This is a genomic window from Porphyrobacter sp. AAP82 (assembly GCF_000331285.1).
Lineage (GTDB): Bacteria > Pseudomonadota > Alphaproteobacteria > Sphingomonadales > Sphingomonadaceae > Erythrobacter.
In genome coordinates this window covers 54,713-165,352 of the sequence record NZ_ANFX01000037.1, presented here as the reverse complement: position 1 = coordinate 165,352, position 110,640 = coordinate 54,713, and the positions used below count along the sequence as shown (strand labels likewise).

The window sequence follows — 110,640 nt, the reverse complement described above, 5'->3', positions numbered from 1 at the left end:
CGGGATGTAGATCTGCCCGGCGGCAGACGCGCTGGTGTGGCGGATTTCCATGCGCGGGATGAAACCGAGCTGGATGGCCTGCTGGGTAAGACTGAACGCGCCCGAGATCACCGCCTGGCTGGCAATGATCGTGGCGAGCAGCGCAAGGATGATCACCGGCACGCGCACCAGATCGGGGATCATCAGGAAGAACGGATCCTTGACCAGCGCGGCGGCCTCGGCGGGCGAGGACTGCGAGAGGATCATCGCGCCCTGCCCCATGTAGTTGAGCATCAGCGCCGGGTAGACGAAGGTCAGCCACGACACGCCGATCGGCTTCCTGCCGAAATGGCCCATATCGGCATAGAGCGCCTCGGCCCCGGTCACCGCCAGCACCACGCTGCCCAGCGCGACGAAGGCGATGAACCCGTCTTTGGCGAAGAATTTGAGGGCATTGAGCGGATTGATCGTCTCGATGATGATCGCCGGATCGGCCTGGAGATGCATCACCCCGAGCACCGCCAGCATCGCGAAATAGGTGAGCATGATCGGCCCGAACAGCTTGCCCACCCGTTCGGTCCCGCGCGACTGGATCGCGAACAGGCCGAACAGGATCGCAACCGCCGTGGGCACGATCCAGGGCTTGAAGCCGGGGACGATGTACTGGAGCCCCTCGGTCGCCGAAAGCACCGACATGGCCGGCGTGATCATGCTGTCGCCGTAGAACAGCGCGGTGGCGAACACGCCGAGCAGGATCAGCGGCGCGGTCCACCCCGCCTTGGACGCGCGGCGCTTGATCAGGGCGAGGAGCGCCAGGCTCCCGCCCTCGCCGCCATTATCGGCGCGCATGATGGTGAAGGCGTACTTGATCGTCACCACCATCATCATCGACCAGAACACCAGGCTCAGCACCCCGTGGATGTGATCGACATCGGGCGATATGCCCGGCGCGCCGTGGTGCGAGGCAAAGGTTTCGCGGAAAGCGTAGAGCGGGCTGGTGCCGATGTCGCCAAACACGACCCCGATCGCCCCCACGGCCAGCGCGAGCGGGGAGCCGCTGTGGCCGTGGCCGGAGGCGGTATCGTCGGCGTGATCGCCGGAGGAAGCTGCGGTGCTGCTCATAGTAATCGGATTTCCCGTATCCCCCCGGTACTGCCCAGTCGGCGCGTCAGACTCGCACGCCGTAGGGCGGCGCGCCTAGCACCGCATGTTCGCAGCCGCAATATGGCCCTGTCGTGTGACACGCGGCGGACATCAGCGCCAGTGGGCTTATTGCCCCTGTAGCATCGGCGCGCGGGCGATCATGTCGTCAAGCCGCGCGACGTCGGCCGCCAGCCCCTCGCGCCACGGCGCATCGGGGGGCGAGCGGTCGAGCAGGCCTTTCCAGACATTGCGCGCAGCCACCACCTCGCCGCTCTGGAGATAGGCATTGCCGAGGAAATAGGCCGCGCCCGGATGCTGCGGGTTGATCGCATCGGCGCGCGCAAAGGCCTGCACCGCGGCAGGCGTCACAAAGCCATCGGCATGGCCCACCAGCGCAAGGCCCAGTGCGAGCCAGCCTTCAAGGTCGTTCGGATTGTCCTTCAGCCCCTTCTGGAGCAGCCCGGCGGCATCGCCGAAGCGGCCTTGGCGCGCGAAGGCATCGGAGGTGACGAGGTAATCAGGCGGGCGGCGGCCCTGATCGAACAGTGCCGCGCGGCCCTCGACCATTTCCTCGCCCTGATCGCCAAGCTGCGCGGTCGGCGGCTTGGGCGCGGAGGGGACTTGCGGAGAGCCCTGCCAGGCATAGCCCGCAAGGCCGAACACCAGCACCGCGCCGAACAGCGCAAGCCCCTCGCGCGGGAGTTTCATCACCAGCACCGCCAGCGCGAAAGCCGCCAGCGCCAGCGCGGCCACGGCAAACCATGTCTGGATCATGCCGCCGCCCCCGCATCATCGCCGTCCGAGCGCCGCTTGCCGAGCCGCCGCAGCAGCACACCGGCAACGATCAGGATCACCAGCAAGGGAACCGCGAAAAGCGGCCAGGTGGTGCTGCTCACCTCGGGCTCGTAGCTGACATAGTCGCCATAACGCGCGATCAGCCAGCGGCGGATCGCCTCGGGGCTTTCGCCTGCGAGGATACGCGCGCGGACCTGATGGCGCATATCGCCCGCCATCGGCGCGTCGCTGTCGGCGATCGACTGCGACTGACACTTGAGGCAGCGCAAGGTGTGCATCAGCGCAGAGGCCTCTGCCTCCAGCCTGGGATCGGCGAGCTGGTTATAGGCATAGGGCGCAGGCGGCATCGAATCCTGTGCAGCGAGCGGCAGGGCGAGCACCGTCAGCAGCACGGCAAACAACCAGCGGATCATTGCGCCTTCTCCAGTTCGGCAAGCAAGGTCGGCACATCCTCGGCGCCGATATCGCCGATATGCTGGTAGCGGATCACGCCCTTGCCATCGATCACGAAGGTCTCGGGCACGCCGGACGATCCGATCGCCAGTTGCACCTCGGAAATCCTGTCGCTGCCGATGCGGGCATAGGGGTTGCCGTATCTGGCGAGGAAGCCCGCGACATCTGCCGGCTTGTCGCGGATCGCGATGCCGATGATCTCGACGCCCTGCTTTTGCAGCGCTTCCAGTTGCGGGGCCTCGGCGATGCAGGGCAGGCACCAGCTCGCCCAGATGTTGAGGAGCTTGGGCCTGCCGGTGAAATCGGCTCTGGAAGCGCCGGGCAGGCCGTCAAACGCGGGATCGAGCGCGAAGGCGGGGAGCGGCTGGCCGATCATCGTGCTCTCGACGAACTGGTCCTTCTCCTGCGTGAGCATATAGGCCGCGAGCCCCGCGAAGAAGGCGAACAGCGCGAGCGGGAGCCACAAGGTGAGCTTGCGCATCGCCTACTCCGCCGGCTGGGGTGCAGCCGCCCCCAACGCTTCGACATCGGCGCGGCGCTGCGCGCCCATGGTGCTCGCCGCTCGGCGCTTCAAGTCGACCCGCATCCGCCCGACGATGGAGAGGATACCGCCCAGCCCGATCAACAGGCCGCCATACCAGATGAAGGTCACAAACGGCTTCCACCAGACGCGCACCTGCCAGCGCCCGTCTTCGGCCTGGTTGCCGATCACGGCATAGAGCTGGCCGTTCCACTTGGTCAGCAGCGCGCTTTCCGAGGTCGATTGCGGGGGCGACCAGAAACTGCGCGCCTGCGGGGTCAGGATCACCGGCTCCCCGCCGTTCTGGCGCACCGCGAGGCGCGCTTCCATCGCGGTCCAGTTGGGGCCCGCGATGGGCGTCACAGCCTCGAGCGTCACCGCGAAATCGCCGATCTGCTCGGTCCCGCCCGGGGCGACCGCGGCAAGGCGCTCCTCGGAGAAGGCGCCCTCGCAGGCCATGCCGAACAGCGAGACCGCGATGCCGAAATGGGCGATGACCATGCCCCAGGTGGCGACCGGCACGCGCGCGAGCGTGCGACCCCGCAGCGGCAGGAACGCGGCCACGCCGAGCGCCGCGGCCAGCCCGAGGCCGAGCAGCGGCAGAAGCGGGAACTGGCCGAAGAAGCTGACGAGCGCGATCACCCCGATCACCAGCGCCGCGATCAGCGCCAGTTCGAACTGGATGCGCGCCGGCTTGTCGCTTTTCCAGCGCAGCAGCGGCCCGACCGCCATGACGAGCAGCATCGGAACCGCGAAGATCGCGCCCGCCGGATTGAAATAGGGCGGGCCGACCGAGACCCGGACATCGAAGGCTTCGGTCAGCAGCGGGTAGAGCGTGCCGAGCAGCACGATCGCGAGGATCGCCGACAGCATGACATTGTTGAACACCAGCGCACCTTCGCGGCTGGCGGCGGCGAACCGCTTGCCCTCGGCCACCGCGCCTGCGCGCAGGGCGAAGATCGTGAGGGCCCCGCCGATATAGAGGCCGAGCAGGCCGAGGATGAAGGCGCCGCGCTCGGGATCGACGGCAAAGGCGTGGACGCTGGTGAGCACGCCCGAACGCACCAGGAAGGTGCCGAGCATCGACATCGAGAAGGCGAGCACGCCGAGCATGATCGTCCACGTGCGCAAGGCATCGCGCGCGGCGAGCACGCTGACCGAATGCATCAGCGCGGTCGCGGCGAGCCACGGCATCAGCGAGGCGTTCTCGACCGGGTCCCAGAACCACCAGCCGCCCCAGCCCAGCTCGTAATAGGCCCAGTAGGAGCCCGCCGTGATCCCGAGCGTCAGCAGCACCCACGCGCCCAGCACCCAGGGGCGCATCACGCGCGCGAAGGCGGGGTTGACCTCGCGGGTCAGCAGCGCGCCCATCGCAAGGCTGAAGGCGACCGACAGGCCGACATAGCCCGCGTAAAGCGTCGGCGGATGGATCGCGAGGCCGATGTCCTGGAGCAGCGGGTTGAGGCCATTGCCCTCGGCAGCGGGGACGGCCAGACGCTCGAAGGGATTGGAGGACAGCAGCAGGAAGGCATAGAAGCCCAGCGCCACGAAGCCCTGAACGGCCAGCGTTGCGGCCATGGTGCGTTCCGGCAGGCGGCGCTCGAAGGCGGCGAGCATCCCGCCCGAGGCCGCCAGCACGCCGACCCACAGCAGCATCGAGCCCTCGTGGTTCCCCCAGGTCCCGGTCAGCTTGTAGATGAAGGGCTTCATTGAGTGCGAATTGGTCGCCACCAGCTTCAAGGAGAGGTCGGTGACCGCAAAGGCGCGCAGCAGCAGCAGGAAGGCGAGCACCGCGAGAAAGGCCTGCACCACCGCGGCGGGCCGCGCATAGATGGCGAGCGGATTGGTCTGGCCGGGGCCGGCACGCAAGGTGAGCGCGCCCGAGACCAGCTGGAGCACCGCAAGCGCGGCGGCAAGCCACAGGGCGGCAAGACCGATCTCGGCAATCATCGCTGGCCCCTCTCCCGCATCACCCTTGCTACTTCAGCCCGACCGTGGTGTCGGCGGCCATCTTGGCGGCGTCATCCGTGCCCATGCCTTCCAGCTCCTTGGGCACGTAATTCTCGTCATGCTTGGCGAGCAGGTTGGTCGCCTTGAACACGCCGTCCTCGCCAAGGCTGCCCTCGGCAACGACGCCCGAGCCTTCGACGAACAGATCGGGCAGGATGCCGCTGTAGCGCACCGGGATGGCATCGGCCGAATTGCCGGTGACCTTGAAGTTGACCGTCACCCCGTCCGCTTCGGTGACCAGCGAGCCCTTCTGCACCATCCCGCCGAGCCTGACCGCCTGCCCGACTTCGGGCGGCGCCTTGGCCATCTGTTCGGGCAGGTAGAAATAGTTCGCCTGGTTGCGCAAGCTCCACGCCGCCATCAGCCCCGCGCCGACAATCGCGAGCAGCGCGATGATCACGAGAACCAGACGCTGGTGCTTGGCCTTCATATGTCCCTCTCAGCGCCGCCGGGTGGCATCGCGGCGCGTCTCGGCCCGCACCATCGCGCGCCGCGCCCAGAACACAAGTGCGATGAGTGCAACCGCCGACACGCCGTAAGCGAGCCACACGAAAAACCACTGGTCGAGCGCCTCGCGCATCACGCCTGCTCCGCCATCGCGGCCGCCGGCGCGTCGTCATCGAGCGCGCGGCGGCGCAGGCGCGCCTCGACCTGCGCCTCGGCGATCAGCGCGCGCATCCGCATCAGCACGATCGCCCCGAACAGCAGCGAGAAGCCCACCACCGCCACCAGCAGCGGCACCAGGAAGGTCGCCTCGATCGCGCTCTTGCCGGCAGTGATGCTCGGCGGCTGGTGGAGCGAGTTCCACCACACCACGGAGCGGTTGATGATCGGCACATTGACCGCGCCGACCATCCCGAAGATCGCGGCGATCCTGTCCGAAGAGCCTTCGCGGCTGGCCGCCTCGGTCAGCGCGATGTAGCCGGCATAAAGGAACAGCAGCACCAGCATGCTGGTCAGCCGCCCGTCCCATTCCCACCATGTGCCCCACGTCGGCCGGCCCCAGATCGAGCCGGTCGCAAGACACACCGCGCAGAACACCATCCCCGGCACCGCGATCGCCCGCGCCGCGATGGCGGCGAGCGGGTGCTTCCAGATCAGCAGCATGGCAGAGGAAATCGCGATTCCCGCCCAGCCCCCCATGCCGAGCCAGGCGGCGGGCACGTGGACGAACATGATGCGCACGGTGTCGCCCATCAGCCGGTCGGGCGGGACCATGAACAGGCCCCACCCCACAGCGCCCAGCGACAGCACCAGCCCGCCCCAGAACAGGAGCGGCATCAGCCACTTCGCAAGGGCGAGAAATCTGGTGGGGTTCGCGTAGATGTGCATGGGTTTTCGCTGTCGGGGCGCTTGTAGCCTTACACCCGTTCCCGACAAGAGCGCAAATCGCGGGCCGCGCAGATTGTTCCTGCCGCCCCCGGGCGGGGCCCTCAGCCGCGCCCGATCAGCTTCTGGGCCATCCGGTCGGCGACGGCATCGGCGGTGAGGCCGCTGCTCGCGCTTTCCGCCCAGATCGCCGCGAGCCGCCCGGGGATCTGCGCGACCAGCGCGTTGACCTCGGCGACATCGCCGCTGCGCCCTTGCGCGCGGGCGAGATATTCGGTCGCAACCGAGATGATGCCGCCTGCATTGATGACATAATCGGGCGCATAAAGGATGCCGCGCGCCGCCAGCGCCGCGCCGTGTTGTGCCTGCGCGAGCTGGTTGTTCGCCCCCCCTGCGACAATCGCGCAATCCAGCATCGCGATCCCGGCATCGTCGAGGATCGCGCCCAGCGCGTTGGGGCTGAACACGTCGCAGGGCGTCGCCATGATCGCATCGGCAGCAACCGCGACGCCGCCCAGTTCGGCCGCGAGCGCGGAGGCGCGTTCGGCGTTGATGTCGGCGAGCGTCAGCCGCGCGCCGTCGCGTGCCAGCAGCCGCGCCACCCCGCCGCCGACGCTGCCGGTGCCCTGCAAGGCGACATGCACGCCCGCAACGCTATCCTTGCCAAGCTGATGCGCGACCGCCGCCTTGATGCCGAGATAGATGCCGTAGGCGGTGAACGGCCCGGGGTCGCCGCCCGCAGAACCATCGCCCTCGACCGGCAGCCCCGAGACATGCGCGGTGCGCTTGGACACCGCGACCATGTCGGCCTCGCAGATGCCGACATCCTCGGCCGTCACATAACGCCCGCCGAGCGCTTCGACAGCATCGCCGAAGGCGGCGAGCATTGCCGGGGTCTTGGTGCGGGCGCTGTCTGCCAGGATCACCGCCTTGCCGCCGCCCATCGGGAGCCCTGCCATGGCGTTCTTGTAGCTCATCCCGCGCGACAGGCGCAGGCAATCGCGCATCGCGCCGGCCGGATCGGCATAGTGCCAGAAGCGCGTGCCGCCCGCCGCGGGGCCGAGATGGGTCGAATGGACCGCAATGATCGCCGTCAGCCCGCTCGCCCGGTCGTGGACCAGCGTCACGCTCTCGTGCGCGTCGAAATCGGGCTCGGCCCAGAATGCGGTCATGCCTATCTCCCCTGCCCGGCCGGTGCGGCGCGGACCTGCTGCATTGCGCGGCTTCGGACGACAGGGGGAAAATGGGGCGACCAATGGGGCTCGAACCCACGACCTCCGGTACCACAAACCGGCGCTCTAACCAGCTGAGCTATGATCGCCACACGCCCCTGCCCGCATACCACCATTTCGGTCGCTGCCAAGCCCGCGCGAGGCAGGCCGGTTGACGCATGGCGGCCGCACCGTCAAGTGCGGCGGCAAGGGAGGCGCGCCTCTTGCACAAAGCCTGTTCCAAGGGAAGCGAAAACTGCGCAGGCCAGCCGCTCGCGCAAGATTGTTTCAACCATCCAAAATCATTGCCTCGCAACCGCGGGCAAGTATGGTCCGGCCCGCCATGACTGCCCCAAGCGATTCCCAGGGCGCCGCTGTCGCCGGTCGCCTCGCCGCCAATCCCGCCATGCAGCGCGTGCCGAGCCCGAAGGCGGCAGTGTTCCAGCACCGGCGATTCGTCTCCGACGCGCTGGCTGGCGCGCTGATCGCGCTGATCGACAAGGATCGCCGCCCCTCGACCATCGCCGACGACAATGGCGATGCCTATTTCCGCACCAGCGAGACCTGCGACCTGGCATCAAGCGAGCCGGCGGTGCAGCAGATCGAGGCGCTGCTGACGCAGCTGTCGGGGATCGATCCTGTGTTCGGCGAGCCGCTCCAGGGCCAGCGCTATGCCGAAGGTCAGGAGTTCAAGCCGCACACCGATTACTTCACCCCCGGCCGGCGCGACTATGCCCGATACTGCGCGCTGTCAGGCAACCGGACGTGGACCTTCATGGTCTATCTCAACGATGTCGCCGCGGGCGGCGCGACGCGCTTCAAACTGCTCGACAAGACCTTCCAGCCCGAGGCGGGCAAATTGCTGTGCTGGAACAACCGCCACCCGGGGGGCGAGGTCAATCCGGCGACGCTTCACCACGGGATGAAGGTGAGGAAGGGCGTCAAATACGTCATCACCAAGTGGTACCGCGAAGAGCCCTGGCAGGGGTGAGGCGGCGCGTGGCGCGCCAACGAAGGGGCCTGAAAACGAAGCAGGCGGACCCGTCGGCCCGCCTCCCTCGTTGCGGGCCGGAGCCCGCGCAGCTTTGAAACCGGATCCCCGCCGGCGCGGGAATGCCGCTGCGATACCCGCAGCGGCCGCGGCGTCACTTGTTCTTGAGGCTGAGCCCGCCGAAACGCTTGTTGAACTGCGCCACGCGGCCACCTTCGGCAACGTGCTGCTTGCCGCCGGTCCAGGCAGGGTGGCTCAGCGGATCGATATCGAGCGCGAGCACATCGCCTTCCTTGCCCCAGGTCGAGCGGGTCTGGAATTCGGTGCCATCGGTCATCTTGACCGTGATCATGTGGTAATCGGGGTGCCCTTCGGCCTTCATGATGCAATTCCTTGTCAGCGTGCGCCGGTTCCGACCGGCGGTGCTATGAAACGGTAAGCGGGGCGCGTAGTCGGGTTTGCCTTGAAAGGCAAGCCCGCCTGCGAAGCCTGTGTGTTGCGCACGCCATCCGGCGTGCGAAATCCTCGCTCACGTGGCCTGACGGCCACGTCGCTGCGGGCGGCCAGTCGGCCTTGCGGTCGCTGCGCGACCGATCGCGATGCCGGCGGGGACATGCAACCGCCGCGATGCGAGAATGCGCTTTCCTACACGGGAGGCGAGGCATAGGATCGAACCTTGCTCTTTGACCCCGTGATTGCGCCCTGCCCCTCTGATCGAGTGAAGCGATCGAATCCTCGGCATTGATCGAGAGGATTTCGGCCCCAGGACAGTGTCTCATGTGTCTCCTACAGCGGCGCTGGCTCCCGTCCCTCCCCGTCCCGAAGGGATGGAAGGGTGGCATCGCGCAGCGATGTCGGAGGGGTCCGTGAGGCCTCGAGACCCGTCGCCATGCAAGGCTTGGGCTGCGCAGCAGCCGCAAGCGCACGCGCCCCCCGCAACTCAGACCTTATCGGTCATCATCGCGGTGAACTCGACCTCGCAGGTGGTCTTGCCCTCGACACTGGCGAGGCCCTTGAACTTGTAGACCCTGCTGCGCTTCTGGGTGAACTCGACATGGAGGTCAAGCAGGCAGCCGGGCGTCACGGGCGCGCGGAACTTGGCGTTCTCGATGCCCATGAAGATGACCAGCTTGCCGGTGCCGGCAAGCTCCATCGTCTCGATCCCGAGGATCCCCGCGGCCTGCGCGAGCGCCTCGATCTGGAGCACGCCGGGCATGATCGGCGCGCCCGGGAAGTGGCCCTGGAAGAACTGCTCGTTCATGCTCACGGCCTTGACCGCGTGGATGCGTTCGCCCAGCTGTATGGCCTTGACGCGGTCGACCAGCAGCAGCGGGTAGCGATGCGGCAAGGCCTTGAGGATCTTGACGATGTCGTAATCGAACGGCTCTGCCGCCGCGCTACCCGTCTCGCTCATCAGCGGCCTGCGGGTGCGGCCGGGTTGCCCTGCTGCGCGGCGGCGGCCTGCTGCTGCTGCTGGGCGATCGTTGCCTGGATCAGGCGCTGCTGAACCTCCTGGTAGATCTGGACGCCTTCGCGGCTCGGCTGCCAGCCCGAGGGCGGCACCACGCCGACCGCCGGCACGCGGACGTTGAGCGCGGCGGTGACCTTGGCGGAGATGTCCGCTTCCGGCGGCGCGAACAGCAGCGAGCCCGGATCGATCACGAACTTGATCTGGTCCTTGGTGGTCACGTCCTGCAACGCCGAGGGGTACTGGACGATGATCTGCTCGACCGCGAACACCCGCGCGCCGTCGATCTGGTTGTTGAGCGCCTGGATCTCCTGCTCGAGCGTCTGGAGCTTGGGGAAGTCGGGCGACTTCTGCATCGCCTGCTGCTCGGCATCGTCGACCTGCTTGTCGCCGTTCTTGTCGAACTTGGCGAGCAGCGCCTGGCGCTCCTGCGCCTTGGTGCGGCGCAGCTCGTTCTGGGTCGCGTAGGTGGTGTTGACCTGCTCGTAGGCGGTCTGGAAGGCGGTGGTGCCGATGATGGTGCGCGGAATGTCGACCGTGGCGATATTGCCCTGGACCTGGGCCTGGGCAGGCAGCGCGGCAGCCGCGGCGAGGATCAGGCCGGCAGGCGCAATGAGCTTGGCAAGACGTGTCATCAGAATTGGGTTCCTACGTTGAAGGTGAAGCGCCGCTCGTCATCCCCTTCGACCTTGCGGATGGTCTGGGAGACGTCGATGCGGAAAGGTCCGAAGGGCGAGTTCCAGTTGACCCCGATCCCGGCGGTGATGCGCGGGCTGGCGGAGTTGCCGAGGAACAGTTCGCGGATGTTGGTGCCGGCGACGAGCACGCGGCGGTTGACGGTCCCGTCGGGCTGGACGGCAAGCGTGGTGAGATCGCCGGTGGCGAGCACCTGGTAGAGCAGCTGGCCGTCGGCGTTGCGCTGCTGGTTGCCCGAAGGATTGACGGTGAGCACCGGGGTCTCGACCGCCCACAATGCGCCGATGTCGGCCCAGATCGAGGGCCTGAGCCCGAGCTCGCGCGCGCCCGAGCCCAGCGGGATCTCGAGCTCGGCGCGGCCGAGATAGTAGTTGCGGCCGCCGATCGCGTCGTCGCGCACCTGGTTGTGCTCGGTCACGTAGGTCGGATTGCCATTGGCATCGAGCACCGGCTGGCCGACATTGTTGAGGATCGACTGCTGGGTGAGGATGCGCGGGCCCACGCCGCGGATCGCAAAGCCGCGGAACTGCGGCTCGCCGAGGAAGAAGCGGTCGGTCAGCAATACGTCGTCGACCCCCGCGCCGGCGCGCTCCTGGAGCGGGATGATCGTGCCCCCTTCGGCAAGGACCGAAAAGATGAAGCCCGAATTGCCGACGTTCCAGAACTGCTGCGCCCGGCCGCGGAAGCGGACATAGCGCACATCGCCGCCAAGCCCGGCGAACTCGCCCGACAGCGTGATCGTCTTGCCGCGCGAGGGACGGATGCGAGAGTTGAGCGAGTTGTAGTTGAGGCTCACCCCGACGATCGAGGACAGCCGCTTGCCGATCGAATCGCACAAGAAGCGCCCGGCGCGCAGCGGATCGCACTCGGTCGTGCCGTTGCCGTCGAGATCGGAGAAGAACAGGCTCTCGTCGAGCGACACGTCGTCGTAGTTGAGCGTGTAGCTGCCGATCAGCGCCATGTACTCGGTCAGCGGCACGCCCGCGCGCAGCGAAAAGCCTGTGGTGGCCTGCTGGAAGGTCGTGTTGCGATCATTGCCGGTGAAGTTGAAGCTGTTGAAATCGCGCCGGTAGATGTCGATCCCGCCGGAGATGTTGCGATCGAAGATGTAGGGATCGGAGAAGCTCACCTGCGCCGAGCGCGAGAACTGCGAGTAGTTGATGCTGAGGCCGATGGTCTGGCCGCGCCCGCGGAAGTTGCGCTGGCGGATGGAGCCTGCAAGGATGAACTGCTCGATCGAAGAAAAGCCCGCCGAAAACTGCAATTCGCCGGTCGGCTTCTCTTCGACGTTGGCTTCAAGAATGATGCGGTCAGGGGCGCTGCCCTCGACCTGCTTGACCTCGAAGTTTTCCTGGAAATAGGCGAGCGAGTTGACCCGCGCATTGGTGCGCTGCACCGCGAGGCTGTTGAAGGCGTCGCCCTCGGCGAGGCGAAACTCGCGGCGGATCACCTTGTCCTGGGTGAGCGTGTTGCCGTTGATGTCGACCCGCTCGACATAGACACGCGGCGCCTCGCGCAGCGTGAACGTGACGTTCATCTTGCGCCCTTCGGGATCGCGGCGGAAGCGCGGCTGGACGTCGGCGAAGGCATAGCCGTAACGACCCGCCAGCTCGGTGAGCTGCTCGACCGTGTCCTCGACCGTCTTGGCGTTGTAGAAATCGCCTTCCTTCATCGGCAGCTGCGTGCTCATTACGTCGCTGTCGAAATCGCGCAGCTGGCTATCGACCTTGACCTCGCCGAAATTGTAGCGCTCGCCTTCCTCGACCACATAGGTGATGATGAAGTCGCGCTGGTCGGGGGTCAGCTCGGCGACCGCGGAGACGACGCGGAAGTCGGCATAGCCTTCGGTCAGGTAGAACTGCCGCAGCTTCTGCTGGTCGAAGGCGAGGCGGTCGGGGTCATAGCTGGTGTTCGAGCTGAAGAAGCTGGTGAGCCGCGACTGCTTGGTCACCATCTCGCCGCGCAGCTCGCCATCCGAGAACTTCTCGTTGCCCAGGATGTTGATCTGGCGGACCTTGGACTTGGGACCCTCGGTGATCTCGAAGACGATATCGACGCGGTTCTGCGGCAGCTGGACGAGCTTGGGCTCGACCTTGGCGGCAAAGCGCCCCTGACGCTTGTAGAGCTCGATGATGCGCGCAACGTCGGCGCGGACCTTGGAGCGGGTGAAGATCTGGCGCGGCGCGAGCTTGATCTCGGGGGTGATCTTGTCGTTCTTGAGCCGCTTGTTGCCTTCCAGCACGATGCGGTTGATCACCGGGTTCTCGGTCACGGTGATGATGACGTTGCCGCCCTCGTTGCGGATCGAGGAATTGGCGAAAAGCTCGGTCGCGCCGAGATCCTTGATCGCCTCGTCGGCGGCAGCGGCGGTATATTCCTGGCCGACCCGCAGACGCACGTAGGACAGAATGGTGTTCGGCTCGAGCCGTTCGGCGCCGACCACCGCGATGGTGCGGATCGTGTTGGCACGCGGTGCAGGCGCAGGCTGCGCAGGCGCGGACTGGGCGGGCGCAGGCTGGGTAGGTGCGGGCTGGGTCTGGGCGTCAGCCAGCGAAGGCACGCCGGCGAGGATCGAGCCGCAGGCGAGCAGGCTCGCCAGCCGCAGCGGCGCGCGCGGGCCAGCGGGAGTGCAGTTGACCGGCACCAGGCCCGTCTCGCTCATTCGGTTCATGCAGCTTAAATCCCGTTCTCAACCCTGTGGACGCTTGCGGACCGTGCGACCATGCCCGCGGCCCAACCTGCCAGATTCCTCACGCACGCCCCTCGCGCATCCTCCTGCCCCGGGCACGCCTGTGCCCCATGTCCCTTCCGCAATCAAGCCGCGTGCGAGCGGCCGCCCTGCCTATCCACGACGCGCGCCCCCAAAGCGCTCAGCTGCCGAAGATGGGGAGCGTGATAATGTCGTTCACCGTCACCACCGCCATCAGCGTCAGCACCAGCACAATCCCGGTGCGATAGGCCCATTCGGTCGCCTGCGGCCCTACGGGTTTGCGGCGGATCGCCTCGGCCGCGTAGAACATCAGGTGCCCGCCATCGAGCGCGGGGATTGGCAAGAAGTTGATGAATGCCAAATTAAGCGAAATGAGCGCGGCAAAGTGGATGAAGGCCGCCGCACCAAGGCTGAGCTGCTCGCCCGAATACTTGGCGATCTTGAACGGTCCGCCCAGTTCCTTCACCGAACGCTCTCCGGTAATGATCTGGCGGATGCCGGTGACCATCATCACGGTGAGATCCCAGCTCTGCTGGGCACCGAGCCGGACCGCTTCCGGCAGGCCCACCTTTTCAATCGCGTAGCGCGCATCGGCAGGCTTGACCCCGATCCGGCCGAGAGTGCTGACATTGCCGAACTTGTCGCGCTCCTCGGCGCGGGCAGTGGTGAGCGGCAGGTCGATGTCCTGCGCGCCGCGGCGGACGGTGAAGACCATGCGCTTGCCGGGATGGAGCGCAACGCGGGTCTTGAGGTCGGTGAAATCGCGGATCGTCTGGCCGTCGATGGCGATGATCACATCGCCCAGTTCCATCCCCGCCGCCTCGGCGACGCTGCTCTGGTCGAACGCCCCGATGGTGCGCGAATCCACCTCGCCGACGATCACCGGCTTGCCGATGATGGCAAAGAACGCCGCGAAGATGGCAATCGCAAGCAGCAGGTTCGTCACCGGGCCCGCCGCAACGATCAGCGCGCGTTTCCACAGGGCGGCGGCCTGGAAACTGCCCTCCTCCACCGGCGCGTGGGGATCGGGGATGCTGGCGGGGTTCATGTCGCCCCGGAACTGGACATATCCGCCCAAGGGCAGGGCCGAGAGCTTCCAGCGCGTGCCGCGCTTGTCGGTGAAGCCCGCGATCTCCTTGCCGAAGCCGACCGAGAACGCCTCGGCCTCGACGCCGAACCAGCGGCCGACGAGATAATGGCCAAGCTCGTGCAGTGTGACCAGCGGCCCCAGCACGAGCAGGAAGCCGAGCACATACATCCAGAAGGGAGGGCTCTCAAACAAGGGCTTGGGTCTCCAGCAGGGCTTGCGCCTGCAAGCGGGCGGATCGATCGACAGCGAGCACTTCGGCAAGGCTCGCAGGGCGCGGGGCGTCGTTGCTGCGCATCAGGGTCTCCTCGACCAATGCGGCAATGCGGGTGAACCGCAAGTGACCGGCGAGGAAGGCGGCGACCGCGACTTCGTTTGCCGCATTGAGGATCGCAGGCGCCGATCCCCCTGCCCTGATCGCCTCGCGCGCAAGGCGGGTGGCGGGGAAGCGCTCTTCATCGGGCGCGAAGAAGGTAAGCGCGCCGATGGCCGCCAGATCGAGGGGGCTGAGCGGCGTTTCCATCCGCTGCGGCCAAGCGAGGCACGAGGCGATCGGCACGCGCATGTCCGAAGGGCCGAGCTGCGCCAGCGTCGAGCGGTCGCGGAATTCGACCATCGAGTGGATCACGCTCTGCGGGTGGACGACGATGCCGAGCTTGTCGAGCCCGACCGGGAACAGATGATAGGCTTCGATGTATTCGAGCCCCTTGTTCATCATCGTCGCCGAATCCACGCTGATCTTGGCGCCCATCGACCAGTTGGGGTGGGCGACCGCCTCTGCGGGAGTGGCCGCGTCAAGCTGCGCCTGCGACCAGGTGCGGAGGGGCCCGCCGCTCGCGGTGAGGGTGATCCTCGCGACATCCTCGATGCGGTTTGCAGCAAGGCACTGGAAGATCGCATTGTGCTCGCTGTCGGTGGGCAGCAGCGTCGCGCCATGCCGCGCCACCGCCTCCATCAGCACCTCGCCCGCCGAAACCAGCACTTCCTTGTTGGCGAGTGCGATGGTGCCGCCCCGCTCCACCGCCGCCATTACCGGGGCGAGCCCTGCGCAGCCGACGATCGCCGCGACGGTCATGTCGGCAGGCCGCGCCGCCGCCTCGACCAGCGCCTGCCGCCCGCCTGCCGCTTCGATCCCGCTATCGCCCAGTGCGGCGCGCAGTTCGGGAAGGCAGCTCTCGTCGCCCACCACGGCGAGGCTCGCGCCGAATTCCACCGCCAGCGCCGCCAGCTCGGCCGCCGAGCAATGCGCGGTCAGCGCCTCGACCTGCCAGTCATCGCGGTTGCGCCGCACCAGATCGAGCGTCGAAGCGCCAATCGATCCGGTCGCACCGAGCAGGGTGAGGCTGCGTTTCATGCTGCGAACATCAGCAACACGATGCGCGCCTGCTCCATCAGGAACAGCACGAAGAATACCGCGATGAACCCGTCCAGCCGGTCGAACAGACCGCCGTGCCCGGGAATGAGCGCACCGGAATCCTTCACGCCGGCGCGCCGCTTCATCCAGCTTTCGAAGAAGTCTCCCGCCTGCGCAATGAAGGCGATCAGCAGCCCGCTCACCAGCGCCATCGCCGCTCCGATCACGAAGTCGGCCGTGCCGTAATCGAGCAGGTGAAGCGCGATCCCCAGCAAGGCAGCGGTCAAGGCCCCGCCGAAAAACCCCGACCATGTCTTGGCCGGGCTGATCCGGGGCGCGATCTTCGGTCCGCCAAAGGCTCTACCGGCGAAATAGGCACCCACATCCACGGCTATGACCGGCAGCATGTAACGCAGCAGAACGACCAGCGGCGGATTGCCGATATAGGGCGTATCGGGAATGAAGTCGGTAAGCCCCGCCCGCACCACGACCATGGCAATGGCCGCCCCGCCCACGTAGAGAACGCCGGCAAAGAACCACAGCGTCTCGCCCGCGCCCGACATCCCGAAGCGTTCGATCAGCCTGTTCCATTCCCAGATGACGCCGCACGCCAGCAGAACCACAAAACCGGTCCAGAACCAGGTCCCCAACCACAGCGCCCCGCCCGCCAGCACCAGCATGACGATGGCGCTCGCCAAGCGCACCGGCAGATCGGTCACGCCCGCGCGCGTATCCCTCACCCGCGTTGCATCACCTTCCGCCATAGCGCCGCTCCCTCCGCGCAAAATCGTTGAGCGCCTGCACCAGGTGGGCAGGCTCGAAATCGGGCCACAGCGTATCGACGAACAGCATCTCCGCATAGGCTGCTTGCCACAACAGGAAATTCGACAGGCGGATTTCCCCGCTGGTGCGGATCAGCAGGTCGAGCGGCGGCAGATCATGGGTGTCGAGATGAGCGGCGATGGTCTCGATGCTGATCTCGCCCGCCGCCGCCGCCTTGGCCGCCGCGCGGGCGATTTCGTGCTGGCCGCCATAGTTGAGCGCCACGGCGAGCGTCTGCTTGCCGTTCGCTGTCTGCGCCAGTGCGTCTTCCAGCATTGCGACGATATCGGGCGCCAGGCTCTGCCAGTCACCGATGATCTTCAGTTTCACGTTGTTGGCGACAAATTCGGGCAGGTCCGATTTGATGAACCGGCGCATCAGGTTCATGAGGTCATCGACCTCGTCTTCCGATCGCTTCCAGTTCTCGGAGGAGAAGGCGTAGAGCGTCAGGCACTCGAGCCCCGTCGGCTCCAGCGCGCGCACCAGCCGCCGCACCGCCTCGACCCCGCGCTGGTGACCGACCGCGCGCGGCAGGCCCCGCTTCTTCGCCCAGCGGCCATTGCCATCCATGATGATGGCGACATGTCTGGCGCGCGATTGGTCCAAGCCACTCCCCATAATCCAGAACGCCTTACTGCGTGAGGATTTCCTGTTCCTTCTTGGCCGCCGCCTCGTCGGTCTCCTTGACGTATTGGTCGGTCAGCTTCTGGACCTGGTCCTCGGAACGCTTGCGATCGTCCTCGGAGATTTCCTTCTTCTTCTCGTCGGCCTTGAGGCTTTCCATCGCGTCACGGCGCACGTTGCGGATCGCGATCTTGGCCTTCTCGGCATATTGCCCGGCGAGCTTGGCGAGCTCCTTGCGGCGCTCCTGCGTGAGGTCGGGGATCGGCAGGCGCAGGGTCTGACCGTCGATGATCGGGTTCAAACCGAGATTGGCATAGGCAATCGCCTTCTCCACCGCGTGGAGGTTCGACTTGTCCCACACCTGCACGCTCAGCATCCGCGGCTCAGGCGCCGAGACGGTCGCGACCTGCTGCAAGGGCATCATCGAGCCGTAGACCTCGACCTGCACCGGATCGAGCAGGGTGGTGTTGGCGCGGCCGGTGCGCAGGCCCTGAAGATCGCTCTTGAGCGATTCCACCGCGCCCTTCATCCGGCGCTCGACATCGGCCTTGTCAAATTGCGGCATGGCTTGGGGTTCCTTCGTTCTTAGCTGCTCTGGACAATGGTCTGGACGCCCTCGCCCGCCAGCACGCGGGCAAGGTTGCCCTTCTCGCGGATCGAGAAGACCACGATCGGAATCTTGTTGTCGCGGCACAGCGCCACGGCAGAGGCATCCATCACCTGGAGATTGTCTGCAAGGACGCGGTCGTAAGTGACGGTTTCGAAACGCACCGCATCCGGATTGTGCTTGGGATCGCTGTCATAGACCCCGTCGACGCTGGTGCCCTTCAGAAGCGCGTCGCACTTCATTTCGGCAGCCCTTAGCGCAGCCCCGCTGTCGGTGGTGAAATAGGGCGCGCCGACACCGGCCGCGAAGATCACCACGCGGCCCTTTTCGAGGTGACGCTCGGCTCTACGGCGGATCACCGGCTCGCACACCTTGTCCATCTCGATCGCGGACTGCACGCGGGTCTGGACGCCAAGCTGTTCAAGCGCGTTCTGCATGGCGAGCGCGTTCATCACGGTCGCGAGCATCCCCATGTAATCGGCCTGCGCCCGGTCCATCCCCTTGGCCGCACCCGCCATGCCGCGGAAGATATTGCCACCGCCGATGACGAGACAGACTTCGAGCCCGCTCTCCTTGGCCGCCTTCACTTCCTTGGCAAGCTCGGCGACGAATTCGGGGTCGATCCCGAACTGCTGGTTCCCCATCAGCACTTCGCCCGAGAGTTTCAGCAGGACGCGCTTGATGGTGGGCAGGCTCATGGGACGGGCAGACTTTCTGGCGGGAGTTGGCTAGCGGGGGCCTTTATCGGGGTGTCACCGTGCTGCCAAGAGGATAGCGGGGATAATGGCCAAGACAATCATCCGCAGGGCCGTGGTGGCGGCGCTTATCCTCGCCGTGCTGGTCGGGGCCAAGGCGTGGTGCGACACGATGCGCGCGCCGGTGACCCAGCAGCTGGTGGTGGAGAGCCCCGCCCTGCCCGCCGGATCGCCGCCCGTGACCATCGCCCTGCTCTCCGACATCCATGTGGCCGGGCCCGACATGCCGCCCGAACGGCTTGCGCGGATCGTGGCGCAGGTGAACGCGCTGAAGCCCGATCTTGTCGCCATCGCGGGCGATCTCGTCAGCGAAAAGCGCACCGCCTCGCACATCTACACCGCCGCCGAGGTGATCGCCCCGCTTGGACGCTTCTCCGCGCCGCTCGGCGTGGTGCTGGTGCCGGGCAATCACGATCACTGGTTCGGGTGGGAAAAGCTTGCGGCCGAGATCGCGCGCTATCCGCAGATAAAGGTCCTGCGCAACGAGGCGCTGATGGCCGGGCCGCTGGTAATCGGCGTGGTGGACGATGACTTCACCGGCCGCGCTGATCTGCCTGCGACGGTGGCGGCGATGAGGTCCCGCACAGGCGTGCCGGTGGTGCTTACCCACTCGCCTGACATCTTCCCCAACGTGCCGGTGCAAGTGCCGCTGGTGCTTGCCGGGCACACCCATTGCGGCCAGGTCGCCTACCCCTGGGGCGGCGCGCCCGCGACGATGTCGGACTACGGCGACCTCTACGCTTGCGGGGTGGTGCGCCAGCACGGCAAGGTACTGGTGACCAGCGCGGGGCTCGGCACCAGCCTGCTGCCGCTGCGGCTGTTCACGCATCCCGAGGTGTGGCTGATAGAAATACGGCCGCCGCAGCGCTGAGGCTGCGACGGCCGCTTTCAATGCGATAGGAAGGAAGGGATCAGCCCTTGAGCGTCGCCGCCACTTCCGCGGCGAAATCGACTTCTTCCTTCTCGATGCCTTCGCCGAGCTGGAAGCGCACGTAGTCGACCAGCTTGATCGATTTGCCCGCGTCCTTGGCGGCCTTGGCGATGTATTCTTCCACGGTCGCCTTGCCGTCCTTGACGAAGATCTGGCTGAGGAGCGCGTTTTCCTTGGCGAACTTCTTCACCGCGCCTTCGACCATCTTGGCCTGCACGTCGGCCGGCTTGCCGCTTTCGGCCGCCTTTTCGGCGGCGATCTTGCGCTCGCGCTCGATCACGTCGGCGTCGAGGCCGTCAGCGTCCAGCGCCTGCGGGAACATCGCGGCGGCGTGCTGAGCGATGTCCTTGCCCAGAGCGTTGAGGGTGTCGGCATCAGCGTCCGATTCCAGCGCGACCAGCACGCCGATCTTGCCGAGGCCTTCGGCAGCCGCGTTGTGGATGTAGGGGACGACCGACCCTTGCGTCACGCCGACCTGCTTGATGCGGCGGATCTGCTGGTTTTCGCCGATGGTGGCGACGTTCTCGGTGAGCTTGTCGCCCACGGTGCCGCCGCCCGGATAGGCCGCCGCCTTGAGCGCCTCGACATCGCTGGTGCCGGTTTCGAGCGCGACCGCAGTGGCATTGCGCACGAAGCTCTGGAACTGGTCGTTCTTGGCGACGAAGTCGGTTTCCGAGTTGATCTCGACGGCAACGCCCTTGGTGCCCTGAACGAGCACGCCGACGAGGCCTTCAGCCGCGGTGCGGCTCGATTTCTTCTGGGCGGTGGCAAGGCCCTTGGCGCGCAGCGCGTCAACCGCAGCCTCGATGTCGCCGCCCGCTTCGGTCAGCGCCTTCTTGGCGTCCATCATGCCAGCGCCGGTGCGCTCGCGCAGCTTCTTCACGTCGGCGACGGAAATATCGGCCATGGAAAATTCCTTTTCGTGTGTGTGTGGGCGCCCGGCCCTGCTCTCTCCGAACGGAGGGCAATGCCGGGCGCGCTAGAGGGGGATTGTGACGGGCGATTGACGGATCAACCGGCCGTGCAGAAAGATCAGGCTTCGGCGTCTTCCGCGGCCGGCTCTTCGGCGACCGGTTCATCGGCGATCACGGCTTCAGCCGGGGGCTCGGCCATCGCGCCGAAATCGCTCGACACGTCGGCCTGGAACTTGCCCTTGCCGGCCAGCGCGGCTTCGCCGATCGCCTGGCAGTAGAGGCGCACCGCACGGCTCGCGTCATCATTGCCCGGAACCGGGAAGGCGATGCCGTTGGGATCGACGTTGGTGTCGAGGATCGCGATCACCGGGATGCCGAGGACGCCCGCTTCCTTGATGGCGAGGTCTTCCTTGTTCGCGTCGATCACGAACATCACGTCCGGAATGCCGCCCATGTCGCGGATGCCGCCGAGCGACATTTCCAGCTTCTCACGCTCACGGGTGAGCTGGAGGACTTCCTTCTTGGTGAAGCCCGAGGTGTCGCCCGAAAGCATTTCCTCGAGGCTCTTCAAACGGCGGATCGAACCCGAGATGGTCTTCCAGTTGGTGAGCATGCCGCCCAGCCAGCGGTGGTTGACGAAGTGCTGGCCCGACATGCGCGCGGCCTCGGCAATCGGCTCCTGCGCCTGGCGCTTGGTGCCGACGAACAGCACCTTGCCGCCCGAACGCACGGTCGATTCCACGAAGTCGAGCGCGCGCGCGAAGAGCGGCACGGTCTGCGACAGGTCGATGATGTGAACCCCGTTGCGCGCGCCGAAGATGTACGGCTTCATGCGCGGATTCCAGCGGTGGGTCTGATGGCCGAAGTGGGCACCGGCCTCGATCAAAGCTTGCATGGTGACGACGGGAGCCGCCATAGGTATTTCCTTTCCGGTTGTTCCTCTGGAAGGCAGGAACCGCGTGTGCGGAGCGTCCCGCAAACGGCACCGGTATGTGCGCCTTCCATGTGAATTGCCTGTGGCGAGGGCCGCACGCCCATGCCGAAGCGAGCGCGCCCTTAGCGCCGGGCAGCGACGAAATCCAGCCCCGATTGCCGCGCCTAGGCAAAAAACCTCACCACAACGGTCGCGATTGCGCTTGACTCGGGGGAACAGTTGGAGAACAAAGCGACAGAACAAACGTGGAACTATCGGACATAAGGGCTACCCCATATGCTTTCTCTCGCCATCGCCGTCCTGTTCACCCTCTCCGGCGTGATAGCCACGCTCACGCTCGCCCATTGCCTTGTCGAAGCGCGCGCCGCCCATGCGCGGCTGATGCGGGAGGGCGAGGTTTTGCGCGCAGGGCTCGCACTCCAGGCCGCGACGATCGAGATGCGCGTGCGGCCGCGCGCGGCGGCTGCCCAGCGCCGCGCCGTTGCTACGCGGCGGGAGATGCCGCGCCTTGCGCGTCCGCTTTGCGCCGCCGCCTGATCCGCGCGTATTTGACAAGGCCGTAAGGCATCAGCGCGAGATAGACGATACTGATCGCCGCCAGAGTCCACCACGGCTCGAGCAGCAGCGCGGCGAAGGCAAGGCCCGTGAAGGCGATCAGCGGCAGGCGGATCGCGCGGCGCGGGCGCAGCGAGGCCCAGCTCAGCGTCGGCATGTTGGAGATCATCAGGCCGGCGATCAGCGTCAGCCAGGCGGCCATGAACACCGGCTCGCGGAACACCGCATGGCCGGTCTCGAGCCACAGGTAGAACGGCGTGAAGGCGAGCCCTGCCCCGACCGGCGCGGGGACACCGGTGAGGAATCCGGCCGATTTGTGCGGCTGGTCGTCGACATCGATCCGCGCGTTGAAGCGGGCAAGGCGCAGCGCGCAGCAGATCGCAAAGGCGAGCGCGGCGAACCATCCGAAGCGCTCCCAGCCCTGAAGCGACCACAGGAACAGGATCAGCGCAGGCGCAACCCCGAAGGACAGCGAATCCGCGAGGCTGTCGAGCTCGGCGCCGAAACGCGACTGGGCGTTCAAGAGCCGCGCGATGCGCCCGTCGATCCCGTCGAGCACGCCCGCCAGCACCACCAGCCCGATCGCGAAGGCCCATTGGCCGTCGATCGCGAAGCGGATTCCTGTCAGTCCCGAACACAGCGCCGCCGCGGTGACAGCATTGGGCAGCATGGCCCGCAAGCTGAGCCCGCTGCCATCGCCGGCCATGCGGGCATCCTCGTCCTCGGCCGCCTTGGGGCCCAGCCTTGCGGGCAGATAGCGCGCGCCGGGCAATTTGCGCGACGGGCGCCTCTTGCGCGGCCCTGGCTCGACCTCGCTCATTGCGATATCCCCTCGATCAGCCCGCGCCGGCCGATCTCGGCGAGCACCGTTTCGCCCGCGATCACACTCTGGCCGACCATCACCTTCGGGTCGGTTCCGGCAGGAAGGTATACGTCGACGCGGCTGCCGAAGCGGATCAGGCCGACGCGCTGGCCCTTGGCGAGAATGTCGCCCGGCTTGACGAAAGGCACGATCCGCCGCGCCACCAGCCCCGCGATCTGGGTGAAGCCGACGCGCAGGCCATCGCTGCGCTCGACCAGCAGGTGCTGCCGCTCGTTCTCCTCGCTCGCCTTGTCGAGCTCGGCGCTGACGAAGCGGCCAGGGATGTAGACCACGCGGCGCACCGTCCCGCCAACCGGGGTGCGGTTGATGTGGACGTCGAACACCGACATGAAAATCGACACCCGCGTGACCGCACCTGCCGGCAGGCCCGGGTTGCCCGATCCATCATCGATCTGCAATTCAAGCGGTGGCTCAACCTCGCGGATCAGGCTCACGATCCCGTCAGCGGGCGCGAGGATGACGGCGTCGGACTGCGGCACGACGCGTTCAGGATCACGGAAGAACGCGAACACACCCGCCGACAGCAGCAGCAGCGGCCAGCCGAGAAGCTCCCAGTCGAGCACGAGCAGGAAGAACAGCGCCGCCGCCACCGCGACGAGGCCGAACTTGCGACCTTCGGGATGGATCGCCGGCCATTCCCAGCCCGCCTCGCCGCGGCCCTTGTTATCGAGGATTTCGCCTGCCATGGCTCACGCTTCTAGGGATGGCTTGCGATACCCGCAAGGAAGGTCTCCGGCTCAGCCAACCTTGCGCACGAACACCGTGCCGGCCGAATAGCCTGCGCCGAACGAGCAGATCAGACCCGTCTCGCCCGCCGCAATATCCTGATTGTGCAGGTGGAAAGCGATGATCGAACCCGCGCTCGAGGTGTTGCCGTAGGTATCGAGCACGGTCGGGCTTTCGTCCTCGGAAGCCTCGTGGCCGAGCACGCGCTGCGCGATCAGCCGGTTCATCCCCGCGTTGGCCTGATGCAGCCACAGGCGCCGCAAGGAAGCAGGATCGATCCCGAGCCGTGCGGCCTCCTCGAGGATCAGCTGCGCCACCATCGGCACGACTTCCTTGAAGACCTTGCGCCCTTCCTGGACGAACAGCTTGTCGGGCGTGCCCTCGCCTTCGGGCGCGGCACGGTTCAAGAAGCCGAAATTGTTGCGGATATTGTTCGAGAACACCGTCTTCAGCCTGGTGCCGAGGATCTCCCAGTGCTGCGCTGGTGCGATCGCGGCATCCTCCACCAGCACCGCCGTGGCGACATCGCCGAAGATGAAGTGGCTGTCGCGGTCGCGCCAGTTGAGGTGGCCCGAGGTGATCTCGGGGCTGACCACCAGCACCGACTGCGCGTGCCCTGCGCGCACGTAATCGGCGGCGGTCTGAATGCCGAAGGTCGCCGAGGAGCAGGCGACATTCATGTCGAAGCCGTAGCCGTCGATGCCCAATGCGTGCTGGATCTCGATCGCCATCGCCGGGTAGGCGCGCTGCATGTTCGAGGCTGCGCACAGCACGGCGCCGACATCCTCCGGCTTGCGGCCCGCGCGCTCCAGCGCCTGCTTCGCAGCGGCGACGCCGATCTCGGCCATCACCGAGATTTCGTCGTTGGCCCGTTCCGGCAGGCGCGGGCACATCACCTCGGGATCGAGGACGGCCGCCTTGCTCATCACGTGGCGCGCCTTGATGCCGCTCGCTTTTTCGATGAATTCGACCGAGGAATAGGCCAGCGGCTCGGCGTCCGGATGGGCGGCGTTGTGCCGGTCGACGAAGGCGTTGAAGCTCGCGACCAGTTCCTCGTTGGCGATGCTTTCGGGCGGAGTGAACAGCCCGCTCGCCGAGATCACGGGGCGCCCGGTCAGGGCTGGGATGGTTGCGACTTGCGTTTCCTGCATGGAACTCTCGTGCGGTTTGGAGCGCGGGGCCTTAATCTGCACGCCTGCCGGCTGCAAGTCTTGCACGCACAATGTCGGTGGGCGGTCACATCGCGGAGGCAGGATCGGGCGCGCTGTCGAGCACGTCCCGCAACAGGGGATTGGGGAAGGTGCGCGGGGTGGTGACAGCGTGGAATTCTTCCGTAAGGCCGGGCAGTTGGGCGAGCTCGTAAAGCGTGCCATTGGCAAGCTCGTCGCGCACCACGATCGGCGGGATCACCGCGACCCCGGCATCCGATCGCGCCAGCAGGCGCAGCATCGCCATGTCGTCGGCCTCTGCGGCGATGCGCGGCACGATGCCGAGCGTTTCGACCAGCGCATCGAACCCGGCGCGCAGGGCCGTCTCGGGGGTGGGAAGAATCAGCGGGGCGCGGGCCAGCAGCACCGACAGGCCCTGCGCCGCCAGCGCGAGACGCGAGCGCGCGCCAACAAGGCTCACCGGCTGCTCGGCCAGCCGCCGCACCAGATAGGGGCTCGCTGCGTCGCGCGCAGGCACATGGTTGGTGAGCAGCACGTCGATCCTGAGCGCATCGAGAGCGCGCAGCAGACTCGCCTGTGTGCCCGAGCGCAGCACCACCTCGACATCGTCGCGCCCGAGCAGGGGGGCACCCGCGCGAATGGGCGAAATTCAGGACGGTGCAAATACGGTGCCGCACCCGTCGCGCGGTTTCCGGATATTCCTGCCAGGTGGGCAAGAGCGCCGCGATAATGTCGCTTGCGGCAATGTCATTGGCGGGCCGATCTCCAAAGCGGGGGAAGGCGTAGCGTTCCAAGGTAGCGAGCCATTGCTCCGAATAAACTGCGCTTTTCCAGCCGCCCTTATTCTGGCCGTGATACCGCTCCGCCGCTTGGCGGAATGTTACGGCCTCGGCCCTGTCTCTGCGGCGCTCCGCGATAATGTCGCGGCCTTCGACTTTAATGGCCTTGCGGGCGAGCACGGCCATGCCGCGCGCCTCTGCCAGCGAAATCAGCTTGGCGCTTCCAAGGGAAATGTCGCGCCGTTTTTTGTCGCGCTGCACTCGCACATACCATGACGCTCCGCCGCGCTTATCGACTTTTAGAAAAAGGCCGTCGCCGTCCTGATAGACACCCGGCACTTTCAGCGCGTCTTTGACTTGCTTGGCAGTCAGCTTCCCCATGTCGATCTCCAGCCGATCGAAAGTGTGGGGGGATTTGACCGAAAATGGCCGGGCCGTTGACGCTCCCCCACATTTTCCACCCACACATTACCGCGAATTGGGGCGGCTGGCAATGAACGTGAACGCACAGGGGCGGACGCTTTTTCCTTGGGAAACCGCGCTTTCCGGCGATGGGGAGTGGTTATCAGCGAAGGGGGGGTTGGTGGACAGGGCTGGATTCGAACCAGCGTACGCTTGCACGGGCAGATTTACAGTCTGCTGCCTTTAACCACTCGGCCACCTGTCCACACAGTCCCCCGCAGCGCGAGGGGGCATCTCGAAGCGCGATAAACGCTGAAATTGCGCGAGTCCCCGGGGGGCCCCGCTGCCGAGAGGCGCCCCTTTGGCGAAGCGGTGCTTGCCTGTCAATGCCCCTGCTGGCAGGGGGCGCGCTTCAATGCCGGTGAGGCGTCAGGATAGAGCATGAGCAAAGGTGAGAAGAAGCGCGCGCTGCGCGGGCGCGCGGGGCGGATGAAGGGCGGACGCGGTTCGGGCCGGGCGTCAAGCGGACAGGTGCGCCTGTGGGGCCGCCACGCCGTCGAGGCCGCGCTCAAGAACCCCGAGCGCCAGCACAGGAAGCTCTGGGCGACACCCGAGGGGATCGAGAGCCTCGACGGGGAGCTGCCCCCCGATTTCCCCATCGAGCACGCACAGGCCGCCGACCTTGCCCGGCTGGTTGCGAAGGATGCGCCGCACCAGGGGCTGGTGCTCGAATGCGCGCCGCTGGAGGATGTGTTCCTCGACGAAGTTGCTCTGGGCGAGGCCGAGCGGCCGATCGTGGTGCTCGACCAGGTCACCGATCCGCACAACGTGGGCGCGATCCTGCGCTCGGCGGCGGCCTTCGGGGCGGCCGCAATCGTGACGCAGGACCGCCACGCCCCGCCCGAAGGCGGCGTGCTCGCCAAGGCGGCCTCGGGCGCGCTGGAGACCGTGCCATGGGTGCGCGTCGTCAACCTCGCCCGCGCGCTCGAGGAGCTTGCCGAGGCGGGCTACTGGCGGATCGGCCTTGCGGGCGAGGCGCAGGCGGTGCTTGCCGATATCCTCCCCACCGGCCCCGTCGCGATCGTGCTCGGCGCCGAAGGCGAAGGCCTCAGGCACAATATCGCCGCCCACTGCGACGTGCTCGCCAAGCTGCCGATCTCCTCGTCAATCGAGAGCCTCAATGTCTCCAACGCCGGTGCGATTGCGCTTTATGCGGTGGCCTCGCGCGGGTAGAAGCAGGGCCGAGAGGGGAGGCACCATGACCATTTTCGCCAATATCCGCCTGCGCGCCGCAGCGCTGCTGGCAGGCTTCGCGCTCGCACTCAGCGGCTGCTTCATGACGCCGGGCAAGTTCACCTCGGAGCTTGCGATCACCGGGTCCGACAGCTTCACCTTCAGCTATGAAGGCGAGATCTTCTTCCTCGGCCTCTCCAAGCTGGCGCAGATGGACGCGGGCAAGGAGGAATTCATACCCAACGAATGCTTCAGCGACGAAACCTTCGAGCCGCGCGATTGCACCGAAGAGGAACTCGCCGCCCAGCGCACCGAGTGGGAAGCGGGCGCCGCCGAGCGGGCCGAGCAGCAGAAGAAGCAGGCCCAGCAGATGGCCGCGCTGATGGGCGGGATCGATCCGTCCGACCCCAAGGCCGCCGATGAACTCGTCAAGATCCTCCAGCGCCAGAAGGGCTGGGAGCGCGTGGTCCACAAGGGCGACGGGGTGTTCGATGTCAGCTACAAGATCACCGGCACGATGGGGCATGATTTCATGTTCCCGCTGATTGAGGGTTTCCCGACCACCAACCCCTTCGTGCAGGTCTACCTGCGCAAGGGCGGGCAGGTACGGATCAATGCGCCCGGCTTTGCCGCGCAGAGCGGCGACAGCGCCGGGCTCGGCACGGTTCTGGGCGCGGGCTCGTTTGCCGGGCTCGCCGCGATGGGCGCGGCCGAGGAAGCGGCCAAGTCGGGCGAGGATCCCGCCGCGATGCCGGGCGTGCCCCAGATGGACGGCACCTTCACCGTCCGCGCTGCGCCGGGGATGCGCATCCTTGCCAACAACACCGATGAAGGCCCCGTCGCCGCAGCGTCCGGCGAGGCGCTGGTGTGGCAGATCAACACGCGCACCGCACAGGCGCCGACCGCGCTGATCGCCGCCGGCAACTGAAACCGCCGCAGGACCCAAAGAGAAACCCCGCCAGCGATGCCGCCGGCGGGGTTTTTCATGCCCCTGTCAAAGCTGTCCGCAGGTCTTAGTTGACCGCGTCCTTCAGCCCCTTGCCCGCCTTGAACTTCGGCTGGTTGGAGGCCTTGATCTTCATCGGCTCGCCGGTGCGCGGGTTGCGGCCGGTGGATGCCTTGCGCTTGGCGACCGAGAAGGTGCCAAAGCCGACCAGCCGCACCTCGTCGCCGCCCGAAAGCGCCTTGGTGATCGCGTCGAACACGCTTTCAACCGCGCTCGAAGCATCGTTCTTCGAAAGACCGCTCGCGTTGGCAACTTCGCTGATCAGGTCGTTCTTGTTCATATGGGAACCCCCTCGCTTCAGGATTTCGTCGTGTCTGTGAATCGCACTTGCCGAAAGCGCGCAAATTGAGACCTTTTTGCCAAGCCTGTCAAAGCCTATCGGCTTCGGTCACAGGCTAAGGCAAAAAGACGAGGAAGTTCCCGCGCCTAACCAAAGTTGGGCGCGCGATTCAGTCTCGGTTTGCCGACTGACGGAAAAATGCGACCCTGCGGCGAATCACCGCAAGTGGGGGCTGTTTAGCGGCTCAATGCGCGGTTGGCACCTCTCCAGTCGCGCCCGATGAGCCCGATGCGGAGGGGTTTGCGCCTGGCTGACTCGCAAGATCGTCGGCCTCGGTCCATTCGATCGGCGACAGCGGCTCGACCAGCGCGCGGGCGAGCACCTCGTCGACATGGCTGACGGGGATGATCTCCAGCCCCTCCCTCGCGTTGGCGGGGATTTCGGCAAGGTCCTTGACGTTCTCCTCGGGGATGAGGACGGTCTTGATCCCGCCCCGCAGCGCCGCGAGCAGCTTTTCCTTCAATCCGCCGATCGCCAGCACCCGGCCGCGCAGCGTGACCTCGCCGGTCATCGCCACATCGGGGCGCACCGCGATGCCGGTGAGCGTCGAGACGATCGAGGTGACCATCCCGATGCCCGCGCTCGGACCGTCCTTGGGCACCGCGCCTTCGGGCAGGTGGATGTGGACGTTCTTGCGGTTGAAGACGCTGGGCTTGATCCCGTAGGCGGGCGCCCGCGCCTTCACGAAGCTGAAGGCCGCCGCGACGCTTTCGTTCATGACCTGGCCGAGCTTGCCGGTGGTCTTGACCTCGCCCTTGCCCGGCGTCGTCACGCTTTCGATGGTGAGCAATTCGCCGCCCACCGATGTCCACGCCAGTCCCGTTACCGCGCCGACCTGCGGCTCCTCTTCCGACACGCCGTGCTTGAAGCGGCGCACGCCGGAGAAGTCGCCGAGATTTTCAGGTGTGATCGTGACGGCCCTGGTCTTGCCTTCGAGGATCTGGCGCAAGCTCTTGCGCGCCAGCTTGGCGATCTCGCGTTCGAGCGTGCGCACGCCGGCCTCGCGGGTGTAGTAGCGGATGAGATCGCGCAGGGCCGCTTCCTGAAGGGCAAATTCGCCCTTCTTCAGCCCGTGCGCCTTCACCTGCTTGGCGACCAGATGGCGCTCGGCAATCTCGACCTTCTCGTCCTCGGTATAGCCCTCCAGCCGGATGATCTCCATGCGGTCGAGCAGCGGCTGCGGCAGGTTGAGGCTGTTCGCGGTGCACACGAACATGATGTCGGAAAGATCGAGGTCCAGTTCCAGATAGTGGTCCTGGAACTTGGCGTTCTGTTCGGGATCGAGCACCTCCAGCAGCGCCGAGGCCGGATCGCCGCGGAAGTCCTGGCCGAGCTTGTCGATCTCGTCGAGCAGGAACAGCGGGTTGCTGGTCCCGGCCTTCCTCAGGTTGGCGACGATCTTGCCCGGCATCGAGCCGATATAGGTGCGCCGGTGCCCGCGGATTTCCGCCTCGTCACGCACCCCGCCCAAGGACTGGCGGACGAATTCGCGCCCGCAGGCCTTGGCGATCGACTTGCCGAGCGACGTCTTGCCCACACCCGGCGGGCCGACGAGGCACAGGATCGGCCCCTTCAGCTTGTTGGTGCGCGCCTGCACCGCAAGATATTCGACGATCCGGTCCTTGACCTTCTCGAGAGCATAGTGATCCGCATCGAGGATCTGCTGCGCCTTGGCGATGTCCTTCTTCAGCTTCGACTTCTTGCCCCACGGCAGGCCGAGCAGCACATCGAGATAGTTGCGGATCACCGTCGCCTCGGCGCTCATCGGCTGCATCGCGCGCAGCTTCTTCAATTCGGCCTGCGCCTTGGCGCGGGCTTCCTTGGAAAGCTTGGTCTTCTCGATCTTCTCGGTGAGTTCGGCAATCTCGTTGCCCTCGCCCTCGTCCCCGCCACCCAGCTCCGACTGGATCGCCTTGAGCTGCTCGTTCAGGTAATATTCGCGCTGGGTCTTCTCCATCTGGCGCTTCACGCGGCCGCGGATACGGCGCTCGACCTGGAGCACCGACAGCTCGCCTTCCATGAAAGCCATGACCAGTTCGAGGCGCTTGAGAGGATTGCCCTCGGTCAGCAGGCTCTGCTTGTCGGACACCTTGGCGCTGATCGCGGCGGCGATGGTGTCGGCGAGCTGGCCGGCATCATCGACCTCGGAGAGGTCGACGCCCGCATCATCGCCGAGCTTCTTGTTCAGTTTCACATATTCGCCGAACTGTTCGACCACCTGCCGCATCAGCGCGGTGACCTCGCTGCCCGAAACGGTTTCGGGCGCGATGGTTTCGACCTCTGCCAGCAGGTGCGTGCCGACATCCTCAAGCGCGGATAGCCGCGCGCGGGTCTTGCCCTCGACCAGCACGCGAACCGTCCCGTCGGGGAGTTTCAGGAGCTGCAAGACCTGCGCGATCACGCCGACATCGTAGAGGTCATCGCCCTCCGGATCGTCGCAGCCCGGATCGAGCTGGGCGAGGAGGACGATGTCTTTCGACGCCTCCATCGCGGCCTCGAGCGCTGCCACAGATTTGTCGCGCCCCACGAAAAGAGGCACGACCATGCCGGGAAAGACGACGATGTCGCGAAGGGGGAGGAGGGGGTAGGTATGGGTCATGGCGGAGATATGGGAAGCGGGGCGCTCACCCGCAATGGGGCGCAGGGGTTAGGCTGTGGACATGAATGACCGGGATTTAAGACTTTTCGTCTAGGCCTGCCCGCATCGCACTGGAGGCAGAGATGAAAGCGATGTTCTGGGTGATGGGCGGCTGGGTGCTGCTCATCGCGGCGAAGTCTGTCGAAGCGATCGGCGACCGGGGCGCGACCCCGGGCGAGCGTCTGCCGATCTACTCCTTCGCCATTGTCGTTCTGTTCGGCGCCGGGTTCTGCTTCATCAGAGCGGGCCGGGTCCTGTGGGACAATTTCACGGGCAAGAACAAGGGCGGCGGATCGGGCGGCAGCGGACCGGGCCGCGGTGCAAGGCCGGCCCGGCGTCTCACGGACCCCCTCCCCGACAACGACTCCGACAGCTTCAATGCCAATGCCGCCTTTGCCCGCTACATGGAGCGGCGCGGGCAAAGCGCACCGCAGGCTCCCAGCCCGGCCGGCCAGGACGCGCCGCCGCCGCCGCAACCGCGCGGGTTCGGACGCAAGGGCGCCTGACCTTCGCCCGGTGAGGCCCACGCGGCATTAACCCTTGGCCGCTATCCTCGCCTCCGCTGCGAACCGGAGCGACGCGCGATGAAGACTGTGATCTGGATTGCCAGCGGTATCGGCTTGAATATCGCCGCAGCCGCGCTGCACGGCGGCGGCGCGCCGCAGGCGATCATGACCACGGGCCTCGCGGGCACCCTTCCCAAGCTGCTGCTGGTCGCGACCGGCAATATCTGCATCTGGCGGGGTCTGCGCAGCGCGGTGGGCGACCTGTGGGGCGTGGCGACGGGCAAGAGCTATCGCAAGCCCGAGGGCCGCAGCCGCTTCGCCGAGGACGACGCGCCGGTCTCGGACTTCGATGCCGACGAAGCCTTCGCGCGCTACATGCAGCAGCGCAAGACCCGCGAGGAAGAGCCGGAACCCGAGTCGCCCGCCGCTCCCCCGCCCCGCACCCCCGGCCGCAGCGCCCCCCGCGGGCCGGCACAAGGCGGCTTCGGGCGCAAGGTCGCCTAGCGCCGCGCGATCGCGATGGTCGCGGCAACCCGGTCGCCAAGGCCCACGCCTTCGGCCCGCTGCACCGCGACCTTCACCGGAAGGAAATAGGTCTCGCCGCGCGGAAACAGCGAGGTGGCGAAATCGGTCTGGCCGATGCGCGCGGCTGCCGGGATGCAGCCCCAGCCGTAGCTTGCCTCGCGGGCGGCATATCGCAGTTCGGCGACGTGCTCGTCCGGAACGGCCACGAACAGGAACGGGGCCGGCCCGCGCCATTCGACGATCTCGCCCGCAAACGCGATCCGGGCGAGAATTTCGCTCACGTAAGCGTCACCCCAGCCCGGGCAGGTTGAACCCCGGGGGAAGACCCATCGAGGACTGCATGTCCTTCATCTGCTGCTCGGAGACGCGGTCCGCGCGGTCGCGGGCGTCGTTGAAGGCGGCGGCGACCAGATCCTCGAGGATCTGCTTGTCGTCGGGCACCATCAGGCTGTCGTCGATCTGGACGCCGAGAATGCGGCCCTTGGCGCTGGCGCGGACCTTGACGAGACCCCCGCCGGCCTGCCCCTCGACCTCGATCGAATCGAGCTTCACCTGCATTTCGTTCATCTGCTTCTGGATGGTCTCGGCGGCCTTCTGGGCGGCAGCCATCATCTCTTCCATCGACTTCATCGGGGGTACTCCATCAATTCCAGGGAGGGCCAGAGCTGGGGCTTCCCGCGCCGGCAGCGGCTTTCAAGGGGGTGTCCAGCAGTTCGGCATCGGGGAAGGCTTCGAAAGCGGCCTTGACCAGCGGGTCGGACCGGATCCGGCTGTCCTCGGCGGCGGCGGCAGCCTCGGCGGCTTCGCGCAAGCTGGGCTGCGCAGGCCCGGTGCCGCGCTCGATCTGCCAGCGCTTGCCCGTCAGCTTGAGCAGCGCCTCGCGGATTTCGGGCGCGGGATCATCGGGGAAGTTGTCGGCTTGCTGGTAGACGAGGCGTGCGGGGCCGAGCTCGATCACCCGCACCCGGTCGCGCATCATCTGGGCGATGCGCAGCTGGCCCGTCGCGTCGACCTCGTCGACCAGCACGGCCCAGCTCTGCTGCGGAGCGGCGGCCGCAGGCGCAGCGGCAGGCGCGGTGCCCGGAGCGGCAGGCGCGGCGGCGATGCCGCGCGCCGCCAGTTCCTCGATCCGCCGCGCGAGCTTACCGGGGTCGGGCATTTGCGCGGCGTGGAGGATGCGCAGCAGCGCCATCTGGAGCGAGACCAGCGGATCGGGTGCGGTGCGCACCTCGTCATGGCCTTTGAGGAGCAACTGCCACAGGCGGTGCAGTTCGGCCGCCCCGAGCCGCGCGGCAAAATCAGCGAGTGCGGCACGCTCGTCCTCGGACGGCGCATCGGGTTCGCCGCCCGAAACCTGCGCAAGGGTGACACGGTGCACGAGGTCCATCAGCGCGCGCATCAGCGCCAGCGGCTCGACGCCGAGCGCATATTGTTCGTCAACCGCGGCGAGCAAGGCCTTGGCATCGCCCGCCAAAATGTGCCCGAGCAAGCGGCGCTGGGCGCTCTTGTCAGCGAGGCCCAGCATGTCCCGCACGCGGGATGCGGCGACCTTGCCCTCGCCGTCCAAATCGGCATGGGCGATCGCCTGGTCGAGGATCGAAAGCCCGTCGCGCACCGATCCTTCGGCGGCATTGGCAATGATGCCGAGCGCCTCGCCATCGGCCTCGACCCCTTCGAGAGCGCAGACCTTGGCGAAATGTTCGGCGAGCAGCGCGGCGGGGATGCGCCTCAAGTCGAAGCGCTGGGTGCGGCTCAGCACCGTGACGGGCAGCTTGTCGACCTCGGTGGTGGCGAACAGGAACTTCACATGCGGCGGCGGTTCCTCAAGTGTCTTGAGCAAAGCATTGAAAGCATTGCGCGACAGCATGTGGACTTCGTCGATGATGTAGATCTTGTAACGCGCCGAGACCGCAGCATAGCGCACCTGCTCGATGATCTCGCGCACATCATCGACCCCGGTGTTGGAGGCCGCGTCCATCTCGATCACATCGATGTGGCGGCCTTCCGCGATCGCGCGGCAGGGCTCGCACGCCCCGCAAGGATCGATGGTCGGTCCGCCCTGCCCGTCGGTCCCGACGCAGTTCAGCGCCTTGGCGATGAGCCGCGCGGTCGAGGTCTTGCCGACCCCCCTCACCCCGGTCATCAGGAAGGCATGCGCCAGCCGGTCACGGGCGATGGCATTGGCGAGGGTGCGCACCATCGCCTCCTGCCCGATCAGCTCGGAAAAGGTCTGCGGGCGGTATTTGCGGGCAAGGACGCGGTAGGCCTGTCCGGCAGAGCCGCGTTGAGGCACAGCGGGAGCCGCCGCTGGCGGCGGCGCGGGATCGCCGAACATCGCGCTTTGCCCTGCCGCCTCGAGCTCGGCAGCGCTCGGGCCGGTCTCTTCCTCGCGAAGGTCAGGATCGGAATCGCTCATCACCGCGCCACCTTAAGCCCGCGATCCGCCAATGTCGAAGCCTTGCGGAGGTTCATCACCACATGGCGCTTGACAGTTAAGTTTCATTTTGCAATTTATATTCGTATCGCAGGAGACCGCCAATGACCATCGTTCCGGGCCGCATGACCGACAACCACTCCGGTCCGCTTGTGGTCTTCGTGATCGGGATGCGGGTCAACCACTTCCACAAGCTCGGCAAATGGTGGCCGGTGTTCCAGTCGATGGGCCCGATGATCGAAGAGCTTTCCACCAATCCCGAAAGCGGCTTCGTCGGTAGCGAATACGCCTTTTGCTCCTTTCGCCAAATCCTGCTGCTGCAATACTGGCGCGATTTCGACGCGCTCGAGGCCTATGCCCGCAACCGCGAGGCGGCGCACTGGCCGGCCTGGACCGCCTTCAACAAAGCGATCGGGAACGACGGGACGGTCGGGATCTATCACGAGACCTATGCCGTGGCCGCCGGCGCGCATGAGAGCGTCTATGCCAACATGCCGCCCTTCGGCCTCGGGCGTTTCGCCGGGCTGGTCCCCGCGACCGGATCGCGCAATGCCGCGCGCGAGCGGATGCGCACGAGCGGCGTGGACGCGGAGGCGTGAGGCAGCGGCGAGGGAAAGGAGCCGGGCGACCCGCCGCAATCCACCTGTGCTGCTGCCTTCCGGCCCTGACACGGTGAGCGGACGCAAACGTCCACCCGACTCCCGTCCGGGCATATGGCGGGGGTTGCGGGGGAATTCAAGCGGGGTTTATCGGGAGAGCTCGGCCCGCAGGGCCGCAAGCGCGACCGCGCGACCGCAGCTATGCTGCGCGTCTCGCGAGCATGCAGCCCCGGACGGGGCTGCACAAACCAATCACCTGAAATTATCCGCGTAGGCCTGGAGCTTGAGGCGTTTGGGCGGGGTCGCGATGACGCGCGCGGGGATGCCGTATTTCTCGGCATAGGCGCGCGCGGCGTCCTTGTCGGGGAATGTGAGGCGCACCTGCGACTGGGTATCGCCCGTCCCCGTCCAGCCCATCAGCGGATCGGCAAAGCGCGCCTGCGACTGTTCGAACTCCAGCACCCATTCGTCGGTATGGGCCTTGCCGGACTGCATGGCGTGCTTGGGCTTCTGGAAAATTCTCGCGCTCATGGGGCTGCCCCTTAAATCACGAATCGCTGCGGTTGAAGGCGTTTTTGGTCTTCATGCTCGGCTTTTCAAGCCACGGTCGATCCGGCCAGCGGTGCTTGGGGTAGCGGCCCTTCATGTCCTTGACCACATCGGCCCAGCTGCCGCGCCAGAAGCCGGGCAGGTCGCGGGTCGATTGAACCGGACGACCGCCCGGGCTGGTGAGCTTGAGGAGCAGCGGGGTGCTGCCGATCATCGGCTGCACGTCGAGCCCGAACAGCCCCTGCACCCGCACCTCGACACTCGGCGCATCGTCGCCCGCATAGTCGATCGCGTGGCGCGTATCGGCGGGCGAGGTGAAATGGGTGGGCGCCGCCTTGTCGAGCGCCTGGCGTCCGTTCCAGTCGAGGAGGCCCAATGCAGCTTCGGCAAAGCGGTGCGGCGGCAGGTCGAGATCGCGGCGCCCCGCCAGCAGCGGCGCGAGCCACTCGGCGGCGCGGGCGCGCAGGGTTTCCGGCGAGAGCGCCTCCACCCCGGCAAACCGGGCGCGGGCGAGGAAGCCTTGGGGGAGCACTTCCCCCAGCTTCTCCAGCGCCTTCTCCACAAGGATATCCACAAGCAGCGCAGGATCGGGCGCGGGTTCCGGGACGCTCGCGAGCACGATCGCGCCAAGCCGCCGCTCGCGCCGCGCCTCGACACGGTTCTTCTCACCGTTCCAGCGGGTTGTGACGCGCTCAGCAAGCTCTTTCGCAAACAGCAAGGCGATCCGGTCGGCGACGATTTCCGCCCCGGCGGTGATTCGCGCGCCCTTTGCCTGTCCCTGTGCGTCGCCGACCACGATCCATTCGGCGCGGGCAAGCGGCGAGGCGGGATCGAGAATATAGCCCCTCCCCCCGGCACTGATCCAGTGTTCGCCCGAAGGGTCGCGGCGGCGCGCGACGAAATCGGGACGCGCCAGCGCGAGCGCCTCTGCCGCGTCCTGTGCCGGGCTGGCGCCGATCACCGCGGCGAGCCGCGCCGCCTGCGCTGCCCAGCCCTTGGCAATCCCCGCTGCCGCGCTGCTCCGCGGCGCGCGGTCACCGCGCCAGCGGGCGAGGCGCTGCACCAGGTCCTCGCCCCGTCCGCCGAGCCCGCGCTCCTGAAGCAGCATCACCAGCCGCGCCGCCTCCTCGCCGACCCCCGCCGCCGCGCCGTGCAGCACGGCCGCAGCCTGATCGGGCGCCATCGGAAGGCTGGCAATCGCCTCGCCGAGCGGCGTGATCCGTCCCTCCGCCAAGGCGCCCAACGCCGCGAGCGCAGCCCGCGCGGCGGCGACCGAGGCCTCGGGCGGAGAATCGAGCCATGGCAGGCCCGCCGGGTCCGCCGTCCCCCACTTCGCCAGCCGCAGCAGCAGCGGGGCAAGGTCGGCCTGCATGATCTCCGGCGGCGCAAAGGGCGGGAGCCCGGCGTGCCCTCCCTCTTCCCAGAGCCGGTAAGCGACCCCCGGACCCTGGCGCGCCGCACGCCCGGCGCGCTGGGCGGCCGAGGCCTGCGAAGCGCGGCGGGTGACAAGATGCGTGGTCCCCGCCGCACGGTCGAATTCGGCCAGACGGGCCAACCCGCTGTCGACCACCACGCTCACCCCGTCGAGGGTCAGCGAGGTCTCGGCAATCGCGGTGGCGAGCACAATGCGGCGGCGCCCTTCCGGATCGCGGCGGATCGCGGCGCGCTGGGCGGCAGGCTCGATCTGGCCGTGGAGCGGGTGGACCGCGGTCTCGGGAAGACGCGCCGCCAGCCGCTCGCGCACCCGCTCGATCTCGCGCACGCCGGGGAGGAAGGCGAGGATGTCGCCGGCCTCATCGCGCCACGCGGTCATTATCGCGGCGGCCATCCGATCCTCGATCCCCTGCGAAGCATCGCCGCCAAGCCACTTGATCGCGAGCGGAAAGCTTCGCCCTGCGCTTTCGATCACCGCAGCGCCCTCGCCCAGCAACCGGGCGAAGCGGGCGCCGTCGATGGTCGCCGACATCACCAGCACGCGCAAGTCCTCGCGCAGCACAGCGCGGGTCTCGAGCGCCAGTGCCAGCCCGAGGTCGCTGTCCAAGGCGCGCTCATGCGCCTCGTCGAACAGCAGGGCGGAAACGCCGAGGAGCTCCGGGTCCTCGACCAGCCGGTTGACGAGAATCGCCTCGGTCACCACCAGAATGCGCGTCTTCGCGGACGTCTTGCTATCGAGCCGGGTCATGTAGCCAACGGTCCCGCCCGGCTGCTCTCCCAGCATCTCGGCCATGCGTTCCGCCGCGGCGCGGGCGGCGACGCGGCGCGGCGAGGTCATGATGATCTGGCCGCTGCACCACGCCTCGCCCAGCAGCGCAGGAGCGAGCGCAGTCGTCTTGCCGGCACCGGGCGGTGCGATGAGCACGCCTGCGCCCTCGCCCGCGAGCGCGGCGCGGATCTGCGGCAGAACGGAGTGAATGGGAAGGCTGGGGTTCACGTCCCGCCCGATAGCGTCCTCAATGCCCGCGCGCGACCGCGAACTGCGCCGCTTCGGCCATCGCCTGACGGGCCTTGCTGTCGGGGAAGATCGAGATCGCGTCGATCGCCCGGTGCGCGAAGTGGCGGGCGCGCTCGCGCGTGTCCTCGACCGCGTTGTGTCTGCCGATCAGCCCGATCGCATGGGCAAGATCATCGTCCGAGGTGCGGTGACCGATGATCGCGTCCTTCCAGAACTTGCGCTCGGTCTCGTCGCCGCGGGCATAGGCGAGGATCACCGGCAGGGTCATCTTGCCCTCGCGGAAATCGTCGCCCTGGTCCTTGCCCATCTCGGCGGCATCGGAATCGTAGTCGATCGCATCGTCGACCAGCTGGAAAGCGACCCCGAGGTTGCGCCCATAGGCCTCGAGCGCACGCTCCTGCTGTTCCGAGCATTCGGCCACCACCGCCGCGATCTGGCTGGCGGCAGCGAACAGCGCGGCGGTCTTGGCGCCGATGATGTGGAGGTATTGTTCCTCGCTGGTATTGATCTGGCGCTGGGCGGAGAGCTGCGAGACCTCCCCCTCGGCGATCACCGCGCTGGCACGGCTGAGGATCGAGAGCACCCGCAAGCTGCCATCCTCGGTCATCAGCTCGAAGGCGCGGCTGAACAGGAAATCGCCGACCAGCACAGTTGCGGGATTGCCGAAGATGATGTTCGCCGCCGCCTTGCCGCGCCGCAGTTCGCTGCCATCGACCACGTCGTCATGCAGAAGCGTCGCGGTGTGGATGAACTCGACCGCCGCGGCCAGCTTGTGGTGGCGCGTGCCCTTGTATCCGACCAGCTCCGCCCCGGCGAGCGTCAGCATCGGCCGCAGCCGCTTGCCCCCGCCGCTGATGAGGTGCCCGGCAAGACGCGGGATCAGCGGGATCTCGCTCTGCATCCGGTCGAGGATCACCGCGTTGACCGAATTCATGCCCCCCGCCGTCAGCGACAGCATCGGATCGAGCGTCGGGCCTTTGCGCGGCATGGGAATGATGTCGGCACTCATGCTGCTTGGCTCCTAGGGCGGCCCGAGCGTCCTTGGCAAGCGCAGAATTGCTGCTAATTCTGCGCCCCATGGCGCATGATCCGCAACTTCCCGCCGCACCCGATCCGGTGCTCGCTGCCTTCCGCAAGAGCATCGACAATATCGATGCCGCGCTGATCCACATGCTCGCCGAGCGATTCCGGATCACGCAGGCTGTGGGCGAATACAAGGCGAAGGTGACCCTGCCCCCTGCCGACCCTGACCGCGAAGCGCGGCAGATCGCGCGGCTGAGGAAGCTGTCGGAAGAGGCCGAACTCGATCCGGAATTCTCCGAGAAGTTCCTGCGCTTCATCATCGACGAGGTGATCCGCCACCACGAAAAGGCGCGCGGGGGATGATGCGCCGGCTGGCGTTCGCGGCGCTGGCGGCGGCATGGCTGGCGCACCCGGCTGCGGCGCAGACCCGGGACGCGCCGGCGCGGCCGGTGATGATCGAGGAGGTCGCCTCCCCGCCCGAAGCCCGAGAAGACAAGAAAGCCTACGCGGCCTACATGCGGCAGGTCAAAAAGGTCGGGGTGTTTGGCGCCTACCTTGCCGAGCTTGACCCGCCTGCCCGCGCGCTCGCCTGCGGCAAGATCGCCGAATACCTCATCGAAGGCGCTGCCAATGCCCCGGCCCCGGACGTGCGCACCGCGCGGCTCGCGCCCGCCTGGCGACTGACCCGGCGCGTCGCCCCCGCGCGCGATGCGGCGCTGGCTTCGCTCTCCAGGCAAGATCTTGCCAGCTTCGAGAGAAAATTTGGCGAGGTCATGACCATGGCGAGCATGATCCCCGACCCTGCCCTCACCAGGGAAAACCTCGATACCAGCGAGGCCGGCTTCGCCTTCCAGTTCGCCTCGGTCCTTGCCGCGCGCTGCCACCAGCGTCTCGATGCGGACGGCGTCCCCGATGTGTCCGGCGCGCCCTCGCCCGCGTTCATCGAAGCGCACACCCGCTTCAAATTCCGCGGGATGGATTATGCTGCGGCCTTCGCGAACACCGGGCTTGCCCCTTTTGCCGACCCAATCTGCCGGGGCCGCACCACTTTCGATTTCGCCGCTGCCCCGCTTGGCGAGCGCGGCTATGAGGGCATGTCGCTGCTCGACTGGGCGATGGAGTGCGAGGATCGCGCAGCCTTCGATGCGCTGATCGCGGCGGGGTTCGATCTCGATGCGCCGGGGCTGTGGGGCGATCCGCCGGTGGTGGGCAGCGCATCCGAAAAGCGGCTGTGGTATCTCACCCGCCTGCTCGATGCGGGCGCCAAAGTTGATGCGGCAGGCCCGCGCGAAACGGCGCTGGTGGCGGCAAGCAGCGATCTCGATGCGAGCAATTCGGGCGGCGATGCCATGGCCGCGTTCAACCTGCTGCGCGCGCGGGGAGCCTCGCTCGATTTCCCCGATTTCGGCGGCTCGATGTGGTTTCGCTGGGGTCTGAACGGGCAGCATGGCGGCTGGGCGACAATCCTTGCGCATTGGGACGAATTCGCCAGCGATCCGGTCGAGCTGGCGGGGCTTGCCGAGGCAGTGCTCGAAGGACGGCTGGCGTGGATGAAGGGCCAGCAGGCCGATGCCGCCAAGGTCAAGGCGCTGCTGATCGAACGCTATGGCGTCTGCTTTCCGGTCGGGCGGACCTTCGCAATGGCCAAGGACGAGCGCGGCTTCGTGATCCAGCCGGATTGTCCTTCACGGCGCTAGGCAAAAAGAAGGGCACGCCGCCGGTTTCCCGGGCAGCGTGCCCCCAGCGTGGCGCGCGCCTCCCGGGTCATGCAGACGCACGGGGCCGCGTCGTCTGCGGGAAGCGGCGCAAGAGCGTGACGTCAGCCGCGCGGGCGACGGGTGCGCGGCGGGCGGCTGACGCCTTCGGCACGGGTGCGGTTGATGCTGGTGGAGACCTGGCCATTGGCGCGGGTGGTGACCCGGTCGCGCGCGGCGATGGTCTCGCCGGCGCTGTTGGTCACGCTCTGGCTGGCCTGCGAATTGCCCTGGCCATCGCGGCTGCGGCTGCCCGCGAGCCCGTAGGTCTTGCCGCCGCGGCCGGTGGCAGTGCCGGTGAAGGTCGAGCCACCCTCGGTGCGAACGCGCTCGCCCCGAAGGTCGCGGGTGCGGCCCTGCGTGCCGGTCTGGGTGACCGAGACGGTCGCGCCGGTAGCGGTGCGCTGGCGCACGGCGATGCTGGTCGCGGTCTTGCCGTTGGCGGTGTTGACGGCGACGCCGGTGCGGGTCGCGGTGCCGGTTTCAGGGTTGACGGTGGTGGTCTGAGTGGCGGTGAACCTGTCACCTTCATAGGTCTTGGTGCGGCTCTTATCCTGCGCAGCCAGGGGAGCGGCAAGCGCAATGGCGGCGAGCGAGGCGATCATCAGCGGGGTCTTGAACATCGTCACATTCCTCCATGCCTTCAGGGCGTTGAACTGTCCCGGCGGGGGTTTGCGGGGCGCTGCCGGTGACACGTCTTCAACGCCGCAGCCGCAATCGCCCTTCGCAGGCATGGGAGAATTTATTCGGACGGCGGCGGGGTGTCCTCTTGCGGGACAGCCGCGGGCGCGGGGGGCAGACGCACCGCGCGGCGGGCACGCAACGCGTCGGCAAGCGCGCGGCGTTCCGCAGGCGACAGGTCGCGCCACGCCTTGGCGCGTTCGCCCGGGGGCAGATCGCGCAAGGCGCGGAACCGTTCGCGCGTCTCGGGGCTCGGCGGCTTGCGACCGGTGAGGTCCTCGCGGGTCAGCGCCTCGCCGTTCTCGACCTTGCGCTGCATCGTCTCGCGGCGCGCGGCAACGGCGGCATCGGCGCGCTGTTCGCGGGCGGCGAGCTGCCTTTCGATCCGCTCGCGCAGGCGCGCTTCCTCCTCGGGCGTGGGGACGCGCAGACCGGCGGCGCGGCGACGCTCGATCTCGGACGCGATGCGCTGGTCGATGACCCTGCGGCGCTCCTCGCAGCGGCCGGCGCGGACCTCGTCGACCCGGCGGAAGGTCTCGCCGAGCTCCTCGGGCGTGTCGATCGGGCCTTCGATGGCGACAGCCGCCGGCGTGAGCGCGGCCGCGGGCGCTGCGGCCGCGGGCGCTGCGGCCGCGACAGCCGCCACGGGCTTGCCCGCAGGCTGCGCGCTGCCGGTAAGGCCCGCCCACACGGTCCTGGCGGAAGGAACGGTAATGGCAAGCTGTTCGAGCAGCCCCGTCGCCGCTGCCGCAGTCGCCAGCGCGCCGAAGCTAGCCACGCCGATGGCGATGCGCTGCCCGATCCGCCAGCGGCGGCTGCGCGAAGGCGCGCGGCGCAGTTCCGGCAGAGGTGCGGGGCGGGCTTCTGCGGCGGCCAGCACGCGCTCGGCAAAGCCTGCCGGAAGCTCGGGAGCGGCATAGCCGTCAAGCATCCGCGCGAGCGGGCTGCCGGGGACGATCGGTGCGCCGGGATCGGGGTGTTCGTTCACGCTCATGGCGCGTCTCCTTGCGCCGCCAGAGCCTGCCGCAGCGCCATGCGGGCGCGGTGCAGCAGGCTCTCGAAGGCCTTGATGTTCATGTCCATCGCCTCGGCCGCCTCGGCATTGGGCAGCTCCTCGTAATAGGTCAGCACGATCGCGGCGCGCTGGCGGTCGGGCAGCGCCAGCACCGCGGCGCGGGCGAGATTGTCGCGCTCGCCCGCCGCGATCACGACATCGGCGAGCGGGGCGTTGTCCTCCTCCTCGGGCACCTCCCCGCCGCTCAACCGCCGGGTGCGGCGCAGGCGGTCGAGCGCAAGGTTGGTCGCGACCCGCTGGAGCCAGCCGCCGAGCCGCAGCCGCGCCGCCGCCTGACTACCCGGCGGATGCTTGCCCGCAAGCGCTGGGGCATGGTCCCACAGGCGCAGCAGCGCCTCCTGGACGATGTCCTCGGCCTCGTGCGCATCGCCCGTCATGCGATAGGCGAGGCGGTGGAGCGCCGCGCCGTGGCGGGCGATCATTTCGCGCAGGGCCGCCGGCTCGCGCGCCGCCAGCCGTGCCGCCCACGCCGCATCGTCGCCCGGCGGCGGGGCGGAGATGGTCGCGGGAGCTCGGTCTGTCGCGGTGTTCATGGGTCGCAAATGGCCTGTTTGCGTCGTTGTGTACGGCTCTACAACGCGGCCGGTTCAAAAACCCTTCGCGCCGCAATCACAGCGCGCGCGGCAGGCGCAGTTCGACGAGCAGGCCGCCCAGATCCTCGCTGGTGCCCAGTTCCACGCTGCCGCCGTAGATCTCCGCCACATCGCGCACGATCGCAAGGCCGAGGCCGGTGCCGGGCTTGCCGGTATCGAGCCTCACGCCGCGATCGAAGATGCGGATGCGCTCGGCCTCGGGGATGCCTTCCCCGTCATCCTCGACCCAGATGAGGCACATCTTCGGATCGCGCTCGGCCTCGTCGGGGTCGATGGTGACGAAGACGCTGCCGCCGCCATACTTGGCCGCATTCTCGATGAGGTTGCCGAGCAGTTCGTCGAGGTCCTGCCGTTCCAGCGAAACCAGCGCCGACTTGTCGCCCGCGATGTCCAGCCGCCCCTCGGGATAGAGCCGCTCGACCGCGCGGCGCACCGCCTCGGCGCTCGCCATGACATTGGTGCGCGCATGGCCGACCGCGCGGCGGCCGACGGCGCGCGCGCGGGCGAGGTGGTGGTCGACATGGCGCTGCATCGTGCGCGTCTCGCGCATCACCGCATCGCCCAGATCGGGCGCGCGGGCGGTGGCGGCGTTGGTGAGCACGGTCAGCGGGGTCTTGAGCGCATGGGCAAGATTGCCCGCATGGCGCCGCGCCTCCTCGGCCTGCCGCTCGGAATGTTCGAGCAGCGCGTTCAGCTCCTCGACCAGCGGCTGCACTTCCAGCGGCAGGGGATCGGTGATGCGGTTCGCGCCGGTGGTGCGCAGGTTCTGGATCGCCGCGCGCACGCGCCTCAGAGGCGAGAGGCCGTAGCGGATCTGGAGCAGCGCCATCACAAGGAGGCCAAGGCCCAGCACCGCAAAGCTCCAGATCAGGATCAGCCGCACCCGCCCGATCTGCGCGTCCATCTGCTCGGTGGCGCTGGCGACGGCAAAGGTCCAGCGCGTCTCGCTGCCCGGCAGGATCACGGTGCGCTCGGCAATCCGCAAGGGTTCGCCCTCGAACTGGTCGGAATTGTAGATGTGCACTTCGCTGTCGAAATGCCCGCCCTTGCCTTGCGCCCCGTGGAGCTTCAGCGTCCGGTCCCACAGGCTGCGCGAGGGCCAGGGTTCGTAATTGCCGCCCGAAATCTGCCAGTAAAGCCCGCTGCCGGGCTCGAGGAAGCGCTGGTCGCCCAAGGTGCGATAGAACCACACCTCGCCGCTCGCATCGATCTCGGCCGAGGCGATCATCGCGGTGAGCTGGTAATCGAGCTGCTCGTCGAAATTGGCCTCGACCTGCGATGTCAGCGTGCGTTCGAGCGCGATGCCGCCGCCCAGCAGCAGCACGAAGATCCACCCCGCCGCGATCAGCCCCATGCGCCGCGCAAGGCTGGCGCGCGGCTTGGCGGCGGCGGGCGGTGGGGCAGCCCCGGGCATGGCCTCGGCCTCGCCCGCGGGCAAGGTCACAGGGGGATCGCCGCCGCCCGCCCGCGCCTCGGGCAAAACCTCAGGCGCGCGGCTGGTCGGCGGGGTCGTCGAGGCTGTAACCGAGGCCACGGATGGTGGTGATGACGTCTGCGCCAAGCTTCTTGCGGATGCGGGTAACGAAGACTTCGATGGTGTTGGAATCCCGGTCGAAGTCCTGATCGTAGATATGTTCGATCAGTTCGGTGCGGCTCACCACCTTGCCCTTGTGGTGCATGAGGTAAGAGAGCAGCTTGTATTCCTGCGCGGTCAGCTTGACCGGCTCGCCGGCCAGCGTGACGCGGCCCGAACGCGTGTCCAGCCGCACGTCGCCGGCGGTGAGTTCGGACGAGGTGTTGCCGCTCGCCCGGCGGATCAGCGCGCGCAGGCGGGCGATCAGTTCCTCGGTCTGGAAGGGCTTGGCAAGGTAATCGTCGGCGCCCGCATCGAGCCCTGCGACCTTGTCGCTCCAGCTGTCGCGCGCGGTCAGCACCAGCACCGGGAAGGCCCGGCCCTCGCGCCGCCACATGCCGAGCACGGTCAGCCCGTCGATCTCTGGAAGGCCGAGGTCGAGCACCACCGCGTCATAATCCTCGGTCGAGCCCATGAAGTGCCCGTCCTCGCCATCGGTGGACAGGTCGACGGCATAGCCCTGCCCCTCGAGCGTCGCCTTCAATTGTGCGCCGAGGGTGGGTTCGTCTTCGACGATCAGAATGCGCATGGGTCCCCGGTTTCCTGGTTAATGTCAGCCGGGTTCGTGCGCTTTTGGGCCGCAGGCGTCAAGCGAGCGCTCGGCGCCCGTCCGGCTGCTTTCCCCCGGTGAATGGTCATGGCGCGCCGCTGTCAGCGCGAGCGGCCGATGATGCGCCCGGTGCGGGCATCGACATCGACATAGGTGACGCGGCCATCCTTGATGAACTTGAGGCGATAGGCGCGCGCGGTCGAATCATAGGCAAAGCCGAGATATTCGGCATCGCGCATCTGGGGCAGGATGCGCGCCTCGATATCGCTCGATCGCATGATGTTGCCGGCCTGCGCCTCGCGCCGCGCCGCTCCCTGCTCGCCGCGCTCGGGCTCCTGATGCGCGAGCGCGGGCGCGGCCGCGCCAGCGAGCGCGGCGGCAAGAGCAAGCAGGAAAGCGGAGCGCAGGTTCATGACAGGATTGTGCCTAGCAGATGTCCATTGAACAAGCCGTGAATGGCTCACTTCGTTCCGGCGGCGGGCTTGCCGACCAGCTCGTAGGTGATGGTGACATTGACGCCGGTGGTCACCTGCCCCGGCTGAATCGGGGTGGCAGGCGATGCGGTGGCGGCGACTTCCGAGACCTTGGCGAGCGCCATCACCGGGAAGCTGCGCTCGATCGCCTCGGTGACCGCGATCACCCGCACGCCCTCGTAGCCGAGCATCGCGGCGTAGGCGCGCGCCTGCGCGTCGCCGCGCGTGACCGCGGCCTTGCGGGCTTCGGCCTTGGCGGCAGTGTCGTCGGCGATCCCGAATTCGGGGCCGGTGAGGTCCGTCGCGCCCGCTTCGACCAGCGCATCGAGCACGCTGCCGGTGTCGTCGATCTTGCGCAGCAGGATGCTGACGCGGTTGGCGGCCTGATAGCCGCGGAAGGCGGGTGTGCCGTTCTGGTAATCATACAGCGCGCCGAGCAGCACGCCGGTGGTGGTGATGTCCTCGCTTGCGATCCCGAGCGCCTTGATGCGGGCGATGACCTTGGCCATCTCGGCCGCGTTCTGGCGCATCGCCGCGGTCGCGGTGGGCGCGGTGGAGGTGACGCCCGCGCCGATCGTGACGCGGTCGGGCGCGGTATCGACGCTCTCGGAGATGCTGAGCTCGATCACCGGCCCGGCGGGCGCAAGCGTGACCTGCGGCGCGGCGATGGCGGCGCCGGCGGGCAGCATCAGCGCCGAGGCGGCAGCAAGGACGGTGACGGGCTTCGACATGGCAATTCCTCCGGTTTGCCGCGCCTTTGGAGCGGCTCGCCTTTCGCAGGACTGAACCGCAAGGGGTGTGCGGGCTTGCCGCCCGGCCGTCCAGTCCCTAGGTGCGGCGCACCATGGCACAGCCCCCCATCTTCTCGCTCGAAGGCATGGCCTTGCAGCAGGGCGGCCGCTGGCTGTTCGGCGGGCCGACCCCCACCAGCGGCGCGGCGCCGATCGACCTGCATGTGCTCCCGGGCGACCGGCTGGCGCTGATCGGGCGCAATGGTGCGGGCAAGACGACGCTGCTGCGGCTCATCGCCGGGCGGATCGAGGCCGACCGCGGCGCGCGGCGGGTCAAGCCGGGCTGCCGCATCGTGTTCCTCGAACAGGACCCCGACTTCGGACCATATGCCACCCTCATGGACTTCGCATGCGGCGGCGAGGATGCGCCCGCGGCCCACGAGGTCGAGGCGATCGCCGGCCAGCTCGGCATCGACATGTCCCGCCCCGCGGCCACCGCCAGCGGCGGCGAGAAGCGCCGCGCCGCCATCGCCCGCGCGCTGGCGCAGGAGCCCGATCTCCTGCTGCTCGACGAGCCCACCAACCACCTCGATCTGGCCGCCATCGACTGGCTCGAGGACTGGCTCTCGCGCTACCGCGGCGCCTTCATCACCATCAGCCACGACCGCACCTTCCTCACCCGCCTGACGCGGGCGACCCTGTGGCTGGACAGGGGCACGCTGCGGCGCAAGGAGGTCGGCTTCGGCGGCTACGAGGCGTGGGAGGAGAGCGTCTATGCCGAGGAGGCGCGCGCTGCCGACCGTCTCGACGCCAAGCTCAAGATCGAAGCCCACTGGCTCGAGCGCGGGGTGACCGCGCGGCGCAAGCGCAACCAGGGCCGGCTCGAGAAGCTCCACCAGATGCGCGCTGTCAGGGCCGCGATGATCTCGGGCGCGGGGACCGCCAAGCTCAAGCTTGCCAGCGACGACGACTTCAAGTCCAAGTCGGTGATCGTGGCCGAGAGCATCTCCAAGACATACGGGGAGCGCGCGATCATCAAGCCCTTCTCCCTGCGCATCCAGAACGGCGATCGCATCGGCATCGTCGGCGCGAACGGCGCGGGCAAGACGACGCTCCTCAAGCTCCTCACCCGCGAGACGCCGAGCGACACCGGCAGCGTCACCCACGCCCGCACCTTGTCAGGCGTGATGATCGACCAGCAGCGCAAGCTCCTCGAACCGGGCGCGACGGTGCGCCAGATCCTCGCCGAGGGGGGCGACTGGATCGATGTCAGGGGGGTGCGCAAGCATGTCATGGCCTACCTCAAGGACTTCCTGTTCGATCCCGGCCTCGTCGACACCAAGGTCGGCATCCTCTCGGGCGGCGAGCGTTCCCGCCTGCTGCTGGCCCGCGAGTTCGCCCGCACCGCCAACCTCCTGGTGCTCGACGAGCCCACCAACGACCTCGACCTCGAGACGCTCGACCTCTTGCAGGAGGTGATCGCCGACTTCGAAGGCACGGTCCTCATCGTCAGCCACGACCGCGACTTCCTCGACCGCACCGTCACCGTCACCTTGGGCCTCGACGGGTCGGGCAAGGTCGACATCGTCGCGGGCGGCTATGCCGACTGGGAAGCGCGGCGCCGCCGTTCTCCCCTCCCGCCTGCGGGTGGGGCCGGGGGTGGGCCCATCAAGGCATCCGCTCCCGCTACTCCCACCCCTCAACCCCCTCCCGCAGGCGGGAGGGGGAGCACCAAGCTCACCTACAAGGACCAGCGCGACTACGAGATCCTGCCCGCGCGCATCGCCGAGCTCGAAGCGGCGATCGCCAAGGGCGAGGCGCTCCTGTCCGACCCTGCGCTCTACACCGCCGACCCCGCCCGCTTCGCCGCCATCTCGCAAGGGCTGGCCAACGCGCGGGCCGAGAAGGACGCCGCCGAGGAGCGCTGGCTGACCCTCGCCGAGCTGGTCGAGGGATGAGCGCCCCCGCCGCGCCGGGGGACGACAGCATCGACGACCTGCGGCGCCGCATCGCTGCCTGCACCCTGTGCGCCGCGCACCTGCCGCTCGGCCCGCGCCCGATCACCCGCTTCTCCCCGACCGCGAGGGTCCTGATCATCGGCCAGGCACCCGGCACCCGCGTCCACGCCAGCGGCGTGCCGTGGGACGACGACAGCGGCGACCGGCTGCGCGGCTGGCTCAGCATCGACAAGCCCCTCTTCTACGACGAGGCGAGGGTCGCGCAGATGCCGATCGGCTTCTGCTACCCCGGCAAGGCCGCCGGCGGCGATGCCCCGCCGCGCCGCGAGTGCGCACCCCGGTGGCACGAGGCGGTGCTCGCGCACCTGCCGGCCGAGCGCCTCACGCTGCTGGTTGGTGCCCATGCGCAGGCCCGCTACCTGCCCGAGACCAAGGGCTGGTCCAGCCCCGAGCGCGTGCGCGCCTTCGGGCAGTTCGGCAACCGCACCGCGCTCCCCCACCCGGCCTGGCGCGCGCGGCTGTGGATGGCGAGGCACCCCTGGTTCGAGGCCGACATCCTGCCCCCCTTGCGCGCCCGCATCGCGGCGGCGCTTGCGCGTGTAGGAGACACATGAGACACTGTCCTGGAGAGGAAAACCTCCCGCTCCAGACCATCACCTGATGCGGTAATATTCCGCCACCCGCTCAAGCGCGATGCGCAGCACCAGCTTGCCGCTGCGCGAGGGCCAGCCGAGGTGCTTTTCCGCTTCGGGCAGCGCCTCGCCCGCGCAGACCACGCGCCACAGAATGTCATCGAGCCCGCGCCCCGCCGCGCTGATCGCCCCGTCGAAACGCTTGCGCGCGGCGATATGCTTCTCGCTCGGGTCGAGCCCGCCGGGCGCGGTCGACTTGGCGCGCACCGGGTCCCAGCGCATCGTGATGCTGGCCGGCAATTGCGCGCGCTCGTAATCGGCCCGCAAGGCCTCGCCCGCATCGAACAGGCGTTCCGACAGGTGCCCGCGCGCATGCAGCCAGGCGAGCGGGCTTTCCGCCAGATTGACCGTCACCGAGCGCGACCGCGCAAGCCCCCCCGGCCCCGCCGGGCGGTGGCGCGGGCCTTCGGAAGTCAGTTCGCGTTCGACAAGATGGCGCTTCATGGGCGATTCCTTTGCGGCTGTTGCCGTCAGGACTTGCCAAATCTGACTGGATGTAGGAAAGAAAAAACACCAATCCGGTTATTTTTACGCCATCATCCAGAGTCCCGACGATGAACCGCATCCGCGATATCCGCAAGGCCAAGGGCCTGACCCTCGCCGATCTGGCAGCCGCCTGCGATCCGCCGACCACCGCACAGACCATCGGCCGGCTCGAGACCGGGATGCGCCGGCTGTCATTGGGCTGGATGAACAAGATCGCCGCCGCCATGGGCGTCGATCCCGCCAGCCTGATGCGCGACGAGGCCGCCGCGCCCGCGCGGATCGTGGCCGAACTTGCCGCTGCCGGCCCCCAGGCGCTCACCGCCCCGCGCGAGGCGCTTGCCCCCGATGCCCTTGCCGAGGGTGACGGACCCCCGCCGCTGGTGCTCGCCGTCACCGAAAGCGTCGGCGAATATCGCCCGGGCGATCTCGTGTGGCTGCGCCAGATCGATCACGAAGCCCTGCAAGCCGCGATCAACCGCGATTGCCTGGTGCCCAAGCCCGGCGGACGCTTTGCCTTCGGGCGGCTGATCGACCGGCGCGGCGCGATGGTCGGCCTGCTGCCTCCGGGTGCGGGGCAGAAGCAGGTGGTGGTCGACAACCCGCCATGGGTCGCGGTCGCCTTCATGCTGGTGAGAGCGCTTTAGCGCGCGAAGGGCAGGACAGCGCCGTGAAACACGCCCTCGTCCTCTCGACGCTCTATCCCAACCCGGTCAATCCGCGGTTCGGCACCTTCGTCGCGCGCTCGCTGGAAGCGCTGGCAAAGCGCGGGGACTGGCGGGTGACGGTGGTCAATCCGGTTGGCCTGCCCCCGCTGGCGCTGGGGCGCTATCGCGCGCTTGCCGAGCTGGCGCCGATCGCCGCGGAAGGCGGGATCACCGTCCACCGCCCGCATTTTACGCTGATCCCGCGGATCGGTGCGCGGCGCAATGCCGCCGCCATCGCCCGCGCCGTGCTGCCGCTGGCGCAGCGTCTCCATGCCGAGGCGCCGTTCGATCTGGTCGATGCGCAGTTCTTCTTCCCCGACGGCCCCGCCGCCGCAATCGTCGCGCGTGAACTGGGCCTTGCGCTCTCGATCAAGGCGCGCGGGAGCGATATCACCTTGTGGGGCAAGGAGGGATTTGCGGCCGCGCAGATGCTGGAGGCGGCGCAAGCGGCCACGGGACTGCTGGCCGTAAGCCACGATCTGGCCCGCCACATGGCAGCGATGGGCATGCCTGCCGAGCGGATCGCGGTGCATTACACCGGGCTCGACCGTGACCGGTTCCGGCCCTTCGCTCATCCGCAACTGCGCCGCCAGCTCTCGGACGAGCTGGGGTTTGCCATGCCCGCCAATGCTCCGCTGCTGGCCTGCGTGGGCGCGCTGATCCCGCGCAAGGGCCAGGCAATCGCCATCGCGGCATTGCCGCAGCTCCCCGGGGCGCGGCTGGTGCTGATCGGCAAGGGCGAGGACGAGGCGGGCTTGCGCGCCCAGGTGCAGCGCGAGGGGCTTTGCGAACGCGTGTTCTTCGCCGGCTCGGTCGATCATGACCTGATGCCGCTGCTGCTGTCGGCGGCCGATGTGATGGTGCTGCCGACCGCCAGCGAGGGGCTTGCCAATGCCTGGGTCGAGGCGCTCGCCTGCGGGACGCCGGTGGTGACCTGCGATGTCGGCGGCGCGCGCGAACTGATCGCGAGCGATATCGCCGGGCGGCTGGTGGCGCGCACTGCCGATGCCGTCGCGGCAGGAGTGAAGGCGATCCTCGCCGATCCGCCTGCACGCCAGGAGGTGGCGGCGCTGACCGAGCGCTTCAGCTGGGACGCCAACGCCGCCGCGCTGGCAGCCCATTGGCAGGGGCTGGTGGTGGCCTAGTCCCTCGCCCATCCCATCGGGACGGGGAGGAACGAGGCGATGCTTACCCCTGCCCCTTCGCCAGCTTTTCCTGCTTGTCGAGCGCGGTTTCGGCGGGGACGAAGCTGTTGGTCGTCACCCCCATCCAGATCAGCAGGGGACCGGCCATGTAGATCGAGGAATAGGTCCCCACGAACAGACCCACGGTGATCGCCGCGACCATGCCGAACAGGCTCGGCGGGCCGAAGATGAGCAGCGGGATCAGCGCGATGAACAGCGTCAGCGAGGTCATCACCGTGCGCGCCAGCGTCTCGTTGACCGACAGGTCGAGCAGCTCGCCCATCGGCATCTTGCGGTACTTCTTGAGGTTTTCGCGGATGCGGTCGTAGACGACGATGGTGTCATTGAGCGAATAGCCGATGATCGCGAGGATCGCGGCGACGATCTGGAGGCTGAACTCCATCTGCGTCAGCGCGAACAGGCCGACCGTGATCGACACGTCATGGACCAGCGCGAACATCGCGCCCACCCCGAACTGCCATTCGAAGCGCACCCAGATATAGACCGAGACCGCCGCCATCGCCAGCGCGAGGGCGAGGATCGCCTGGTCGCGGAACTCGCTCGCGACCTTGCCCGAGACGGTATCGTTCCCGTCGACGCGGGCATCGGCATAGTCGGCCTTGACCGCCGCGATCACCTTCTCGCCGATCGCCTTGGCGGTTTCGGGGGCCTCCTCGGCGCCGTCCGGCAGCTTGACGCGGATCGAGACCTGGTTGGGCGCGCCGAATTCCTGCACCACCGGCTCGCCATAGCCAAGGCCTGCGATCTTCTCGCGCAGCGAGGGGACCGGGGCGGCCTTGCTCTGGGTGAAGGTCATGCGCACTTCCTGGCCGCCGGCAAAGTCGACGCCGAAGGCAAGGCCGTTGACCGCGACCGCGACCCAGCTGCCCACGATCAGCACGATGCTGAGCACGAAGAAGGGCACGCGCAGTTTCAGGAACTTGATGTTGGTGTTGTCGGGGACAAGCTTCAGGAGTTTCATGACGGCTTGCTCCTCCTCAAATATTGATGTCGTTGGGCCGCGCCTTGCGCAGCCATCCGGCGACGAACATGCGGGTCAGGGTCACCCCGGTGAACACCGAGGTGATGATGCCGATGAACAGCACCACCGCAAAGCCGCGCACCGGGCCGGTGCCGAACATGCCGAGCGCGACTGCGGAGATGAGGTTGGTGAGGTTTGCATCGAAGATCGCGCGGCTGGCTTCCTTGTAGCCGGTCTCGACCGCGGCGACGACCCTGCGCCCGCGCGCGCGCTCCTCGCGGATGCGTTCGTTGATGAGCACGTTTGCATCGACCGCCGCGCCGATGGTGATGACGAAGCCCGCGATCCCCGGCAGGCTCAACGTGAAGCCGCCCAGCGCCATCAGGCCGAGCAGCATCAGCACGTTGAACACCAGCGCGACCGTGGCGTAGATCCCGAAGCGGCCGTAGCTGACGATCATCAGCGCGATCACCGCAAGGCTGCCGATGCCCATCGCGATCAGGCCCTTGCGGATCGAATCCGCGCCAAGGTCCGGCCCGACGGTGCGTTCCTCGACCACCGCCAGCGGCACCGGCAGCGCGCCCGAACGCAGCGCGATCGCGAGGTTGTTGGCGCTCTCGGGCGTGAAGCTCCCTGAAATCTGCGCCCGCCCGCCAAGGATCGGCTCGTTGATGTTGGGGGCCGAGAGCACCTGCCCGTCAAGGATGATCGCAAAAGGCTTGCCGGTGTTCTCGGTGGTGAGCTTGGCAAACTTCGCCCCGCCCTGCGCATCGAAGGCGATGGTGACGACACTCTGCCCGTTCTGCTGGTCGCGGTCGGCCTTGGCGTCGGTGAGGCTGTCGCCGCGGATCCCGCCGAGGCGCTTGACCGCGATCGAGCCGCTCTGCCCGTCGGCGAAGGGCACGATCTGGCTGCCCGCGCGGGCGACCCCGGCCTCGACCTCGGTCGGCAGCGCGTTGATATCGACGAGCTTGAATTCGAGCTGCGCGGTCTTGCCGAGCAGGTCCTTCAGCCCCTGCGGGTCCTGGAGGCCCGGCACCTGCACCACGATGCGGGTCGCGCCCTGGCGGATGATGGTCGGCTCGCGCGTGCCCAGTTCGTCGATGCGGCGGCGCACCACTTCGGTGGCGCTGTCCATCGCATCGTCGATCGCCTGCCCGACCCCGGCATCGGTCTGGGTGAGGACGATGCGCTGCCCGTCGACTACCTTCAGTTCCCACTCGCGCACCGTGGTCTGCCCTTGCATCACCGGTTCGATGAGGCCGCGCGCACGGTCGATATCGGCGGCGTTATCGAGGATGAAGGACAGCTCGCCCCCGGCGGTCGAGACATCGCCGATGCGGATGCGCGGGGTCGCAGTGCGCATCAGCTGGCGGACCGTCTCCTCCATGTTCTCGAGCCGCTGGGCGCGCACGTCGGCGGCCTTGGCCTCGAGCAGCAAGTGCGAGCCGCCGGCAAGGTCGAGCCCGAGGTTGACCTGCGGGTCCGGCAGCGCGGCGGGCCAATCGAGCCCGGCGACATTGGCGAGCGAAGGCAGCGCCAGCAGCGAGGCCGCCAGCGTCACCGCCCACAGCGAAAGCTTCTTCCAGAGAGGGAAATCGAGCATTGCGTCAGTATCTCACACGCAAGGGTTCATGGTGGCGCGCCGGGCCTGGCACCCGCGCCGGATCAGTCGTTGGCGGGCTTGCCGGCCGGCGGAATGATATCGCCCAGCGTCGCCTTGATCGCCTTGACGCGGACATTGGGGCCAAGGTCGAGCTCGACATAGACATCGTCGACCTTGACCACCTTGCCCACGAGGCCCCCCGCGGTCACCACCTGGTCGCCCTTCTTGACACCGGCGATCTTGGCCTGGTGTTCCTTCTGCTTCTTCATCTGCGGCGCGATGATCAGGAACCAGAAAATCGCGATCATGCCGACGATCGGCACGATGTTGAGCCAGAAGGCCGCCCCCGAGGGCGCGCCCGCCCCGGCAGCGGCGGCGAGAAGGTCGATTGTCATGCGATAGAGCCCGTCAGATCCCGTGAAACACCGTAAGGGGCGTGCGCCCCTCCCGTTCAGGTGGGCGCGCCTAGCAGCAATGCAAGCAAGTCGCAACGATTGGCCCCGGGGGCGTTGTGCACGGGCCACACGCCTGCTGCGCGGCCGGGCTGGCGCACGGCGCAGACATCCTTGACCCTTGGCTGCCCCGCCACCCCATCCGCGAGGCGAACCGGGAGAGACAAATCCGGCTTGCAAGCCTCATCCGCCCCTCCTATAGGCCCCGCTCCACTGGTGACGGGACGTAGCGCAGCCTGGTAGCGCATCACACTGGGGGTGTGGGGGTCGGAGGTTCGAATCCTCTCGTCCCGACCAGTGGACTTCTCTCCTTCCGGCCGATCGCCCACCGCCAACCGGCGGCGCAATTGCGCCGCGCGGGCTGGCGGGCTAGGCTTGGGGCCCTGGTTTGTGCCTTTCACGAAAGCTGCCCCCTCGCCCATGACCCGCTGGCGTCCTGCCGCCCCTGTCGACGATATCCGCGAGGCGTTGCTGGCGGGGCCTGCCGTGCCCGAACGCTTTGCCATTGCCACGCTGGTCGCGGTCGACGGCTCGGCGCCGCGCGATGTCGGGGCGCAGATGCTCGTCACGGCGGAAGGGCACTGGGGGTTCCTGTCGGGCGGGTGCATCGAGGACGATGTCGCCCGCCACGGCCGCGAGGCACTCGCCGAGGGGTGCCCGCGCACCCTGCGTTATGGCGAGGGCAGCCCGTGGATCGATATCAGGCTCGCCTGCGGATCGGGGATCACCGTGCTGGTCGAGCCGGTCGCGGCTGATGAACCCGCCGTCGCCGTGCTGCTCGATGGCTGGCATTCCCGCAGGCCGGTGCTGTGGTCGAGCGACGGCACCACCCGCCGCGCCGAAGCCGCAGGCGAGGCGCCGCCCGCCGATGGCCGGGACGGGCTGCGCTACACCCGTCGCTTCACGCCGCCGCTCAAGCTGGTGCTGATCGGCGAGGACGGCGCGACGCTCAGTGCCGCAGCGCTTGGCCTCGCCATGGGTTGGCAGGTCGTGCTCGTCACTCCCGGTGGACCCGATGAAGCGCCGCTGGCGGGCATCGCCTACCACCGCGGCGCCCCCGAGGCGGCGATCGCGGCGATCGCGCCCGACCCGTGGACCGCCATCGCGGTGCTCTCGCACGACCGCGAGGACGACGAGCGCGGGCTCGCCGCAGCGCTGCAATCACAGGCCTTCTATGTCGGCGCGATCGGCGCGCGGGCGCGGCTCGACCGGCGCATCGCGAGGCTGCGCGGACACGGGGTGAGCGAGGCCGCGATCGCGCGGCTGCATGCCCCCATCGGCCTCTACGGCTTCGGCAAAGCCCCGCGCGAGGTGGCGCTTTCGCTGGTCGCCGAGGTCGCGCAAGGCTTCCACGCGGCGACGGCCGCCGCGAGGTCGGCGGGGGTGTCGATATCGAGCAGCACGCCGCTATCGGCGGTATCGAGATAGGCGACATGCTGGGGCTGCGCCTTGAGCAGCGCGGTCGCCCCGGCGTCGCCTTCAAGCGCCAGCAGGTCGGTGAAGGCGGCGCGGGTGAAGGCGACGGGGTGGCCGGGCTTGTCCTTATGGCGCGGCCTTGCGGCATAGCCTGCCGCCTGCGCCGCCTCGACCAGCGCCCCGCATAGCCCCGTCGGCACCAGCGGCATGTCGCCGAGGAACACGCATACCCCCTCGGCCCCGGGATCGAGCGCGGCGATGCCGGTGCGCAGGCTCGCGGCCATGCCCTCGGCCCAGCCGGGCGCGGGCCTTATGGACACATCGGCACCCGCGAGGGCGCGTCTGATGTTGGCGTCTTCGGCCCCGGTGATGGCAATCACCTCGGCAAATCCGACACGGCCGACCGCATCGACCACCCGCCGGATCACCGGCGCGCCGCCGAGGTCGGCCAGCAGCTTGCCGCCGCCGCCGCCCCCGCCGAACCGCCGCCCCGCCCCTGCGGCGAGGATCAGCGCCGACCAACGCTCCAGCGTCAAGCCCTGGCTTGCGTCAGGACCGGCAGGTTGCGGATGCGCTTGCCGGTCAGCGCGGCGAGGGCATTGGCCAGCGCGGGGCTTGCCGGCGGCAGGCCGGGCTCGCCGATCCCGCCGGTCTTGGCCCCGCTGTCGAGGAAGTGCACATCCACCGCAGGCGGCGCATCGGCGAGCTTGAGGATCGGGTAATCGGCAAAGTTGCTCTGCACCACCGCGCCCTTGTCGAGCGTCACCGCCTCGCCCATCGCCGAGGACAGCCCCATGATGAGGCCGCCGGCGATCTGCGCCTCGGCGTTCAGCGGGTTCACCGTGGTGCCGCAATCGACCACCGCGAAGGCGCGCACAACGCGGGGGCTGCCGTCCTCCTTGAGGGCCACCTCGACCACCTCGGCAACGATCGTGTCGAAGCTTTCGACGATCGCGATCCCGCGCCCGGTGGCTGCGGGCAGCGGCGTGCCCCAGCCGGCGCGCTTGGCGACCTCATCGAGCACCTTCTGGTGCCGCGAGCCTTCGGACAGGTGCTTGCGCCGGAACTCGTAAGGGTCCGCCCCTGCCGCCAGCGCGAGCTCGTCCATGAAGCTTTCGGTGTAGAAGCCCAATTGCGTCGCATTGACCGAGCGCCACGGACCGTCGATCTGGTTCGACTGGTAGGCAAAGTGGCGGCGCGAGGTGGCGGGCAGCGTGTAGATGAAGGGCACTTCCCCTTCGGCATTGCCGCTCTGTGCGTAATCGATCCGCATCGCGGTGATTGCGCCGCCCTTGAGCGAAGCTGAAAGCTTGGCCGAGGATTGCGGGCGGTAGGAGCCGTGGGTGACTTCCTGCTCGCGGCTCCACACCAGCTTGACCGGATAGGGGACTTGCTTCGCCACCAGTGCAATCTGGTCGATGATCTCGACGATATCGGGGAAGCGCCGGCCGAAACCGCCGCCCATGATCATCGGCACGAAGGTGACATTCTCGACATCGATCCCGGCCGCCTTGGCCGCCTTGACGCGGGTCGAAAGCGGGTCCTGCAAGCCGCCCCAGATGGTGAGCTTGCCGTCCTTGAAGTGGCCGGTGAGCGCGAAGGGCTCCATCATCGCATGGTGGAGGAAGGGGACGCGGTATTCGGCCTCGACCAGCTTGGCGCCCGGGGCCTTGAAGGCGCCGTCGACATCGCCCTCGCCCGCCTCGTTGTTGGCCTTGCCGCCCGCCATCAGCTTGGCCTGCGCGGCGTAGATCGCCGGGGTCGAGACCGCGCCATGGCCGCCATCGGAGAACTTGGGGCTGAGCGCCTGAAGGCCCTTGGTCGCGGGCCAGTAGCCCTTGCCCACCACGACCACCGCATCGGGCAGCTTGATGACCTTCTCGACACCCTTCACGGCCAAAGCCGGGGCCTCGTCCACGCTTTCGAGCGTGCCGCCGCGCACGGGGGCAGCCGCGATGGTTGCAACGCGCATCTCGGGCAGCGTGAAATCGATGCCGTAGACCGCGCTGCCATCGACCTTGGAAGGAATGTCGCGGCGCGGCACGCCGGTGCCGATCAGCTTCCACTGCTCGCGGGTCTTGAGCACCGGATCGCTCGAAAGCGAGCGCCCGGCCGCGCCCGCCGCCAGTTCGCCATAGCGCAGCGACTTGCCCGACTTGGCATGGGTGACGAGGCTATCTGCGGTGGCGAGCTCGCTCTCGGGCACGCCCAACCGGTCGGCGGCTTCGGCAATCAGCGCCGCGCGCACCGCCGCGCCGGTGCGCCGCATCGCGACCTCGCCGGTGAAACGGATCGCCGAGGAGCCGCCGGTGATCATCAGCGGCATCGAACGCGCCATCATCCCGATCACCGCATCCGGGATCAGCCCGGCGGCGAAGTCGCCGGTCATGGTCGGCAGGAAGCCCTTGGCGAGCGCGCCGTTGGCAAAGGCCATGTCGGCCGGGGCCTGTTCGATCGCGACCTTGTCCCACTTGGCATCAAGCTCGTCCGCCAGCATCTGCGCAAGCGCGGTGTGCGAGCCCTGGCCGAAGTCGATATGCGGCGAGAACATCGTCACCGTGTCATCCACGGCGATGGTCATGACGCTGCCGAAGGCGTGCTTGCCCTCGCCGCCGATCAGCGCATTGGCCTTGGCCTTGACCGAGCTGTCGGTCCACCACACGCCGAAGATGCCGCCGCCCACCACCAGCGCGGACCCGGCAAGGAAGATGCGGCGCTTGATGCCCTTGCGCTTGGGCTTGGCCGCGGGGGCTTCGGCCTCGGGAAGCTCGATGTCGGGATTGGGATTGTCGGCCATTACGCGTCTCCCTGCTGGGCTGCCGCCGCGCCGGTGGCAGCAAGGATCGCCTTGCGGATGCGCGGATAGGTGCCGCAGCGGCAGATATTGGTCATCGCCTCGTCGATCTGCGCGTCGCTGGGCGTGCCGACCTTCTCGATCAGCGCGACCGCGGCCATGATCTGGCCCGACTGGCAATAGCCGCATTGCGGCACCTGCGCCTCGATCCAGGCGGCCTGCACCTTGTGGAGCACGCCATCGGCGCTCTTCAGCCCCTCGATCGTGGTCACCGCCTTGCCCGCGACCTCGCCGAGGGGCACGCTGCACGAGCGGGTGAGGTTGCCGTCGACATGCACCGAGCACGCCCCGCAGGCGGCGATACCGCAGCCGAACTTGGTGCCGGTCAGGCCGAGATCGTCGCGCAGAGCCCAGAGCAGCGGAGTGTCGGCGTCAGCCTCCACGCTCACGGGCTTGCCGTTTACAGAAAATGCGATGGCCACAGGCGGCGCTCCCCCGCTGGTTGATTTCGGTTGTGTATAGCAACGGGGCGCGCCTCTCGCCAAACGGAAAGACGCCGGCGCGCGCGGCCCCCGGGCAAATGACGCAGGCTTGCGATGCGCGGGCGGGCTTCGTAAGCGCTGAGGCCAAGAGGAGAGGATTGCCCATGCCCCACACCATGCCCGCCCTGCCGAGAATGCGCTCGTGGCTGTTTGCGCCGGGCGACAGCGCCAGGAAGATGGGCAAGGCGGAAGGCTCGGCGGCGGATATCGCGCTGTTCGATCTGGAGGATTCAGTCTCGCCCGAGAACAAGCCTGCCGCACGCCAGATGGTTGCCGAACAGATCGCGGCCTCGGGCAACAAGGCGCGGCTGTGGGTGCGGATCAATCCGGTGAGCGGGCATGACTGCATCGCCGATCTCGCCGCGATCAGCCCTGCGCGCCCCGGCGGGGTGTTCCTGCCCAAGGCCGAAGGGGCGGCCGATGTGACGCAGCTCCACCACTATCTGACCGCCTTGGAAGCCGCGAACGGCATCCCCCTGGGCCGGACCCTGATCGCCGCGCTCGTCACCGAGACGGCGGCGGCGATGTTCCGCACGGGCGACTATGCCGGCACCTATCCGGGGCGCGAGCGGCTGGTGGCGATGAGCTGGGGGGCGGAGGACCTGTCCTCGGCACTCGGCGCACGCGAGCAGCGCGGGCCCGACGGCGAGTATTCGCACACCTATGAATTGGCGCGCAGCCTGTGCCTGATCGGCGCGGCGGCGGCAGGCGTTGCGGCAATCGAGACGGTGCAGCCCGAATTCCGCGATCTCGAGGCCCTCGCGGCGCGCGCGCGGCGGGTCCGCGCGCAGGGGTTCGGCGGGATGCTGGCGATCCACCCTGCGCAGGTCGATCCGATCAACGCAGCCTTCACCCCGAGCGCCGCGGAACTCGCCCATGCCCGCGCCGTGGTGCAGGCCTTTGCCGATCACCCGGGCGCCGGCGTGGTGGCATTGGAAGGCGCGATGCTCGACCGCCCGCATCTGGTGCTGGCACAGCGGCTGCTCGCCGAAGCGGGGGTGAAATAGGTTATTTCATTTTCCTACATTAACCTATTTGGTTATTTGATTGCGCGACTCACCCGCACAGGAGCGCAAGCCATGGCCCTCATCGACGTCCTCATCGGACCCATCGCCTCGATCATCGACAAGATCATCCCTGACAAAGAGGCCCAGGCCAAGGCCAAGCTCGAACTGATCGCATTGCAGGGCACGCAGGAAATGCAGATGCTCGAGACCCAATTGCAGGCGATCGTCGCCGAGGCGAACTCGAACGACCCCTGGACCAGCCGCGCGCGGCCGAGCTTTCTCTACGTGATGTACGTCCTGCTGCTCGCCTCGCTGCCGATGGGGGTTTTGAGCGCCTTCAACCCCTCGGCCGCGCGCGAGATCGCGGCGGGGATGAACGCCTACCTCGCGGGGCTCCCGGAGCCGCTCTACGCCCTCTTCGGCACCGGCTACCTCGGCTACACCGCCGCGCGCCAGTGGGGGAAGGTCAAGGGGGTGGACCGGTAGGGCACTGCTTCCCTATACCGTCACCCCAGCGAAAGCTGGGGCCAAGAGCCTCATAGAACGGCGCTTGCCGTTCCGGGTCCCAGCTTTCGCCGGGATGACGCAAGCGGCTGGGTCGGGACTTCGGATCAGGAAAATCCATCCCGCTTCATCACAGGCCGCAACCGCCTCAACTTCCGCGCCGCTGAATGCCAGAGCCGAGATTCGAAGGCGCGGAGTTCGCACAGGGACCGCGGGTCGCCTGCCTTCACTGCACGCCTGAGCCAAAAGCGGTATCCGCTCATGTCGCCGCGGTTGAAACAACTTAGTGCCATGTTGCTGGCCGCGCCTGGCTCGCCTTTGCGAAAAGCTCGGTAGTAGAGACCGGCAGCACTGAAAGTATCGGAGATTTTTCCAACCTCCTTCAGGCTATCGTCCCCGCTGAACCAGTCTGCCAGTTCAATCATCGCGCTCACATGGCCGCGCAGGGCGAGATGCCACATGATCGGCACCCAAAGACCCACGCCCCGATCCTGACGGATCGAGAGCGCTTTCACGTAGAGCCGGTCTTCGGCAATTTCATCAGAGACTTGGTTCATCCCCCGTGGCTCGCACAAAGCCATGGACGCTTCAAGAGTGCGGGGTCATCTATGGCCCCCTTCCCCGCCCTGCCCCTTCCCGCTAAGCGCTCCCCATGAACAACCTCGTCTACGTCCTCAACGGCCCCAACCTTAATCTCCTCGGCACCCGCGAGCCGGAGATTTACGGCACCACCACATTGGATGACATCGCCGGGATGCTCGAAGATCGCGCCCGCGAACTGGGGCTCGAAATCGACATGCGCCAGACCAATCACGAAGGCATGCTGGTCGACTGGCTGCACGAAGCGCAAGGACAGGGCGCGCGGGCGGTGCTGCTCAATGCGGCGGCCTATACCCACACCTCGGTCGCGCTGCTCGATGCGTGTCGGGCGATCCGCACGCCGGTGATCGAGGTCCACCTCTCCGATCCCAAGACCCGCGAGCCCTTCCGCCACCTCTCCTATGTCGGCATGGCGGCGGCCAAGACGGTCGAAGGCCACGGCGCCCGCTCCTACCTCATCGCGCTCGAAGCCGTAGCGTCGGGTGACGTCTGAAATCGTCACGCCACTTTCACATTTTGCACCTCTGCCACTTGCCTGCCGCAATTGGCGGCAATAGACGCGCGGGTTTCAAGGTCGCACCACACAACAAGGGGCATACATGGCAAACGACGCTGGCCAATCCGGCAAGGGAAACGGGCGCAAGTCGGGGATGAACATCGACACCGCGCTGGTGCGCGAGCTGGCCGAACTGCTCAACGAGACCGGCCTTACCGAAATCGAGGTCGAGGATGACGACCGCAAGATCCGCGTCTCGCGCGGGAGCCTGGCCGCTGCCGCGCCGGTCTATGCCGCTGCGCCCGCCGCTCCGGCTGCTGCACCCGCTCCCGCCGCTGCCGCCCCGGCGCCTGCCGCCCCCGCTGCCGAGGCCGGTCCGGACCTCAAGAACGCGGTCAAATCGCCGATGGTCGGCACCTGCTATCTCTCCGCGGAACCGGGCGCTGCGCCCTTCGTCGCGGTCGGCAAGGCGGTGAAGGAAGGCGACACGCTGCTGATCGTCGAGGCGATGAAGGTCATGAACCCGATCACCGCGCCCCGCTCCGGCACGGTCACCGCGATCCTGATCGAGAACGCCCAGCCGGTCGAATTCGACCAGCCGCTTGTCGTGATCGCGTAAACCCATGGGCATCAAACGCATCCTGATCGCCAATCGCGGCGAGATCGCCTTGCGCATCCACCGCGCCGCGCATGAAATGGGGATCGAGACGGTCGCGGTGCACTCCACCGCAGATGCCGACGCGATGCACGTGCGCCTTGCCGACCATGCGGTGTGCATCGGTCCGCCGCCCGCGACCGACAGCTATCTCAACATCGCCAACATCATCTCGGCCGCCGAAATCGCGCAGTGCGATGCGATCCACCCGGGCTACGGCTTCCTTTCGGAGAACGCCAAGTTCGCCGACATCGTCGAAGCGCATGACATCATCTGGATCGGCCCCAAGCCCGAACATATCCGCACGATGGGCGACAAGATCGAGGCCAAGCGCACCGCGGGCAAGCTCGGCCTGCCGCTGGTGCCGGGCTCGGACGGTGCGGTCTCCGACATCGCCGAAGCCAAGGCGATTGCGGAAGGCGCCGGCTATCCGGTCATCATCAAGGCCGCGAGCGGCGGCGGCGGGCGCGGCATGAAGGTGTGCAACAGCCCGGACCAGCTCGAAACGCTGATCCAGCAGGCCGGCAGCGAAGCCAAGGCCGCTTTCGGCGACGCCACGGTCTATATCGAGAAATACCTCGGCAACCCGCGCCACATCGAATTCCAGGTGTTCGGCGATGGCAACGGCAACGCGATCCATCTGGGCGAGCGCGACTGCTCGCTCCAGCGCCGCCACCAGAAGGTGCTCGAAGAAGCCCCCTCGCCGGTCATCTCGGTCGAAGAACGCATGCGCATGGGCGAGGTCTGCGCCCAGGCGATGCGCGACATGGGTTACCGCGGCGCAGGCACGATCGAGTTCCTGTGGGAGAACGGCGAGTTCTACTTCATCGAGATGAACACCCGCCTCCAGGTCGAACATCCGGTGACCGAAGCGATCACCGGGGTCGATCTGGTGCGCGAACAGATCCGCATCGCCGAAGGCCGCCCGCTGTCGGTCGCGCAGGAGGATATCGAGTTCCACGGCCACGCGATCGAGTGCCGGATCAACGCCGAAGACCCCTTCAACTTCGCCCCCTCGCCCGGCCTCGTCAGCTATTTCCATGCGGCAGGCGGCATGCATGTGCGCGTCGATAGCGGGCTTTACGCGGGCTACCGCATCCCGCCCTATTACGACAGCATGATCGCCAAGCTGATCGTCTACGGCCGCACCCGCGAGGGCTGCATCATGCGGCTGAGGCGCGCGCTTGAGGAAATGGTGGTCGAGGGCGTCAAGACCAACATCCCGCTCCACCAGGAACTGCTGCGCCAGACCGACGTGCTGAACGGCGACTATTCGATCAAGTGGCTCGAAAAGTGGCTGGAGGAGCGCGAGGTCTGAGCATCGCGCCTGATACAGGTGGAAAATCGGCGCCGTATTCGCTATATGCGAAGTGCGGAGGCTGACGATGTATCTGAACTCGGAAGAATCGATCAAGCTGGGCCGGCAGGTTCATCGCAAGTACGGGAGCTGGGAAGCGGCCCGCCGCGCCGGCGCGGCGGTTCCGCTCGACCTGACCGCTGAACGCGGCGAACGGCAGTCCAGAACGCGCACGCGCGCCTGATCGGCCGCGCGTGACCTGGAGCTTTGCTCTCGTCAGCGCCTGCCTGTTCCTGTTTCCCGGGTTCTGCTGTCTTGCCGGCTTCGTCTATGCTGGACGGATCGAACGGCTTTCTGCGGTGCCCGACATCGCGCCGCAAAGCGCCACCTCTTTCGTGCTTGTCATCGGCGGTGCGATCTTCGCGCATCTGGCGGGGAGCGGGCTGTTGTTCCTGCAAGACCGGGTCTGCACATGGACGGGCCGGTGCTGGTCGCTCGCCTTTGACCCCAACATCTATAAGGCCCTGATCGCGCGCGACACGAGCTTTGCGCAAAGCGATGCGGCGATTTTCCTGACGCTGGCGGGCCTGGCGGTACTCGGCCTCGGCACGGCTGCCCTGTCAATGCGGATCGGACAGAGCGACGAGGCGCAGGCCTTCTTCCGGCCCGGCAGCGCCATCTGGCTCCGCGACATCGCCCGCCTTGCATCGCACGACGAGGTGCTGGTGCTTGCCTATGTGATGGGCAAGCCGGGCCATGACGGGGTGTTCGCGGCATATGAAGGCATCGTCGAGACCCTGAGCCCGGGGGCGAACGGCCAGGTGTCGAACATCGTGCTGTCGGATGTCGACCGCTTCACGGTGCGGGTCGGCAAGCGCGGGATGGAGCGCAACAGCGAGTTCTCCGACCCGATCCCCTATCTCCAGATCGATCAGGCCGACCTGTTCAACATCGGCTTCAATATCGTGCAACTGGTTGATGCCGAGGACGATCCCATGGACGAGGACGCGCCGCCGGACGCAGCGTGACGGTCGCGGGGAAACCGGATCGGCCTTTGCGCGCCTGTGGCATTCATGTTGCACTGCAACACAAGTTGCATGCCGCCATGTTGATTTGCCGCGCAATTGTCGCCTGCACCGGCTAACAGGGTGTCGGGATTGCGCTGGACGATGTGTGCCATGGAGTATCGGATGAACCGCAAGACCCAGATTGTCGTCGTCGGCGGGGGCGCGGGGGGGCTCGAACTGGTCCGCAGGCTCGGCGCCAAGTATGGCCGCAAACGCCACGACATCATCCTTGTCGACAAGAACCTCAGCCACATCTGGAAGCCGCTGCTGCACGAAGTCGCGGCCGGATCATTGGACGCCAATCTCGACGAGGTGGGCTATCGCGGACACTGTTTCCGCTGGGGCTACCGCTTCTTCCAGGGCAGCTTCGAGGGCGTCGACCGCGAGGCGAAGACCATCCGCCTTGCGCCGGTCAAGGACGAGGACGGCAGCGAGCTGATCGCGGACCACACCATCCGCTACGATATCCTCGCGCTGGCGCTGGGGTCGGTCTCGAACGATTTCGGCGTGCCGGGGGTGAAGGAGCATTGCCTCTATCTCGACAGCCGCGAACAGGCCGACCGCTTCCGCACGCGGCTCCTCAACCACTGCCTGCGCGTCAGCCGGGCGATGATGCAGGACCCGACCGCCAACGAGCAGGTGCGCGTCGCCATCGTCGGCGGCGGGGCAACCGGCGTGGAACTGGCAGCCGAGCTCTACAATGCGGCGGGCGCGCTCAGGCACTACGGCCTCGAGGTGTTCGACGAGAGCCGGATGCATGTGACCCTGCTCGAAGCCGGTCCGCGCATCCTCCCCGCCCTGCCCGACAAGCTCGCGGCGGCGGCCAAGCACGAGCTGGAAGTGCTCGGCGTCCAGGTGCGTCCGCAAGTGCAGGTGGTCGAGGCCCGCCCGCGCCAGCTTGTCACCAAGACCGGCGAGGTGATCGAGGCCGATCTCATCGTCTGGGCCGCAGGCGTCAAGGGCGCGGATTTCCTCTCCGGGCTGGGGCTGGAGACCAACGGGCGCAACCAGATCCTCGTCACCGACACGCTCCAGACGCGCGAGGATCCGTGCATCTATGCGCTCGGCGACTGTTCGAGCTACACGCCGCCTGGCGAGGACCGCCCCGTGCCGCCGCGCGCGCAGGCCGCGCACCAGATGGCCGAGACGGTGTTCGCCAATATCGTGCGGATGCAGGAGGGTCGCCCGCTCACGCACTTCGTCTACCGCGACAAGGGTTCGCTGGTCTCGCTCTCGCGCTTCTCGACCGTGGGGAGCCTGATGGGCAACCTGATCGGCGGGAGCATGGCGATCGAGGGGCGGCTGGCGCGGTTCATCTACACTTCGCTCTACCGCCTGCACCTGATCGGCATCCACGGCTGGGTCAAGGCGACCTTTCTGATGCTGGTGGGCCGCGTGAACCGCATCGTGCGGCCCAAGCTGAAGCTGCACTAGGCGCTGTCGTCCCTGGGGTGCCGGAGGCCGTGGATTCGCGGCTTGCCGGTTCGCACCCAGCGGCGGATCAGGAACACCCGCATGCCATAGTACAGGCAGGCGGGCGCGAGACCGTAGACATTCGCGACGATCGTCTTGCCGGCTGCGAAGGCTCTTGGCTGGAAATCGACCCAGATCGCAAGCCCGATCAGCATCGCGCACATCAGAAGCGTGAACCGGAACCCGTCATAAAGTGCGGTCTGCCGAGGCGCCGCCGAGCGATTGCCATAGAAGCTCAGCGTCGGCAGCCTGCGCCAGCGCTTGGGAAGGGTGCGATCCATCCGGCCCGCAAACCACCATTGCAGCAGCAGCACCGGCAGCACCATCGCGAGCGTAACAATGGTCGTCACGGACAGGTGATGCGCAAAGCCCGAAGTCTACAGCGGGACGCCCGGCTCCTGCTTGGCGGTGCGGATCGTCAGCGAGGTCTTGACGCTTTCCACATTGGGCGCAGGGGTAAGCTTGCCGGTCAGGAACTCCTGGAAGCTCTGCAAGTCCTTGCTGACGATCTTGAGGATGAAGTCGATCTCGCCATTCAGCATGTGGCACTCGCGCACTTCGGGCAGCGCCTTCATGTGCTCCTCGAACTCGCGCAAACTGCTTTCGGCCTGGCTCTTCAAGCTCACCATCGCGAAAACGGTGATCGCAAAGCCGAGCTTGGACGGGTCGAGATCGGCGTGATAGCCGCGGATCACCCCGTCTTCCTCAAGGCCGCGCACCCGGCGCAGGCACGGCGGCGCGGTCAGCCCGACACGCTGGGCAAGTTCGACATTGGTGACGCGGCCTTCCGCCTGGAGTTCCGCCAGCAGGCGGCGGTCGATATCGTCGAGATTGGCCACTCGTCTTCTCCGGCACGCCCCCCTTGCCAGGTGGCAAGGCCGTGCAACATGATCCCCAAGAAACAACCGGCGCGCGCGATGGCCCGCTCGGCTAATATTATTAGGTCTGGCAGCAATTGTCCCGCTTTGCAACGCGCCTTTCACGCCAGACTGTGACAATTTCCCCATCCTGATAAGACGCAAAGACGCAGCCGGGCTATCCTCGCTCTCGCGCGGGTGCGAGAAGAGGCGATTCGCCGGCCCCGCCTGCTTGAGGAGTTCCCCCCGGGTGTTTTTCGATGATCGCCTTGCCACCGTGCTGCGCCAGCGCGCCACCGGCGAAGCGAGCCAGCGCACCCAGTACCGGCAGCTGCTCGACCTGCTCGGCCGCGAGCGCGGTGTTCGCGACGGGAGCGATCGCAGCCTGCTGGCAACGGCCTGGCTGCGGCTCGATGCGCTGGCGGGCGTCATTCCGGCAGCGGTCCGTGCGGGCATGATCCGCGAGCCCGGCTGGCGCTTCCGCAGCCCCGATCTCGTCGTCCATCTCGCCGATCAGGAACCCGAAGTCGCTGCTGCGGCATTGACCCGCGCCGACCTCGAGGCCGGAGACTGGACCGCGCTGATCCCGCGCCTGCCGGTGCGCGCGCGCGGCTTCCTGCGCCTGCGCCGCGATCTGCCGGTCGATGTCGAGGCGCTGCTGGAGCAGCTCGGGGTGCATGATCGCGGGCTCCCCGCGCCCGCCCATGATGCTGCCCCGCCGGCGGGCGACCTGCCTGCCGACATCCCGCCGGCCATGCCGCCGCAATTCGCCAAACCGCAGGCGCCGCCGCCGCCCGGGCCCGCGATGCTGCGCCCTGCGGCTGCGGATTTTGCGGCAGCCCCGCCCCCCGTCGCCCCGCCCCACGTTACCGCGCCTCCTGTCACGGCACGCAGCCGCGACGAGACCGGTCGCACCGAAATCTCCGCGCTGGTCGAACGCATCGCCCAGTTCCGTCGCACCCGGTCCGAAAGCCAGGCCGAGCTCGAACGCTCGCCCCGCCTGCCGCTCGGCGAATGGCCCGAGCGTGCCGAGCGCCTGCTGGCCGGCTTCGGCTTTGCCACCGACACCACCGGGCGGATCGCCTGGGCGGTGGCCGAGGCCGCGCCGATGGTGATCGGGATGCGCCTCTTTGCAGGAAGCCCCGCACCCGGCGGCGCGGCGAGCGAACTGGCGCGGGCGTTCCAGCGCCGCCAGCCGATCACCCGCGCCGCGCTCGGTCTCGATGGCGCCCCGGCGATCACCGGCGACTGGATCGTCGATGCCGAGCCGCGCTTTTCCGAGGAAGGCCACTTCACCGGCTATTTCGGCCGCCTGCGCCGCGTGCCCGATGCCGCTGTCGCCGATGCCGCCGGCCCCGAAGCGCGCGAGGCCGACCGCATCCGCCAGCTGCTCCACGAACTGCGTACCCCCGTCACCGCCGTCCAGGGCTATGCCGAGGTCATCCAGCAGCAGCTGTTCGGCCCCGCCCCGCACGAATACCGCGCGCTGGCTGCGGCCATCGCGGCCGATGCGGCGCGCATCCTTGCCGGCTTCGAGGAGCTCGACCGGCTGGCCCGGCTCGAGACCGGCGCGGTCCGCATCGAGCCGGGCGAGTGCGATCTGGCTGCCCTGCTGCACCGCACCGCCGCCCAGCTTGCGCCCGTGCTCGCGCCGCAGGAGGCTGGGTTCGACCTCGGCTTTGCCGCCGACACCTGCTGCATCGCCGCGATCGACCCCGAGGATGCCGAGGCGCTGGTGTGGCGCCTCATGGCAAGCCTTGCCGCCGCAGCCGCGCCCGCTGAGCGGATCGGCCTGAGGCTCGATCCGGTGATCGGCGCCGGGCGCGGCGAGGTGCGGCTGCGCTGCGCGCTCCCCGCGCGCCTCGCGGCGAGCGAGGGGGCAAGCCTGTTCGCCGCCACCACCCGCACCGGCGAGAGCGCGATCAGCCCCGGCCTGTTCGGCACCGGCTTTGCGCTGCGGCTGGCGCGGGCCGAGGCGCAGGGGGCCGGGGGCGCGCTGCGCCGCGATGGCGACGCGCTGCTCTTGACGCTGCCCCTGCTTGGCGGGAATAGGGAGCTGCGGGACGCGATCGGTGCCTGATCGGCACGCGGCGGGGAGACGCAGGCAGGGGATGACGACAGCTTCGATGCTCGAGGTGCCGCCCTTAGGGCGCAGCGCCCGCTTTGCGCCCGGCTTCGGCCAGCGGGTGCTGCTGACGGTCGACACCGAAGAGGAGTTCGACTGGCGCGCCCCCTTCCGCCGCGAGGGCTATGGCCTCAGCCATGTCGAGGCGATCCCGCGCTTCCAGGCCTTCTGCGAGCGGCTCGGCGCGCATCCGGTCTATCTCGTCGACTGGCCGATCGTGCAGGACGCGCGCGCCGTGGAGATCATCGGCGATGCGCTGCGGCGCGGCACGGCCGAGGTCGGCGTGCAGCTTCACCCCTGGGTCAACCCGCCCTTCGAGGAGGAAGTCAGCACTGCCAATTCCTTTGCCGGCAATCTGCCGCAGCGGCTGGAGGCGGCGAAGTTCATGGGGCTGCGCGATGCGATCGAGGCCGCCTTCGGCGCCGCACCGCTGATCTACCGCGCAGGGCGTTACGGCCTCGGGCCGAACACCGCCGCGCTGCTCAAAGAGGCGGGTATCCGCATCGACACCTCGGTGCGCTCGCTGTTCGATTACAGCCATCAGGGCGGGCCCGATTACAGCAACCACCCGCTCACCCCCTACTGGGTCGATCCCGAACGGCAGCTGCTCGAACTGCCGGTGACCAGTGCCTATTGGGGGCCCTTGCGGACGCTTGGCCCGCTGATCCACCGCGTGCAGCGCCACGTGCCGACGTTCTTTTCGGGCTTTTCGCGCTTGCGCCTGCTCGAACGCATTGCGCTCACCCCCGAGGGCGTCTCGGCGGCCGAGGCGCTGCGCGGCGTGGACCTGTCGATCGATGCCGGGCTGCCGGTGCTGGTGCTCTCGTTCCACAGCCCGACGCTGGCCCCCGGGCACACGCCCTATGCCTCCACCGAGGCGCAGGTCGAGGCGCTCTATGCCTGGTTCGAGACGGTCTATGCCCATCTTGCCGCCCGCGGGGTCCGCAGCTGCACCATTGCCGAGATCATCGGCGCAAGCCGCGCATAGCCGCGCTTGTCGCGCTTGTCTCGCGGCGCCTCGCAGAGTAGGGTTGGCGGATTGCCCTGCCCTGCCTTCCGGCGCAAGCGTTGCGCAACGGGCCTGTAGCTCAGCGGTTAGAGCTGGCCGCTCATAACGGCTAGGTCGCGGGTTCGAATCCTGCCGGGCCCACCGGGGCGGGTCAGTCGGGGCGAATGCAAAGTGTCGGGGAGTAGCGCAGTCCGGTAGCGCGCCTGCTTTGGGAGCAGGATGTCGCAGGTTCGAATCCTGTCTCCCCGACCATTTTCCACGCAGATTCCCGTTCTGAAACGGCTGTTCCCGGCCGATCCAGACCGTCTGGCCATCGACCCGGGCATCGAGCCAGGCATTTCCTCCCCGACCGGTTGAGGTCAGGCGCCTTTTTTCGCACTTGCCTGAACCATCGCCGAGCCCTCGTGTCGCATCGGCTGCCGGAAGGCCATCGGCACGGCGTCAGCCCTGCGGCTGTACGTGCGAATTCGGATATGACCTTTGCATGTCTAAAGGATTGCATCTGGCATGAGCGTCATCGGTCGACAAATTCAGGAAGCAGGCAAATGACTGCACTTCTCTCCCGGTACCGTGATTTGAAGTTCACCGCCAAGGTGACGACGCTCATGACGCTGGCATTGCTGGCGCTGGCGCTGGTGATTTTCTGCGTGATGAGGTTCCAGCTGTCATCCTATGCCGAACAGGACGCGGCCGAGCGGCAGGAAGTCAACATGCGGGTCGCCCATGATGTCCTGCGCCGCTATGGCGATGGCTTTTCGGAGATCGGTGGCAAGCTCCATGTCGGCAATCGTCCGCTCGAAGGGTTCTACGAGCCTGTCGACCGGGTGAAGCAACTGGTGGGCGGCACGGCGACGATCTTTCACCGTGAAACCCGCATCGCAACCAACGTCAAGAAGCCCGACGGATCGCGCGCGATCGGCACCAATCTGACCGATGACGATGTGCGCCAGGCGGTGCTGGTACGGGGCGAATCCTTCCGCGGGGAGGCCGACATCCTCGGCGTCGCCTATTTCACCGCCTATGATCCGATCAAGGACGGCGAGGGCAAGGTCATTGGCATCATCTACACAGGTATCCCGAAATCGGAGTTTCTGACCACCGTATCGAGCGCGACATTGACCGTTGCGATTGCGAGCGTGATCGTGACGGTCCTTGTGGGGTCCCTTGCCTTCTTCGTGCTCACCCGGACCTTTGCACCGCTGACGCAGCTGTGCGGACTGCTTGACCGGCTGCGCCAGGGCGAGAATGCCTTTACGGTGGAGGGCACCGAGCGGCGGGACGAGATCGGCACCATCGCCCGGGCCATTGCCGCTTTCCGCGAAGCCGTGATCGCCCGGCAGGAAGACGAAGCGGCACAAAGGCAGGTCGTCAGCGCCATCGGCGATTCGCTCGGGCGGCTGGCCGAGGGCGATCTGACCGCCAAGATCACCACCGCTTTCCCCGGCGCCTACGAACCAATCCGCAATGACTTCAACCGCGCGACCGCTGCGCTCTCCAGCGCCATGGCGAACGTGATCGGGACCAGCCGCGCGATCCATTCGGGTGCCGGCGAGATCAGCCAGGCCTCGGACGATCTTGCCCAGCGGACCGAACACCAGGCCACGCGTCTGGCCGAGGCTGCGGCGGCGATGGACGAGATCACCGGCAGCGTGCAGGGCTCGGCGCGCAATCCCGCGATCGCCCGTGACAATGTCAACCAGACGCGCACCGATGCCAAGAAATCGGCAGAGGTCGTAAACGATGTCATTGCCGCAATGCGGGCGATCGAAGCCTCGTCATCGGAAATTTCCCAGATCATTTCGGTGATCGACGGCATTGCTTTCCAGACCAATCTGCTGGCCCTGAACGCCGGGGTCGAAGCCGCGCGCGCCGGCGAGGCGGGCAAGGGCTTTGCGGTGGTCGCAGGCGAAGTGCGCGAGCTGGCCCAGCGCTCCGCCCAGTCGGCCACCGCCATCAAGGCACTGGTCGCCAGCTCCAAGGACGAAGTCGCGATCGGGGTCGCGCGGGTGCAGCAGCTGGTCACGCTGCTCGCTTCGCTGGTCGGGCGCTTCTCGGACATTGCCGGGCAGGTCGACACAATCGCCCAAGGCTCGCAAGGCGCTCTCGAGGCGGTCCGCCGGATCAACGCGGCGATGGGCCTGCTCGACCGCGGGATGCAGCAGAACGCGGCGATGGCGGAGGAGACCAGCGCCGCCTCGGTCGAACTGCTGCGCAGCGCCGAGGACCTCAGTGGACAGGTATCGCGCTTCCGCAGCGACGAGGCGCAGACCGCCACCCCGCCGCTCAGCCGCGCGGCCTGAGCGGGCTATTCGGCCGGCAGCGGCGCAACCTCGGCAGCGGCGCCGGGGGCAAGCGCGTCAGGCGCGGCGGCCCGCAGGCGTCCGGCGCGCTGGAGCAGGAAGAACACCAGCGCCGCGCCCGCCAGCGGCAGGTAGAAGAAGATCAGCCGCCAGGTGCTCATCGCCGCGACCAGCACGCCTGCGGCAACGAAGGGCGCGAACAGCAGCAGGAAGCCCGCCTCCGCCCCGCCCGCGCCGCCCGGGGTCGGCACCACCGAACTGATCGACTGCACGAGATATTGCAGCAGCCAGTAGAGCGCGGGATGCCAGTCCTGCCCGAAGGCCGCGAGCACGATCCCCGCGATCGAGAAGCGCGCCAGCCACTGCGCCAGCGCCAGCACCAGATTGACAAGCGCCATACCCTTGCCGCGGCGCATCACGCCCAGCCAGTCGCTCACCACATGCGCGCCGAAATCGCGCGCACGGACGGCAAGCACAGTGGCACGGGCGCGCGGGCCCTCGCCCAGCAGGCCGCCTGCAAGCGCCGCCCCGAGCGCCGCGATCAGCACCGCCACGCCGCCGGCGATCCACGCGACCACCGCAAGGTCGGTCTCGATCTCGTTCACCAGCCCCGGCTGCCGGCCGAGGAAATCGACCAGCTGGAACCCGCTCGAGGCAAGGCACAGCGCCGCCAGCGAGGTCATCACCAGCGTATCCTCGGCGGTCTGGAGCGAGATCAGCGTCGCCGCACGGCGCGCCGCCACGCCCTCGCCCAGCAGGAACAGCATCTTGATCGGCATCCCGCCCGCAGCCGAAGGCGTGATCGAATTGGTGACCATCGTGCCGGTCACCACCTTCAGCCCCCCGCGAAAGCCGAGGCCGAGGCCGAGGAACCGGCCCCACAGGGCAAAGCGCAGCGAATTGGCGAGCATCGGGACGAAGGCAAGGCCCGCCGCCGCCAGCAGCAGGCCGGGCGCGACCAGCCGTCCGGCCAGGTCGATCCCGCCCAGCGACCACACCAGCACCGCGACATTGGCGAGCGCCACCAGCGGCAGCACCGAAAGGGCGATCGTCAGTGTGCGCCGCGGCAGGCGCTGCCACGGGGCAAGCGCGGCCTTTGAGGTTTCGGGATCGCTCAAGAGACGTTCAAGGCCCGCTTCGCTGGGCCGAGCGACGTCGCCCCGATCCGGGCATCGCGCGCGGCAAGGGCGGCGGCATATTCGACATTGATGAGCTGTTCGAAGGTCTGCGGCCAGCGGTTGTGCGCAGCAGCGAGCGCGAGGCTGCGCTGGCGGCGCCCGGCGTAATCGTCGCGCCACACCGCCTCCACGCCGCGCGCCATCGCCACCGGGTCATCGACCGGGCCAAGCACGCCGGTGCCTGCCGGCACGCGTTCGGGCATCGCGCCGCCCGCGACGCCGACCACCGGCAGCCCCGAGGCCTGCGCCTCGAGCACCGAGATCCCGAAGGTCTCGTCGGCCATGCCGCTCACGTAGATGTCGGAGGAGGCGAGCGCGCGGGCCAGCGCGGAACGATCGGTCTCGTAGCCGGGGAAGGCGATGGGAAGCCCGCGGGCCTCCTCCATCAGCACCTCGCGCAGCTTGCCGTCGCCCATCAGCACCATGCTGGCGCGCATCTCTCGCGGAAGCTGCTTGAACATCTCGACCAGCACATAGGCGCGCTTTTCGTTGTCGAGACGCCCGGCATAGATCAGCAGCGGACCGCCATTGTCCGGCAGGCCCATCTCGGCGCGGAAAGCCGGATCGCGGTGCGCGGGCGAGAAGATGTCGATATCGACGCCCAGCCCCAGCACCCCGGTGTTGTGATAGCCAAGCCCCCCCAGCATGCCGCGCGCTTCCTGGTTGAGGGTGTAGACCCGGTCGAAGCGGTGGTAGGTCATCCACGCGTAGAAATAGGCGACATTGCGGAAGAAGCTTGCAGGATAGTGGCCCGACAGGTCCTTCATCACGCGGTAGACCTGCGCGTTGGGAAAGTCGGTGCGGTATCCCGCGACCAGCGCGGTGTGCGGAAAGCGCCGGCGGTGGCGGATCGCGATCCACGGCAGGACCCACGGGCACAGGCTCTCGATGATATCGGGCTGGTATTCTTTCAGGAGCGCAAAGACCGCGTCATTGCGGTTGATCCAGCGGTAGTTGGGACTGCCCCACACCAGCGGCGCGCCGACTTCGGCGAGGACCGTGCGACCTTCCACCGTGATCCGGTCCTCGGGCCCCGGCACGATCTGGAGCAGCCGGTGCTCGGTATTGTTCTGGAAGTATTTCTTCTTTTCCTTCAGGTAGGTGGAGATGCCTCCACCCCCCGTGGGCGACCAACTTTGGGTGAGGTCGCAAATCAGCAGATCTTTCGCCATGCACACGCCTTCTTGCGCTCTGCCGCGGATGCCGGAGAGGAGCCATGGGCGTGGGGGGGCGCAAAGCAGGCTCGGGCACGCGGCGGGGTTGCGCACCTTTGCCCGCCCTGCGTGTCTTTAGCGCGACGGTTTGCAGTCAATTCAATGGCGGATGGCCGACCATAACGTGACCGCGATGCGTCAATCCTGTCAGAATCGCGCTATTTCATCACCGCAGGAGCGGACGGAACGGGGCTGCCGGTGAGGATCGCGGTGTCCTCGCCCGCAAGGATCCCGACGACCTGTGTCCAGACCGCGACGTTCTGCCGCAGCTGGACGATGTCGATCTTGTCGAGCGTATCGTCGGGGGTGTGGTGGAGGTCGAAATAGCGGGTGCCGTCCTGCTGCAAATCGACCAGCGCGCCCTTCTGGTCGCGCACGATGTTGAGGTCCGCACCCCCGCCGGCAACATCGGTGCCGCTCGACACGCCGAAGCGCGCGACCGCGGCGGCAATCTTCTTGTGCAACTCGGGGTTGGTGGTCCGAAAATTCGAATCGAAGCGCCAGATCCGGTCCGCGCCGAAATCGCTTTCGAGCCCGACGGCGATGGGCTCGCCGATGTGCGCCTTGCTGTAGGCAGCGCTGCCGAACAGGCCGACCTCCTCGGCGCCTGCGAACAGCACGCGGATGGTGCGAAGGGGCGGCCCGGCGCGTTCGACGTTGATCGCTGCGCTCGCGATGATCGCACAGCCCGCGCCATCGTCAATCGCCCCCGTGCCCGGCCACCAGCTATCGAGATGGCAGGCGAGCAGCACCGGCGGGAGCGAGGGATTGCGGCCGACGATCTCGCCCACCACGTTGCCGCTCTGCGTCTGCCCAAGGAAGCGCGGGGTCAGCACCAGTTTCATGGTGATCGGCCTGCCATCGGCGCGCTTGAACATGCGCTCGAGATTCGCCGCATCGGGATTGCTCAGCGCGCCCGCCGGGGTGGGGGCGACGCCCTCGGGGAAGTCCGTGCCGCCGGTGTGCGGGTTGCGGTGATCGTCGGTGCCGACCGACTTGATCACGGTCGCCAGCGCGCCCTTCTTGGCCGCGATCCCCGCCGCGACCCAGCGCGTGGGGCCGGCAAAGCCGTATTGGCTGCCGTCCTGTGTGCGGGTCATGGCGTTGCTCACATAGGCGATCTTGCCCTTGAGGCTGCCCTCGGGCGCGGCCTGCAATGCGGCGACGCTCCTGAACATCACCACTTGGGCGGTGATCCCCTCGGGCCCGGTCGAGGCCGTGTCCCCCAGCGGCGCGATGGCGAAGCTTTGCGGGAAGGGGCTGACGATCTCTGCCCGGCCCGGCTCGCCGGGGACCCAGGTGGGCATCATGTAGGGCTCGTCGGCGATATTCTGGAAGCCCTTGGCCTTGAGCCAGGCCATCGCCCAAGCGCGCCCGCGCGCCTCGGCCTCGGTGCCCGCCTGACGATGTCCGACCTCGGTGGTGATCCCCTCGACGAAGTCCCATGCGTCGACATCGGCCTGCAACGCGATGTCGGCGGCCTGCTCCAGCGTCGGGCGCGGCGAAGGGGTGTTGGCGAGTGCCGGTGCGGCGAGCGAGAGCGCGGTCAGCGCGAGCAGGGAGGCCTTGGTCATGGCGCAAGGTGCTAGGCCCGCCCCGCCAGCCTGTCTAGCCGCTTGCCCTTGCCCCTCCCCTTCCCTATCTGCGCTCGCAAATCCTGACCCATTCCAAGACCCGAAGGACACGCCAGATGGCCGCCCAATACGCCTATGTCATGAAGGGCATGACCAAGACCTTCCCCGGTGCGCCCAAGCCGGTGCTGAACAACATCTCGCTCCAGTTCTACCAGGGCGCGAAGATCGGCATCGTCGGCCCCAACGGCGCGGGCAAGTCGACCCTCATCAAGATCATGGCCGGGATCGACAAGGATTTCACCGGCGAGGCCTGGCCGGGTGAGAACATCACCGTCGGCTACCTTGAACAGGAGCCCGAACTCGATCCCACCAAGACCGTGCTCGAAAACGTGCGCGAAGGCGCCAAGGAAACCGCCGATCTGGTCGCGCGCTTCAACGAAGTCAGCGCGCTGATGTGCGAGCCCGATGCCGATTTCGACGCGCTCGGCGCGGAAATGGGCGAGCTTCAGGACAAGATCGACGCGGTCGATGGCTGGACGCTCGACAACCAGCTCGAAGTCGCGATGGAAGCCCTGCGCTGCCCGCCCAGCGACTGGCCGGTCAAGGACCTGTCGGGCGGCGAGAAGCGCCGCGTGGCGCTCACCCGGCTCCTGATCCAGAAGCCCTCGATCCTGCTGCTCGACGAGCCGACCAACCACCTCGATGCGGAAAGCGTCAAGTGGCTCGAAAACCACCTCAAGGACTATGCCGGCGCGGTGCTGATGATCACCCACGACCGCTACTTTCTCGATAACGTGGTCGAATGGATCCTCGAACTCGATCGCGGCTCCTACTACCCCTATGAAGGCAACTATTCGACCTACCTCGAGAAGAAGGCCAAGCGTCTGGAGCAGGAAAGCCGCGAGGAAAGCGGCAAGCAGAAGGCCTTGCAGCGCGAGCTCGAGTGGATCCGTCAGACGCCGGCCGCCCGCCAGACCAAGTCGAAGGCGCGTATCCGCAAGTTCGAGGAGCTTCAGAACAGCCAGGACAACCGCGCCGTCGGCAAGGCCCAGATCGTCATCCAGGTGCCCGAGCGGCTCGGCGGCAAGGTGATCGAGGCTAAGGGCATCTCCAAGGCCTATGGCGACAAGCTGTTGTTCGAAAACCTCTCCTTCATGCTCCCCCCGGGCGGGATCGTCGGCGTGATCGGCCCCAACGGTGCGGGCAAATCGACCCTGTTCAAGATCCTGACCGGCAAGGAAACGCCCGACAGCGGGACGGTGGAGATCGGCTCGACCGTGCGGCTTGGTTACGTGGACCAGAGCCGCGACCATCTCGATCCCAAGAATAACGTCTGGGAGGAAATCTCCGACGGGCTCGATTACATGAAGGTCAACGGGCAGGACATGTCGACCCGCGCCTATGTGGGCGCCTTCAACTTCAAGGGCGCCGACCAGCAGAAGAACGTCGGCAAGCTTTCGGGCGGTGAACGCAACCGCGTGCACATGGCAAAGATGCTCAAGCAGGGCGGCAATGTGCTGCTGCTCGACGAGCCGACCAACGACCTCGACGTCGAAACGCTGGCCGCACTGGAAGACGCGATCGAGAACTTCGCGGGCTGCGCCGTGGTCATCAGCCACGACCGCTTCTTCCTCGACCGCCTCGCCACCCACATCCTCGCCTTCGAAGGCAACAGCCATGTCGAATGGTTCGAAGGCAACTTCGAGGCGTATGAGGAAGACAAGCGCCGCCGCCTCGGCGATGCGGCCGACCGCCCGACGCGGGTGGCTTACAAGAAACTGACGCGCTAGATTTGTCTGCGGGCAGAGGGGTGGCCTAGCCCCGGCCCGCAGTGTCCACCGTCAGCCCTTCGATGGTCGCGGAATAGAGCATTTCGCCGAACGGCACATCGATCTGCCCATCATCGCCACCGCCATCCGCCTCGCTGCGCGGGTTGGCGTGGCAGAGCACGCGGTTTTCGTTGAGATCGATCACCCAGTATTCGGGCACCCCGGCGCGGGCAAAGAACTGCTCCTTGAACCCCAGATCCTTGGCGAGGGCTTGCGTCGGCCACGTCGATCACCAGCTTGAGCGCACCAAGCGGGACGATGCCCTGGCCTTCGGGCGCGTCGGCTACAACGATGTCGGGTTCGGGCACGTCGTCGTCGGACAGGCGGGCTGAGACATCGATCAGGGCCGTCAACGGCGAGCCGCAGTCACGCAGAGCCGTGCGGATGGCGAAGTAGACGTCACCAACGGCGCGTGCGTGCGGACGGTGCTTGGGGCTCATGTAATACACCTCGCCGTCAAACGACGCGGTATCGCGGTCACCGAATGCTCCCTTGCGGTCGAGCAGGAGATACTCCTCCACCGTCAGCCAATGCCGGGTCGCCGGGTCGAGAAAATCGTGGGTTGTCATACCCTGACATCATCACGAGGGGATGCACACAGCCAAGCGCGTTGCGGAAACCCGCATCCTTTACCCGTTCTTAATCAGACTTACGTCACTTTACCTAGCGACAACACAGGTCGCGAAAAGGGCAACGGGGCGTGATGACGGGAATCGAAGTGCCACTCGAAGTGGCCGCCATGCTGTGCGCGGGATGCTCTGCGGCAGGCGTGCTTGCCGGTAACCTGCGCGCCAAGCGCAGGCTCGACCCGCGCCGCGCGAAGCCCTCCGATCCGCTGCGCGCGCTCCACAAGCCAGAGGTTCTGGCCGAGGCGGTCGATCTGGCCGCACGGCGCAATGCCCTGCGCGACGGCTCGCAGGCCGTGCTGCACGGGCGGATCGATCAGCTCGGCGCGCTCGGCACGGTCTGGAACAGCGACACCCATGCCGAAGTGCGCGCCCATGTCGCAGCGGTGATGCGCGCCAGCCTGCGCCGCGGCGACCGCATGGCGCAGGGGGGCAAGGACGGCTTCACCATCACGATCGCCGGCGCCGACGAGCGTGCCGCGGTGCGCATCGCCGATCGCCTGCGCCGCCGCCTCGCCCAGCTGCGCCTGCCGCAGCTCGGCAGCGAGGCGCACCTCACCGCGAGCTTCGGGGTGGCCGCCAAACGCTTCGGCGATGCCGACGATGCGATCATGCGCCGCGCCCGCCGCGCGCTCGATGAGGCGGTCGCCAAGGGTGCCGACCATGTCGTGCCGGCGAGCGAGGTCGAGGAGATCATGCTCCTGCCCGCGCCTGCGCCATCGTCCGCGCCCTCCGCAGCACCAGCCCCCGGCCCCTCGGCCTCGGCTGCCTGACCGCTCAGGGCGAGACCCAGCGCCCCGCCCAGGCCGCAGCGCCGTCTGCGGCTTCGCGCGTGAATTGTGCGCGCAGGTGCCCGGTATGGGCAAGATACAGCCAGTCGAGCGCGGTCAGCGTGATCGCCAGCAGCGCGAAATTCGCGCGCGCGGGGAGCAGCTGCGTCTCGTCGGGCTCCACCCCCGCGAACTCGGACGGCAGGCCCGAAGTCGGCCGGTCCGACCCTGCACCCGGCCCCTCGCCCAGATAACAGCGCCGCGCAAAGCGGGTGCTGGCGTTCCACGCGGCATCGACCTCGGGGCCGGTGCGCAGGATCTCGCCGGTGCCGCGCGCGCGGATCTGGATCTTGGCGCCCTTGTCGTAGAACAGCACCGCGATGCGCGGGTCGGCCGCGATCGCGGCAGCCTTGGGCGCGCGGGTATCGGTGTGGAGCCGCAGCCGCCACGCCGCCGCATCGAAGGCGCGCAGCACCATCACCCGGGCATCGACATCGGCCGTGACGATCACCGGCGTGTGCATTGGCGACTTGCGGTCGCGCGGCGCGCGAATCAGGCGGTCGCGGCAATCGGCGAGGCAGGCATCGAGGCTCTCGAACATGGCGCCCGCCTTTGGCGCCAAAGCTGCCTGCGTCAAGCGCGCGAGGACGGGTGTTCAGCCACCACGCATTTTTTCTGAACATCGGCGAGCCGGTTCATCGCTGCGACAGTCTGTTGGCGCTATCCGGACGGGATGACAACAAGCCTGTGGTGGGCTGGCGATACTGGAGGCTCTTGCCATGAGGACATTTCTTTCCCCGTTTGCGCGCACGGGCGGATCGCTGGCCGCGCTCGCTGCGGCGCTCGCGGTCGCACTTCCCGCCGCGCCCGCCGCTGCCCAGGAGGAGGAACGCGCGCGCCCAGTGCGGGTCGAGCGTGCCGCGCCGCGCGCGGAGGTGACTGGCCGGCCGCAGCGCATGGACCTGCCGCGCGCCGATGCCCCGCGCCCCGAGCCGCGTCAGGCTCAGCGTTTCGAGCGCCCCGCTCCGCCGCCTGCGCAGGCCGCGCCCCAGCGGCCGGCTTCGCGCGGCTTCGGCGGCGAGGTGTTCGACCGCACGCAGGCCGCCCGGCAGATGGCCGAGCGCGAACAGCCGCGCGGCCGTCCCGAGGTCCGCGGCGATGCCCGCGGCGACCGCGGCGACCGCGGCGGCGGACGCCAGGGCGACGGATGGCAAGGCCGTCCGCGCGACGGTGGCCAGGGCGCCCCGCAAGGCGGCGGCTGGCAGGGTCGCCCGCGCGATCCGGTTCAGGCCGCCCCGCAGGCAGGATCGCGCGACGGTCGGCCCGGCAGCTGGCAGGGCGATCGCCCGCGCGATGGCGAGGTCCGCGCCCGCGGCGGGCGCGGCGGGCGCGGTGACGGCGGTTTCGAAGGGCAGGTCGGCGACATCGCCCGCGACGCGCGCCGTGCCAACCAGCGCGGCGACTGGCGCCGGGATGATGACCGCCGCGGCGAATGGCGCGGGGACCGTGACCGGCGCGACGGCTGGCGCGGGGACCGCCGGGCCTGGCGTCAGGACGACTGGCGCTGGGGCTGGAACGGGCGCCCGGGCTGGGACAGCCGCGATTTCCGCCGCTGGGACAACCGCTGGCGCGACAACCGCCGATACGACTGGTACGATTTCCGCCGCAGCAACACCTTCGTGTTCCGCCCGGGCCCGTATTACGCGCCGTTCCGCAGCCACCGCTACAGCCGGCTGAGCATCGGCTACTTTCTCGACAGCCTGTTCTTCCAGCCGCGCTTCTTCATCAACGATCCGTGGGCCTACCACCTCCCGCCGGCCTACGGGCCCTACCAGTGGGTCAGGTATTATGACGATGTGGTGCTCGTCGATATCTACACTGGCGAGGTCGTAGACGTGATCCACGACTTCTTCTGGTAGGTCTTCACCAGATAAGGGCAGCCCCGCCGGAGCGATCCGGCGGGGCTTTCCCGTCGCAAGATCAGCCGCGCGCCGTGCCGAAGGGCAGCATCCGCCAGAGCGTCCCGTCCTTGTCGAGCACCGTGTGCTTGACCGCGGCAAGCGCGTGGAGCGCGGCGAGCACCAGCAGCGCGATGCCCGAGGCGCCGTGAAGCTCGAAGATGGTTTCGCCCAGATCGGGGTTCTGCGGCACCGGCAGAGCGGGAAGGCTGACCAGGCCCCAGATGCTGATCGGCTCGCCGAAAGCCGAAAGCGCGATCCAGCCGGCCACCGGCATCACCAGCAGCAGCGCGTAGAAGGCAAAGTGGACGAGCCTCGCCAGCGTCCGTTCCCACGGTGCGTGGCCGCTGACCGGCGCGGGCGGCGGGCTCGCCTGCCGCCACGCCAGCCGCACCGCCACGATGATGAAGATCACCACGCCCAGCGCGAAGTGATTGGCCATGATCTGCCCGCCCGCCTCGCGCGTCGGGGCCTCCTCGGCCGCCTCGCTCAGCCGCCACTGCACGATCACCAGCACCGCGATGAGCCAGTGCAGCAGCATGGCGAGGCCCGAATATTTGGTCTTGGCGTTGAGGCTCATGTCTGTCCCTTCCGATGCACCCCTGATACCGTCCAGCCTAACAGCGCCCGCTTGCACCGCAAGAGGCGCGTGGGCGGCTTGCGCGGCGGCGCGCGTTTGATAGGCTTCGCGGGATGACGACGCCCGGCCCCGCCCCTGCCCGTGCCCCTGCCCCCGCGACCGCGCCCGCGCCCGCACCCGACCAGCATGCCCTCGCCCGGCTCGGCACGGCGGTGCGCGCGCGGCTCGGTGCGGTCCCGGGCATCTACCGCGTGCCCGACGAGCGGATCGAGCTCTATGCCATCGGCAACTTCCTGACCGGCGAGGAATGCGGGCGGCTGTGCGCGATGATCGATGCCGTCGCCCGCCCTTCGGCGCTGCACGAACTGGGCTACGACAGCGGCTTTCGCACCTCCTTCTCGAGCGATCTCGATCCCCACGATGCCTTCATCGCCGGCATTTCGGCGCGGATCGATGCGGTGCTCGGCGTGCCGGCAAGCTTCGGCGAGCCGGTGCAGGGCCAGCGCTATCTGCCCGGGCAGGAGTTCAAGCCGCACAACGACTGGTTCTACACCTCCGAAAGCTACTGGCCGGGCGAGGAAGCGCGCGGCGGGCAGCGAAGCTGGACGACCATGGCCTACCTCAACACCGTCGCAGCGGGCGGCGCGACGGCGTTCGGCCTGCTCGGCATCACCATCGCCCCCACCCCCGGCGTGCTCTTGCTGTGGAACAATGCCCTGCCCGATGGCCGCCCGAACGAGGCGACGCTCCATGCCGGCACGCCGGTCGAGGCGGGGGCGAAATACATCATCACCAAGTGGTACCGCACCCGGCGCTGGCGCTGAGCGGCGGCTAGCCACGCTCGCTCACGCTTTCCTTGTCCCGGCGCGCGATCGCCCGCACATCCTCGGCCAGCGCATCGATCCGCCGCGCCAGCCGCAGGATTTCAAGCTGGGTGCGCAGATTCACCTCGTAATCGTGGCGCGCGGTGATGCGGTCCTTCATCGCCTGGCGATTCTGGCTCATCAGGATCACCGGCGCCTGCACCGCCGCCAGCATCGAGAGCATCAGGTTCAAGAAGATGAACGGGTAGGCATCGAAGGGCGCGAAGCCCAGCGCCGGCAATAGGCCCGAATTGAGCGCCGCCCACACCACCAGCACCGCGCCGAAACCGATGATGAAACCCCAGCTGCCGCCGATTGCCGCGACCCGGTCGGCGAGCCGGTCGCCCCATGTGGTGTGGGCCTGCGCCAGTTCATCGGCATCGCGGCCGGTGAAGCTGCCCGCCGCGACATGCTTGAGGACGCGCTGCTCGTCCGCCTGCAGATCATCGTAATCCCGGCCCAGAAGTTCGCGGGCGAGCATGTGCGGATCGGGGCTGCGGCGGGTCATCGGCGGGTCATGCCTTGGCGAGCGCCTCCGCAATCAGCGCGCGGGTGGGCGCGATGCCGTAGAGCGCGATGAAGCTGCCCATGCGCGGGCCCTGTTCGCTCCCGAGCAGGGTTTCGTAGAGCGCCTTGAACCAGTCGCGCAGCGCGGCAAAGCCGAACTCTTCGATCTTGCCGATCTCGTAGACGATGGTCTGCAAGTCTTCGGCGCTGGTGGCAGGGTCGGCCGCTGCAAGCGCGGCGTCGAGGGCCTGCAAAGCCCCGACCTCGCCGCCGGCCGGAGCGCGCTTTTCCAAGGTGGGCGCGACAAAATCGCGGTTGAACGCCAGCGCGCGGCCCACCAGCGCATCAAGCGCGGGGTGCGCCTCGGGCGTGGCATCCGCGACATAATTGCCCAGATAGGACCACACCGCCTCGCGGGTCGCGCCCGCGCCGAGCACGCCGACGAGGTTCAGCAGCAGGCTGAAGGGCACCGGCAGGCTCTCGCCCTCGCCCGGAGCCTCGGCGCCCTCATGGCGCTGGTTGGCGCGCAGCAGGTGCCACACCGGATTGCCGAGCCGCTTGTCCACGTCCTGCCCCGGAATGGCGGCGCGGAACTGCCAGTAATCGTCGACCGCCTTGGGGATCACCCCGGCATGGAGCTGCTTGGCGCTCTTGGGATTGGCGAAGATGTAGAAACCGAGGCTTTCGGGGCTGCCATATTGCAGCCATTCCTCGATCGACAGGCCGTTGCCCTTGGTCTTGGAAATCTTCTCGCCCTTGGCATCGAGGAACAGCTCGTAGATCAGGCCTTCCGGCTTGTTGCCGCCCAGCACGCGGGCGATCTTGCCCGACTGGATGCCGCTGTCGGTCAGGTCCTTGCCATACATCTCGTAATCGACGCCCAATGCCACCCAGCGCATCGCCCAGTCGACCTTCCACTGGCACTTGGCCATGCCGCCCAGGGCCGATTGCTCGACGATGCTGCCATTCTCGTCGGTGAAGCGGATGATCCCGGTGGCAGCGTCCACCACTTCGATCGGCACCTGCAACACCGCGCCTGTCGCCGGGCTGATCGGCATGACGGGGGAGTAGGTCTTGCGCCGCTCTTCTCCCAGCGTCGGCAGCATGATGTCCATGATCGCGCCGAAATTGGTCAGCACCGCCTTCAGCGCATCGTCGAACCGGCCCGAATTGTAGCAATCCGAGGAACTGACGAACTCGTAATCGAACCCGAAGCGATCGAGGAAATCGCGCAGCATCGCGTTGTTGTGCGCGGCGAAGCTTTCGAACTTCCCGAAGGGATCGGGGATGCGCGACAGGGGCTTGCCGAGGTGCACGGCCAGCATCGCCTGGTTGGGGACGTTGCCGGGGACCTTCCTGAGCCCGTCGAGATCGTCAGAGAAGGCCACCAGCCGCGTCGCCGCCCCGCCGGTCAGCACCTCGTAGGCGCGGCGCACAAGGCTGGTGCGCAGCACTTCCTGAAAGGTGCCGATATGCGGCAGGCCTGAGGGGCCGTAGCCGGTCTCGAACAGCACCCCGCCGGGCTTGCCTTGCGGCAGCCGCTTGGCAAGGCGCTGCGCCTCCTGGAAGGGCCAGGCCTTGGAATTTTGCGCTGCGGCGATGAGGGCGTCTTGCGTGATCGTCATTGTGGGGCGGCTATTACGGGGCTCGGGGCGGCTGGCAAGGGGATTGGCGCGCGCAAAGTTCACGAAGTTCACACCGTGTGAAGCGCAATCCTACAGGCTTTTGTCAATTTATTCAGATATTTATTGATATATTCCGAAGTTCACACTGTGCGCGCGCGTTGTGGCCTTCGCGCTTTGCCTTTCGTCCTGCCCGCTATACGCCGCGCGCGGCATGTAGGACAGCGCCGATGCCGGGCGGGCAAAGCGCGTGGCGGCGGCGTTTACATCGCCGCGCGGCGCGCCCAATGATGCCGGCGTGACCCTCCCCGATCCGCTTGCCGACGCCTTGGCCCTGCCCGCGCTCCACGCCAGCCACGGCGGCCACTGGCTGCGCTCCCCCTCGGGCACGACGCAGGCCGTGTCCAAGGGCGATGCGGTCATGGCCGCCGCCGATACGCCCGTGCTGATGCTCAACGCGCCGCTGGTGGCGAGCCGGCTGGGCTATCCCGACCTGTCGGGACTGGACCTGCTCGAGGCCTTCGCCTTCATCCACCCCGCGCGTTTCTGCGTGCCGACCCCGCGCGGCCTCGCCGAGGCGCTGGGACTGCCTGTGCCCGAGAGCGATGCCGCCGTGCCCGAACTGCTCCAGCGCGCGGGCGCGGCGCTGATCGCCGTCTGCCGCGACCCCGAATGGTTCGAGCGCGAGGGCGCGTGGAGCGCGGTGCAATCGCTGGAACGCCTGCGCTGGCCATGGGCGCAGGTCTTGCGCCCGCACATCGCCAAGCCCGAGCGCGCCGAACGCTGGCTGTTCGCGCGGCTGCCCGAATGGGAGGAAGCGGGCGAGCGCCCCGCCCCGCGGCAGGTCGAACTCGATCCGCAGGCGGTGCAGGCGCAGCTCGCGCGGCTCACCGGCGAGGGCGCGGAACAGCGCGAGGGGCAGCGCGCCTATGCGGCCGATGTCGCGCGGATCTTCGCCCCGCGCCCGGCCCCGGGCAGGCCGCACCTCGCGCTGGCGCAGGCCGGGACGGGGATCGGCAAGACTTTGGGCTATCTCGCCCCCGCCTCGCTGTGGGCGGCCTCAAGCGGCGGCACGGTATGGGTCTCGACCTTCACCAAGAACCTGCAACGCCAATTGCGCGCCGAAAGCCGCCGCGCCTGGCCGGTCAAGCGCGCCGACGGGACGCCGCCGGTGGTGGTGAGGAAGGGGCGCGAGAACTACCTCTGCCTCCTCAACCTCGAGGACGCATTGCAAGGCGGCTTTGCCGGCCGCCCGGCGATCTTTGCGCAGCTGGCCGCGCGCTGGGGGGCCTATACGCGCGATGGCGACATGATCGGCGGCGACCTGCCCGGCTGGCTCGGCACGCTGTTCCGAAAGCGCGGGATCGCCGCGCTCACCGACCAGCGCGGCGAGTGCATCTATGCCGGCTGCCCGCACTACCGGAAGTGCTTCATCGAGCGCGCCGCGCGGGATTCGGCGCAGGCCGATCTGGTGATCGCCAATCATGCCCTCGTCATGGTCAACGCCGCGCGCGCCCGCGATCCGAACCAGCGGCCGACGCGGCTGATCTTCGACGAGGGCCACCACGTCTTCGACGCCGCCGACAGCACCTTCGCCGCCACGCTGAGCGGGCAGGAGACGATCGAGCTCAGGCGCTGGATCATCGGCCCCGAGAAGGAATCGCGCGGCCGCCGCCGGGGCCTCGCCGCGCGGCTGGCCGATGTGGCGAGCTATGACGATGCGGGCGCCGAGGCCATCGCGGCGGCGTGCAAGGCGGGGCAATTGCTCCCCTCGGACGGCTGGCTCCAGCGGCTTTCCGAGAACAGCCCCTTCGGGCCCTTGGAAGCGCTCCTCGCCGCGGTGCGCACCGCCACCTATGCCCGCGACGAGAGCGGCGGGCAGGAGGCAGGCTACGGGATCGAGACCGAGGCCGCGGGCCTGCCGGGCGAGGTGATCGAGGCGGCGGGCGCGGCGTCCGAAGCGCTCGCCAGCATCCGCGTGCCGCTGATCCGGCTGGGCGGCAGGCTCGAGGCGATCCTTGCCGAGCCGCCCGACTGGCTCGACGCGCAGGGCCGCGCGCGCATCGAAGGCGCGCGGTTTGCGCTCGCCTGGCGGATCGACCTCGTCGCCGCATGGGAATCGCTGATTGGCCGGTTGGGCGGCCCGGCCGATCCCGAGTTCGTCGACTGGCTCGCGGTCGACCGTTCGGATGCGCGCGAGTTCGACGTCGCGATCCACCGGCGCTGGCTCGATCCGATGAAGCCGTTTGCCCGCGTGGTGCTCGAACCCGCGCACGGCGTGCTGCTGACCAGCGCGACGCTGACCGACCGCACCGAGGATGACAGCAAGTGGGACAGCGCCATCGCCCGTTCCGGCGCGGAGCATGTCGCGGTCGCGCCGCTGCTTTCGGCCGCGACCAGCCCCTTCGATTACGCGTCCCGCGCCGAGGTGCTGATCGTCACCGATATCGCCAAGGGCGACCTGCCTGCCCTCGCCGGAGCCTATGCGCGGATCATCGAGGCCAGCGGCGGCGGCGTGCTCGGGCTGTTCACCGCGATCCGCCGCCTGCGCGCGGTGCATGGCCGCATTGCCGACCGGCTCGCGCGGGCGGGCCTGCCGGTCTATGCCCAGCATGTCGACCCGATCGACACCGGCACTCTGGTGGACATTTTCCGTGACGATCCGCGCGCCAGCCTGATCGGCACCGATGCCCTGCGCGACGGGGTGGACGTGCCCGGCCACTCGCTGCGCTGCGTCGTCATTGAGCAGGTCCCCTGGCCCCGCCCCGATATCCTCCACAAGGCGCGGCGCCTGGCGGGCGGCGGTTCTGCCTATGACGACCGCATCATTCGCGCGCGGCTGGCGCAGGCCTTCGGACGGCTGATCCGCAGCAAGGACGATGCCGGGCACTTCATCGTCCTCAGCCCCGCCTTCCCCTCGCGGCTCCTGCCCGCCTTCCCCGCCGGCACGCCGGTGCTGCGCGTCACGCTCGATGAGGCTTTACAACGGCTCGGCTCTGGTGTTCTGCATAGCCCGAGCGAGCACGCCGGAGGAGCCTTGCAGCGATGAAGATTCTGGGGCTCCTGCGCCACGCCAAGTCCGACTGGGACGATACCAGCCAGCGCGATTTCGACCGCGGGCTGAACGCGCGGGGCCGCAAGGGCGCAGTGCTCATCGGCCAGCATATCCGCGACCACGGGGTCAGGTGGGACAAGGTGCTGGCAAGCCCGGCGGTGCGCGTGAAGCTGACGCTGGAAGGCGCGCTGCCCGAGGTCAGCCCGATCTACGACCAGCGGCTCTATCTGGCGAGCTTCGACACCATCGTCGAGACGATCGAGGCCCACGCGGGCACGGGTGACGGGGAAGCGAAAGCGATCCTCATTTCCGGCCACAACCCGGGCCTGCAGGACGTGCTCCTCGAACTGGTCGCGCCCGCCAAGGAGAACGCGCTGTTCAAGGAGGCGGTCGTGAAGTTCCCGACCGCCGCCTACGCCGTGCTCGAATGCGATATCGCGCACTGGAGCGAGTTGAAGCGCTACTGCGCCGAGCTGGTCTACTTCGCCCGGCCCCGCGATCTTGATCCGGCGCTGGGGCCGGAGGGCTAAGCCCCCCCTGCTCCGGCCCCCTCCCGCAGCGGGAGGGGGCCGGACCCGCGCATTATCGGCAAGCGATGCGCCGCCGATCAAATTCAGGACCCCGCCGTTGACGGTCGTCGTGCCCATGCCGGTGCCGTGATCGTCGTCGCGCCGTCGTAGGTGTTGGCCTGGAAGAGCGTGAGGAAGCCCGCCCCGCGCTTGATCACCGAGCCGCTGCCGCTGATCACGCCGTTATAGGAGATGTTGTCGGAGCGGTTGAATTCGAGAATGGAGTTGTTGACGATCGAGGTGCTGGTGATCGATCCGGTCGTGCCGCCATCGCCGATTTGCAGCGTGCCGTCGCTGATCGTGGTGGCGCCGCCGTAGTTGCTGGTGCCGGTCAGCGCGAAGGTGCCGGTGCCGGTCTTGGCGAGAGCGCCGGCTCCACCGATGACCCCGGCAAAGGTCGTCGAGGTGTTGTTGCCGCCGGTGGTGAAGACCGCCCCGGTTCCGATATTGACTGTGCCCGTCCCGGCCAGCGAACCGATGGTTTCGGAATTGGTGACGAAGAGGCGCGCGCCCGCACTCATGCTGACCGCGACCGTATCGGCCAGCGCCGCCCCGAAGACCAGGTTCAGATCGCCGCCGTTGATCGTCAGCGGCCCGGTGAACGAGTTGGTGCCGGCCAGATTGAGCAGCCCGGACCCGGTCTTGGTCACCCCGCCTGTGCCCGTGATTCTGCTGCTCACGGTGGTGGTGGAATTGCCCGTCTCTTCCGCTTTGAAGGTCAGGGTCGAAGTGCCGATACCGATATCCCCACTGCTGATGCCGAGGAAGATCCGGTCGGTGACCGTGATCGTCGCATCGCCTGCCAGCGTGACACCGCCGAACAGATTGACGCCCTGATTGCCCGAGGTGGCATCGGGCTCGATCCGGATCGCGCCGCCGCCGTTCACACCGGTGCCGGTGATCGTCAGCGCTTCGGTGATGGCGAGGTTCGGCGAGGATCCGACGATCAGCAGGGTGCCACCGCTGCTGACGATCGTTCCGGCTGCGGCGCTGCCGAGCGCGTTGGCACTGCCGATCTTGAGCGTCCCGCCCGACACCGTGGTCTGCCCGGTGTAGCTGTTGTTGCCCGTCAGCGTCAGCGTGCCGGTGCCCTGCTTGGCAATGCCGCCAGTCCCGGCCACCTGGATACTGCCGCTGAAGGTCGAATCCAGCGCGCTGCCAATGGTAAGGTTTCCACTGGTCTGGATGAAAAGGGTGCCGCTGCCTGAAAGCCCGCCGATGGTCTCGCTGCCCGCCACCAGCGCAGCCGATGTGCCTGCATCGAGAATCAGCAGCCCGGTGTCGGACAAGGCGGAGCCGAACCCGAATTGCAGACCGCCCTGCTTGATATGGGTATCACCCGTATAGGTGTTGGCCCCGAAGAGTCCGAGAAAGCCGCCCCCTTCCTTGATGACCGAGCCGGTCCCGGTGCGGATCGAACCGCTTTGGATCACGGTTGTGCCACTGCCGCCAAAGGTCAGTGTCTGGCCCGTTCCGCTGACGGTGCTGAAGATGGACAATCCGACATCGGATTCGATCCGGCTGTCCGAGGCGAGCGTTACGCCAGCAAACAGGAGTGGGACCTGTCCCAAGCCGCGCAACGCCCCTGTGCCGTTCTGGCCCGTGCCGTTCTGGCCCGTGCCGTTCAGCGTGATGCTGGCTGACGCGGCCAGAAGGTCGCGAACAATGAGGGTGCCGCCGCTCTGCACATCGATGTTGCCGGTAACGTTGCCGCCAAATTCAACATCAACCGTGCCCGTGTCCGAGATGGTGATGTTCGACGTCAGCCGGTCGGCGAGCGAAAGCACACCGGCCGAGATATTGGTCTCACCCCAGGTGACCGCGCTGACAACGCGGGGCTGACTGGGCACCGCACTCGAATCGATGACCACCACGCCCGTGCCCGAAGGCAGCATGTCGATGTTCCAGTTGGTCGCGGTTGCCGGGTCGGTGCTGGTCTCGCCGTCCCACACGACGGTTTCGGCAAAGGCCTGTGAAGGCATCAAGGCCAAGGCGGCCGCGACCGGGATCAGGGCGGTGCTGGTGAGGAGGGAAGCAGACTTGGACTGGGCGCGCACGCGCGACGAAACCTGCGCGGATGCGCGGCGCGATTCGGTAAACATATTAATTTTCCCCCCGGTTAGTTAACCTGCGTTAACCTCTTTTCGGCAATCTCAAAAGTGACAAAATATCAACTGAGAGGATTTCCGTTCCTGCCCGCGTCCGGGCACCCTAGAGCAGCACCGGCCCTGCGGGCGGCGCGGCGGGCTTGCGCTGCGACCATGGCTCGGCGGTGCGGGCGATCGCCAGCGGACCTGTCCAGGCGCGGCACAGCGCGTGCGCCTCGGCGGGGGGCGTGGTCAGCCAGCGGCTCTGATCGGCAGGGGCCAGCAGCACCGGCATCCGCTCGTGCACGGCGGCCGCATCGCTGCCCGCGCTGGCGGTCATCACCATCGCATAGCAATCGCCCCATTCATCGGACGGCCGCCATACGCCCGCCACCGCGAACAGCGGCGCATCGGGGAGCGACAGCCCGCCCGGGGACAGCCACGTGCGCGTCATGCGCCCCTTGGGCCCCTCGGCCTCGGCCCACGCCTCGAGCGGGATCAGGCAGCGACGGTGCTGGAAGGCATGGCGCCAGAAGCCTGTCGTTAGCTTATCTTCCCTCGCGTTGTTAACCGGCCTCGGCTTCAGGGGCTGGCCCTTGGCGCCCTTCAGCACCAGCGGGAAGCCCCAGGTCATGGGCCGGACCGCGCCATCGGCCACCACGAGGCCGGTGTAGCCCGGATAGACCTCGGCCGCGAAATTGGCGCCGCCAGCGCCCTCCACCGCCCCGAACCACGCCGCGACCTCGCTGGGCGGCTTGGTCATGCGGTAGAGGTTGCACATCGGCTCAGGCGTTCCCGACCACGTAGCACGCCGCCGCCATCAGCGCGCCGGCCCAACGGTTGGCGCGGAACCGGGCGAGCGGGTTCATCGGATAATCCGTATCGAGGCTCGCCACCTGCCATGCCAGATGCCCCGCCACCGGCAGCAGCGCGAAAAGCGCGAACGGATCGGCGCGGTAAAGCCAGAAGGCCAGCGCCCACAAGCCGATGGCGCCGGCATAGAAGGCGGCGATCCCGCCCTTGACCCGCGCCCCCATCGCCAGCGCCGATGAGCGGATGCCGACCATCGCGTCATCCTCGCGGTCCTGGAGCGCATAGATCGTGTCATAGCCGATCACCCAGCAGATCGCACCGGCATAGAGCGCCGCGAGCGCGTCCCAGTTGTCCCACCTGAGCTCGCTCCAGCCGACCAGCAGCCCCCAGTTGAACACCATGCCGAGCCACGCCTGCGGCCACCAGGTGATGCGCTTCATGAAAGGATAGGCGGCGACCAGCGCAAGGCTGCCGAGCGCAACGGCCTGCGCCTGCCACCTGAGTTGCAGCAGCACGACGAGGCCGACGAGGCAGAGGCTGACGAGCCACGCCCACGCGGCCTTCTTCGACACCCGCCCGCTTGCGACAGGGCGCAGTGCGGTGCGCGCGACCTTGGCGTCGAGATCGGCATCGACGATGTCGTTATAGACGCACCCCGCCCCGCGCATGGCGATGCTCCCGAGCAGCAGCCAGCCGAGCAGCACGGGCTGCCACCCGGCCCCCGCCAGCCACACAGCGAAGACGCAGGGCCAGAACAACAGCCACCACCCGATCGGCCGGTCGAACCGCGCCAGCAGCGCCAGATCGCGCGGAAGCTGCGGCAGCCGCGCGACGAGGCCGCGATGCTCGGTGTCGGGGACAATGGTGTCGGTCATGCCGCCTCCGCCCGCGCCGCGCGCCAGCCGATCGCCGCCAATACCAGCATGGCCGCGTTGCCCGCGAAATCGAGCATGCCGATGCTCGTCAGCACCGGCTCGCGATAGTGGAACCAGTAATTGAAGCCGAAGAACGGCAGCAGCAGCACGGCGAACACGGCAAAGCTGCGCGCGCTCCAGCGCGTCACCAGCACCATCAAGCCGAACAGCAGCGCCTGCGCGCCGAAGCAGGCGATCGCAAAGCGGGTCAGGAAGGCGCTGTCCTGATAGGCCGGCGTGATGGCGAGTGCGATCACGCTCGCAGGGGCAAACAGCGCCCAGCCGCCCAGCGTCAGGAACACGGCGGCGATCAGGAATTGTGCGGTTCGCGCGGACATATCTTGCTCCCTAGCGCCGCAAGCGCCTAGGGCCAAGCCATGCCCGCCACTCCCGCATGGCCCCCGAAGAGCGCCCCGCGCCTGTTCGTCGCCGAGACCCTAGCGGCGGGCGCGGCTGTGCGGATCGAGGGCAATGCGGCGCATTACCTCGCCCGGGTGATGCGGGTGGCGGCGGGCGATGCCGTGATCCTGTGCGACGACATGACCGGCGAATGGGCCGCGCGGGTGACGGATGTGGGCAAGCGCGATGTGATGCTCGAAGTCGCCGCGATGCTGAGGCCCCGCGAGGCGGTGCCCGATCTGTGGCTGTGCCCGGCCCTGCTCAAGAAGGACCGCTTCGACTTCGTGCTCGAAAAGGCGACCGAACTCGGCGCAGGCCTGATCCAGCCGCTCGTCACCCGCCGCTGCGTCGCCGACAAGCTCAACCTGGAGCGCGCCCGCGCGATCACCACCGAGGCCGCCGAGCAATGCGCCCGCACGGCGCTGCCGCAGCTGGCCGAGCCGGTGAAGCTCGACGCGCTGCTCGCCGATTGGCCCGAGAGCCGCGCGCTGTTCTTCGCCGACGAGAATGGGGGCGAGCCGGCAGCAGAAGCGTTCCGGGACAGCAAGGGCGCCCCCGCCGCGATCCTCACCGGCCCCGAAGGCGGCTTCGACGATGCCGAACGCGCAGGCATCAGGGCCCTCCCGCAGTCCCGCTCGATCACCCTCGGCCCGCGCATCCTGCGCGGCGAGACCGCCGCCATCGCCGCGCTCGCGCTGTGGATGGGCACGGCAGGAGACTGGTAGCGGCGCCCCGCCCGGCCGATTTTGCAAGACAAACCGGCTTCCCATGCGCAAAGGCGATTTTGCCTTTTCAGCGGCAGTTCAGTTTTATAAAGCAACCGGCCAGAGAGGGCCCGAACACGCCATGAGCACACGCGACGCTTCCACCGCCGACGATCCGGTGATCGAGGGCTTCGACCAGTTGGTCGCCCCGATGATCGGCGGCGAAAAGCCTCCGACAAGTTGGCGCATCGGCACCGAGCACGAGAAGCTGGTGTTCAAGGCCGCCGATCACCGCGCGCCCGCCTATGACGAGCCGTGCGGTATCCGCGACCTCTTGAAGGGCATGGAAAAATTCGGCTGGAGCCCGGTGGAAGAAAGGGGCCCGGATGGAACCAGAAACGTCATCGCACTGAAGGGCGCGGACGGCGCGGTCAGCCTTGAACCGGCGGGCCAGCTCGAACTGTCGGGCGCGCCGCTTGAAAACCTCCACCAGACCTGTGCCGAGACCGGGCGGCACCTTGCGCAGGTCAAGGAGATCGGCGAGCAGTGCGGCGTCGGCTATCTCGGCCTCGGGATGTGGCCCGACAAGACCCGCGCCGAACTGCCGGTCATGCCCAAGGGCCGCTACGAGATCATGCTCAGGCACATGCCGCGCGTGGGCACCATGGGCCTCGACATGATGCTGCGCACCTGCACGATCCAGGTCAATCTCGATTACCGGTCGGAAGCCGACATGGTGAAAAAGTTCCGCACCAGCCTCGCGCTGCAACCGCTGGCGACCGCGCTGTTTGCCAATTCGCCCTTCACCGAAGGCAAGCCCAACGGGTTCCTGTCCTACCGCTCGCACATCTGGTCCGATACGGATCCGGCACGCACCGGGATGCTGCCCTTCGTGTTCGAGGACGGCTTCGGCTACGAGCGCTGGGCGCGCTACATGCTCGACGTACCGATGTATTTCGTGTTCCGCGACGGGAAATATATCGACGCGGCCGGCCTCAGCTTCCGCGACTTCATGCAGGGCAAGCTCAGCGTCCTGCCCGGCGAGCGCCCGACGCAGTCCGACTGGTGGGACCACCTTTCGACCGCCTTCCCCGAGGTGCGGCTCAAATCCTTCCTTGAAATGCGCGGTGCCGATGGCGGCCCGTGGAGCCGCATCTGCGCGCTGCCGGCTTTCTGGGTCGGGCTTCTCTATGACCAGGGCGCACTCGATGCCGCATGGGACCTCGTCAAGGACTGGTCGATGGAAGAACGCGAGCGGCTTCGGGGCGAAGTGCCGCGCCTCGCGCTCGCCACCCGCGCGCCGGGCGGCGGCACCTTGCAGGATCTGGGGCGCGAGGTGCTCGCAATCGCCCATGCCGGGCTCAAGGCGCGCGCGCGATTGAATGCGGCCGGAGACAACGAGACCGGCTATCTCGAAACGCTCGACGAGATCGTCGCCAGCGGCAAGGTGCCCGCCCAGCGCCTGCTCGATGCCTATCATGGCGAATGGAACGGGAATATAAGGCGGGTCTACGAACAGTCCTTCTAGGGACGGCGTGACGGGGGGAGAGGCGATGATCCGGTTACTGGCGCTGCTGCTGCTGCTGCTTTTCGCGGTCCCCGCCCGCGCCGCACCCCCCGCCCCCGATACCGCCGCGCTCGAGGCGCGTTTTGCCGGGGACGCCGCGCGCCATGTGCGCGACCTTTACGACCTCTATTCCAAGCGCGGCGTCACCTCGCCCAAGATGTCCGATGCGACCATTGCCGATGTCGCCGCCTACCTTGCCGAACAGCGCGACGATTCGAGCCCCGGCTATCCCGAAGGCAGCGCGGTGCTGTTCTATGCCCACCAGGGCGACCGGCTGGCGATCTACCTGATCGGGCGGCAGGGGATCATCGCCTTCCACGAAACCCGCGTGACGCCGGAAGATTTGCGCGCAGCCTCGGCCTATTACCGCATCGACCTCGATGTCGACGGGATTGCGCGCAGCCGGGCGCCGGTGTGGACGGGCAAGGGCGCCCAGCCGCCCGCCCCCGTGGTCTCGGCCAGCAGCGCGGACCGCAAGACACCGATCACCGACATCCTCCTGCCCCCCGCGATCCGGACCGCCTTGCTGGATGTGCGCCATCTGGTGATCGTCGCGGGCGGGGTGATCGCCACCAACCCCTTCGCCGCCTTCCCGCTGACGGATACCGAACAGTTGGTCGACCGGATGAGCCTCACCGTTTCGGCCGGGCTGTTCGACCTTGACCAGATGATCCGCCCATGGCGCGGCAAGTCCGAATTTGCGGGCCTGCTGGTGGTCGGCGATCCGCGCGTGCCGGCCTCGCCCGACTGGCGCGTGCCGCCGCTGCCGGGCGCGGCGAAGGAAGCGCGGATGCTGGCCGAGCGGGCCGGGGTGCCCGCGCTGATCGGGGCCGAGGCGACCAAGGCGGCGGTGATGGACCAGATGTCCTCGGCAGGCATGCTCTACTTCGCCGCCCACGGCGTCTCCAACCCGCGCTCGCCGCTCGATGGCGGCTACCTGATGCTCGCCGGACCCAGCCCTGCCGAAGCCTTCCTGGCCGCTGGCGAGGTGCAGCAGATGGATCTCTCGGCCGATCTGGCGGTGCTCAGCGCCTGCAAGAGCGGGCTCGGCTTCGCGCATGATGCCGGCGTCATCGGCCTCGCGCGCGCCTTCCAGAAGGCGGGCGTGCCGCGCGTGGTGATGAGCCTGTGGAGCGTCAGCGACGAGGCGACGCTCTATCTGATGGACCGCTTCCAGCTCCACGCCATGGACCACGTCCCGGCCGAGGCGCTGCGCCTCGCCATGCTCGATACCCGCAAGATCCACCCGGACCCCGCGCTATGGGCGCCCTTCACCATGTTCGGCACCCCGCGCTGAGAACACCCCACAAGGAGAGAGACATGCTGATCGTTCTGGCCAAGGCACAAGTGGGCGAAGGCGCGATGGCGCCGGCAATGGCCGCGATCGCCGAGATGGTCGCCGCCTCCAATGCGGAAGGTGGCTGCATCGCCTATGCATTCACCCAGGACGTGCTCCAGCCCGGCGTGCTCCACATCGTCGAGAAATGGCAGGACGAAGCCGCGCTCGCCGCGCACTTCGCCACGCCGCACATGGCCGCCTTCGGCGCGGCAATCGCGGGGCTCGATTTCACGGTGATCGAAGCGCTCAAGTTCCACACCGACGAAGGCGCGCCGGTGATGTAGCCCCGGCAGGGGGACCTACTCCGCCGGGAAGCCCTGCGGGTCTTGCCGGCGCACCTCGCCCGCCCCCAGCAGGCGGCGCTTCAGCCGGGCGAGCGGCGCGGTGACGAGGCCGTAGTGCTCCATCCACGCGTGGTAATCGCGGTATTTCGGATCTTCGGCGAGGAGATGCGCCTCCTCGGTGCGGGCGCGCCAGTAGTAGATGGCGTTGACCGCGAGCAGGAAGATGCAGTTGCGCAACGGCTCGATCCAGCCCTCGGCGGTCACCATGAAGGGCAGCACGCTCGCCCACCAGAACAGGTTTTTGGACAGGTAGGCGGGGTGACGGGTGAAGCGGTAGGGGCCGTTGGTGAGCACGCCGCGATAGGTGAGGTTCGAAAAGCGGATGCCGAACACCACCGTCGCCCAGGCATAGACGCCGGTAAGCAGCACCAGCAGGCTGCCCCATGCCCATAGCAGCACCATGTTCCCGGCAAACCAGTGCGCCCAGCCCGGGGTGGCGAATTCGTAGCTCAGGATCTGGTTGTCGGGCCCGATGATCCCCCACACGAAGGGCGGATAGCACAGCAGTGCGGCAAGCCAGCCGGCAAGGAAGGGGTTGCCCGAACGGATGTGGGAATCGAGCGGCCGCAGCGTCAAGAGGTAGCCCACGGTGCCGATCTGCACGTCGACCAGGAACAGCACCGTCACCAGCAGCATGACGAAATCGACCGGGTTCGCCAGCAGCGCGGCCGGGCTGGCCGCCACCACCTGCGCAAAGCCCGGCGGGAGGATCGAGATCATGAAGGCGCCGAAGAAGCCCTTGATCGCCCAGGCGCGCCAGTGCTTCGCGATCGCCGCGCCGTCCCACTGGTCGCGGCCCGTGACCCCGCCGCCCGCGACGAAGGCGCCGAAGTGGAAGCACCCGTCGCGGGGCTCGACAAGGTAGCGGTCGAGCCAGATCACATAGGGCACCGACAGCACCACCAGCGGGAAGATGGCAAAGCTCAGCACCTCCATCGCGAACAGGTAATTGCCCGACCAGTACCACCGCCCCAGCGCATAGAAGGCGGCGAGCAGCGCCCAGGTCGACCACAGGCCGACCAGCTTGATGACGGCAATGGGCATGACTTCGGCAAGCGGCCGGCGGAGGCTCCAGTCGATGCCGGTCGAGGGGCGCAGGTGGACCTTGTCGACAAGCACCGACCACGCCGCCATCGGCACGGCGGTAAAGACCATCGCGGTGAGCGCGGCATAGGGCCCCGAAAGCACGCCGCGCGCGCCCGACAGCCCGCCGCCAAGGCCGAGCATCGCGGCGATTTCGGGGTAGGAACGGCAGAACGCGATCCAGACGATCAGGCCCGCCAGCCCCGCCAGCCCGACGCCGATCGAGACATCGCTGCGCACAGGCGCGGCGGGAACGGGGGGTTCGGACGCGGTCATCACCCCCCGCGCCTTACACGCAAAGGGTTAACAGCCTGCCGCAAGCCCCCCTTTGCCGCTTGGGGCAGCGCGGGGCCGCCCGCCTACTTCCAGGCGTGGATCGTGCCGCTGTCGTCGAGCACGAACAGCATCCCGTCGGCCACCACCGGGGCAAGGCTCACGGCCGCGCCGATATCGGCGAACAGCGAGGCCGAGCCTTCGCCCGCGCTCACCTTCCACAGCTCGCCGCGCGAACTGGCGACCCACAGCTGGCCGCCGGCAAGCACCGGGCCGGTCCAGAAGATCGCGCCTTCCTTGTCTTCCTCGTCCTTGTAGCGCTGGAGCTGGGTGATCCACCGCACCCGCCCGCTCGACCGGGCGATGGCGAGCAGGCGCGCGTCATCGGTGAGGGTGAAGATCCACTCGCCCGCGATCGCGGGGGTGGAAATGCCGGCGAGGTTGAGTTCCCAGATGCGCTGGCCGCTGACCAGTTCATAGGCCGCCATGCGCCCGCCCTGGCCCAATGCATAGACACGGCCCGAATCGATGATCGGATCGGCGTCGATATCGGTGACCGAGCCGACCGTGGTCGAGATATTGGTGCGCGCGAGGGCATCGGACCACAGCGAACGGCCGTTCTCGTAGCGATAGGCGGTAAGCTCGCCGCTCGAATAGCCGGCGACGATCGTGCCCTGCCCGGCCGCGGGTGCGGCCACACCGAAGACGCCCGACTGGGTGTTCGAACCGCTCTCGTCCCAGACCAGCGCGCCATCGGCGAGCGCGAGCGAGATCAGCTGGTTGTCCTGCGTCATCACGAACAGCTGGCCAAAGGCGATGGTCGGCGAACCGCGCAGCGGACCGGCGGGCTTCACCTTCCACAGCACTGCGCCGGTATCGGCGTCGAGCGCCCGCACCTCGCCCACGCCGTTGGTGGCGTAGAGCTTGCCGCCCTCGAAGCTGACCCCGCCGCCGAAGGCCGAGGGGCGCATGTCCTTGGTCATGCTCGCGTCGTTCTGGAGCGACCAGAGCCGGGCGCCGGTGTTCTTGTCGAAGGCGCTGATGACGCCGTCGGTCCCGGCCACGAACAGCTTGCCCGCGCCGATCACGGGCGCGGCGGCAAGGCGCTCGCGGTTGCTGGAACCGGCGATCTGCGCGCTCCACACCTTCGCGGGGGTCTCGGCAAGGGCGAGGTGGCCGTAGGACTTGCTCGCCGCACCGCCCGCCTGCGCCCATTCGGGATTGGCGCGCTGCGGCGGCAGGACCACCGAGATCCCGGCGAGCGCAGGGTCGACCTCGGCGCCGCTTTCGATGCGCGAGAGGATCGGCACGCGGTTGCCCACGGTCGGCGTGGTCTTGTCCTTGCCGCCGCCGAACAGCCCGCCCTTGCAGCCCGAAAGGCCCGCCGCCAGCACGCCCGCCAGCAGCGCGGCGCGCAGGATTTTGCTTTTCATCATGAGCGCTTCAATTCCCATCCCTCGATCATTGTGCCGCAGGCGCGGGCTGAGCCGCCGGTGCGTCTGCGCCATCGCTCTCGGACGTGACCCCTTCGTCCTTGAGCAGCTTTTTCACATCGACGATCGCGTCGACACCCATCAGCCCGGCCATCTGGCGCGCGCGGCTGCGCAGCGTTTCGGGCAGGTCTTCGTCCTTGGACATTTCCGAAAACAGCTTGCCCGCTTCGGCGCGGTTGCCCGCTTCGAGATGCGCCATCGCGACGAGTTCGCCCGCCGAGCCGAAATAGGGATTGCCGGGCTTGGCGAGACTGCCGAGCTGCGCGATCACGTCGGCAGGCTTCATCATGTCGTAATTGATGCTGACTTCGCGCAGGCGGGCAAGATCGCGCAGCGCTGCCGGCGTGGTCGGATCGGCGGCGATCTGCTTGTAGAGCCCGCTCGCCTTGGCCCTGTCCCCGCCTTCCAGAGCGGCCGCCGCCTGGATGAACCGCGCCGCAGCGCGCGCGCCGGGCGAGCTGTCGTCGCCGAGCAGCCCCGCAACCTTGTCCGAAGCGCTCTTGAAATCTTCCTTGTCGGCAAGGTCGAGCGCGGCGATCACCGTTTCCGAATGCCGTTCGAGCTCTGCTTCGGAAAAGTGGTGCCAGATCATGTACCCGCCAAGCGCCGCGACCAGCGCCAGCACGCCGCCCAGCACCTTCACTCCGTGCTTGCGCAGGAATTCGAGCAGCGCATCCTCGCGCACCGCCTCGTCGATCTCGCGGATCAGCACCTCGTCCTCGCGCGAGGGGGCGGCAGGGCTATCGGGGGAGGTGATGGGAAGTCGCGCCATGGTGGCCTTGGTGTCCTGCTGAATGTCTTTGCGCCGCGCTCTTTAGGCAGGTGGACGCCCGCGCGCAATGGCAGCGGCCCTCACCGGCGGAGAGATGGCGGCGGCGGGTTGAACGGGGGATGAAGCGCGCGCCGGGCTCAGAACGCGCGGCCCATGGCGCGGCCATAGACGGCCTCGTAGGCGGATTGCATCACCGCAAAGTCGAAATTCGCCCGCGCGCGCGCGCGGTTGGCCGCGCCGAGCCGTGCGCGCAGCAGCGGATCGGCGGCGAGCTTCACGAGCGTCTCGCCCAGCCTGGCAGGATCGCCCGGCGGGGTCAGCAGCGCGGCATTGTCGGGGGCAAGGATCGCGCGGATATCCCCCACGTCGGTCGCCGCCACCGGCACGCCCGCGGCCATCGCCTCGACCACCGAGAGCGGGAATTGCTCGGACGCCGAAGACAGCGCGAAGATATCGAACAGGCCGGCCACCCTTGCCGGATCGACATTGCCCGGCAGATGGACGCGCGCGGCGATGCCCCGGGCATGGGCCGCGGCAAGGATCGCCGCGCGCTCGGGCCCCTCGCCGCAGATCACGAGGTGCCATTCGGGGGGCAGCACGGCGAACCCTGCGACCAGATCGGTCAGGCGCTTGACTGCGCGCAGGCCCGCGAGCGTGCCGACCCACAGCTCACCTGCGCCCTTGGCGATCGGCAGCGCAGCGGGATCGGGCGCGGCGGCAAAGGCGGCGGTGTCGATGCCGTTGGCGATCCTGACGAGCCGCTTTGCCGGCTGGCGCCAGACCTCGCGGGCGATCGTCTCGAGCTGCATCGAGGGCACCACCAGCGCCGCCGCCCGCCCCAGCGCGGCGCGGCGGTAGAGGTTGCGCGACCGGTTCAACCGGGCCGCCTCGTCGGCATTGAAACCGTCCTCGTGGTGGACCAGCGGGGGGAGCTTCAGGAGGCCGCCATAGACGCGCTGCGCCATCACCGCGTCCATCGCGCCCCAGTTGTAGGTGAGGACAAGGTCAAACCCGCGCATCGCCCGCGCGAGGTCCGCCAGCCGGCCCGGCGTCGGCCTGCCCTTGAGCGAGGGGAAGCCTTGCGGATAGTCCACCGGCACATCCGCGCCGACCAGCGCGGCCGCCCCCATGGCCTGCGGCTCCGCCGAGACGATGGTGTGATGCAGACGCGGCCCCCAGGCGTTCATCAGCCGCGCAGCGCGCACTTCCTTGCCGCCTGCCGCGAAGGTCGAATGAAGGTGCAGGATGCGCGGGACGGTGCGGGGGACGGTGCGGGGGACATGCGGCCCCGCCGCGCTGCTCACTCCGCCGCGTCCAGCAGGGCGAGGATCGCCTCGCGCACCGCAGGCTCGTCAAGCGTCGGGGCGTGGCCGACATCGGGGACGGTGATGGTGCGCATCTTCGGATTGCGCACCCCCATCTGCTTGACCGTGTCGGCGCTGAGCAGGTCCGACAGCGCGCCGCGCACCAGCAGCATCGGCACGCCGGTCAGCGCCTCGTAGGCGAGCCACAGGTTGGGCGGCGCGGCATTGCCGGGCTTGGCGAAAGGTTCGGCGATGGCCATGTCGTAATCGAACACGATCCGCCCGTTCTGGCTCACCACCATGGTGCGCTTGGCCATTTCGAGCCACTGGTCGAGATCATAGCGCGGGAAGGCGACGCCGTGCGCTTCGGACAGGCCGCGGGCGGCGTGGACCCAGGTGGGGTAACTCCGCCCCTGCCCGACATAGCCCGAAATGCGCGAGAGCCCGGCGCTGTCCACCTCGGGGCCGATATCGTTCATCACCACCGCGCTCATGCGCCCGGGCTTCATCGCTGCCATCAGCATGGTCATCAGCCCGCCCATCGAGGTGCCGACCACCGCGAAGCGATCGATCCCCTGTTCGGCGAGCAGCTTTTCCACATCCGCGACATAGGTGACAGGCGAATAGGTGTCCGAATCCGGCGCGTAATCGCTCATTCCCCGCCCGCGCATCTCGGTCACGATCACGCGGCGGGTGGCGCAGATGGCCTCGGCGAGCGGGCCGAAATCGCGGGCGTTGCGGGTCAGGCCGTGCATGCACAGCACGGGCAGCTTGTCCCCGCCCGCGGGCCCGGGATAGTTGCGGTAATGCAGGGTCAGGCCATCGCTGCTGGTCCAGTAGCGGTCTTCGTACAATGCGGCCATCTGCGCCGGTATTCCCTTCCCTCAAAGGGCCGCGCGCCTTGCGCACCGCCCAGCTTGCGCCCACTATCGCGGGATGAGCGAGGGACTGCAACACCCGGATGCATCCGGAACCTATCATCCCGATTCCGCCATCCTGGCGCTCGCCGGGTGGCTGGGCGATCCGGTGGCGGCGGCGGACTTTCCCGAAACGGTCCTGCGCTGGCGCAATGACAGGGCGGCGGCAAGCGTGGGCCTCGCGAGCCTGAGCGATGCGGCATGGATGCAGCACTTCGGCCGCTTCGCGCCGCTTGCCGGCAATCTCCCCGGGCCGCTGGCGCTGCGCTATCACGGGCACCAGTTCCGGGTCTACAACCCCGAGATCGGCGACGGGCGGGGCTTCCTGTTCGCGCAGATGCGGGGTGCCGATGGCCGGCTGATGGACCTTGGCACCAAGGGTTCGGGCCAGACGCCGTGGAGCCGCGCGGGCGACGGGCGCCTGACGCTGAAGGGCGCCGTGCGCGAAATCCTCGCGACCGAAATGCTCGGGGCGCTCGGCGTCAACACCTCCAGGACCTTCAGCGTGATCGAGACCGGCGAGGCGCTCCACCGCGGCGACGAGCCCTCGCCGACCCGCTCGGCGGTGCTGGTGCGCCTGTCGCATTCGCATATCCGCATCGGCACCTTCCAGCGGCTGCTGGCGCTCGAAGCGACGGGCGAGATGGCGCAGCTGATCGCCTATTGCCTTGCCCACTTCCCCGCCCCGCCCCCGCCCGAAGACGCGCCCGACCGTGACAATCCCGCGATCCGGCTGATGCACGCCGTTACCGAACGCATGGCCGATCTTGCCGCGAGCTACATGGTGGCAGGCTTCGTCCACGGGGTGCTCAACACCGACAACATGAACGTGACCGGCGAGAGCTTCGACTACGGCCCGTGGCGCTGGCTGCCGGCGTGGGAGCCGGGCTTTACGGCGGCCTATTTCGACCATGCCGGGCTCTACGCCTTCGGCCGCCAGCCCGAGGCGCTGCACTGGAATTGCGGGCAGCTGGCGGTGGCCTTGCGCCTCCATGCCGAAACCGCGCCGCTGGTCGCCGCGCTCGAACGCTTCGGACCGCTCTACATGGCGAACGTGGCGCGGCGGTGGTGCTGGCGGCTGGGGGTCGTCCCGCTGGGGATCGAGGCGGACACCGCGCTCGTCGCTGCCTGCGAGGCGCAGATGCGCGAGGGCGGCATGCAGCCCGATGCCTTCTTCTTCGCGCATCGCGGCGGGCGGGGCCTGCCCGAGGCCTTCGCCCACTACCAGCCGGCAGGCGAGGCGCACCCCTACTGGTCCGATCCCGCCCCCCAATCGATGCTGATCGGCGAGGTCGAGGACATCTGGGCCGCGATCGACCGGCAGGACGACTGGGCCCCGCTCCACGCCAAGATCGCCGGCCTCAGGCGCATGGGCGAGGCGCATGGCCCGCCGCCCCCGCCCGCGGGACATGCGTAGCCGGCTCACCCCTATCTTTTCGGGTCCGCCCGCTATACATGCGCGCATCCGCGGGAGCAGGAACGAGAACAGGCAAGCATCGCTGGCGTGACCGACACCATCCTCATTTCCCACGAACCGGCCACCGGAGAGGAATTGTGGCGCGGGCCCGTTTCCGATGTGGATGCGGCGGTCTCGGCCGCACGCCGCGCCTGGGCGGCGTGGGCAGCGCGCCCGCTGACCGAGCGGATCACCATCCTGCGCAGCTTTGCCAACACCGTGCGCCGCGATGCCGACAGCTTCGCCGATCTGGTCGCGCGCGAGGCGGGCAAGCCCCTGTGGGAAGCGCGCAGCGAGATCGACGCGGTGGTCGCCAAGGTCGACATCGCGGTCCAGGCCTATGCCGAACGCACCGGCAAGAAGAAGTTCGATGCCGGTGTCGGGTCGAGCGCCGCGCTGCGCCACAAGCCGCACGGGGTGATGGCGGTGCTCGGGCCCTTCAACTTCCCCGCGCACATCCCCTGCGGCCATATCGTGCCGGCGCTGATCGCGGGCAATGCGGTGGTGTTCAAGCCTTCGGAAAAGACCCCCGCGGTGGGCGAGGCGCTGGTCGCTGCCTTCCACGGCGCGGGCGTGCCGACCGAGGTCATCCAGTGCGTGATCGGCGGGCCGGACCAAGGCAAGGCGCTGGTCGCCCACCCGGGCACCGACGGGGTGCTGTTCACAGGCTCGGTCCAGACCGGCATCGCCATCAACCGCAAACTCGCCGCCAATCCGGGCAAGCTCGTCGCGCTCGAGATGGGGGGCAACAATCCGGTGGTCGTCACCGACACCCCCAAGCTCGCCGATGCCGCCGCGATCATCGTCCAGAGCGCCTTTGCCACCGCCGGCCAGCGCTGCACCTCGGCGCGGCGGCTGATCGTGGTCGAGAGCGTCTATGACGCCCTGATGGCCGAACTCGTGCCGCTGGCAAGGAAGCTGATGGTCGGCGATCCGCTGGGCGAACCGCAGCCCTTCATGGGGCCGGTGATCGACAATGATACCGCCGAACAGCTGATGGAAAGCTTCGTCGCGCTGATCACCGCGGGCGGGCGGGCGCTGCTGCACATGCGCCGCTCGCTGCCCGCCCTGCCGTTTCTCAGCCCCGGCATCATCGACGTGACCGAGGTGCCCGACCGGCCCGATATCGAGCTGTTCGGCCCGCTCCTGCAAGTGATCCGCGTCCCCGATCTCGACACCGCGATCACCGAGGCGAACAACACCCGCTTCGGCCTCTCGGCGACGCTGATCGGCGGCAGCCCCGAGGATTACGGGCGCTTCTGGGCCAATATCCGCGCCGGGATCATCAACTGGAACGTGCCCACCACCGGGGCCTCCTCGAAAGCGCCCTTCGGCGGGATCGGCCTTTCCGGCAACCACCGCCCGGCCGCCTATTACGCCGCCGACAACAGCGCCTATCCGGTTGCCAGCACCGAAATGGACCAGCCGCGCGCGGCGATCATGATCGGGGTGAGGAGCTAGCTGCTCCGGTAGACCAGCGTCACGCCGGTCAGGCCATTGGCGGCCTGCCTGAGGCTCACCACCAACCGCTCCGCCCCCGTGCCGCGCGCTGCAATGCTGTCGCCGGGCGCGGCGTAGCGCCGGGACGAAAGCCCGGCGCGCGATGCGCGCACGTGGTGGTATTGCAGCACCTCCGTGCCCGCGGCGGGGGTGAGATAGCGGATGATCCGCACAGCGCAGCCCCTGGCAACGCTCCCCCCAGCCTGCACCACCATCGCGCGCGGCGGGATCTGCGCCGGCGGCGGCAGGCTGGCGGCAAGTGCGAAATCCTCCTTGAGCCCCTCGGCGCAGGTGCCCCCGGCCCCGACCGCGCCGAGCAATTCCTCCGCCCCCGACATCGGCCCGAACACAACGCCGCCCGCCGCCTTGCTGGCGGGCGGCAGATCCGTCAGCGTGCCGCTTTCCAGCAGCTCGATCCGCATCGCCGCGCGCGCGGCGGCGGCGGCCTCGGTGCTGCCGGCCAGCACCGGCAGCGCGGTGCTGTCGGCAAAGCCGATCGCGGCATTGGCCTCGTTGCGGCTGGCCAGATCGGGGTCGGTCATCAGCGGATCATGGAGCGCCCGGGCGATCACCGGATCGGCGGCAATCTCCCCTGCCCCTGGCGCAGCCCCGCCCCCGCCCGGCCCGCAGGCGGCCAGCAGGGCACTGAATCCCACAGGGATGAAAGCACGGCGCATCGCCCGCCCCTCGCACGCGAATGGTTAACTTGCCCCTCACCGCCCGCATGAAAACGCCCCCGGGGTCAGGGGACCCCGAGGGCGCTTCCCACGCAGGGGCAAAGGAACCCGCGCGTGCCGGCAGCCATTGGTGGGATGGCTGCAAGAGCGATTTCGTTCATCTGTAAAGACGCGTGCCTGAACGAATCGCCCCGACGCCTGAAAGCCGCAGTTCAGCGAGCGCGCCGCTTGCGCAGGCCGCCTCGCGCCCCTAACGCCGCCCGGCATGACCACGCAGCAACCCGCAGCCGAGGCCTCCGGCCCCACCGCCTCAGGGCCGCTTGCCTCAGGTCTCGCCCCCGCGCTGGGTGCCTATCTGATCTGGGGCTTCCTGCCGCTCTACCTCGTGCTGGTGAAGCGCATCCCGGCCTTCGAATTCGTCGGCTGGCGGATCATCTGGACGCTGCCGCTGTGCCTCGCCATCGTCGCCTGGCGCCGCCAGTTTCCCGAACTGCGCGCCGCGCTGGCCAGCCCGAAAAGCCTCCTCGCCCTGCTCGCCAGCGCGGTGCTGATCGGGATCAACTGGTTCGTCTACATCTGGGCGATCATGGCGGGCGAGGTCTATGCGACGAGCATCGGCTACTACCTCAACCCGCTGCTCAACGTCCTGCTCGGCACGCTGGTGCTGGGCGAGACGCTCTCGAAGCGCCAGTGGCTCGCGGTCGCCATCGCCGCGCTGGCGGTGGCATTGCTGGCGGCGGGCGCTCTCACCAGCCTGTGGCTCAGCCTGAGCCTGGCCCTGAGCTTCGGCCTTTATGGCCTTGTGCGCAAACAGGTTGCCGTAGGCTCGCTCCCCGGCCTGACGATCGAAAGCGCGATCCTGCTGCCCGTCGCCGCCGCCGTCACGGGGTGGTTTGCGATGGGCCCGCAAGGTTCGGCCTTCGGGCAGGATTGGTGGACGAGCGCGCTGATCGTCCTGTCCGGCGTGGTCACTGCCGTGCCGTTGCTGCTGTTCGCGATCGCGGCGCGGCGGATGGATTATTCGACGCTCGGCTTCATCCAGTATCTCTCGCCGACGATCGTGTTCTTCCTCGGCCTGTTCGTGTTCCACCAGCCATTGGCACCCGAAAAACTGGGAAGCTTCGTGCTGATCTGGATCGCGGTCGGGATTTTCGTCTGGGACCTGTGGGCGAAGCGCAGGAGTGTTTGATTTGCGATCGCGCTGGCGCGAAACGCAGACCCCCCGCCCCGCCGCCCCACCCGACCACCTATCGTACCACTTTGCTATGGTGGCCGGGCGGGGCGGCGGGGCGGGAGGTCTGCGCCACCGAAAGTGGCCGAAAACATGGACTCAGCCTAGGAATTTCCAGCCCAGCACCTGCCCGCCGTGCCACGGCACGATCTCCTCGCCCGTCACATGGAGACACGCGGGCACCGGCACCTCGGCGCGTTCCAGCGTCACAGTGTCCTCATTGACCGGCAGCTTGTAGAAGATCGGCCCGTGGAGCGAGGCGAAGCCTTCGAAGTTGCCGAGCGCGCCCTCTTCATCGAACACCGTGAGGTAGCTTTCCAGGGCAAAGGGCGCGCCGAAGATGCCTGCGCAGCCGCAGGCGGTCTCTTTCGCGCGGCGAAGGTGCGGGGCCGAATCGGTGCCGAGGAAGAATTTTTGCGAACCGCCCGTTGCCGCCTTGCGCAGGGCGAGGCGATGCGTCTCGCGCTTGGCGACCGGCAGGCAGTAATTGTGCGGCTGGATCCCGCCCACCAGCATCGCATTGCGGTTGATGTGCAAGTGCTGCGGGGTGATGGTGGCCGCGACATTGGGCCCGGCCCCGTTGACGAAATCGACCGCGTCGCTGGTGGTGATGTGCTCGAACACGATCCGCAGGCTCGGGAAGGCGACCACAATCGCCCGCAAGTGCCTCTCGATAAAAGCCTTCTCGCGGTCGAACACGTCGACGTCGTGATCGGTCACCTCGCCGTGGATGCACAGCACGATATCCTCGGCCTCCATCCGCGCGAGGACGGGGTAGATCTTCTCGACATCGGTCACCCCGGCTGCCGAATTGGTGGTGGCGTTGGCGGGATAGATCTTGGCGGCGGTGAACACGCCCTGCGCCGCGCCGCGCGCGAGATCATCGGCATCGGTGGTGTCGGTGAGGTAGCAGGTCATCAGCGGCTCGAAGGCCACGCCTTCGGGCACCGCCGCGCGGATGCGCTCGCGATAGGCGGCGGCGAGCGCAGTCGTGGTCACCGGCGGAGTGAGGTTGGGCATCACGATCGCCCGGGCAAACTGGCGCGCGGTATAGGGCACGACCTCGCGCATGATGTCGCCATCGCGGAAGTGGAGGTGCCAGTCATCGGGGCGGCGGATCGTGAGGCGGTCGGTCATGGCTTCCCCTTAGCGAGGCACGTGCCTATCTGTCACCCATGAGTGCAACCCTGCTGACCGCCCGCGCGATTGTGCGCCTCTCCCCGCTCGAGGAGGGCGAGGATGTCGCTGCCTTTCTCCAGGGCCTTGTCACCAATGATGTGACCGGGCCCCTGCCCTGCTATGCCGCGCTGCTCTCGGCGCAGGGCAAGCACCTGTTCGATTTTGTGGTGTGGGGAGACGGCGCCGACCTGCTGCTCGATTGCGAGGCCGCCCATGCGGACGAGCTGGCGAAACGCCTGTCGATGTATCGCCTGCGCCGCCAGATCGCGATCGCCCGCGACGAGAGCCTCGCCGTCCACTGGGGCCGCGAGGCGCGCGAGGGCGCGGCGGCGGACCCGCGCCTTGCCGCCCTCGGCGACCGCTGGCTCGCAGCGCCGCAGGGCGAGAGCGCCGACGCCGCGTGGCTCGCCCACCGCCTCGCGCTCGGCGTGCCCGAGGGGCGAGCCGAGATGGGCGACATCCTGTGGCTCGAAACCAACGCCGTTGAACTCGGCGGGGTGAGCTTCACCAAGGGCTGCTATGTCGGGCAGGAGAACACCGCGCGGATGAACTGGCGGCAGAAAGTGAACCGGCGGCTGGTGGTGGTGCCTCTGGCGCAGTCGGACGAGGCGCGCAGACAAGCGGCCTATGCCGACCTTGGCCTTGCGGTCGATCACCTCAGGGTCGAGGCGCTCGATCCTGCCGCCCTGCCCGATTGGCAGCGCGCCGCGCTCGAGGATCAGAGCTAAGCGGTCTGGTGCCCGGCGAAGCTCGCTTCGAGCATCGCCGTCGCCCGCTCGCGCGCCGCATCGCGCGGCAGGCCCAGCGACTTGGCCAGCGCCGCGCCGATCAGCGCATCGCCCAGCGCCATCAGCACCAGCGACAGGGTATCGCGGTGCAGCCGCCGCTCGGCGATATGCTCGGGCGGTTCGGTCGGGGCGAGTTCGTCGAGCAGGTCGTGGATCACAGAGATGATCGGATCGAGCGCATCCTCGTTGCCCGTCAGCAGCATCCAGCTGGTGAGCGCGCCCGCCCCCTCGCGGTCGAAGGCGTCGAAGGCAAGATCGACCACCTCGCGCGCCGAGCCCAGCCCGGCGCGGCTGGCGTGGACCGCCTGGAGGATCGTCTCGCACACCGTGCGCGCGAGATGCTCGGCGAGCGCGCGCTGGAGGCCCGAGGCCGAACCGAAATGGTGCAGGAGGTTGGCATGGGTGCGCCCGATGCGCGCCGAGACCGCCTTCAATGTCACCGATTGCGGTCCTGTCTCGATCAGCAGCGCGCGCGCGGCTTCGAGCGCGGAGCTGCGCGATTCCTCGGGAGTTAGCCTCTTTCTGGCGACCATAGGGTCAAGCCCCTAGGGCCATTTGCAGGTGCGAACAAGACCCGCGCCCGCGCGCACGGTGCCAGTGCCTCACC

At 68.0% G+C, this 110,640-nt stretch carries 110 protein-coding genes, 5 tRNA genes, 1 other RNA gene and 3 pseudogenes (1 of these 119 running past the window's edge); 44 read left to right on the top strand and 75 right to left on the bottom strand.

Annotated features, from left to right (window positions below; genetic code table 11):
- The 10 genes from D620_RS0112715 to D620_RS0112670 form a co-directional block, all read right to left on the bottom strand.
- Positions 1-1,101: the 5' portion of a potassium transporter Kup gene (locus D620_RS0112715; protein ID WP_017666198.1), read on the bottom strand. 846 nt of this gene lie to the left of the window's left edge; the window shows 1,101 of its 1,947 coding nt (coding positions 1-1,101); it begins with the start codon at positions 1,099-1,101; its stop codon lies beyond the left edge, outside the window.
- Between the two features lie 147 nt (positions 1,102-1,248).
- Positions 1,249-1,896 carry a tetratricopeptide repeat protein gene (locus tag D620_RS0112710; RefSeq protein ID WP_017666197.1) on the bottom strand — a complete coding sequence of 216 codons (648 nt, stop codon included), beginning with the start codon at positions 1,894-1,896 and terminating at the stop codon, positions 1,249-1,251.
- Complete coding sequence (locus tag D620_RS0112705; RefSeq protein WP_017666196.1) at positions 1,893-2,330, bottom strand: cytochrome c-type biogenesis protein; 438 nt, start codon at positions 2,328-2,330, stop codon at positions 1,893-1,895. The genes D620_RS0112710 and D620_RS0112705 overlap by 4 nt, the downstream gene beginning before the upstream one ends.
- Complete coding sequence (locus D620_RS0112700; protein WP_017666195.1) at positions 2,327-2,851, bottom strand: DsbE family thiol:disulfide interchange protein; 525 nt, start codon at positions 2,849-2,851, stop codon at positions 2,327-2,329. The genes D620_RS0112705 and D620_RS0112700 overlap by 4 nt, the downstream gene beginning before the upstream one ends.
- Before the next feature lie 3 nt (positions 2,852-2,854).
- Entirely contained in the window at positions 2,855-4,840 is a 1,986-nt protein-coding gene (locus D620_RS0112695; protein ID WP_017666194.1) for a heme lyase CcmF/NrfE family subunit, read from the bottom strand.
- 28 nt (positions 4,841-4,868) lie between these two features.
- Positions 4,869-5,330: a cytochrome c maturation protein CcmE gene (gene ccmE / locus D620_RS0112690; RefSeq protein ID WP_017666193.1), complete on the bottom strand. Its 462-nt coding sequence runs from the start codon at positions 5,328-5,330 to the stop codon at positions 4,869-4,871.
- A 9-nt stretch (positions 5,331-5,339) separates the two neighbouring features.
- Positions 5,340-5,480 carry a heme exporter protein CcmD gene (gene ccmD, locus D620_RS16095; RefSeq protein ID WP_017666192.1) on the bottom strand — a complete coding sequence of 47 codons (141 nt, stop codon included), beginning with the start codon at positions 5,478-5,480 and terminating at the stop codon, positions 5,340-5,342.
- Positions 5,480-6,232: a heme ABC transporter permease CcmC gene (gene ccmC / locus D620_RS0112680; RefSeq protein WP_017666191.1), complete on the bottom strand. Its 753-nt coding sequence runs from the start codon at positions 6,230-6,232 to the stop codon at positions 5,480-5,482. The genes ccmD and ccmC overlap by 1 nt, the downstream gene beginning before the upstream one ends.
- Before the next feature lie 101 nt (positions 6,233-6,333).
- A complete protein-coding gene (locus tag D620_RS0112675; protein ID WP_017666190.1) occupies positions 6,334-7,401 on the bottom strand; it encodes a Leu/Phe/Val dehydrogenase in 1,068 nt (355 codons plus the stop codon).
- A gap of 72 nt (positions 7,402-7,473) precedes the next feature.
- Positions 7,474-7,550, bottom strand: a tRNA-His gene (locus tag D620_RS0112670).
- A 233-nt stretch (positions 7,551-7,783) separates the two neighbouring features.
- On the opposite strand from D620_RS0112670, the gene D620_RS0112665 reads away from it, so the two are divergent.
- Positions 7,784-8,431 carry a prolyl hydroxylase family protein gene (locus D620_RS0112665; protein WP_017666189.1) on the top strand — a complete coding sequence of 216 codons (648 nt, stop codon included), beginning with the start codon at positions 7,784-7,786 and terminating at the stop codon, positions 8,429-8,431.
- A 154-nt stretch (positions 8,432-8,585) separates the two neighbouring features.
- On the opposite strand, the gene rpmE is transcribed toward D620_RS0112665, so the two are convergent.
- The 10 genes from rpmE to pyrH all read right to left on the bottom strand — a co-directional run bounded on the left by rpmE (position 8,586) and on the right by pyrH (position 18,497).
- A complete protein-coding gene (gene rpmE / locus D620_RS0112660; protein ID WP_017666188.1) occupies positions 8,586-8,813 on the bottom strand; it encodes a 50S ribosomal protein L31 in 228 nt (75 codons plus the stop codon).
- Between the two features lie 558 nt (positions 8,814-9,371).
- A complete protein-coding gene (gene fabZ / locus D620_RS0112655) occupies positions 9,372-9,845 on the bottom strand; it encodes a 3-hydroxyacyl-ACP dehydratase FabZ (protein WP_017666187.1) in 474 nt (157 codons plus the stop codon).
- A complete protein-coding gene (locus D620_RS0112650) occupies positions 9,845-10,534 on the bottom strand; it encodes an OmpH family outer membrane protein (protein ID WP_017666186.1) in 690 nt (229 codons plus the stop codon). The genes fabZ and D620_RS0112650 overlap by 1 nt, the downstream gene beginning before the upstream one ends.
- Entirely contained in the window at positions 10,534-13,257 is a 2,724-nt protein-coding gene (bamA, locus tag D620_RS0112645) for an outer membrane protein assembly factor BamA (protein ID WP_017666185.1), read from the bottom strand. The genes D620_RS0112650 and bamA overlap by 1 nt, the downstream gene beginning before the upstream one ends.
- A 208-nt stretch (positions 13,258-13,465) precedes the next feature.
- A complete protein-coding gene (gene rseP, locus D620_RS0112640) occupies positions 13,466-14,563 on the bottom strand; it encodes an RIP metalloprotease RseP (protein ID WP_017666184.1) in 1,098 nt (365 codons plus the stop codon).
- A gap of 16 nt (positions 14,564-14,579) precedes the next feature.
- Positions 14,580-15,746 (bottom strand): 1-deoxy-D-xylulose-5-phosphate reductoisomerase, encoded by a 1,167-nt coding sequence (dxr, locus tag D620_RS0112635; protein ID WP_017666183.1) that lies wholly within the window; start codon positions 15,744-15,746, stop codon positions 14,580-14,582.
- Positions 15,743-16,510, bottom strand: coding sequence for a phosphatidate cytidylyltransferase (locus D620_RS0112630; protein ID WP_017666182.1), 768 nt, complete (start codon positions 16,508-16,510; stop codon positions 15,743-15,745). The genes dxr and D620_RS0112630 overlap by 4 nt, the downstream gene beginning before the upstream one ends.
- Positions 16,497-17,138 (bottom strand): polyprenyl diphosphate synthase, encoded by a 642-nt coding sequence (gene uppS, locus D620_RS0112625; protein WP_017666181.1) that lies wholly within the window; start codon positions 17,136-17,138, stop codon positions 16,497-16,499. The genes D620_RS0112630 and uppS overlap by 14 nt, the downstream gene beginning before the upstream one ends.
- Before the next feature lie 61 nt (positions 17,139-17,199).
- Positions 17,200-17,757 carry a ribosome recycling factor gene (gene frr, locus D620_RS0112620; RefSeq protein WP_017666180.1) on the bottom strand — a complete coding sequence of 186 codons (558 nt, stop codon included), beginning with the start codon at positions 17,755-17,757 and terminating at the stop codon, positions 17,200-17,202.
- Between the two features lie 20 nt (positions 17,758-17,777).
- Positions 17,778-18,497: a UMP kinase gene (gene pyrH, locus D620_RS0112615; RefSeq protein ID WP_017666179.1), complete on the bottom strand. Its 720-nt coding sequence runs from the start codon at positions 18,495-18,497 to the stop codon at positions 17,778-17,780.
- Between the two features lie 85 nt (positions 18,498-18,582).
- Between pyrH and D620_RS0112610 the strand changes: the two genes are divergently transcribed.
- On the top strand, positions 18,583-19,425 hold the full coding sequence (locus D620_RS0112610; protein ID WP_017666178.1) for a metallophosphoesterase: 843 nt from the start codon (positions 18,583-18,585) through the stop codon (positions 19,423-19,425).
- 40 nt (positions 19,426-19,465) lie between these two features.
- Here D620_RS0112610 and tsf read toward each other — a convergent pair whose 3' ends face one another.
- Complete coding sequence (tsf, locus tag D620_RS0112605) at positions 19,466-20,392, bottom strand: translation elongation factor Ts (protein ID WP_017666177.1); 927 nt, start codon at positions 20,390-20,392, stop codon at positions 19,466-19,468.
- Positions 20,393-20,517: 125 nt separating this feature from the next.
- Positions 20,518-21,315, bottom strand: coding sequence for a 30S ribosomal protein S2 (gene rpsB, locus D620_RS0112600; protein ID WP_017666176.1), 798 nt, complete (start codon positions 21,313-21,315; stop codon positions 20,518-20,520).
- Between the two features lie 294 nt (positions 21,316-21,609).
- On the opposite strand from rpsB, the gene D620_RS0112595 reads away from it, so the two are divergent.
- On the top strand, positions 21,610-21,870 hold the full coding sequence (locus tag D620_RS0112595; RefSeq protein WP_017666175.1) for a hypothetical protein: 261 nt from the start codon (positions 21,610-21,612) through the stop codon (positions 21,868-21,870).
- On the opposite strand, the gene D620_RS0112590 is transcribed toward D620_RS0112595, so the two are convergent.
- From D620_RS0112590 to D620_RS0112570, 6 genes and pseudogenes are all read right to left on the bottom strand, one after another.
- Positions 21,818-22,708, bottom strand: coding sequence for a CDP-alcohol phosphatidyltransferase family protein (locus D620_RS0112590; protein ID WP_017666174.1), 891 nt, complete (start codon positions 22,706-22,708; stop codon positions 21,818-21,820). The two genes, D620_RS0112595 and D620_RS0112590, sit on opposite strands and share 53 nt — an antisense overlap.
- The gene (locus tag D620_RS0112585) at positions 22,705-23,457 is read right to left on the bottom strand and encodes a phosphatidylserine decarboxylase (protein ID WP_017666173.1); all 753 of its coding nucleotides are present in this window, start codon (positions 23,455-23,457) and stop codon (positions 22,705-22,707) included. The genes D620_RS0112590 and D620_RS0112585 overlap by 4 nt, the downstream gene beginning before the upstream one ends.
- A 51-nt stretch (positions 23,458-23,508) precedes the next feature.
- Entirely contained in the window at positions 23,509-24,648 is a 1,140-nt protein-coding gene (locus D620_RS0112580) for a beta-ketoacyl-ACP synthase III (protein ID WP_017666172.1), read from the bottom strand.
- An 85-nt stretch (positions 24,649-24,733) separates the two neighbouring features.
- Positions 24,734-25,261, bottom strand: a complete 528-nt coding sequence (locus D620_RS15335) for a LysR substrate-binding domain-containing protein (RefSeq protein WP_196795288.1) — start codon at positions 25,259-25,261, stop codon at positions 24,734-24,736.
- 94 nt (positions 25,262-25,355) lie between these two features.
- Positions 25,356-25,826: pseudogene (locus D620_RS16945) on the bottom strand (tyrosine-type recombinase/integrase); the annotation flags it as partial.
- 200 nt (positions 25,827-26,026) lie between these two features.
- A tRNA-Tyr gene (locus D620_RS0112570) sits at positions 26,027-26,112 on the bottom strand.
- 176 nt (positions 26,113-26,288) lie between these two features.
- On the opposite strand from D620_RS0112570, the gene rlmB reads away from it, so the two are divergent.
- Both rlmB and D620_RS0112560 read left to right on the top strand, forming a co-directional pair.
- Positions 26,289-27,080, top strand: a complete 792-nt coding sequence (gene rlmB, locus D620_RS0112565; protein ID WP_017666170.1) for a 23S rRNA (guanosine(2251)-2'-O)-methyltransferase RlmB — start codon at positions 26,289-26,291, stop codon at positions 27,078-27,080.
- A 25-nt stretch (positions 27,081-27,105) separates the two neighbouring features.
- Positions 27,106-28,008 carry a hypothetical protein gene (locus tag D620_RS0112560; protein ID WP_017666169.1) on the top strand — a complete coding sequence of 301 codons (903 nt, stop codon included), beginning with the start codon at positions 27,106-27,108 and terminating at the stop codon, positions 28,006-28,008.
- A gap of 85 nt (positions 28,009-28,093) precedes the next feature.
- Here the strand turns inward: D620_RS0112560 and D620_RS0112555 are convergent, their stop codons facing one another.
- Together D620_RS0112555 and lon are read right to left on the bottom strand one after the other, a co-directional pair.
- Positions 28,094-28,366: an HU family DNA-binding protein gene (locus D620_RS0112555; RefSeq protein ID WP_017666168.1), complete on the bottom strand. Its 273-nt coding sequence runs from the start codon at positions 28,364-28,366 to the stop codon at positions 28,094-28,096.
- A 244-nt stretch (positions 28,367-28,610) separates the two neighbouring features.
- Entirely contained in the window at positions 28,611-31,025 is a 2,415-nt protein-coding gene (gene lon / locus D620_RS0112550; protein WP_017666167.1) for an endopeptidase La, read from the bottom strand.
- A 122-nt stretch (positions 31,026-31,147) separates the two neighbouring features.
- Between lon and D620_RS0112545 the strand changes: the two genes are divergently transcribed.
- A complete protein-coding gene (locus D620_RS0112545) occupies positions 31,148-31,570 on the top strand; it encodes a hypothetical protein (protein WP_017666166.1) in 423 nt (140 codons plus the stop codon).
- Positions 31,571-31,648: 78 nt separating this feature from the next.
- Positions 31,649-32,074: a hypothetical protein gene (locus tag D620_RS0112540; RefSeq protein ID WP_017666165.1), complete on the top strand. Its 426-nt coding sequence runs from the start codon at positions 31,649-31,651 to the stop codon at positions 32,072-32,074.
- On the opposite strand, the gene D620_RS0112535 is transcribed toward D620_RS0112540, so the two are convergent.
- From D620_RS0112535 to D620_RS15330, 3 genes are read right to left on the bottom strand one after another with little or no spacing between them, the layout of a single operon-like run.
- On the bottom strand, positions 32,071-32,376 hold the full coding sequence (locus D620_RS0112535) for a DUF1905 domain-containing protein (RefSeq protein ID WP_017666164.1): 306 nt from the start codon (positions 32,374-32,376) through the stop codon (positions 32,071-32,073). The two genes, D620_RS0112540 and D620_RS0112535, sit on opposite strands and share 4 nt — an antisense overlap.
- A 7-nt stretch (positions 32,377-32,383) precedes the next feature.
- Positions 32,384-32,725, bottom strand: coding sequence for a YbaB/EbfC family nucleoid-associated protein (locus tag D620_RS0112530; protein ID WP_017666163.1), 342 nt, complete (start codon positions 32,723-32,725; stop codon positions 32,384-32,386).
- A gap of 13 nt (positions 32,726-32,738) precedes the next feature.
- Complete coding sequence (locus D620_RS15330; protein WP_017666162.1) at positions 32,739-34,511, bottom strand: DNA polymerase III subunit gamma/tau; 1,773 nt, start codon at positions 34,509-34,511, stop codon at positions 32,739-32,741.
- Between the two features lie 122 nt (positions 34,512-34,633).
- On the opposite strand from D620_RS15330, the gene D620_RS0112520 reads away from it, so the two are divergent.
- Complete coding sequence (locus tag D620_RS0112520; RefSeq protein ID WP_017666161.1) at positions 34,634-35,128, top strand: DUF4188 domain-containing protein; 495 nt, start codon at positions 34,634-34,636, stop codon at positions 35,126-35,128.
- 11 nt (positions 35,129-35,139) lie between these two features.
- Here the strand turns inward: D620_RS0112520 and ffs are convergent.
- The 4 genes from ffs to D620_RS0112505 all read right to left on the bottom strand — a co-directional run bounded on the left by ffs (position 35,140) and on the right by D620_RS0112505 (position 39,138).
- Positions 35,140-35,234, bottom strand: an RNA gene (ffs, locus tag D620_RS16085) — signal recognition particle sRNA small type.
- A gap of 146 nt (positions 35,235-35,380) precedes the next feature.
- On the bottom strand, positions 35,381-35,659 hold the full coding sequence (locus D620_RS0112515) for an ETC complex I subunit (RefSeq protein WP_026092193.1): 279 nt from the start codon (positions 35,657-35,659) through the stop codon (positions 35,381-35,383).
- Positions 35,660-35,675: 16 nt separating this feature from the next.
- On the bottom strand, positions 35,676-38,108 hold the full coding sequence (gene hrpB / locus D620_RS0112510; protein ID WP_017666159.1) for an ATP-dependent helicase HrpB: 2,433 nt from the start codon (positions 38,106-38,108) through the stop codon (positions 35,676-35,678).
- Between the two features lie 19 nt (positions 38,109-38,127).
- On the bottom strand, positions 38,128-39,138 hold the full coding sequence (locus tag D620_RS0112505) for a polyprenyl synthetase family protein (protein ID WP_017666158.1): 1,011 nt from the start codon (positions 39,136-39,138) through the stop codon (positions 38,128-38,130).
- Between the two features lie 68 nt (positions 39,139-39,206).
- Between D620_RS0112505 and D620_RS0112500 the strand changes: the two genes are divergently transcribed.
- On the top strand, positions 39,207-39,515 hold the full coding sequence (locus D620_RS0112500) for a chorismate mutase (protein ID WP_017666157.1): 309 nt from the start codon (positions 39,207-39,209) through the stop codon (positions 39,513-39,515).
- Positions 39,512-40,849 carry a hypothetical protein gene (locus tag D620_RS0112495; RefSeq protein ID WP_017666156.1) on the top strand — a complete coding sequence of 446 codons (1,338 nt, stop codon included), beginning with the start codon at positions 39,512-39,514 and terminating at the stop codon, positions 40,847-40,849. Before D620_RS0112500 ends, D620_RS0112495 begins: the two co-directional genes overlap by 4 nt.
- A gap of 122 nt (positions 40,850-40,971) precedes the next feature.
- On the opposite strand, the gene D620_RS0112490 is transcribed toward D620_RS0112495, so the two are convergent.
- From D620_RS0112490 to D620_RS0112460, 7 genes are all read right to left on the bottom strand, one after another.
- Positions 40,972-41,529: a hypothetical protein gene (locus D620_RS0112490; RefSeq protein ID WP_017666155.1), complete on the bottom strand. Its 558-nt coding sequence runs from the start codon at positions 41,527-41,529 to the stop codon at positions 40,972-40,974.
- Positions 41,530-41,648: 119 nt separating this feature from the next.
- Complete coding sequence (locus tag D620_RS0112485) at positions 41,649-42,581, bottom strand: hypothetical protein (protein ID WP_026092192.1); 933 nt, start codon at positions 42,579-42,581, stop codon at positions 41,649-41,651.
- Complete coding sequence (locus D620_RS0112480; protein ID WP_017666154.1) at positions 42,578-43,195, bottom strand: sigma-70 family RNA polymerase sigma factor; 618 nt, start codon at positions 43,193-43,195, stop codon at positions 42,578-42,580. The genes D620_RS0112485 and D620_RS0112480 overlap by 4 nt, the downstream gene beginning before the upstream one ends.
- A gap of 76 nt (positions 43,196-43,271) precedes the next feature.
- Positions 43,272-44,669 carry a sensor histidine kinase gene (locus D620_RS0112475; RefSeq protein ID WP_026092190.1) on the bottom strand — a complete coding sequence of 466 codons (1,398 nt, stop codon included), beginning with the start codon at positions 44,667-44,669 and terminating at the stop codon, positions 43,272-43,274.
- A gap of 70 nt (positions 44,670-44,739) precedes the next feature.
- Positions 44,740-45,417, bottom strand: a complete 678-nt coding sequence (locus D620_RS0112470; RefSeq protein WP_017666152.1) for a response regulator transcription factor — start codon at positions 45,415-45,417, stop codon at positions 44,740-44,742.
- 122 nt (positions 45,418-45,539) lie between these two features.
- Positions 45,540-45,851: a PepSY domain-containing protein gene (locus tag D620_RS0112465; protein ID WP_017666151.1), complete on the bottom strand. Its 312-nt coding sequence runs from the start codon at positions 45,849-45,851 to the stop codon at positions 45,540-45,542.
- Positions 45,852-45,898: 47 nt separating this feature from the next.
- Positions 45,899-46,642 carry an SIMPL domain-containing protein gene (locus D620_RS0112460; RefSeq protein WP_017666150.1) on the bottom strand — a complete coding sequence of 248 codons (744 nt, stop codon included), beginning with the start codon at positions 46,640-46,642 and terminating at the stop codon, positions 45,899-45,901.
- 113 nt (positions 46,643-46,755) lie between these two features.
- Between D620_RS0112460 and D620_RS0112455 the strand changes: the two genes are divergently transcribed.
- Together D620_RS0112455 and D620_RS0112450 are read left to right on the top strand one after the other, a co-directional pair.
- A complete protein-coding gene (locus tag D620_RS0112455; RefSeq protein WP_017666149.1) occupies positions 46,756-48,600 on the top strand; it encodes an ABC-F family ATP-binding cassette domain-containing protein in 1,845 nt (614 codons plus the stop codon).
- A complete protein-coding gene (locus D620_RS0112450) occupies positions 48,597-49,214 on the top strand; it encodes a uracil-DNA glycosylase family protein (RefSeq protein ID WP_017666148.1) in 618 nt (205 codons plus the stop codon). Before D620_RS0112455 ends, D620_RS0112450 begins: the two co-directional genes overlap by 4 nt.
- A gap of 39 nt (positions 49,215-49,253) precedes the next feature.
- Here the strand turns inward: D620_RS0112450 and D620_RS0112445 are convergent, their stop codons facing one another.
- Positions 49,254-49,736 carry a DUF6456 domain-containing protein gene (locus D620_RS0112445; protein WP_017666147.1) on the bottom strand — a complete coding sequence of 161 codons (483 nt, stop codon included), beginning with the start codon at positions 49,734-49,736 and terminating at the stop codon, positions 49,254-49,256.
- A 110-nt stretch (positions 49,737-49,846) separates the two neighbouring features.
- On the opposite strand from D620_RS0112445, the gene D620_RS0112440 reads away from it, so the two are divergent.
- Together D620_RS0112440 and D620_RS0112435 are read left to right on the top strand one after the other, a co-directional pair.
- Positions 49,847-50,422, top strand: a complete 576-nt coding sequence (locus D620_RS0112440; RefSeq protein WP_017666146.1) for a helix-turn-helix domain-containing protein — start codon at positions 49,847-49,849, stop codon at positions 50,420-50,422.
- Positions 50,423-50,445: 23 nt separating this feature from the next.
- On the top strand, positions 50,446-51,627 hold the full coding sequence (locus D620_RS0112435; protein WP_017666145.1) for a glycosyltransferase: 1,182 nt from the start codon (positions 50,446-50,448) through the stop codon (positions 51,625-51,627).
- A gap of 43 nt (positions 51,628-51,670) precedes the next feature.
- Here D620_RS0112435 and secF read toward each other — a convergent pair whose 3' ends face one another.
- The 3 genes from secF to yajC all read right to left on the bottom strand — a co-directional run bounded on the left by secF (position 51,671) and on the right by yajC (position 54,649).
- The gene (gene secF / locus D620_RS0112430; RefSeq protein ID WP_017666144.1) at positions 51,671-52,648 is read right to left on the bottom strand and encodes a protein translocase subunit SecF; all 978 of its coding nucleotides are present in this window, start codon (positions 52,646-52,648) and stop codon (positions 51,671-51,673) included.
- 16 nt (positions 52,649-52,664) lie between these two features.
- Positions 52,665-54,254, bottom strand: a complete 1,590-nt coding sequence (gene secD, locus D620_RS0112425; RefSeq protein WP_017666143.1) for a protein translocase subunit SecD — start codon at positions 54,252-54,254, stop codon at positions 52,665-52,667.
- Positions 54,255-54,316: 62 nt separating this feature from the next.
- Positions 54,317-54,649: a preprotein translocase subunit YajC gene (gene yajC, locus D620_RS0112420; RefSeq protein ID WP_017666142.1), complete on the bottom strand. Its 333-nt coding sequence runs from the start codon at positions 54,647-54,649 to the stop codon at positions 54,317-54,319.
- A gap of 277 nt (positions 54,650-54,926) precedes the next feature.
- Between yajC and D620_RS0112415 the strand changes: the two genes are divergently transcribed.
- Positions 54,927-55,003, top strand: a tRNA-Pro gene (locus D620_RS0112415).
- 123 nt (positions 55,004-55,126) lie between these two features.
- Positions 55,127-56,134, top strand: coding sequence for an XdhC family protein (locus D620_RS0112410; RefSeq protein ID WP_017666141.1), 1,008 nt, complete (start codon positions 55,127-55,129; stop codon positions 56,132-56,134).
- Between the two features lie 20 nt (positions 56,135-56,154).
- Here D620_RS0112410 and D620_RS16830 read toward each other — a convergent pair.
- The 3 genes and pseudogenes from D620_RS16830 to D620_RS0112395 form a co-directional block, all read right to left on the bottom strand.
- Positions 56,155-56,658: pseudogene (locus D620_RS16830) on the bottom strand (nucleotidyltransferase family protein); the annotation flags it as partial.
- Positions 56,655-58,919 carry a molybdopterin cofactor-binding domain-containing protein gene (locus D620_RS0112400; protein WP_017666139.1) on the bottom strand — a complete coding sequence of 755 codons (2,265 nt, stop codon included), beginning with the start codon at positions 58,917-58,919 and terminating at the stop codon, positions 56,655-56,657. The pseudogene D620_RS16830 and the gene D620_RS0112400, both read right to left, overlap by 4 nt.
- Complete coding sequence (locus D620_RS0112395; protein WP_233992068.1) at positions 58,919-59,398, bottom strand: (2Fe-2S)-binding protein; 480 nt, start codon at positions 59,396-59,398, stop codon at positions 58,919-58,921. Before D620_RS0112395 ends, D620_RS0112400 begins: the two co-directional genes overlap by 1 nt.
- A 194-nt stretch (positions 59,399-59,592) precedes the next feature.
- On the opposite strand from D620_RS0112395, the gene D620_RS0112390 reads away from it, so the two are divergent.
- Entirely contained in the window at positions 59,593-60,465 is an 873-nt protein-coding gene (locus tag D620_RS0112390) for an HpcH/HpaI aldolase/citrate lyase family protein (protein ID WP_017666137.1), read from the top strand.
- Positions 60,466-60,537: 72 nt separating this feature from the next.
- Positions 60,538-60,951: a holin family protein gene (locus tag D620_RS0112385; RefSeq protein WP_017666136.1), complete on the top strand. Its 414-nt coding sequence runs from the start codon at positions 60,538-60,540 to the stop codon at positions 60,949-60,951.
- Between the two features lie 125 nt (positions 60,952-61,076).
- On the opposite strand, the gene D620_RS0112380 is transcribed toward D620_RS0112385, so the two are convergent.
- Positions 61,077-61,526: a hypothetical protein gene (locus tag D620_RS0112380; protein ID WP_017666135.1), complete on the bottom strand. Its 450-nt coding sequence runs from the start codon at positions 61,524-61,526 to the stop codon at positions 61,077-61,079.
- 95 nt (positions 61,527-61,621) lie between these two features.
- Here D620_RS0112380 and D620_RS0112375 point away from each other — a divergent pair, with 95 nt between their 5' ends.
- The 6 genes from D620_RS0112375 to D620_RS0112350 all read left to right on the top strand — a co-directional run bounded on the left by D620_RS0112375 (position 61,622) and on the right by D620_RS0112350 (position 66,518).
- The gene (locus D620_RS0112375) at positions 61,622-62,062 is read left to right on the top strand and encodes a type II 3-dehydroquinate dehydratase (protein ID WP_017666134.1); all 441 of its coding nucleotides are present in this window, start codon (positions 61,622-61,624) and stop codon (positions 62,060-62,062) included.
- A 157-nt stretch (positions 62,063-62,219) separates the two neighbouring features.
- The gene (accB, locus tag D620_RS0112370; protein WP_026092187.1) at positions 62,220-62,684 is read left to right on the top strand and encodes an acetyl-CoA carboxylase biotin carboxyl carrier protein; all 465 of its coding nucleotides are present in this window, start codon (positions 62,220-62,222) and stop codon (positions 62,682-62,684) included.
- Positions 62,685-62,688: 4 nt separating this feature from the next.
- Positions 62,689-64,038: an acetyl-CoA carboxylase biotin carboxylase subunit gene (gene accC, locus D620_RS0112365; RefSeq protein ID WP_017666132.1), complete on the top strand. Its 1,350-nt coding sequence runs from the start codon at positions 62,689-62,691 to the stop codon at positions 64,036-64,038.
- Positions 64,039-64,105: 67 nt separating this feature from the next.
- Positions 64,106-64,261 carry a hypothetical protein gene (locus tag D620_RS16445; RefSeq protein WP_017666131.1) on the top strand — a complete coding sequence of 52 codons (156 nt, stop codon included), beginning with the start codon at positions 64,106-64,108 and terminating at the stop codon, positions 64,259-64,261.
- Positions 64,262-64,271: 10 nt separating this feature from the next.
- Positions 64,272-65,045 (top strand): hypothetical protein, encoded by a 774-nt coding sequence (locus tag D620_RS0112355; protein ID WP_017666130.1) that lies wholly within the window; start codon positions 64,272-64,274, stop codon positions 65,043-65,045.
- 162 nt (positions 65,046-65,207) lie between these two features.
- A complete protein-coding gene (locus tag D620_RS0112350; protein ID WP_017666129.1) occupies positions 65,208-66,518 on the top strand; it encodes an NAD(P)/FAD-dependent oxidoreductase in 1,311 nt (436 codons plus the stop codon).
- Here the strand turns inward: D620_RS0112350 and D620_RS0112345 are convergent.
- Both D620_RS0112345 and D620_RS0112340 read right to left on the bottom strand, forming a co-directional pair.
- A complete protein-coding gene (locus D620_RS0112345; protein WP_155800144.1) occupies positions 66,515-66,907 on the bottom strand; it encodes a hypothetical protein in 393 nt (130 codons plus the stop codon). The genes D620_RS0112350 and D620_RS0112345 overlap by 4 nt on opposite strands.
- Positions 66,908-66,934: 27 nt before the next feature.
- The gene (locus tag D620_RS0112340; RefSeq protein WP_017666127.1) at positions 66,935-67,396 is read right to left on the bottom strand and encodes an Lrp/AsnC family transcriptional regulator; all 462 of its coding nucleotides are present in this window, start codon (positions 67,394-67,396) and stop codon (positions 66,935-66,937) included.
- A 268-nt stretch (positions 67,397-67,664) separates the two neighbouring features.
- Here D620_RS0112340 and D620_RS0112335 point away from each other — a divergent pair, with 268 nt between their 5' ends.
- The 5 genes from D620_RS0112335 (at position 67,665) to D620_RS15325 (ending at position 72,848) form a co-directional block, all read left to right on the top strand.
- Positions 67,665-69,494, top strand: coding sequence for a histidine kinase dimerization/phospho-acceptor domain-containing protein (locus D620_RS0112335; protein WP_017666126.1), 1,830 nt, complete (start codon positions 67,665-67,667; stop codon positions 69,492-69,494).
- Positions 69,495-69,525: 31 nt separating this feature from the next.
- On the top strand, positions 69,526-70,527 hold the full coding sequence (locus tag D620_RS0112330) for a polysaccharide deacetylase family protein (protein WP_017666125.1): 1,002 nt from the start codon (positions 69,526-69,528) through the stop codon (positions 70,525-70,527).
- An 89-nt stretch (positions 70,528-70,616) separates the two neighbouring features.
- A tRNA-Ile gene (locus D620_RS0112325) sits at positions 70,617-70,689 on the top strand.
- 34 nt (positions 70,690-70,723) lie between these two features.
- Positions 70,724-70,800, top strand: a tRNA-Pro gene (locus D620_RS0112320).
- 293 nt (positions 70,801-71,093) lie between these two features.
- Entirely contained in the window at positions 71,094-72,848 is a 1,755-nt protein-coding gene (locus D620_RS15325; protein WP_196795287.1) for a methyl-accepting chemotaxis protein, read from the top strand.
- 5 nt (positions 72,849-72,853) lie between these two features.
- On the opposite strand, the gene D620_RS0112310 is transcribed toward D620_RS15325, so the two are convergent.
- The 3 genes from D620_RS0112310 to D620_RS0112300 all read right to left on the bottom strand — a co-directional run bounded on the left by D620_RS0112310 (position 72,854) and on the right by D620_RS0112300 (position 76,814).
- A complete protein-coding gene (locus tag D620_RS0112310) occupies positions 72,854-73,966 on the bottom strand; it encodes a lysylphosphatidylglycerol synthase domain-containing protein (protein WP_017666123.1) in 1,113 nt (370 codons plus the stop codon).
- Complete coding sequence (locus D620_RS0112305) at positions 73,963-75,198, bottom strand: glycosyltransferase (protein WP_017666122.1); 1,236 nt, start codon at positions 75,196-75,198, stop codon at positions 73,963-73,965. The genes D620_RS0112310 and D620_RS0112305 overlap by 4 nt, the downstream gene beginning before the upstream one ends.
- A 200-nt stretch (positions 75,199-75,398) precedes the next feature.
- A complete protein-coding gene (locus D620_RS0112300) occupies positions 75,399-76,814 on the bottom strand; it encodes a M20/M25/M40 family metallo-hydrolase (RefSeq protein WP_017666121.1) in 1,416 nt (471 codons plus the stop codon).
- A gap of 116 nt (positions 76,815-76,930) precedes the next feature.
- Between D620_RS0112300 and ettA the strand changes: the two genes are divergently transcribed.
- Positions 76,931-78,604: an energy-dependent translational throttle protein EttA gene (ettA, locus tag D620_RS0112295; RefSeq protein ID WP_017666120.1), complete on the top strand. Its 1,674-nt coding sequence runs from the start codon at positions 76,931-76,933 to the stop codon at positions 78,602-78,604.
- Between the two features lie 25 nt (positions 78,605-78,629).
- Here ettA and D620_RS16440 read toward each other — a convergent pair whose 3' ends face one another.
- On the bottom strand, positions 78,630-78,803 hold the full coding sequence (locus D620_RS16440; protein ID WP_017666119.1) for a hypothetical protein: 174 nt from the start codon (positions 78,801-78,803) through the stop codon (positions 78,630-78,632).
- Between the two features lie 25 nt (positions 78,804-78,828).
- On the opposite strand from D620_RS16440, the gene D620_RS16675 reads away from it, so the two are divergent.
- A complete protein-coding gene (locus D620_RS16675; RefSeq protein WP_196795291.1) occupies positions 78,829-78,975 on the top strand; it encodes a hypothetical protein in 147 nt (48 codons plus the stop codon).
- On the opposite strand, the pseudogene D620_RS16940 reads toward D620_RS16675, so the two are convergent.
- Positions 78,913-79,212: pseudogene (locus tag D620_RS16940) on the bottom strand (Uma2 family endonuclease); the annotation flags it as partial. The gene D620_RS16675 and the pseudogene D620_RS16940 overlap by 63 nt on opposite strands.
- 134 nt (positions 79,213-79,346) lie before the next feature.
- Between D620_RS16940 and D620_RS0112280 the strand changes: the two are divergent.
- A complete protein-coding gene (locus D620_RS0112280; protein ID WP_017666117.1) occupies positions 79,347-80,042 on the top strand; it encodes a GGDEF domain-containing protein in 696 nt (231 codons plus the stop codon).
- Positions 80,043-80,046: 4 nt separating this feature from the next.
- On the opposite strand, the gene D620_RS0112275 is transcribed toward D620_RS0112280, so the two are convergent.
- Complete coding sequence (locus D620_RS0112275; RefSeq protein WP_017666116.1) at positions 80,047-80,640, bottom strand: pyridoxamine 5'-phosphate oxidase family protein; 594 nt, start codon at positions 80,638-80,640, stop codon at positions 80,047-80,049.
- Positions 80,641-80,818: 178 nt separating this feature from the next.
- Between D620_RS0112275 and D620_RS16070 the strand changes: the two genes are divergently transcribed.
- The gene (locus D620_RS16070; RefSeq protein WP_017666115.1) at positions 80,819-81,958 is read left to right on the top strand and encodes an RcnB family protein; all 1,140 of its coding nucleotides are present in this window, start codon (positions 80,819-80,821) and stop codon (positions 81,956-81,958) included.
- Between the two features lie 61 nt (positions 81,959-82,019).
- Here D620_RS16070 and D620_RS0112265 read toward each other — a convergent pair whose 3' ends face one another.
- Positions 82,020-82,577, bottom strand: coding sequence for a cytochrome b (locus D620_RS0112265; protein ID WP_017666114.1), 558 nt, complete (start codon positions 82,575-82,577; stop codon positions 82,020-82,022).
- 113 nt (positions 82,578-82,690) lie between these two features.
- Between D620_RS0112265 and D620_RS0112260 the strand changes: the two genes are divergently transcribed.
- The gene (locus D620_RS0112260; protein ID WP_017666113.1) at positions 82,691-83,401 is read left to right on the top strand and encodes a prolyl hydroxylase family protein; all 711 of its coding nucleotides are present in this window, start codon (positions 82,691-82,693) and stop codon (positions 83,399-83,401) included.
- 7 nt (positions 83,402-83,408) lie between these two features.
- On the opposite strand, the gene D620_RS0112255 is transcribed toward D620_RS0112260, so the two are convergent.
- On the bottom strand, positions 83,409-83,948 hold the full coding sequence (locus D620_RS0112255) for a DUF1003 domain-containing protein (RefSeq protein ID WP_017666112.1): 540 nt from the start codon (positions 83,946-83,948) through the stop codon (positions 83,409-83,411).
- A 7-nt stretch (positions 83,949-83,955) separates the two neighbouring features.
- Complete coding sequence (locus tag D620_RS0112250; protein ID WP_017666111.1) at positions 83,956-85,572, bottom strand: lysine--tRNA ligase; 1,617 nt, start codon at positions 85,570-85,572, stop codon at positions 83,956-83,958.
- A 418-nt stretch (positions 85,573-85,990) separates the two neighbouring features.
- Here D620_RS0112250 and D620_RS0112245 point away from each other — a divergent pair, with 418 nt between their 5' ends.
- On the top strand, positions 85,991-88,618 hold the full coding sequence (locus tag D620_RS0112245) for an ATP-dependent DNA helicase (RefSeq protein WP_233992072.1): 2,628 nt from the start codon (positions 85,991-85,993) through the stop codon (positions 88,616-88,618).
- Positions 88,615-89,154, top strand: a complete 540-nt coding sequence (locus tag D620_RS0112240) for a SixA phosphatase family protein (RefSeq protein ID WP_017666109.1) — start codon at positions 88,615-88,617, stop codon at positions 89,152-89,154. Before D620_RS0112245 ends, D620_RS0112240 begins: the two co-directional genes overlap by 4 nt.
- An 83-nt stretch (positions 89,155-89,237) precedes the next feature.
- Here the strand turns inward: D620_RS0112240 and D620_RS0112235 are convergent, their stop codons facing one another.
- The 4 genes from D620_RS0112235 to D620_RS0112220 form a co-directional block, all read right to left on the bottom strand.
- Positions 89,238-91,295, bottom strand: coding sequence for an autotransporter-associated beta strand repeat-containing protein (locus tag D620_RS0112235; protein WP_017666108.1), 2,058 nt, complete (start codon positions 91,293-91,295; stop codon positions 89,238-89,240).
- Positions 91,296-91,404: 109 nt separating this feature from the next.
- Entirely contained in the window at positions 91,405-92,061 is a 657-nt protein-coding gene (locus tag D620_RS0112230; protein ID WP_017666107.1) for an SOS response-associated peptidase, read from the bottom strand.
- Positions 92,062-92,065: 4 nt separating this feature from the next.
- Positions 92,066-92,968, bottom strand: coding sequence for a 4-hydroxybenzoate octaprenyltransferase (gene ubiA, locus D620_RS0112225; RefSeq protein WP_017666106.1), 903 nt, complete (start codon positions 92,966-92,968; stop codon positions 92,066-92,068).
- Positions 92,965-93,345: a hypothetical protein gene (locus D620_RS0112220; RefSeq protein WP_017666105.1), complete on the bottom strand. Its 381-nt coding sequence runs from the start codon at positions 93,343-93,345 to the stop codon at positions 92,965-92,967. The genes ubiA and D620_RS0112220 overlap by 4 nt, the downstream gene beginning before the upstream one ends.
- Before the next feature lie 39 nt (positions 93,346-93,384).
- Between D620_RS0112220 and D620_RS0112215 the strand changes: the two genes are divergently transcribed.
- From D620_RS0112215 to D620_RS0112200, 4 genes are all read left to right on the top strand, one after another.
- Positions 93,385-94,131 (top strand): 16S rRNA (uracil(1498)-N(3))-methyltransferase, encoded by a 747-nt coding sequence (locus D620_RS0112215; protein WP_017666104.1) that lies wholly within the window; start codon positions 93,385-93,387, stop codon positions 94,129-94,131.
- Positions 94,132-94,252: 121 nt separating this feature from the next.
- Positions 94,253-95,638 (top strand): glutamate--cysteine ligase, encoded by a 1,386-nt coding sequence (locus D620_RS0112210; RefSeq protein WP_017666103.1) that lies wholly within the window; start codon positions 94,253-94,255, stop codon positions 95,636-95,638.
- A 25-nt stretch (positions 95,639-95,663) separates the two neighbouring features.
- Positions 95,664-96,974 carry a CHAT domain-containing protein gene (locus D620_RS0112205; protein WP_017666102.1) on the top strand — a complete coding sequence of 437 codons (1,311 nt, stop codon included), beginning with the start codon at positions 95,664-95,666 and terminating at the stop codon, positions 96,972-96,974.
- A 23-nt stretch (positions 96,975-96,997) separates the two neighbouring features.
- Complete coding sequence (locus D620_RS0112200; RefSeq protein ID WP_017666101.1) at positions 96,998-97,300, top strand: putative quinol monooxygenase; 303 nt, start codon at positions 96,998-97,000, stop codon at positions 97,298-97,300.
- Positions 97,301-97,315: 15 nt separating this feature from the next.
- Here the strand turns inward: D620_RS0112200 and D620_RS0112195 are convergent, their stop codons facing one another.
- The 5 genes from D620_RS0112195 to D620_RS0112175 all read right to left on the bottom strand — a co-directional run bounded on the left by D620_RS0112195 (position 97,316) and on the right by D620_RS0112175 (position 103,148).
- On the bottom strand, positions 97,316-98,719 hold the full coding sequence (locus D620_RS0112195; RefSeq protein WP_017666100.1) for a methyltransferase family protein: 1,404 nt from the start codon (positions 98,717-98,719) through the stop codon (positions 97,316-97,318).
- Positions 98,720-98,802: 83 nt separating this feature from the next.
- The gene (locus tag D620_RS0112190) at positions 98,803-100,152 is read right to left on the bottom strand and encodes a PQQ-like beta-propeller repeat protein (protein WP_026092184.1); all 1,350 of its coding nucleotides are present in this window, start codon (positions 100,150-100,152) and stop codon (positions 98,803-98,805) included.
- Positions 100,153-100,177: 25 nt separating this feature from the next.
- Positions 100,178-100,981, bottom strand: coding sequence for a tetratricopeptide repeat protein (locus D620_RS15315; RefSeq protein WP_017666098.1), 804 nt, complete (start codon positions 100,979-100,981; stop codon positions 100,178-100,180).
- Between the two features lie 137 nt (positions 100,982-101,118).
- Entirely contained in the window at positions 101,119-102,285 is a 1,167-nt protein-coding gene (locus D620_RS0112180; RefSeq protein ID WP_017666097.1) for a glycosyltransferase, read from the bottom strand.
- Positions 102,282-103,148, bottom strand: a complete 867-nt coding sequence (locus tag D620_RS0112175) for an alpha/beta fold hydrolase (protein ID WP_017666096.1) — start codon at positions 103,146-103,148, stop codon at positions 102,282-102,284. Before D620_RS0112175 ends, D620_RS0112180 begins: the two co-directional genes overlap by 4 nt.
- A 73-nt stretch (positions 103,149-103,221) precedes the next feature.
- On the opposite strand from D620_RS0112175, the gene D620_RS0112170 reads away from it, so the two are divergent.
- Complete coding sequence (locus D620_RS0112170) at positions 103,222-104,619, top strand: protein adenylyltransferase SelO family protein (RefSeq protein ID WP_017666095.1); 1,398 nt, start codon at positions 103,222-103,224, stop codon at positions 104,617-104,619.
- 87 nt (positions 104,620-104,706) lie between these two features.
- Positions 104,707-106,119, top strand: a complete 1,413-nt coding sequence (astD, locus tag D620_RS0112165; RefSeq protein ID WP_017666094.1) for a succinylglutamate-semialdehyde dehydrogenase — start codon at positions 104,707-104,709, stop codon at positions 106,117-106,119.
- On the opposite strand, the gene D620_RS0112160 is transcribed toward astD, so the two are convergent.
- Positions 106,116-106,814: a hypothetical protein gene (locus D620_RS0112160; protein ID WP_155800142.1), complete on the bottom strand. Its 699-nt coding sequence runs from the start codon at positions 106,812-106,814 to the stop codon at positions 106,116-106,118. The two genes, astD and D620_RS0112160, sit on opposite strands and share 4 nt — an antisense overlap.
- 286 nt (positions 106,815-107,100) lie before the next feature.
- Here D620_RS0112160 and rarD point away from each other — a divergent pair, with 286 nt between their 5' ends.
- A complete protein-coding gene (rarD, locus tag D620_RS0112155) occupies positions 107,101-108,024 on the top strand; it encodes an EamA family transporter RarD (protein WP_017666092.1) in 924 nt (307 codons plus the stop codon).
- Positions 108,025-108,165: 141 nt separating this feature from the next.
- On the opposite strand, the gene pyrC is transcribed toward rarD, so the two are convergent.
- On the bottom strand, positions 108,166-109,203 hold the full coding sequence (gene pyrC / locus D620_RS0112150; RefSeq protein ID WP_017666091.1) for a dihydroorotase: 1,038 nt from the start codon (positions 109,201-109,203) through the stop codon (positions 108,166-108,168).
- 38 nt (positions 109,204-109,241) lie between these two features.
- Here pyrC and D620_RS0112145 point away from each other — a divergent pair, with 38 nt between their 5' ends.
- Complete coding sequence (locus D620_RS0112145; protein WP_017666090.1) at positions 109,242-109,973, top strand: YgfZ/GcvT domain-containing protein; 732 nt, start codon at positions 109,242-109,244, stop codon at positions 109,971-109,973.
- Here the strand turns inward: D620_RS0112145 and D620_RS0112140 are convergent.
- Complete coding sequence (locus D620_RS0112140; protein WP_017666089.1) at positions 109,970-110,566, bottom strand: TetR/AcrR family transcriptional regulator; 597 nt, start codon at positions 110,564-110,566, stop codon at positions 109,970-109,972. The genes D620_RS0112145 and D620_RS0112140 overlap by 4 nt on opposite strands.
- Between the last annotated feature and the right edge of the window lie 74 nt (positions 110,567-110,640).

Coding starts and splice junctions, on each gene's coding strand:
- D620_RS0112210 (WP_017666103.1), top strand. CDS start 94,253: ATGAGCACACGCGACGCTTCCACCGCCGACGATCCGGTGATCGAGGGC.
- D620_RS0112385 (WP_017666136.1), top strand. CDS start 60,538: ATGGCCCTCATCGACGTCCTCATCGGACCCATCGCCTCGATCATCGAC.
- D620_RS15330 (WP_017666162.1), bottom strand. CDS start 34,511: ATGAGCGATTCCGATCCTGACCTTCGCGAGGAAGAGACCGGCCCGAGC.
- D620_RS0112650 (WP_017666186.1), bottom strand. CDS start 10,534: ATGACACGTCTTGCCAAGCTCATTGCGCCTGCCGGCCTGATCCTCGCC.
- D620_RS0112500 (WP_017666157.1), top strand. CDS start 39,207: ATGGCGCATGATCCGCAACTTCCCGCCGCACCCGATCCGGTGCTCGCT.
- D620_RS0112245 (WP_233992072.1), top strand. CDS start 85,991: ATGGCCGCCGCCGATACGCCCGTGCTGATGCTCAACGCGCCGCTGGTG.
- D620_RS0112505 (WP_017666158.1), bottom strand. CDS start 39,138: ATGAGTGCCGACATCATTCCCATGCCGCGCAAAGGCCCGACGCTCGAT.
- D620_RS0112400 (WP_017666139.1), bottom strand. CDS start 58,919: ATGGCCGACAATCCCAATCCCGACATCGAGCTTCCCGAGGCCGAAGCC.
- rpmE (WP_017666188.1), bottom strand. CDS start 8,813: ATGAAGGCCGAAGGGCACCCCGATTACCACATGATCACGGTCAAGATG.
- D620_RS0112560 (WP_017666169.1), top strand. CDS start 27,106: ATGACCATTTTCGCCAATATCCGCCTGCGCGCCGCAGCGCTGCTGGCA.
- tsf (WP_017666177.1), bottom strand. CDS start 20,392: ATGGCCGATATTTCCGTCGCCGACGTGAAGAAGCTGCGCGAGCGCACC.
- D620_RS0112375 (WP_017666134.1), top strand. CDS start 61,622: ATGAACAACCTCGTCTACGTCCTCAACGGCCCCAACCTTAATCTCCTC.
- D620_RS0112455 (WP_017666149.1), top strand. CDS start 46,756: ATGGCACAGCCCCCCATCTTCTCGCTCGAAGGCATGGCCTTGCAGCAG.
- pyrC (WP_017666091.1), bottom strand. CDS start 109,203: ATGACCGACCGCCTCACGATCCGCCGCCCCGATGACTGGCACCTCCAC.
- D620_RS0112280 (WP_017666117.1), top strand. CDS start 79,347: ATGACGGGAATCGAAGTGCCACTCGAAGTGGCCGCCATGCTGTGCGCG.
- D620_RS0112380 (WP_017666135.1), bottom strand. CDS start 61,526: ATGAACCAAGTCTCTGATGAAATTGCCGAAGACCGGCTCTACGTGAAA.
- D620_RS0112170 (WP_017666095.1), top strand. CDS start 103,222: ATGAGCGAGGGACTGCAACACCCGGATGCATCCGGAACCTATCATCCC.
- D620_RS0112595 (WP_017666175.1), top strand. CDS start 21,610: ATGCTTTCTCTCGCCATCGCCGTCCTGTTCACCCTCTCCGGCGTGATA.
- D620_RS0112465 (WP_017666151.1), bottom strand. CDS start 45,851: ATGAACCTGCGCTCCGCTTTCCTGCTTGCTCTTGCCGCCGCGCTCGCT.
- D620_RS0112300 (WP_017666121.1), bottom strand. CDS start 76,814: ATGACCAAGGCCTCCCTGCTCGCGCTGACCGCGCTCTCGCTCGCCGCA.
- dxr (WP_017666183.1), bottom strand. CDS start 15,746: ATGAAACGCAGCCTCACCCTGCTCGGTGCGACCGGATCGATTGGCGCT.
- ettA (WP_017666120.1), top strand. CDS start 76,931: ATGGCCGCCCAATACGCCTATGTCATGAAGGGCATGACCAAGACCTTC.
- D620_RS0112585 (WP_017666173.1), bottom strand. CDS start 23,457: ATGGCAGGCGAAATCCTCGATAACAAGGGCCGCGGCGAGGCGGGCTGG.
- D620_RS0112250 (WP_017666111.1), bottom strand. CDS start 85,572: ATGACGATCACGCAAGACGCCCTCATCGCCGCAGCGCAAAATTCCAAG.
- D620_RS0112175 (WP_017666096.1), bottom strand. CDS start 103,148: ATGGCCGCATTGTACGAAGACCGCTACTGGACCAGCAGCGATGGCCTG.
- D620_RS15325 (WP_196795287.1), top strand. CDS start 71,094: ATGACTGCACTTCTCTCCCGGTACCGTGATTTGAAGTTCACCGCCAAG.
- D620_RS0112700 (WP_017666195.1), bottom strand. CDS start 2,851: ATGCGCAAGCTCACCTTGTGGCTCCCGCTCGCGCTGTTCGCCTTCTTC.
- D620_RS0112265 (WP_017666114.1), bottom strand. CDS start 82,577: ATGAGCCTCAACGCCAAGACCAAATATTCGGGCCTCGCCATGCTGCTG.
- D620_RS0112235 (WP_017666108.1), bottom strand. CDS start 91,295: ATGTTTACCGAATCGCGCCGCGCATCCGCGCAGGTTTCGTCGCGCGTG.
- D620_RS0112540 (WP_017666165.1), top strand. CDS start 31,649: ATGAAGACTGTGATCTGGATTGCCAGCGGTATCGGCTTGAATATCGCC.
- D620_RS0112520 (WP_017666161.1), top strand. CDS start 34,634: ATGACCATCGTTCCGGGCCGCATGACCGACAACCACTCCGGTCCGCTT.
- D620_RS0112195 (WP_017666100.1), bottom strand. CDS start 98,719: ATGACCGCGTCCGAACCCCCCGTTCCCGCCGCGCCTGTGCGCAGCGAT.
- D620_RS0112460 (WP_017666150.1), bottom strand. CDS start 46,642: ATGTCGAAGCCCGTCACCGTCCTTGCTGCCGCCTCGGCGCTGATGCTG.
- yajC (WP_017666142.1), bottom strand. CDS start 54,649: ATGACAATCGACCTTCTCGCCGCCGCTGCCGGGGCGGGCGCGCCCTCG.
- D620_RS16445 (WP_017666131.1), top strand. CDS start 64,106: ATGTATCTGAACTCGGAAGAATCGATCAAGCTGGGCCGGCAGGTTCAT.
- D620_RS0112695 (WP_017666194.1), bottom strand. CDS start 4,840: ATGATTGCCGAGATCGGTCTTGCCGCCCTGTGGCTTGCCGCCGCGCTT.
- D620_RS0112330 (WP_017666125.1), top strand. CDS start 69,526: ATGACGACAGCTTCGATGCTCGAGGTGCCGCCCTTAGGGCGCAGCGCC.
- D620_RS0112390 (WP_017666137.1), top strand. CDS start 59,593: ATGCGCTCGTGGCTGTTTGCGCCGGGCGACAGCGCCAGGAAGATGGGC.
- D620_RS0112190 (WP_026092184.1), bottom strand. CDS start 100,152: ATGATGAAAAGCAAAATCCTGCGCGCCGCGCTGCTGGCGGGCGTGCTG.
- D620_RS0112495 (WP_017666156.1), top strand. CDS start 39,512: ATGATGCGCCGGCTGGCGTTCGCGGCGCTGGCGGCGGCATGGCTGGCG.
- uppS (WP_017666181.1), bottom strand. CDS start 17,138: ATGGATGGCAATGGCCGCTGGGCGAAGAAGCGGGGCCTGCCGCGCGCG.
- lon (WP_017666167.1), bottom strand. CDS start 31,025: ATGACCCATACCTACCCCCTCCTCCCCCTTCGCGACATCGTCGTCTTT.
- D620_RS0112240 (WP_017666109.1), top strand. CDS start 88,615: ATGAAGATTCTGGGGCTCCTGCGCCACGCCAAGTCCGACTGGGACGAT.
- rseP (WP_017666184.1), bottom strand. CDS start 14,563: ATGTATGTGCTCGGCTTCCTGCTCGTGCTGGGGCCGCTGGTCACACTG.
- D620_RS0112475 (WP_026092190.1), bottom strand. CDS start 44,669: ATGCCCGGGGCTGCCCCACCGCCCGCCGCCGCCAAGCCGCGCGCCAGC.
- D620_RS0112445 (WP_017666147.1), bottom strand. CDS start 49,736: ATGAAGCGCCATCTTGTCGAACGCGAACTGACTTCCGAAGGCCCGCGC.
- D620_RS0112610 (WP_017666178.1), top strand. CDS start 18,583: ATGGCCAAGACAATCATCCGCAGGGCCGTGGTGGCGGCGCTTATCCTC.
- D620_RS0112515 (WP_026092193.1), bottom strand. CDS start 35,659: ATGAGCGCGAGAATTTTCCAGAAGCCCAAGCACGCCATGCAGTCCGGC.
- rarD (WP_017666092.1), top strand. CDS start 107,101: ATGACCACGCAGCAACCCGCAGCCGAGGCCTCCGGCCCCACCGCCTCA.
- D620_RS0112215 (WP_017666104.1), top strand. CDS start 93,385: ATGCCCGCCACTCCCGCATGGCCCCCGAAGAGCGCCCCGCGCCTGTTC.
- D620_RS0112205 (WP_017666102.1), top strand. CDS start 95,664: ATGATCCGGTTACTGGCGCTGCTGCTGCTGCTGCTTTTCGCGGTCCCC.
- D620_RS0112145 (WP_017666090.1), top strand. CDS start 109,242: ATGAGTGCAACCCTGCTGACCGCCCGCGCGATTGTGCGCCTCTCCCCG.
- D620_RS0112200 (WP_017666101.1), top strand. CDS start 96,998: ATGCTGATCGTTCTGGCCAAGGCACAAGTGGGCGAAGGCGCGATGGCG.
- D620_RS0112350 (WP_017666129.1), top strand. CDS start 65,208: ATGAACCGCAAGACCCAGATTGTCGTCGTCGGCGGGGGCGCGGGGGGG.
- secF (WP_017666144.1), bottom strand. CDS start 52,648: ATGAAACTCCTGAAGCTTGTCCCCGACAACACCAACATCAAGTTCCTG.
- D620_RS15315 (WP_017666098.1), bottom strand. CDS start 100,981: ATGGCGCGACTTCCCATCACCTCCCCCGATAGCCCTGCCGCCCCCTCG.
- D620_RS0112490 (WP_017666155.1), bottom strand. CDS start 41,529: ATGTTCAAGACCCCGCTGATGATCGCCTCGCTCGCCGCCATTGCGCTT.
- D620_RS0112675 (WP_017666190.1), bottom strand. CDS start 7,401: ATGACCGCATTCTGGGCCGAGCCCGATTTCGACGCGCACGAGAGCGTG.
- D620_RS0112545 (WP_017666166.1), top strand. CDS start 31,148: ATGAAAGCGATGTTCTGGGTGATGGGCGGCTGGGTGCTGCTCATCGCG.
- D620_RS0112630 (WP_017666182.1), bottom strand. CDS start 16,510: ATGGCGGAAGGTGATGCAACGCGGGTGAGGGATACGCGCGCGGGCGTG.
- D620_RS0112590 (WP_017666174.1), bottom strand. CDS start 22,708: ATGAGCGAGGTCGAGCCAGGGCCGCGCAAGAGGCGCCCGTCGCGCAAA.
- D620_RS0112485 (WP_026092192.1), bottom strand. CDS start 42,581: ATGAGCGTGAACGAACACCCCGATCCCGGCGCACCGATCGTCCCCGGC.
- ccmD (WP_017666192.1), bottom strand. CDS start 5,480: ATGCGCGAGGCGCTCGACCAGTGGTTTTTCGTGTGGCTCGCTTACGGC.
- D620_RS16070 (WP_017666115.1), top strand. CDS start 80,819: ATGAGGACATTTCTTTCCCCGTTTGCGCGCACGGGCGGATCGCTGGCC.
- D620_RS0112665 (WP_017666189.1), top strand. CDS start 7,784: ATGACTGCCCCAAGCGATTCCCAGGGCGCCGCTGTCGCCGGTCGCCTC.
- rlmB (WP_017666170.1), top strand. CDS start 26,289: ATGAGCAAAGGTGAGAAGAAGCGCGCGCTGCGCGGGCGCGCGGGGCGG.
- rpsB (WP_017666176.1), bottom strand. CDS start 21,315: ATGGCGGCTCCCGTCGTCACCATGCAAGCTTTGATCGAGGCCGGTGCC.
- D620_RS0112440 (WP_017666146.1), top strand. CDS start 49,847: ATGAACCGCATCCGCGATATCCGCAAGGCCAAGGGCCTGACCCTCGCC.
- ubiA (WP_017666106.1), bottom strand. CDS start 92,968: ATGACCGACACCATTGTCCCCGACACCGAGCATCGCGGCCTCGTCGCG.
- accB (WP_026092187.1), top strand. CDS start 62,220: ATGAACATCGACACCGCGCTGGTGCGCGAGCTGGCCGAACTGCTCAAC.
- D620_RS0112555 (WP_017666168.1), bottom strand. CDS start 28,366: ATGAACAAGAACGACCTGATCAGCGAAGTTGCCAACGCGAGCGGTCTT.
- D620_RS0112530 (WP_017666163.1), bottom strand. CDS start 32,725: ATGAAGTCGATGGAAGAGATGATGGCTGCCGCCCAGAAGGCCGCCGAG.
- frr (WP_017666180.1), bottom strand. CDS start 17,757: ATGCCGCAATTTGACAAGGCCGATGTCGAGCGCCGGATGAAGGGCGCG.
- pyrH (WP_017666179.1), bottom strand. CDS start 18,497: ATGAGCCTGCCCACCATCAAGCGCGTCCTGCTGAAACTCTCGGGCGAA.
- D620_RS0112305 (WP_017666122.1), bottom strand. CDS start 75,198: ATGGCGAAAGATCTGCTGATTTGCGACCTCACCCAAAGTTGGTCGCCC.
- D620_RS0112275 (WP_017666116.1), bottom strand. CDS start 80,640: ATGTTCGAGAGCCTCGATGCCTGCCTCGCCGATTGCCGCGACCGCCTG.
- ccmE (WP_017666193.1), bottom strand. CDS start 5,330: ATGAAGGCCAAGCACCAGCGTCTGGTTCTCGTGATCATCGCGCTGCTC.
- D620_RS0112705 (WP_017666196.1), bottom strand. CDS start 2,330: ATGATCCGCTGGTTGTTTGCCGTGCTGCTGACGGTGCTCGCCCTGCCG.
- D620_RS0112710 (WP_017666197.1), bottom strand. CDS start 1,896: ATGATCCAGACATGGTTTGCCGTGGCCGCGCTGGCGCTGGCGGCTTTC.
- ccmC (WP_017666191.1), bottom strand. CDS start 6,232: ATGCACATCTACGCGAACCCCACCAGATTTCTCGCCCTTGCGAAGTGG.
- D620_RS0112410 (WP_017666141.1), top strand. CDS start 55,127: ATGACCCGCTGGCGTCCTGCCGCCCCTGTCGACGATATCCGCGAGGCG.
- D620_RS0112580 (WP_017666172.1), bottom strand. CDS start 24,648: ATGCAGGAAACGCAAGTCGCAACCATCCCAGCCCTGACCGGGCGCCCC.
- D620_RS0112255 (WP_017666112.1), bottom strand. CDS start 83,948: ATGACCCGCCGCAGCCCCGATCCGCACATGCTCGCCCGCGAACTTCTG.
- accC (WP_017666132.1), top strand. CDS start 62,689: ATGGGCATCAAACGCATCCTGATCGCCAATCGCGGCGAGATCGCCTTG.
- D620_RS0112220 (WP_017666105.1), bottom strand. CDS start 93,345: ATGTCCGCGCGAACCGCACAATTCCTGATCGCCGCCGTGTTCCTGACG.
- D620_RS0112260 (WP_017666113.1), top strand. CDS start 82,691: ATGACGACGCCCGGCCCCGCCCCTGCCCGTGCCCCTGCCCCCGCGACC.
- D620_RS0112450 (WP_017666148.1), top strand. CDS start 48,597: ATGAGCGCCCCCGCCGCGCCGGGGGACGACAGCATCGACGACCTGCGG.
- D620_RS0112470 (WP_017666152.1), bottom strand. CDS start 45,417: ATGCGCATTCTGATCGTCGAAGACGAACCCACCCTCGGCGCACAATTG.
- fabZ (WP_017666187.1), bottom strand. CDS start 9,845: ATGAGCGAGACGGGTAGCGCGGCGGCAGAGCCGTTCGATTACGACATC.
- D620_RS0112140 (WP_017666089.1), bottom strand. CDS start 110,566: ATGGTCGCCAGAAAGAGGCTAACTCCCGAGGAATCGCGCAGCTCCGCG.
- bamA (WP_017666185.1), bottom strand. CDS start 13,257: ATGAGCGAGACGGGCCTGGTGCCGGTCAACTGCACTCCCGCTGGCCCG.
- D620_RS0112230 (WP_017666107.1), bottom strand. CDS start 92,061: ATGTGCAACCTCTACCGCATGACCAAGCCGCCCAGCGAGGTCGCGGCG.
- secD (WP_017666143.1), bottom strand. CDS start 54,254: ATGCTCGATTTCCCTCTCTGGAAGAAGCTTTCGCTGTGGGCGGTGACG.
- D620_RS0112480 (WP_017666154.1), bottom strand. CDS start 43,195: ATGAACACCGCGACAGACCGAGCTCCCGCGACCATCTCCGCCCCGCCG.